At 46.3% G+C, this 115,343-nt stretch carries 98 protein-coding genes and 1 other RNA gene (2 of these 99 running past the window's edge); 8 read left to right on the forward strand and 91 right to left on the reverse strand.

The genetic code is table 11. The features are described 5' to 3' along the window. The 24 genes from ftsZ to MKY23_RS19610 all read right to left on the reverse strand — a co-directional run. Window positions 1-1,019, reverse strand: the 5' portion of a protein-coding gene (gene ftsZ / locus MKY23_RS19495; protein ID WP_090923751.1) for a cell division protein FtsZ. It extends 91 nt beyond the left edge of the window; only the first 1,019 of its 1,110 coding nucleotides appear in the window; its start codon is at window positions 1,017-1,019; its stop codon lies beyond the left edge, outside the window. A 150-nt stretch (window positions 1,020-1,169) separates the two neighbouring features. Then, window positions 1,170-2,444, reverse strand: a complete 1,275-nt coding sequence (gene ftsA, locus MKY23_RS19500) for a cell division protein FtsA (protein WP_090923752.1) — start codon at window positions 2,442-2,444, stop codon at window positions 1,170-1,172. Between the two features lie 295 nt (window positions 2,445-2,739). Further along, window positions 2,740-3,507: an FtsQ-type POTRA domain-containing protein gene (locus tag MKY23_RS19505; RefSeq protein ID WP_090923799.1), complete on the reverse strand. Its 768-nt coding sequence runs from the start codon at window positions 3,505-3,507 to the stop codon at window positions 2,740-2,742. 59 nt (window positions 3,508-3,566) lie between these two features. Then, the gene (gene murA / locus MKY23_RS19510; protein ID WP_244159415.1) at window positions 3,567-4,892 is read right to left on the reverse strand and encodes a UDP-N-acetylglucosamine 1-carboxyvinyltransferase; all 1,326 of its coding nucleotides are present in this window, start codon (window positions 4,890-4,892) and stop codon (window positions 3,567-3,569) included. Between the two features lie 370 nt (window positions 4,893-5,262). Continuing rightward, window positions 5,263-6,372 carry an undecaprenyldiphospho-muramoylpentapeptide beta-N-acetylglucosaminyltransferase gene (gene murG / locus MKY23_RS19515; protein WP_339831543.1) on the reverse strand — a complete coding sequence of 370 codons (1,110 nt, stop codon included), beginning with the start codon at window positions 6,370-6,372 and terminating at the stop codon, window positions 5,263-5,265. Window positions 6,373-6,380: 8 nt separating this feature from the next. Further along, a complete protein-coding gene (gene spoVE / locus MKY23_RS19520) occupies window positions 6,381-7,478 on the reverse strand; it encodes a stage V sporulation protein E (RefSeq protein ID WP_339831545.1) in 1,098 nt (365 codons plus the stop codon). Window positions 7,479-7,526: 48 nt separating this feature from the next. Beyond that, entirely contained in the window at window positions 7,527-8,948 is a 1,422-nt protein-coding gene (murD, locus tag MKY23_RS19525; RefSeq protein WP_339831547.1) for a UDP-N-acetylmuramoyl-L-alanine--D-glutamate ligase, read from the reverse strand. Window positions 8,949-8,951: 3 nt separating this feature from the next. Beyond that, window positions 8,952-9,920: a phospho-N-acetylmuramoyl-pentapeptide-transferase gene (mraY, locus tag MKY23_RS19530; RefSeq protein WP_090923756.1), complete on the reverse strand. Its 969-nt coding sequence runs from the start codon at window positions 9,918-9,920 to the stop codon at window positions 8,952-8,954. A 12-nt stretch (window positions 9,921-9,932) separates the two neighbouring features. Beyond that, a complete protein-coding gene (gene murF / locus MKY23_RS19535) occupies window positions 9,933-11,345 on the reverse strand; it encodes a UDP-N-acetylmuramoyl-tripeptide--D-alanyl-D-alanine ligase (RefSeq protein ID WP_339839575.1) in 1,413 nt (470 codons plus the stop codon). Then, window positions 11,345-12,832 carry a UDP-N-acetylmuramoyl-L-alanyl-D-glutamate--2,6-diaminopimelate ligase gene (locus MKY23_RS19540; RefSeq protein ID WP_090923757.1) on the reverse strand — a complete coding sequence of 496 codons (1,488 nt, stop codon included), beginning with the start codon at window positions 12,830-12,832 and terminating at the stop codon, window positions 11,345-11,347. Before MKY23_RS19540 ends, murF begins: the two co-directional genes overlap by 1 nt. A 173-nt stretch (window positions 12,833-13,005) precedes the next feature. Beyond that, a complete protein-coding gene (locus tag MKY23_RS19545; protein ID WP_090923758.1) occupies window positions 13,006-14,961 on the reverse strand; it encodes a stage V sporulation protein D in 1,956 nt (651 codons plus the stop codon). Between the two features lie 92 nt (window positions 14,962-15,053). Continuing rightward, window positions 15,054-17,402: a penicillin-binding transpeptidase domain-containing protein gene (locus MKY23_RS19550; RefSeq protein WP_090923759.1), complete on the reverse strand. Its 2,349-nt coding sequence runs from the start codon at window positions 17,400-17,402 to the stop codon at window positions 15,054-15,056. A gap of 12 nt (window positions 17,403-17,414) precedes the next feature. Further along, on the reverse strand, window positions 17,415-17,840 hold the full coding sequence (locus tag MKY23_RS19555; protein WP_090923760.1) for a hypothetical protein: 426 nt from the start codon (window positions 17,838-17,840) through the stop codon (window positions 17,415-17,417). Between the two features lie 26 nt (window positions 17,841-17,866). After that, complete coding sequence (rsmH, locus tag MKY23_RS19560) at window positions 17,867-18,817, reverse strand: 16S rRNA (cytosine(1402)-N(4))-methyltransferase RsmH (RefSeq protein ID WP_339831552.1); 951 nt, start codon at window positions 18,815-18,817, stop codon at window positions 17,867-17,869. Between the two features lie 18 nt (window positions 18,818-18,835). Beyond that, the gene (gene mraZ, locus MKY23_RS19565) at window positions 18,836-19,273 is read right to left on the reverse strand and encodes a division/cell wall cluster transcriptional repressor MraZ (protein ID WP_154888632.1); all 438 of its coding nucleotides are present in this window, start codon (window positions 19,271-19,273) and stop codon (window positions 18,836-18,838) included. 276 nt (window positions 19,274-19,549) lie between these two features. Next, complete coding sequence (locus tag MKY23_RS19570; RefSeq protein ID WP_339831554.1) at window positions 19,550-20,815, reverse strand: adenosylhomocysteinase; 1,266 nt, start codon at window positions 20,813-20,815, stop codon at window positions 19,550-19,552. Between the two features lie 61 nt (window positions 20,816-20,876). Then, window positions 20,877-22,508, reverse strand: coding sequence for a bacillithiol biosynthesis cysteine-adding enzyme BshC (gene bshC / locus MKY23_RS19575; protein WP_339831556.1), 1,632 nt, complete (start codon window positions 22,506-22,508; stop codon window positions 20,877-20,879). A 156-nt stretch (window positions 22,509-22,664) separates the two neighbouring features. After that, entirely contained in the window at window positions 22,665-24,434 is a 1,770-nt protein-coding gene (locus MKY23_RS19580) for an ABC transporter ATP-binding protein (protein ID WP_339831559.1), read from the reverse strand. 17 nt (window positions 24,435-24,451) lie between these two features. Next, window positions 24,452-25,369, reverse strand: coding sequence for an ABC transporter permease (locus tag MKY23_RS19585; protein ID WP_260510933.1), 918 nt, complete (start codon window positions 25,367-25,369; stop codon window positions 24,452-24,454). A gap of 11 nt (window positions 25,370-25,380) precedes the next feature. After that, on the reverse strand, window positions 25,381-26,313 hold the full coding sequence (locus MKY23_RS19590; protein ID WP_154957764.1) for an ABC transporter permease: 933 nt from the start codon (window positions 26,311-26,313) through the stop codon (window positions 25,381-25,383). 190 nt (window positions 26,314-26,503) lie between these two features. Beyond that, window positions 26,504-28,204, reverse strand: coding sequence for a peptide ABC transporter substrate-binding protein (locus MKY23_RS19595; protein ID WP_339831562.1), 1,701 nt, complete (start codon window positions 28,202-28,204; stop codon window positions 26,504-26,506). Window positions 28,205-28,354: 150 nt separating this feature from the next. Beyond that, complete coding sequence (locus MKY23_RS19600; RefSeq protein WP_339831565.1) at window positions 28,355-28,729, reverse strand: DUF3397 domain-containing protein; 375 nt, start codon at window positions 28,727-28,729, stop codon at window positions 28,355-28,357. Continuing rightward, window positions 28,729-29,700 (reverse strand): 2-dehydropantoate 2-reductase, encoded by a 972-nt coding sequence (locus MKY23_RS19605; RefSeq protein WP_339831567.1) that lies wholly within the window; start codon window positions 29,698-29,700, stop codon window positions 28,729-28,731. Before MKY23_RS19605 ends, MKY23_RS19600 begins: the two co-directional genes overlap by 1 nt. 165 nt (window positions 29,701-29,865) lie before the next feature. Next, the gene (locus MKY23_RS19610; protein ID WP_090923771.1) at window positions 29,866-30,516 is read right to left on the reverse strand and encodes an RsfA family transcriptional regulator; all 651 of its coding nucleotides are present in this window, start codon (window positions 30,514-30,516) and stop codon (window positions 29,866-29,868) included. A gap of 313 nt (window positions 30,517-30,829) precedes the next feature. Here MKY23_RS19610 and MKY23_RS19615 point away from each other — a divergent pair, with 313 nt between their 5' ends. After that, window positions 30,830-31,066 (forward strand): DUF2626 domain-containing protein, encoded by a 237-nt coding sequence (locus MKY23_RS19615; protein WP_090923772.1) that lies wholly within the window; start codon window positions 30,830-30,832, stop codon window positions 31,064-31,066. A 172-nt stretch (window positions 31,067-31,238) separates the two neighbouring features. Continuing rightward, window positions 31,239-32,324 (forward strand): hypothetical protein, encoded by a 1,086-nt coding sequence (locus MKY23_RS19620; protein WP_339831569.1) that lies wholly within the window; start codon window positions 31,239-31,241, stop codon window positions 32,322-32,324. On the opposite strand, the gene MKY23_RS19625 is transcribed toward MKY23_RS19620, so the two are convergent. Both MKY23_RS19625 and MKY23_RS19630 read right to left on the reverse strand, forming a co-directional pair. Beyond that, window positions 32,321-33,592, reverse strand: coding sequence for an ABC transporter substrate-binding protein (locus MKY23_RS19625; RefSeq protein WP_339831571.1), 1,272 nt, complete (start codon window positions 33,590-33,592; stop codon window positions 32,321-32,323). The two genes, MKY23_RS19620 and MKY23_RS19625, sit on opposite strands and share 4 nt — an antisense overlap. A 245-nt stretch (window positions 33,593-33,837) precedes the next feature. Further along, window positions 33,838-35,172 carry a PhoH family protein gene (locus MKY23_RS19630; protein ID WP_339831573.1) on the reverse strand — a complete coding sequence of 445 codons (1,335 nt, stop codon included), beginning with the start codon at window positions 35,170-35,172 and terminating at the stop codon, window positions 33,838-33,840. A gap of 227 nt (window positions 35,173-35,399) precedes the next feature. On the opposite strand from MKY23_RS19630, the gene MKY23_RS19635 reads away from it, so the two are divergent. Further along, window positions 35,400-36,056, forward strand: coding sequence for a YhcN/YlaJ family sporulation lipoprotein (locus tag MKY23_RS19635; protein ID WP_154957771.1), 657 nt, complete (start codon window positions 35,400-35,402; stop codon window positions 36,054-36,056). Between the two features lie 7 nt (window positions 36,057-36,063). On the opposite strand, the gene MKY23_RS19640 is transcribed toward MKY23_RS19635, so the two are convergent. The 6 genes from MKY23_RS19640 to MKY23_RS19665 form a co-directional block, all read right to left on the reverse strand. Beyond that, entirely contained in the window at window positions 36,064-36,516 is a 453-nt protein-coding gene (locus MKY23_RS19640; RefSeq protein ID WP_090923776.1) for a pyridoxamine 5'-phosphate oxidase family protein, read from the reverse strand. Window positions 36,517-36,611: 95 nt separating this feature from the next. Next, window positions 36,612-37,670, reverse strand: a complete 1,059-nt coding sequence (locus MKY23_RS19645) for an LCP family protein (protein WP_154957772.1) — start codon at window positions 37,668-37,670, stop codon at window positions 36,612-36,614. A 90-nt stretch (window positions 37,671-37,760) separates the two neighbouring features. Further along, window positions 37,761-38,057: a YlaH-like family protein gene (locus MKY23_RS19650; RefSeq protein WP_090923778.1), complete on the reverse strand. Its 297-nt coding sequence runs from the start codon at window positions 38,055-38,057 to the stop codon at window positions 37,761-37,763. 310 nt (window positions 38,058-38,367) lie between these two features. Next, entirely contained in the window at window positions 38,368-40,215 is a 1,848-nt protein-coding gene (gene typA, locus MKY23_RS19655; RefSeq protein ID WP_339831577.1) for a translational GTPase TypA, read from the reverse strand. Window positions 40,216-40,401: 186 nt separating this feature from the next. After that, window positions 40,402-40,902, reverse strand: a complete 501-nt coding sequence (locus MKY23_RS19660) for a hypothetical protein (RefSeq protein ID WP_339839579.1) — start codon at window positions 40,900-40,902, stop codon at window positions 40,402-40,404. Between the two features lie 405 nt (window positions 40,903-41,307). Then, window positions 41,308-41,967 (reverse strand): TerC family protein, encoded by a 660-nt coding sequence (locus tag MKY23_RS19665; protein WP_339831579.1) that lies wholly within the window; start codon window positions 41,965-41,967, stop codon window positions 41,308-41,310. Between the two features lie 87 nt (window positions 41,968-42,054). On the opposite strand from MKY23_RS19665, the gene MKY23_RS19670 reads away from it, so the two are divergent. After that, window positions 42,055-42,756 (forward strand): TerC family protein, encoded by a 702-nt coding sequence (locus MKY23_RS19670; protein WP_339831581.1) that lies wholly within the window; start codon window positions 42,055-42,057, stop codon window positions 42,754-42,756. Between the two features lie 173 nt (window positions 42,757-42,929). Here the strand turns inward: MKY23_RS19670 and thiI are convergent, their stop codons facing one another. Together thiI and MKY23_RS19680 are read right to left on the reverse strand one after the other, a co-directional pair. Beyond that, window positions 42,930-44,171: a tRNA uracil 4-sulfurtransferase ThiI gene (thiI, locus tag MKY23_RS19675; RefSeq protein WP_339839582.1), complete on the reverse strand. Its 1,242-nt coding sequence runs from the start codon at window positions 44,169-44,171 to the stop codon at window positions 42,930-42,932. A gap of 8 nt (window positions 44,172-44,179) precedes the next feature. Then, a complete protein-coding gene (locus MKY23_RS19680; RefSeq protein ID WP_339831583.1) occupies window positions 44,180-45,328 on the reverse strand; it encodes a cysteine desulfurase family protein in 1,149 nt (382 codons plus the stop codon). A 189-nt stretch (window positions 45,329-45,517) separates the two neighbouring features. Here MKY23_RS19680 and MKY23_RS19685 point away from each other — a divergent pair. Further along, window positions 45,518-46,845, forward strand: a protein-coding gene (locus tag MKY23_RS19685) for an IS3 family transposase (RefSeq protein WP_260511209.1) whose coding sequence is annotated in 2 segments (ribosomal slippage) — window positions 45,518-45,887 and window positions 45,887-46,845 — 1,329 coding nt in all. Because the reading frame shifts where the segments join, the coding sequence is not laid out codon by codon here. A gap of 107 nt (window positions 46,846-46,952) precedes the next feature. Here MKY23_RS19685 and MKY23_RS19690 read toward each other — a convergent pair. The 4 genes from MKY23_RS19690 to MKY23_RS19705 form a co-directional block, all read right to left on the reverse strand. After that, window positions 46,953-47,699: a transglycosylase SLT domain-containing protein gene (locus tag MKY23_RS19690; protein ID WP_339831586.1), complete on the reverse strand. Its 747-nt coding sequence runs from the start codon at window positions 47,697-47,699 to the stop codon at window positions 46,953-46,955. A gap of 225 nt (window positions 47,700-47,924) precedes the next feature. Continuing rightward, on the reverse strand, window positions 47,925-48,314 hold the full coding sequence (locus MKY23_RS19695; protein ID WP_154888625.1) for a hypothetical protein: 390 nt from the start codon (window positions 48,312-48,314) through the stop codon (window positions 47,925-47,927). A gap of 65 nt (window positions 48,315-48,379) precedes the next feature. Continuing rightward, a complete protein-coding gene (locus tag MKY23_RS19700) occupies window positions 48,380-48,598 on the reverse strand; it encodes a DUF1540 domain-containing protein (protein WP_090914705.1) in 219 nt (72 codons plus the stop codon). A gap of 183 nt (window positions 48,599-48,781) precedes the next feature. Then, window positions 48,782-49,288, reverse strand: coding sequence for a YpuI family protein (locus tag MKY23_RS19705; RefSeq protein ID WP_090914707.1), 507 nt, complete (start codon window positions 49,286-49,288; stop codon window positions 48,782-48,784). Window positions 49,289-49,589: 301 nt separating this feature from the next. Between MKY23_RS19705 and MKY23_RS19710 the strand changes: the two genes are divergently transcribed. After that, window positions 49,590-51,464 carry a S8 family peptidase gene (locus tag MKY23_RS19710; protein ID WP_221788937.1) on the forward strand — a complete coding sequence of 625 codons (1,875 nt, stop codon included), beginning with the start codon at window positions 49,590-49,592 and terminating at the stop codon, window positions 51,462-51,464. A 175-nt stretch (window positions 51,465-51,639) separates the two neighbouring features. Here the strand turns inward: MKY23_RS19710 and MKY23_RS19715 are convergent, their stop codons facing one another. Both MKY23_RS19715 and MKY23_RS19720 read right to left on the reverse strand, forming a co-directional pair. Continuing rightward, window positions 51,640-51,894 carry a hypothetical protein gene (locus MKY23_RS19715; protein WP_244159157.1) on the reverse strand — a complete coding sequence of 85 codons (255 nt, stop codon included), beginning with the start codon at window positions 51,892-51,894 and terminating at the stop codon, window positions 51,640-51,642. An 85-nt stretch (window positions 51,895-51,979) separates the two neighbouring features. Further along, complete coding sequence (locus MKY23_RS19720) at window positions 51,980-53,500, reverse strand: PLP-dependent aminotransferase family protein (protein ID WP_339831594.1); 1,521 nt, start codon at window positions 53,498-53,500, stop codon at window positions 51,980-51,982. 111 nt (window positions 53,501-53,611) lie between these two features. Here MKY23_RS19720 and MKY23_RS19725 point away from each other — a divergent pair, with 111 nt between their 5' ends. Continuing rightward, window positions 53,612-54,841, forward strand: a complete 1,230-nt coding sequence (locus MKY23_RS19725) for a PLP-dependent aminotransferase family protein (RefSeq protein ID WP_154983201.1) — start codon at window positions 53,612-53,614, stop codon at window positions 54,839-54,841. A gap of 205 nt (window positions 54,842-55,046) precedes the next feature. On the opposite strand, the gene rnpB is transcribed toward MKY23_RS19725, so the two are convergent. The 31 genes from rnpB to MKY23_RS19880 all read right to left on the reverse strand — a co-directional run bounded on the left by rnpB (window position 55,047) and on the right by MKY23_RS19880 (window position 94,189). Further along, an RNA gene (gene rnpB / locus MKY23_RS19730) (RNase P RNA component class A) lies at window positions 55,047-55,456 on the reverse strand. 82 nt (window positions 55,457-55,538) lie between these two features. Then, window positions 55,539-56,654 carry a Nif3-like dinuclear metal center hexameric protein gene (locus tag MKY23_RS19735; protein WP_339831598.1) on the reverse strand — a complete coding sequence of 372 codons (1,116 nt, stop codon included), beginning with the start codon at window positions 56,652-56,654 and terminating at the stop codon, window positions 55,539-55,541. Next, window positions 56,630-57,388 (reverse strand): class I SAM-dependent methyltransferase, encoded by a 759-nt coding sequence (locus MKY23_RS19740; RefSeq protein ID WP_339831600.1) that lies wholly within the window; start codon window positions 57,386-57,388, stop codon window positions 56,630-56,632. The genes MKY23_RS19735 and MKY23_RS19740 overlap by 25 nt, the downstream gene beginning before the upstream one ends. A gap of 184 nt (window positions 57,389-57,572) precedes the next feature. Beyond that, window positions 57,573-58,712: an RNA polymerase sigma factor RpoD gene (gene rpoD, locus MKY23_RS19745; RefSeq protein WP_090914720.1), complete on the reverse strand. Its 1,140-nt coding sequence runs from the start codon at window positions 58,710-58,712 to the stop codon at window positions 57,573-57,575. A gap of 45 nt (window positions 58,713-58,757) precedes the next feature. Beyond that, window positions 58,758-60,578 carry a DNA primase gene (gene dnaG / locus MKY23_RS19750; protein ID WP_339831602.1) on the reverse strand — a complete coding sequence of 607 codons (1,821 nt, stop codon included), beginning with the start codon at window positions 60,576-60,578 and terminating at the stop codon, window positions 58,758-58,760. Window positions 60,579-60,625: 47 nt separating this feature from the next. Beyond that, window positions 60,626-61,114 carry a DUF188 domain-containing protein gene (locus tag MKY23_RS19755; RefSeq protein WP_339831605.1) on the reverse strand — a complete coding sequence of 163 codons (489 nt, stop codon included), beginning with the start codon at window positions 61,112-61,114 and terminating at the stop codon, window positions 60,626-60,628. Between the two features lie 206 nt (window positions 61,115-61,320). Then, window positions 61,321-63,396, reverse strand: coding sequence for a glycine--tRNA ligase subunit beta (gene glyS / locus MKY23_RS19760; protein ID WP_339831608.1), 2,076 nt, complete (start codon window positions 63,394-63,396; stop codon window positions 61,321-61,323). Beyond that, on the reverse strand, window positions 63,389-64,276 hold the full coding sequence (glyQ, locus tag MKY23_RS19765) for a glycine--tRNA ligase subunit alpha (RefSeq protein ID WP_090914724.1): 888 nt from the start codon (window positions 64,274-64,276) through the stop codon (window positions 63,389-63,391). The genes glyS and glyQ overlap by 8 nt, the downstream gene beginning before the upstream one ends. A gap of 416 nt (window positions 64,277-64,692) precedes the next feature. Next, window positions 64,693-65,445 (reverse strand): DNA repair protein RecO, encoded by a 753-nt coding sequence (recO, locus tag MKY23_RS19770; protein WP_090914726.1) that lies wholly within the window; start codon window positions 65,443-65,445, stop codon window positions 64,693-64,695. Window positions 65,446-65,478: 33 nt separating this feature from the next. Continuing rightward, the gene (locus tag MKY23_RS19775; RefSeq protein WP_090914728.1) at window positions 65,479-65,619 is read right to left on the reverse strand and encodes a YqzL family protein; all 141 of its coding nucleotides are present in this window, start codon (window positions 65,617-65,619) and stop codon (window positions 65,479-65,481) included. Window positions 65,620-65,745: 126 nt separating this feature from the next. After that, window positions 65,746-66,645 (reverse strand): GTPase Era, encoded by a 900-nt coding sequence (era, locus tag MKY23_RS19780; protein ID WP_090914730.1) that lies wholly within the window; start codon window positions 66,643-66,645, stop codon window positions 65,746-65,748. Window positions 66,646-66,677: 32 nt separating this feature from the next. Beyond that, window positions 66,678-67,091, reverse strand: a complete 414-nt coding sequence (locus tag MKY23_RS19785) for a cytidine deaminase (protein ID WP_090914732.1) — start codon at window positions 67,089-67,091, stop codon at window positions 66,678-66,680. A gap of 557 nt (window positions 67,092-67,648) precedes the next feature. Next, window positions 67,649-68,026, reverse strand: coding sequence for a diacylglycerol kinase family protein (locus MKY23_RS19790; RefSeq protein WP_090914734.1), 378 nt, complete (start codon window positions 68,024-68,026; stop codon window positions 67,649-67,651). Then, window positions 68,026-68,523 carry an rRNA maturation RNase YbeY gene (gene ybeY, locus MKY23_RS19795; RefSeq protein WP_154957785.1) on the reverse strand — a complete coding sequence of 166 codons (498 nt, stop codon included), beginning with the start codon at window positions 68,521-68,523 and terminating at the stop codon, window positions 68,026-68,028. The genes MKY23_RS19790 and ybeY overlap by 1 nt, the downstream gene beginning before the upstream one ends. 33 nt (window positions 68,524-68,556) lie before the next feature. After that, complete coding sequence (locus MKY23_RS19800; protein WP_339839587.1) at window positions 68,557-70,806, reverse strand: HDIG domain-containing metalloprotein; 2,250 nt, start codon at window positions 70,804-70,806, stop codon at window positions 68,557-68,559. 16 nt (window positions 70,807-70,822) lie between these two features. Beyond that, a complete protein-coding gene (locus tag MKY23_RS19805) occupies window positions 70,823-71,794 on the reverse strand; it encodes a PhoH family protein (RefSeq protein ID WP_090914740.1) in 972 nt (323 codons plus the stop codon). Window positions 71,795-71,800: 6 nt separating this feature from the next. Then, window positions 71,801-72,994 carry a sporulation protein YqfD gene (gene yqfD / locus MKY23_RS19810; RefSeq protein ID WP_154888038.1) on the reverse strand — a complete coding sequence of 398 codons (1,194 nt, stop codon included), beginning with the start codon at window positions 72,992-72,994 and terminating at the stop codon, window positions 71,801-71,803. Then, the gene (gene yqfC, locus MKY23_RS19815) at window positions 72,991-73,284 is read right to left on the reverse strand and encodes a sporulation protein YqfC (RefSeq protein WP_154888036.1); all 294 of its coding nucleotides are present in this window, start codon (window positions 73,282-73,284) and stop codon (window positions 72,991-72,993) included. Before yqfC ends, yqfD begins: the two co-directional genes overlap by 4 nt. Window positions 73,285-73,488: 204 nt before the next feature. Continuing rightward, window positions 73,489-74,064: a hypothetical protein gene (locus MKY23_RS19820; RefSeq protein WP_221788930.1), complete on the reverse strand. Its 576-nt coding sequence runs from the start codon at window positions 74,062-74,064 to the stop codon at window positions 73,489-73,491. A 13-nt stretch (window positions 74,065-74,077) separates the two neighbouring features. Next, window positions 74,078-75,085 (reverse strand): flotillin-like protein FloA, encoded by a 1,008-nt coding sequence (gene floA, locus MKY23_RS19825; RefSeq protein ID WP_154888033.1) that lies wholly within the window; start codon window positions 75,083-75,085, stop codon window positions 74,078-74,080. A gap of 162 nt (window positions 75,086-75,247) precedes the next feature. Next, window positions 75,248-76,573 (reverse strand): NfeD family protein, encoded by a 1,326-nt coding sequence (locus MKY23_RS19830; RefSeq protein WP_221789132.1) that lies wholly within the window; start codon window positions 76,571-76,573, stop codon window positions 75,248-75,250. A gap of 432 nt (window positions 76,574-77,005) precedes the next feature. Then, window positions 77,006-77,449 carry a GatB/YqeY domain-containing protein gene (locus MKY23_RS19835; RefSeq protein WP_090914751.1) on the reverse strand — a complete coding sequence of 148 codons (444 nt, stop codon included), beginning with the start codon at window positions 77,447-77,449 and terminating at the stop codon, window positions 77,006-77,008. Window positions 77,450-77,464: 15 nt separating this feature from the next. Further along, window positions 77,465-77,638, reverse strand: a complete 174-nt coding sequence (gene rpsU, locus MKY23_RS19840) for a 30S ribosomal protein S21 (protein ID WP_005547957.1) — start codon at window positions 77,636-77,638, stop codon at window positions 77,465-77,467. Window positions 77,639-77,817: 179 nt separating this feature from the next. After that, window positions 77,818-78,177 (reverse strand): histidine triad nucleotide-binding protein, encoded by a 360-nt coding sequence (locus MKY23_RS19845; protein ID WP_154983206.1) that lies wholly within the window; start codon window positions 78,175-78,177, stop codon window positions 77,818-77,820. 221 nt (window positions 78,178-78,398) lie between these two features. Next, the gene (locus MKY23_RS19850) at window positions 78,399-78,743 is read right to left on the reverse strand and encodes a hypothetical protein (protein ID WP_221788929.1); all 345 of its coding nucleotides are present in this window, start codon (window positions 78,741-78,743) and stop codon (window positions 78,399-78,401) included. 323 nt (window positions 78,744-79,066) lie between these two features. After that, the gene (locus MKY23_RS19855; protein WP_339831626.1) at window positions 79,067-82,486 is read right to left on the reverse strand and encodes an SMC family ATPase; all 3,420 of its coding nucleotides are present in this window, start codon (window positions 82,484-82,486) and stop codon (window positions 79,067-79,069) included. Beyond that, the gene (locus MKY23_RS19860; RefSeq protein WP_339831629.1) at window positions 82,483-83,667 is read right to left on the reverse strand and encodes an exonuclease SbcCD subunit D; all 1,185 of its coding nucleotides are present in this window, start codon (window positions 83,665-83,667) and stop codon (window positions 82,483-82,485) included. Before MKY23_RS19860 ends, MKY23_RS19855 begins: the two co-directional genes overlap by 4 nt. A gap of 101 nt (window positions 83,668-83,768) precedes the next feature. After that, window positions 83,769-88,142: a helicase-exonuclease AddAB subunit AddA gene (gene addA / locus MKY23_RS19865; RefSeq protein WP_339831632.1), complete on the reverse strand. Its 4,374-nt coding sequence runs from the start codon at window positions 88,140-88,142 to the stop codon at window positions 83,769-83,771. Next, entirely contained in the window at window positions 88,139-91,642 is a 3,504-nt protein-coding gene (gene addB, locus MKY23_RS19870) for a helicase-exonuclease AddAB subunit AddB (RefSeq protein ID WP_339831635.1), read from the reverse strand. Before addB ends, addA begins: the two co-directional genes overlap by 4 nt. Before the next feature lie 225 nt (window positions 91,643-91,867). Further along, window positions 91,868-92,533 (reverse strand): hypothetical protein, encoded by a 666-nt coding sequence (locus MKY23_RS19875; protein ID WP_339831639.1) that lies wholly within the window; start codon window positions 92,531-92,533, stop codon window positions 91,868-91,870. 279 nt (window positions 92,534-92,812) lie between these two features. Further along, window positions 92,813-94,189 (reverse strand): class I SAM-dependent rRNA methyltransferase, encoded by a 1,377-nt coding sequence (locus tag MKY23_RS19880; protein WP_339831642.1) that lies wholly within the window; start codon window positions 94,187-94,189, stop codon window positions 92,813-92,815. A 529-nt stretch (window positions 94,190-94,718) separates the two neighbouring features. On the opposite strand from MKY23_RS19880, the gene MKY23_RS19885 reads away from it, so the two are divergent. Further along, on the forward strand, window positions 94,719-95,720 hold the full coding sequence (locus MKY23_RS19885) for a Na/Pi symporter (protein ID WP_339831645.1): 1,002 nt from the start codon (window positions 94,719-94,721) through the stop codon (window positions 95,718-95,720). Window positions 95,721-95,801: 81 nt separating this feature from the next. Here MKY23_RS19885 and MKY23_RS19890 read toward each other — a convergent pair whose 3' ends face one another. From MKY23_RS19890 to MKY23_RS19985, 20 genes are all read right to left on the reverse strand, one after another. Further along, window positions 95,802-96,236, reverse strand: a complete 435-nt coding sequence (locus MKY23_RS19890) for an NUDIX domain-containing protein (protein ID WP_339831647.1) — start codon at window positions 96,234-96,236, stop codon at window positions 95,802-95,804. 106 nt (window positions 96,237-96,342) lie between these two features. Then, window positions 96,343-97,689, reverse strand: coding sequence for a tRNA (N(6)-L-threonylcarbamoyladenosine(37)-C(2))-methylthiotransferase MtaB (gene mtaB, locus MKY23_RS19895; protein WP_090914775.1), 1,347 nt, complete (start codon window positions 97,687-97,689; stop codon window positions 96,343-96,345). Window positions 97,690-97,691: 2 nt separating this feature from the next. After that, window positions 97,692-98,456: an RsmE family RNA methyltransferase gene (locus MKY23_RS19900; RefSeq protein WP_339831650.1), complete on the reverse strand. Its 765-nt coding sequence runs from the start codon at window positions 98,454-98,456 to the stop codon at window positions 97,692-97,694. Window positions 98,457-98,602: 146 nt separating this feature from the next. Further along, window positions 98,603-99,283, reverse strand: a complete 681-nt coding sequence (locus tag MKY23_RS19905) for a site-2 protease family protein (protein WP_090914779.1) — start codon at window positions 99,281-99,283, stop codon at window positions 98,603-98,605. Window positions 99,284-99,286: 3 nt separating this feature from the next. Then, entirely contained in the window at window positions 99,287-100,252 is a 966-nt protein-coding gene (gene prmA, locus MKY23_RS19910) for a 50S ribosomal protein L11 methyltransferase (protein WP_154888009.1), read from the reverse strand. Window positions 100,253-100,420: 168 nt separating this feature from the next. Then, window positions 100,421-100,813 carry a hypothetical protein gene (locus MKY23_RS19915; RefSeq protein ID WP_339831651.1) on the reverse strand — a complete coding sequence of 131 codons (393 nt, stop codon included), beginning with the start codon at window positions 100,811-100,813 and terminating at the stop codon, window positions 100,421-100,423. After that, a complete protein-coding gene (locus tag MKY23_RS19920; RefSeq protein WP_090914785.1) occupies window positions 100,806-100,985 on the reverse strand; it encodes a YfhD family protein in 180 nt (59 codons plus the stop codon). The genes MKY23_RS19915 and MKY23_RS19920 overlap by 8 nt, the downstream gene beginning before the upstream one ends. A gap of 23 nt (window positions 100,986-101,008) precedes the next feature. Further along, window positions 101,009-101,377, reverse strand: a complete 369-nt coding sequence (locus tag MKY23_RS19925) for a hypothetical protein (RefSeq protein ID WP_090914787.1) — start codon at window positions 101,375-101,377, stop codon at window positions 101,009-101,011. Between the two features lie 199 nt (window positions 101,378-101,576). Then, a complete protein-coding gene (gene dnaJ / locus MKY23_RS19930) occupies window positions 101,577-102,695 on the reverse strand; it encodes a molecular chaperone DnaJ (protein ID WP_090914789.1) in 1,119 nt (372 codons plus the stop codon). A gap of 134 nt (window positions 102,696-102,829) precedes the next feature. Next, window positions 102,830-104,668 (reverse strand): molecular chaperone DnaK, encoded by a 1,839-nt coding sequence (gene dnaK / locus MKY23_RS19935; protein WP_090914791.1) that lies wholly within the window; start codon window positions 104,666-104,668, stop codon window positions 102,830-102,832. A 124-nt stretch (window positions 104,669-104,792) separates the two neighbouring features. Then, window positions 104,793-105,383: a nucleotide exchange factor GrpE gene (grpE, locus tag MKY23_RS19940; protein ID WP_139168822.1), complete on the reverse strand. Its 591-nt coding sequence runs from the start codon at window positions 105,381-105,383 to the stop codon at window positions 104,793-104,795. A 23-nt stretch (window positions 105,384-105,406) separates the two neighbouring features. Beyond that, window positions 105,407-106,438, reverse strand: coding sequence for a heat-inducible transcriptional repressor HrcA (gene hrcA, locus MKY23_RS19945; RefSeq protein ID WP_090914795.1), 1,032 nt, complete (start codon window positions 106,436-106,438; stop codon window positions 105,407-105,409). Between the two features lie 173 nt (window positions 106,439-106,611). Continuing rightward, complete coding sequence (locus tag MKY23_RS19950) at window positions 106,612-107,964, reverse strand: HAMP domain-containing sensor histidine kinase (protein ID WP_154888003.1); 1,353 nt, start codon at window positions 107,962-107,964, stop codon at window positions 106,612-106,614. Beyond that, entirely contained in the window at window positions 107,961-108,689 is a 729-nt protein-coding gene (locus MKY23_RS19955; RefSeq protein WP_154888001.1) for a response regulator transcription factor, read from the reverse strand. Before MKY23_RS19955 ends, MKY23_RS19950 begins: the two co-directional genes overlap by 4 nt. A gap of 261 nt (window positions 108,690-108,950) precedes the next feature. Next, window positions 108,951-109,799, reverse strand: a complete 849-nt coding sequence (locus MKY23_RS19960) for a hypothetical protein (RefSeq protein ID WP_339831657.1) — start codon at window positions 109,797-109,799, stop codon at window positions 108,951-108,953. Between the two features lie 279 nt (window positions 109,800-110,078). Then, a complete protein-coding gene (locus MKY23_RS19965; RefSeq protein WP_090914803.1) occupies window positions 110,079-110,549 on the reverse strand; it encodes an N-acetyltransferase in 471 nt (156 codons plus the stop codon). Window positions 110,550-110,666: 117 nt separating this feature from the next. After that, window positions 110,667-111,851, reverse strand: a complete 1,185-nt coding sequence (gene hemW, locus MKY23_RS19970) for a radical SAM family heme chaperone HemW (RefSeq protein ID WP_145332173.1) — start codon at window positions 111,849-111,851, stop codon at window positions 110,667-110,669. A 415-nt stretch (window positions 111,852-112,266) separates the two neighbouring features. Next, entirely contained in the window at window positions 112,267-114,081 is a 1,815-nt protein-coding gene (gene lepA, locus MKY23_RS19975) for a translation elongation factor 4 (RefSeq protein WP_154887998.1), read from the reverse strand. 146 nt (window positions 114,082-114,227) lie between these two features. After that, window positions 114,228-114,584 (reverse strand): hypothetical protein, encoded by a 357-nt coding sequence (locus MKY23_RS19980; protein WP_090914809.1) that lies wholly within the window; start codon window positions 114,582-114,584, stop codon window positions 114,228-114,230. Window positions 114,585-114,612: 28 nt separating this feature from the next. Continuing rightward, window positions 114,613-115,343, reverse strand: the 3' portion of a protein-coding gene (locus tag MKY23_RS19985) for a stage II sporulation protein P (protein WP_339831665.1). Its footprint extends 562 nt past the window's final position; 731 of the gene's 1,293 nt are visible here — the last part of the coding sequence; its start codon lies off the right edge, out of view; it ends in the stop codon at window positions 114,613-114,615.

The following is a 115,343-nucleotide window of genomic DNA, read 5'->3' on the forward strand; positions in this document are numbered from 1 at the left end:
TTCGGTGAACGTGTCTCTGCCGGCTCTGATGCTGTAGCAGGTTTACGTACTGGCGGAGCAGAAGGTTTATCCTCAAATCCAGTGGCGATGACCGTAACCTTGATCTCCTCTTTCAGATCTTCATCAATAATCGCACCAAAGATCATATTCACTTCCGGATCGGAAGCCGACGTTACGATCTCTGCCGCTTCGTTCACTTCATACAGGGACAGATTCACTCCACCTGTGATGTTCATGATTACGCCGCGTGCGCCTTCAATGGAAGTTTCAAGCAAAGGACTCATGATGGCTTTGCGTGCCGCTTCGGCTGCACGGTTCTCTCCAGTCGCTTCACCGATCCCCATAAGCGCAGATCCACGCTCGTGCATGATCGTTTTGACATCTGCAAAGTCAAGGTTGATCAAACCAGGTACTGCGATCAGATCGGAGATACCCTGTACCGCTTGACGCAATACGTTATCTGCTTGGCGGAATGCTTCCAGCATCGGCGTCTTTTTATCTACGATCTCAAGCAAACGGTCATTCGGGATGACGATCAGTGTATCCACTTTTTCCTTAAGTGCTTCAATGCCTTGTTCTGCATGGCTGGAACGCTTGCGGCCTTCAAAAGTGAAGGGACGTGTCACCACACCTACAGTAAGGGCGCCACACTCTTTGGCAATTTCAGCGATCACAGGAGCTGCACCTGTACCTGTACCACCGCCCATACCGGCTGTAACAAAGACCATGTCTGCACCTTTCAACGTGTTCATGATCAGGTCGCGGGACTCTTCCGCTGCTTTTTTACCTACATCTGGATTGGCACCTGCACCAAGACCACGAGTTAATTTATCACCGATTTGCAATTTATGCTCGGATTTTGCCAGGTGTAATGCCTGAGCATCCGTGTTCACCGTAATAAATTCAACACCTTGTACACCATTTTCAATCATTCGGTTTACAGCGTTGCTTCCGCCGCCGCCTACCCCGATGACTTTAATCTGAGCCAAGCTCTCCATCTCAAAATCAAATTCCAACATATTATTCCATCTCCCCCTCAATGTGCATGGATGGCCCGTCCAATTTTTGATTTGAACCGAATCAATTTCATATATCGACGAACGAAAGCGTTTATTTTAGTACCAGCGCATTCAGACGGCTTCAAGAATGTATGAAATGGATCCAACCTGTTATATAAATTCACTGAACATATTCTTCAGTCGTTCGAACAGACCGGGTTTTTGCTCCGATTCCTGTGCCGTATTTGGCTTCGGACGGTTCGTCGGTTTCTTGCTGTTAGTGTTGTTGTTACCGCCATTGCTGCTCGAGGGCCTGATACGCAAACTGCGAATAACATTGTGTAAAATACCAACGCCGCTTGTATATCCAGGGTCACGCACACCAATGTAATCCGGAACGGCGACACGCACCGAAGCAGCAAGTTCATGCTGTGCCACTTGCAGAACACCAGGCATAGAGACCGTACCTCCCGTTAGTATATAACCGCCAGGAAGCTCGTTGTAACCAAGGCGTTTGACCTCTGTGCCGATCATCTGGAATATCTCCTGAACCCTAGGCTCAATAATAGCCGCCAGATCTTCCTGGGAAAACTCCTTGTCTACGTTGCTACCGATGCGCGTCACTTTGAACATCACATCTGCGGCAGCATCATCAAGCCAGGCACAGCCATATTTCAGCTTAACTTTCTCCGCTTGATCGGTCAAAGTACGCAAACCATAAGCAATATCATTGGTTACAAATTCCCCGCCGATTGGCAGTGTTGAAGTCGCAACCAGGCTATCCTCTTCAAAGATAGCAATGGTTGTTGCTCCTGCTCCGATATCCACGAGCACAGAGCCCATCGTTTTCTCATCCTTGGACAGGGCCAGTTGACCTGCTCCGAGTGACATGAGGACCAAGTCGCTCACTTTTAATCCCGCTTTTTCCACGCAGCGCAACAGATTATGTATCGCGGTTTTAGCACCCGTAATGATGGTTGCTTCAACTTCCAGGCGAACACCAATCATACCACGCGGGTCTTGTATGCCTTCCAAGCCGTCTACAACATATTGCTTGGCGACTACATCAATAATTTCCCGTTCGGGCGGAACCGCAATGACTTCGGCTGCTTTCAACACCCGCTCCATGTCTTCTTCTCCGATCTCACGATCTTCGTTCGATACTGCCACCACACCGTGACTGCTCATCAGTCCAATGTGATTGCCTGAGATTCCAACATATACTTCGGATATTTGAATACCTACCATACGTTCTGCATGATCGACTGCATTGCGAATCGACTGCACCGTCTGATCGATATCTACGATTACACCTTTGCGAATTCCTTCCGAGTCGGCAGATCCAACTCCAATAATATTAAAGGTTCCATTATTAATTTCCCCAATAATAGCGCGAATTTTGGATGTACCGATGTCCAAACTAACAATGATGTCATTGTTGCTCAAGTCTGTGGCACCTCCTGACTCCAATAGTAAAATACGTTCGGGTTTAAACACACATTAAAACATATTCAACACAGCTTAGGCTTTCCCTCTTTTTTCTACAATTTTTTTGGGTGCCAAGTTCTGGATGTGAAACATAAAACTTTGAAGAAAAAAGAAGGAGGCAACTCATGTGCCGTAAGTTCAAGTGTACCATTTTTTCTTCATCTCAGAAAGAACAAGTTTCACACATCAACCGGTGCTAAAGCCCGATCCTGTCTACACTTTTACGCAATAAACCGCCAATCAGCAACATGCATCATTGCCCTGCTCCCGGCTCAGCGTCATCCTCAGGATTATCCGGTACAAACGGGACATACGTATCCGCCTCAAGCATCGTAATTTTACCAGGTCGTTCGGTCTCGATCACCTGATTCAAATACTCCACTTTATCCGTTAACAGCGATATCGTTGTAATCACTTCAAACTGTGATTTGGTGTACATGCGAATCTGATCCGGAAAAGAGGGTGTCGGATTCGGAATAATTTCGGATATGTCCGTTGTCAGTTCATTTGGAATTTGAGCCAGCGCCTCACTCAGCTTTGCCTTGAGCGGGTCATTCGGTTTCCATTGTGTCAGAATCGGCTTCTCTACAGCAACACCGATCGTTGGCGGAACATTCAGGCTTGTCCCATTAGACAATATGGCTTTAAGCGCCCCGGTTGTGTCCAGTTCATAAGCGACTGTAGGAAACTCCTGAACCTTGATATGAATCGTGCCCGGAAATTGCTTGTCCACAGTAACTGTTGAGACAGCTTTAATCGTTTTAAGACGTTCTATGATTTCAGTAGCACTTGTTCCAAAAAACTGATCGCCTTCCCTCAAACCACTCTTTTCAAGTAAATCCGCAGTGGCCGTGTATACATTACCCGTAATTTCGATCGCTGATATGCGACTTACAGAAGAACGAAAGAATAATACAGCCAGCAATGCAATAAATAATAATAATAGGATAATTACAATCTTACGGCTTGTGTTTCCTTTTGGGCGATTCTCCTTGAGAACCGGAATTTGACTTTTAGGCATAATAACGCTCCACAAAGCCTCAGGCCCCCTCCTCTTCCAAGAAGGGGACGCCAAGGACGTTAATTGGCAAAATCCAACTGTTTCGAAACAGTCGACTGTCTCTCCACTGAGGCTCCAAGACTCTGGAATAACTTTTCGATCTGATCATATCCCCTGTCAATGTGATGCACTTGCTCCACAATGGTTTTACCTTGAGCCGCCAGACCTGCAATAACTAAAGCTGCACCCGCACGAAGATCTGTCGCCTCTACAGTAGCCCCATATAGTCTTGGAACTCCACGGATAAAAGCTGCATTCAGGTCAACCGAAATATCCGCTCCCATGACATTCAGTTCATCCACATGTTTAAATCTTCCTTCGAACACGGTTTCCTTCATCACGCTGAATCCATCTGCCAAACTGAGTAGAACCATGATCTGTGATTGAAGATCTGTTGGAAACGATGGATACGGGGAAGTCACAATACGATCCACTGATTTTGGGCGGGTCATACAACTCACAGTCATTATATCATTGCATACTGTGATTTGAACACCAGTGCGCTTTAACACATGTATAAGCGAAGTAAGATGTGCAGGATTGCAGTGTGTAAGCGTAACATTGCCTCGGGTTGCAGCAGCAGCAATCATAACGGTTCCAGCGACAATCCGGTCAGGTATGATTTCATAGGTGCAAGGTTGCAACTTCTCAACACCATTTATCGTGATTGTATCCGTGCCGGCACCCATAATTCGTGCCCCCATCGCATTCAGAAAATGCTGCAAATCCTGAATTTCAGGCTCTCTCGCTGCGTTGAAAATTGTCGTTGTGCCTTCTGCAAGCACAGCAGCCATCATGATGTTTTCAGTGGCTCCAACACTCGGAAAATCCAGATGAATATCCGCACCTGTCAGATTAGCTCCATGACAGATAATTTGCTGATCTTGCTCTTCAATCTGTGCTCCGAGTGCTTCCAGCCCCCGGAGGTGAAGATCAATTTTACGTTCTCCGATCGCACAGCCACCCGGCTGATATACAGATACTCTCCCAAACCTCGCAAGCAATGGCCCCATCAGAAAAATGGAAGACCGCATTTGCTTCATAAGATCCTCTGGCACATCATGTGACCGGACAAGCGACGTATTGATCGTCACTGTTCCCTGCTCATGCCGACATGTGCATCCAAGTCGTTCCAGGATATACAGCATTACTTCGATGTCCAGCAAGTGTGGAACGTTGTGCAGCGTAATTTCTCCGTCTGCGAGCAAACTTGCGGCCATAATCGGTAAAGCGGCATTTTTTGCTCCATGGATGCGTATGGATCCTGATAGGGGTCTCCCACCTTCAATCACCAATTTGTCCAATGTATCACCTCCGGGGTTTACGCTCACCCACTGCGATAACATACGGTACCCGGTGGATACCGCCATGAGATGATATAGTGCTCTGAATAGACTGTATAAGGGTGATGACGTCCTCTGCTGTCGCTTGGCCTGATTGAACAATAAAATGGATATCCATTGTTCCCAGTCAATCTCAGCGAATTGAATTATCCGTGACACATCCGATCCATGAGGCTCCGCAATCCATCCCTCGGTTCGACCAGTCATTGCCAGCAATACCATGTCGGGAATTCACGGTCTTCACCCTAGTTGCACCTTTGCCGATATGATGCTGTACTGCGGTATCATGGAACGATTGTCACGATTTATACCGTATCTTATGTCAGTCCCGTCTGGTGTGTGACAATCGCCCATAAATGCGTCCAAACACCTATTATCGTTTTGCAACAAGACGCTTAATTTCGTTTACAAGCACTTTGGCCGCATCTGGTTTCCCTAATTTTCGAGAAGCCTCTGCCATCTGCTTACGTCCTGATTCGTCATTCATAATGCCTGCAATTGCTTCATACAGGCCTTTGCCTGTAAGCTCTCTCTCCAGCATTGTGAGTGAGGCTCCTCCTTTTTCAAGGGTACGCGCGTTAGCCTCCTGATGATTGTTGGTTACGTTTGGTGATGGAATCAGAATCGACGGAATACCAAGAGATGTAATCTCCGCAAGGAACGAGGCTCCTGCACGGTTTACAATCAAAGAGGTACAAGCGAGTACTTCGGGCATGTTATGTACATAAGGAAGTACATGCAGATGATTAGGCATCGTTCCCAAAGAACTACGGATCGCTTCACGGGTTTCATCAAAATAGGTCTCGCCTGTAACGTAAACAACATGTACATCATCCAGCTGTTCCAGCATCGGTGCCATTTCAATCATCGCCTGATTAATCGCTTTAGCCCCCCGGCTACCCCCAACGACTAGCACAACACGGCTGTCCATCGGAACACCTAATGTGGCGAATCCACGATCCCGACTGGCCTGGGCTACTGTTGTTGCCCGCGGGTTTCCAGTATAGATAACCTTTTTTGCACTAGAGAATGATTTTTCAGAACCTTCAAAACTGACAGCAACTGTATCTACATAACGCATGAGAAACTTGTTCGTCAGACCTGGAATCGCATTCTGTTCATGAATCACGCTTGGAATTCCCAGCTTTGCCGCCGCATATACAACGGGACCACAGACATATCCCCCCGTACCGATGACAACGTCCGGCTTGAATTCCTTCAGCATTTTTTTAGATTTCCTTACCCCTTGAACGAATCGCATGATCGTTTTCACATTTTCAAAGGATAACTTACGCCGAAAACCGGTAATGTCAATCGATTTAAAAGGTATATCTTCCTGAGGAACCAGCTTACTTTCAAGTCCTCGTGTACCGCCAATGTATAAAAACGTCGAGTCGGCATTTTCCGCCTCACATTGTCTTGCTATGGCTACGGCCGGATAGATATGCCCACCCGTGCCGCCACCACTAAGAACGACTCGCATCGTATAAGTCACCTCGCATAACGGGATAAATTCAATAATATGCCCAGTGCGGTGAGCATGAGTGTCAGTGATGAACCTCCATAACTGATCAGCGGCAGTGTAATCCCTGTGACAGGCATAAGTCCAATCACCACGCCGATATTAATAATGACCTGCACAGCAACCATACCGATAATCCCCACAGCTAGCAGGCTGCCAAAGGAATCTGGAACCGTCATCGCTACACGCATTCCTCTCCACACCAGCACCAGAAACAATAATAATACAATCATTCCACCAATGAAACCGAGTTCTTCCGCCAAAATACTAAATATAAAGTCCGTCTGCGGTTCAGGCACGTAACTGTACTTCTGTCTACTCATCCCCAGCCCGAGACCAGCCAGTCCACCTGGACCAATCGCATAGAGCGATTGAATGATCTGATAACCTGCACCAAGCGGATCTGACCATGGATCCAGAAAAGCTGTAATTCGTTGCAACCGATAAGGTGCCGCTGCAACAAGTGCCGCGAATCCTGCAACTCCACCCAGAGCAAGCAGAGCGAGATGTTTCATTCGTGCTCCGGTTGTGAAAATGATAAGCATGGATGCCCCCATCATCACGGTGCCTGTACCTAAATCGGGCTGTAACATAATTATGCCAAAAGCAAGCCCCATTAGCCCAAGCGGAGGCAACAGCCCTGTTGTAAAAGTTTTAATTCTACCAGGATCTTTGCTCAGCCAATGAGCCAAAAACAAGATCATGCCCAGTTTCATGAATTCGGAGGGCTGGATACCGAAAGAGCCAATCCCCAGCCAGCTACGTGCACCGCCGCGAACGACTCCGATTCCCGGAATTAATACGGCAATGAGCATAATAAAACAGATAATTAAAATCGGCTTGGCATACTTTCGCCATACCCTATAATCCACATTCGCTGTCACAAACATGGCTACCAGCCCAAGCACGGCGAATAAAATCTGCCTTTTCACAAAATAAAATGAATCGCCATAGTTTCGGAACGCAAGTACTGAGCCTGCGCTGTACACCATAATGATGCCGATGGCAAGCAGAGCCAAAATACAAATCAGGAGCCAAATATCCGGCGCCGGTCGCGTCTGTTTCATCAGGAGGCCACCCCTTGCATGGAAGTAGGGGCTTTTCCACCCCCCTACTTACAAGTTATGCGCCGCCTCTTTAAAAATGCGTCCCCGTTCTTCATAGGAGGCAAACATGTCCCAGCTTGCACACGCAGGGGATAACAAAACAACATCCCCTGGTTCGGCAAGACTTGCTGCTTCCTGAACAGCAACCGTCAACGTACGGGCAGCGTCCTCCTCATTATCGACGACCTTAATATGCTTTAGTCCCGCCAGTTCTGCGACTTTAGCAATTTTAGCACGGTTTTCACCAAGAACCACCAACGCTTTGACACGCTCCTTCAATACCGGCAACAGCTCCATCATATCTGAACCGCGATCTAGTCCGCCTGCAATCAATACTACAGGTTCCTTAAAGGAATTCAGTGCCATGACCGTTGCTTTTGAATTGGTAGCTTTTGAGTTGTTGTAATAAACTGAGCCATTATGCTTGAGCACATACTCCAGTCGATGTTCAACACCTTTGAAATCAGCAAGCGGAGCAGCCAGCTGTGACGGGTCAGCACCCGCTGCGATTGCAATAGCTACTGCAGCAAGCGCATTGCCTACATTAAAACGTCCAGGTATGCCAATGCCCTGCACATCGATAATCACTGCTCGATTGCCTGCACCATCCGCATAGATCACCTGACGTTTCACATCATCCTCTTCTCCGTCGACATAAGGCGGATCTGCATACACGCCTGTTTCCAGGTTTTCCGTCAGTGAGAAAGGAATCACCCTCGCCTTGATGTAAGGAATGAGTTCACGGCATACCGCATCATCCCAATTGAGAACAGCGACGTCATCTGGCTTCTGATTGGCAAACAGCTTTGCTTTGGAAGCCACGTAATCTTCCATGCCTCCATGATAATCCAGATGGGTCTCTGCCACGTTAAGAAGCGCAGCAATACGCGGACGAAACTCTACCGTTCCTTTGAGCTGGAAGCTACTCAGTTCGACGACCATCCAGTTATCAGCGGTAGCCTGCTCTGCAGCTTCACAGAGAGGGGTTCCAATATTACCAGCAACAATGGGATTCAAGCCCGCTTGTTCCAGCATATTTCCTACCCAAGTTGTGGTCGTTGTTTTTCCGTTAGAACCGGTAATACCGATCATAGGTGCCCCGCAGAGGTGATATGCAACCTCCACCTCGGTTACCACCTCAATACCTAATTCAAGAGCTTGCTGCACAGGAGCAACCTGATAAGGAATGCCGGGGTTTTTGACGACCAGCTTCACATCACTATGAATAAGATCATCCGGATGGCCCCCGCATACAACAGAAATTCCCAAAGCCTCCAATTCGGAAGCTTCGGGACACTGTTCCCTGTCTTTTTTATCATTTACGATAACGTTAGCTCCGGCACGATGCAGCACCTTGGCAACTTGTACGCCGCTCTTCGCAAGCCCAAGCACGACGACTTGTTGTCCGCGATATGTTTCTGGATGATTCATAATTTACAACCCCTTGTTGAGATAAAGTCCAAGAGCGGCCAAAATAGCACCTACCGCCCAAAAGGTAATGACAACCCGCCATTCTGACCAGCCACTAAGCTCGAAGTGATGGTGGATCGGGCTCATTTTAAATACACGTTTACCGCGGGTTTTGAAGGATACAACTTGGATCACAACGGAAAGGACCTCAATTACGAAAATACCGCCGATGACCAGAAACAGGAGTTCTGTCTTCGTAACGATTGCAATCGCGCCGATTGCACCGCCGATTCCGAGTGAACCCGTATCGCCCATAAACACCTTGGCTGGATGTGCATTGTAAACCAGGAATCCGAGAACAGCCCCAATCATGGCAGCTGCACACACCGCCGCCGGCATCGACGTTGCCTGCATTGCCACAATAGCAAACGCGCCAAAAGCAATCGCACTGACACCGGAGAGAAGACCATCCAGACCATCCGTAAAGTTAACCGCATTGGTAATGGCCAGCATCATAAAGACAACAAACGGATAATAAAACCATCCTGTCCAGTCAAACGAAACCGAAGTTCCTGGGATAGAAATCGCGGTGCTGTGCCCATTTTGAATAAGTAAATAACACATGAGGGCACTGAAGAACAGCTGCCCCAGCATTTTTTGTCTGGCTGTCAATCCAAGCGAACGCTTGAATACAATTTTGATATAGTCATCCAAAAAACCAATGAGACCAAATCCAAGCGTAGCGACAAGCAACACATAAAAGTCTGTGTTTTTGACCGCTGAGAATTTAAGAAACGCCAGCGTGAACGCAAGTAAAATAACAACTCCGCCCATCGTTGGTGTTCCGCTTTTTTTCAAATGGCTCTGAGGCCCGTCTTCCCTGACCTGCTGTCCGAACTTCATCCGCCGCAGAAGCGGAATAAGTAGCGGTGCGGCAATCACCGCCAAAATAAATGAAACGCCGATTGTTAACAGTAATACCTGAAAATCCATGGGTTCACCCCTCTAGTCTACTCGATTCTGTAATGGTGCCGTCTGCAGTGTTTGAACTACATCCTCCAGTTTCATGCCTCGCGAGGCTTTAAACAAAACTGCATCTTTCGGATGAAGATTCTCCAGCAGATAACGGGTCAATTCTTCTTTATTATCAAAAGCATGCACAGCTTCAGCTACCATATGCTTTTTTGCTCCCTCAGCAATATGCACGGATAATGGACCATATACCAGCACTTTATCCAATTTATCAGGAGTAATATACATCCCGATCTCATGATGAAGCTGCTGCTCCTCCGAACCTAACTCCAGCATATCTCCCAGTACAGCCACTTTCATCCGATATCCTTTTAACCCTTCCAACACATCTATAGCAGCCTTCATGGAAGTCGGGCTTGCATTATATGCATCATTCAGGAGAGTAAGTCCGCTGACCGCCTGGGTGACCTCAATACGCATCCCTGTCAATTTTAGCTGTGACAAGCCTTTTGCCATATTTTCCTCAGTCACCCCAAAATGACGTGCTACGGCCATGGCAGCCAGACAGTTAATTACATTGTGCGTACCCAGCAAGGGAAGGTTATAAGCTTTGTCGCCAGACTGCTTGGTTGTAAACACCATCCCGTGCTGTGCATTCATCAGCCCCGTTGGATAATCTTCATTATCCGTTTGTAATCCAAACCTAAACCGTTGCATGCCTTCAGGTTGCTTCGTTGCAGACTCTTCAAGCACCTGGGCGATTAAAGGCTCGTCTCCGTTGTATATGAGTAATCCGCCAGGTTTCATACCAGCAGCAATTTCAGCCTTAGCTCTAGCAATTTCAAGTCTTGAGCCAAGCTGAAGCAAATGGGATTCGCCAATGTTCGTGATGATTGCTACATCCGGCTGAGCAATGACAGATAGGTCATAGATTTCACCGCGTCCGCTCATGCCCATCTCCAAAATAATAATTTCCGTATCCGGAGTCATACTCAATACCGTTAGTGGCAGACCGATATGATTGTTGAAATTTCCCTGCGTTTTATGCACCTTGAATGTGGTAGAGAGAAGCGCGTTTACAATATCCTTGGTTGTTGTTTTCCCGTTACTGCCTGTAATGCCAACAACAGATGCCTTGTTCTCACGAAGATAAGCCGATGCAAGTGCCTGTAATGCAGTCAGGGTATCGTCCACCAAAATAACGGCTCCCTGCGGCGGAGCACCATGATTTTTTTGCCACAACGCCCCCGCAGCATTTTGCTCCAGACAAGCTTGCACAAACTCATGCCCATCAAAACGTTCACCTACCAAAGGGATAAACAAACTGCCTGCCACCGGTTTACGTGAATCGGTAAATACCCCTTCGGCGATAACTTCACTATAAACTGCAGCATCACTTAGTGTGCCACCACACATGTCGGCGATTTGCGCCAATGTTCGTTTTATCAATTGGATTTGCCCCTTATCGCTTCTTTGGCTATGATCCGGTCATCGAAATCGGTCTTGGTTGTTCCGATAATTTGATAAGTCTCGTGACCCTTGCCCGCAATCAATACTACATCGGCCGGGCTTGCCATTTCAATAGCTTCATGAATGGCCTGACGCCGGTCCACGATCATTGTGTAACGCTCAGACGGAACGGACTCTTCCAGCAAACCTTGCTCAATGTCTTTTAGAATCAGATCGGGATCTTCCGTCCGCGGGTTGTCAGAAGTCACTAATACAAAGTCACTGTACTTCGCAGCAATTTTACCCATCAATGGGCGTTTTGTGCGATCCCGGTCACCGCCGCACCCAAATACGCAGATGACACGGCCCTCCGCAAACTCATTGACTGTACGCAGTACATTCTCAAGTCCATCAGGTGTATGGGCATAATCAACGATGACCGCGAATGCCTGACCTTCATTGACAGCTTCCACCCTGCCATCCACACCCGGTACGGTCTCCAGACTACGCTTGATCTCTTCCAGTGGCACACCTTCCACCAGCGTTGCCGAGATGGCCGCCATCGCATTGTACACGTTGAACTTGCCTACCATACGCAGTTCAATGTCTGTGCTACCCGCAAAGGTATCTACATGGAAGGTCGTCCCCTGAGCTGTGATTGAAATTGCAGATGCACGAACATCCGCCTGTTCTCCCATGCCGTATGTAATAACCTCAGCAGCCGTTACAGAGATATAATAATCTGCAGCCGGATCATCCGCATTGATCACTGCATACTTCCGCTCGGAAGCATCTTCTGCATAACCGTTACCCAGGCGAGCAAAAAACAAACCCTTAGCTCCGCGATATTCCTCCATGGAATGATGGTAATCGAGATGATCCTGCGACAGGTTTGTAAATACTGCTGTACGGAAATCCGTGCCTTTCACCCGCCCTTGCTCCAATGCATGAGAAGAAACTTCCATCACACAGCATTCCGTACCAGCCTGAACCATATCATGCAAACTACGTTGCAAATCCAGAGCTTCAGGTGTTGTTCCCGACATCGGGTAAGTGCGTCCATCATAACGCATCTGGATGGTTCCGATCAGCCCGGTTTTCTGACCGTAGTCGCTCATAATTTTTTCAATCAAATAAGTCGTTGTTGTTTTGCCGTTCGTTCCCGTTACTCCGATCATTTTCATCTTGTGACTCGGTGATTCGAAAAAGAAGTCCGACAAAACAGCCATAGCAAAGCGACTGTCTCTTACAATCAATTGTGGTACAGGCAAGTCAAGCTGCCGCTCCACAACGAGAGCAGACGCTCCGGCCTGCACTGCTTTATCTGCATAATCATGTCCATCGACCGTATGTCCCGGAAGACAGATAAACAGATCACCCGGTTTGACTTGCCGGGAATCTGTCTGAAGGTTGTGACATTCTGTATGGGGGTCGCCCACGAGACGGGCGGTAATCAACTTGGATTCAAACTGTTTTAAAAGCACATGAATAACCTCACTTTTCCAAATATACTTCTGTATCCACAGATTCCTATAGTATTAATATCGACCAGACCACCAAATAATGAAACGCGATCCCCTGAATTTTGTTGCGGTCGGAGTAGGAAACTCCGCTTAAGCCTACATTGCATCCTTACTTAAAGCTCCATTTGAGAACTTTATTCGTGCTTCGAATGATCATGCCCATCATCTTTCAGGACGTTACCCATATAGATACGTATCGTTGAGCCTTGCTCTACCCTTGCTCCTGGTTTAGGGGCCTGATTAATTACGTATTTGCCACTGCCCGACTTCGCGAGCATAAAATTCATGTTGAGATCCTCGTACAAATCTTCCACTGTAGCCCCAGTAAGATCAGGAACCGTCACAATTTTGGTTTCACCATATTTGTACTCTTTCGCGAGCTGGTCCTTACGCACAGGCACTTTCATATAATGCAGCGAATCTTCCAGAATGTTTTGTACGATTGGGGCTGCAACAACACCGCCAAACTGAATCCCCTTCGGATTGTCTACAGCGGTGTACACCACGATCTGCGGATCATCAGCCGGAGCAAATCCAATAAACGAAACGATGTGTTCACTCGACGAATAACGACCATTAATAACTTTCTGGGCTGTACCTGTTTTACCTCCAACCCGGTAGCCATCGATAAAAGCTGGACGCCCTGTTCCTTTGGCCACGACACTTTCTAGTGCTTCTCGTACTTGTTTGGACGTATCCTCCGAGATGACTTGACGAACGAGTTCAGGCTTTACTTCTTCCAGCACCTCTCCGGTTTCTGGATGTACCCAGGCTTTCGTAACGTAAGGTTTATAGAGCTTCCCACCATTGATGGCAGCCGACACCGCTGCTACTTGTTGAATAGGGGTCACGGATACTCCCTGCCCAAAAGCGGTCGTTGCAAGTTCAACAGGACCTACGTTTGCTAATTTGAAAAGAATACCACTTGCTTCTCCGCTAAGATCAATCCCGGTTTTGGCACCAAAACCGAAATTTTTAATGTAGGAGAACAACGATTCCTTACCAAGCTTCTGCCCCAAAGCAACAAATCCGGGGTTGCAGGAGTTCTCCACCACCTGAAGGAAAGTCTGGCTTCCATGTCCACCTTTCTTCCAACAGCGCAAGCGTGCTCCGCCGACTTCTACAAATCCGGGATCAAAAAATTGATCCTGTTGCAGATTTACCTTTTTTTCTTGCAACGCAGCAGCCAGTGTAATAATTTTGAAAGTTGAACCTGGTTCATACGTCATCCAGATGGGCAAGTTCCGGTTATAAATTTCTGAAGGATATTGCTGATAATCTGCCGGCTCGTAGCCCGGTCTGCTAGACATCCCTAGAATTTCGCCTGTTTTGGGATTCATTGCAATAGCCAAAGCGGAATTAGCCTGAAACTTAACCATCGCCTGATCCAATTCCCGTTCCATAATCGATTGAATGGATTTATCAATGGTCAGCTTGAGGTTGAGCCCGTCCTTCGGTTCCACATACTTCTCAGATGAGCCCGGCATGAGCCTTCCGGCCGCATCGGACAAGTAGGATACACTGCCATTTAAACCATTCAGCTTGTCGTCATATCGTTTTTCAACACCAGTCAGTCCCTGATTATCAATCCCTGTAAATCCGAGAATATGAGCAGCCAGATCATCATATGGATAGAAACGTTTGTTATCCTCGGCAACAACGATACCCGGGAGCTTCAAATCACGGATGCGCTGAGCTTTCTCCATCGTAATTTTGCGGCCACCGGGTTGTAGTCTTACAATCAATTCTCGTTTCTTGATGGTTGCCAGTACTTTCTCTTCTGTCATACCTAGTAGCGGTGCCAGCGCCCTGGCTGTGGTCTCCGCTTCTTTAACTTGAGCCGGGATCGCCATGATTGTTGGGGTTGTCACATTGTAGGCTAAAGATGTCCCGTTTCGATCCAGAATCTCTCCCCTTTTAGCTGTGTACGGAATATTACGACGCCAGGATTCTTCCGCTTTGGCCGATAGTTCCGGCCCTTTCCCCAACTGAACATAAGCAAGCCTGATGACCAAGGCCGAAAATAACATAACCAAAATTAACAAACTCCACAGCAACCTGCGGCGCAGATTCACACTTGTTCCCTTCACGAAAAGATCCCCCCACTCGTCCCAAAATCATGAACTGTCTCATTCATGAATATTCAGGACAACCGGGGGTTAGAACAAGCTGTCTATACAGTCTATGGCAGGGAAGCCCCTTCAGTGGCTGGTTTACCAGATGTTTCGTCTTGACCCTTTTGCTTGTCAGACTGACTCTGATTTGAGGCACTTCCCGGCGGATCATCCCCATCCGTTTTACCCTCATCAGCTGTTTTCGTATTGTTGTCCTGGTTTTTCGCATTCGGATCAGAAGAATCTGGAGCTTCATCAGCTATACCGGTTACCGCTGCCTTCGCTGTCTGTAAGGTTAACTGCACCGTTCGTTGCTCACCCGATACCTGCTCCTTCTGTTTCACGACGTATCCCTCACCCTTGACTGTTACGCCTACCTTCATCAGTGAGAGAACCTCCAACGCATCACGAAGCGATTCACCCGTCAGATCTGGAATCTTCATTTTACTGCTCTCTTCCGTCAGTAGGTAGACTCGTTGGCCTGGATTCATCGAAGCACCTGCTTGTGGATACTGGCGAATCACATTTTCACCCTGACCAAGCGTGACATAAGCAATTCCGGAGTTGAGAAGCTGGCTTCTGGCCTGTTTGGCCGTTTTACCACTCAAGTCTGGAGCCTTAGCCTGTACAACAGGAGCTTCTTTTGACTTTTTGTCTGTCGTTTTGGCTGTATCTTTCGGTATACCCATATATTGCAACGTCTGGCTTACAACCTTCTTGAACACTGGAGCCGCTGCAGTTCCTCCGCCAATGTTTGTGCCGTCTGGCTGGTCAATCACAATCAACATCGCAATCTTCGGATTGTTGACTGGTGCAAATCCAATAAACGAAACGACGTCTTTGTTTTTGCTATATTGACCGTTGATAACTTTTCGCGCTGTCCCTGTCTTGCCTGCAACACGGTATCCTTCAATATAGGCATTACGTCCTGTACCGATCGTCTGATCTGCTACGACCTGCTCCAGATACCCGCCAACAAGCTTGGCCGATTCTTTAGAGATGACCTGTCGAATCACTTTCGGCTTGATTGCTTCCGTTGTGCCATCATTCGGATTAATGATCTCCTTCACGAGATGAGGCTGGAGCAACTTACCGCCGTTTGCAATGGCCGAGATGGCTGATAACTGCTGGATCGGCGTCACTTGTACGAGACCGTGACCATATGCAGCGGTAGCAATCTCTGATTTGTATACCAAGGGTTTGATTGGCGAAGCCGCTTCACTTGGCAGGTCAATGCCCGTCTTTTTACCAAAACCGAATTGATCGATATAGTGACGCAGCCGCTCTCCCCCGAGCATGTTGTACCCCAGATTAACAAAAGCGATGTTACTGGAGCGTTTGACACCTTCAAGGTAAGAGATTCTTCCGTACGTATGTCCGTTATCACTAATCGGGAAACCACCGATGTATATGCGCTTGGATTCAAACGTTGCATTCGGATCAAACAGTTTTTCCTCCACGGCTCCCGCAAGTGTCACAATTTTGAACGTGGAACCTGGTTCATAGATCGACTGCGTTGCATGGTTGATAAAATTTTTCTGATCCGGTGTGCTCGCATACGTATTCGGATTAAAGGTCGGCCAGTTGGCCATCCCCAGAATCTCCATCGTGTTTGGATCAGCCGCAATGACGGTCATACTCAGCGGGTTATATTTCGCAATTGTCTCTTTCATTGCACTTTCAATGTAAAACTGGATCGTATCATCAATCGTCAGTTTCAGGTTTTTACCGTTTTTCGGAGGCAAATAATTATCCTGTGAATCCGGAAGTTTGATGCCTTTCGCATCCTTCTGGTAATTCAGGAAACCATCTGTGCCTGTCAGCACGTCATCATACGAGACTTCAAGCCCATTGACAGCTTTACCGTCACGACTCATATAACCTAGCACATGAGAGGCCAGCGACTCTTCCGGATAAAAACGTTTGGACTCCTGCGTCATGACGATCGCATTTTTTGCCTTGTGTTGCTCCTGAAGCTCTTCGCGCAACTCATTGACCTTTTCAGCAAGTGCAGGACTAATTTTGTATCCTTCACTGCGTACTTCGCGTTGTTGAAAAAACTTCCCGTCTTTATTTTTTGCTGTAACAAGAGCTCGCATCTCACTCTCGTTTTTCTTGAGCAGTGCCGATAGCTTCTTCGTCACTTCGTCCTCAATACCTAGTTGATTAATCAAAAGCGGATTAACTGAAACGGTATACGCTGGCGAATCCGTAGCAAGTACATTCCCATTTCGATCTGTAATCGTTCCGCGAGCAGCCTTGATCGTCTGTTCCCTTTCGATAAGACCCGCCGCACGCTCCTGCCATTTGTCACCATTAACCACCTGAATGAAAAATATACGGGTTACGAGTACAAGAAAAAAGAGGGTAATGAATCCCCCTATTAACAACGTGCGCATTTTTATTCTTTTTACCATCGAAACACCTCTTTACTTGCCACTGGATGCATTCGAGGATGATTCAGTACCTGTCGATGTATTCGTTGTTGAGCGTGGTACAAAAATAACATCCTTATCGGAAGCTTCCACGTAACCCAGTCTTTTTGCATTCTCGACAACCTGATTATTCAATGTTTCTCTCTCCACCTGTAAGTCGGCAATGGTCTTCTCAGCCTCTTTAATTTTTACAATGGTCGACTGAGCCTGCTTGTTCAGCTCATAAATATGAGCGTAACGAGACATCAGCGCACCGCCCACAATAATGACGGCTAAGAGTGTGATCAGGTATAAAAACTTTTCGCGGCCTGGCAGACCTGTGCGACGTGTCACAACTTTAGTAGTTTCCTTGTACCTTTGCTGCGTTACACGTTCCTGGGCTTTTTCTTTGACCGCTAGATTGCCACGTGTATATGCCATTTGAAGGCTCCTCCTCCTCTTTTGTTCTACAATTTCTCAGCTACACGCAGCTTGGCTGATCGCGCACGAGAGTTCTCGGTCAGTTCCGCTTCTGATGGAATTAACGGTTTTCGGTTGACGAGACGTAAAGTCCCTTTACCACCGCATACACATAACGGAAAGTCAGGTGGACAAGTACATTTTTCAAGATAGCTGCTGAAGATCTGTTTACATATCCGGTCCTCAAGGGAGTGGAAGGTGATAACAGATACGCGCCCCCCTGGCGCTAAACAACGAACAGCCTGATGCAGTCCTTCTTCAAAAGCCCCCAGTTCATCATTCACAGCAATGCGCAGCGCCTGAAAACTTCGCTTCGCAGGATGTCCACCTGTACGGCGGGCTGCTGCAGGAATACCTTCTTTGATCAATTCCACAAGTTCACCTGTCGTTTCAATCTCGGACTGACTACGTTGATTCACAATAACACGAGCAATCCGTCTGGAAAACTTCTCTTCACCATAGCGATACAGAATTCGCGCAATCTCTTCTTCTGGCCATTCGTTCACAATCTCTTTGGCTGTCAGAAGTGCATCTTGGTCCATACGCATATCAAGCGGTGCATCGTGATTGTAACTGAATCCACGTTCTCCTTCGTCAAACTGTGGAGATGACACCCCAAGGTCATACAGAATTCCGTCAACCTGTGGTACACCATCCTTCATAGGAACATCAAGGTCTTTGAGAACCTGCTCCAAATCTCTAAAATTGGTTTTCACCAATGTAACCTGGTTTTCATAAGCAGCGAGCTTCTCGCGCGCATTGTCCAAAGCCCAGTCATCCTGATCAAGTGCAATCAGATGTCCCCCTGGACCTAGCTTGGATGCAATCACGGAACTGTGTCCCGCCCCTCCTAAAGTGCAGTCCACGTATATACCGTCCTGCTTGATGTTTAATCCCTCGGTTGCCTCTTCTTTGAGTACGGTTATGTGGTGAAACAACCTGCACCCCTCCTTACTTTATAAGTCAAAATTGAAATCGACCAGCTTTTCGGCAATGTCGTTGAATGCTTCTTCAGATTGATTAAAATAACTTTCCCATATGCCTTTGCTCCAAATCTCCACCCGATTCGACACACCAAGAACAACGCAATCCTTGTCCAATTTGGCATACTCTCTCAGGTTACCCGGCAGATTTACCCTGCCCTGTTTATCCAGTTCACATTCAGTGGCACCTGAGAAAAAAAACCGGGTAAACGCACGTGCGTCGGATTTCATCAGCGGCAGTGCTTTCAGTTTCTGTTCCATGACCCCCCACTCCTCCATGGGGTACACGAAAAGACACTGGTCCAAACCTCGTGTGACAACGAAAGTGGATCCGAGAGATTCGCGGAATTTAGCCGGAATAATGACCCGACCTTTATCATCAATGCTATGTTGAAACTCGCCCATAAACATTGCCGCACTCACTCCCCCACCCATTTCCCCCACTTTGCCCCACTTTCCACCACCTAAGCATAATAGATTCGATTAAAAAAATCAAAACCCTTCTTGACTTTTCTGTTTTTTTATTTGATTTCACCGAAAAAAACGCCTTCGATCCTGTCATTCAGGACCAAAGACGTTTCCCGGTTACGGACGATCGTATGTGCACCCGTACATGAGCCATATCGTCAATACACCATTCTACTACTTTTGAAACAGTTTATCCGTTTGTAATTATTGGATAACCCTTTAAAATTTCCAACTATCGAGGTACTTTTCTTGCTCAGCGGACAAAGAATCAATGGCAATGTTCAGGCTTTCCAGCTTGTAACTCGCCACTTGCTGGTCAATTTCGTAAGGAACGTTCACTACGTTTCTACCAAGAGATTCATAGTTTTCGCTCACATAACGCAAACCTAGTGCCTGCAGTGCAAACGTAGTGTCCATGATCTCGGCCGGATGTCCGTCAGCAGCTCCCAGATTTACCAAGCGTCCCTCCGCGAGCAGATACATTTTACGACCATCTTTGAAACGGTACTCCTCAATGTTGCGACGAACGGTACGAATGGACTCAGAACGTTTGGCAAGCTCCGGTTTGTTAACCTCAACATCGAAGTGACCTGCATTACTCAGAATAGCTCCGTCTTTCATAACATCGTAATGTTCACCTGTAATAACGTCCTTGTTGCCTGTCACAGCAATAAAGAAATCACCCAACTTTGCTGCTTCCAGCATCGTCATAACCCGGAAACCATCCATATGTGCTTCCACGGCTTTGATCGGGTCGATTTCAGTTACAATGACATTGGCACCCAAACCTTTTGCACGCATAGCCACACCTTTACCACACCAGCCATACCCAGCTACGACAACATTTTTACCTGCAACCACCAGGTTCGTTGTCCGAATAATACCGTCAAAAGCGGATTGCCCAGTACCATAGCGGTTATCAAACAAATACTTGCAATATGCGTCATTTACCGCAACCATAGGGAATTTCAGTTGTCCTTCTTTCGCCAGTGCCTTCAAACGAATAATGCCTGTTGTCGTTTCTTCTGCGCCCCCGCGAATCGTAGCTGCAAGATCAGGACGTTCGGAAGCAATAATAGTTGCAAAATCTCCACCATCATCAATAATGAGATCAGGCTTCACTTCCAGAGCACGGAGTTGCAGTGCTTTGAACTCAGCTGGTTCAGGATTATATTTCGCATAAACAGTCACACCGTCTTCTACCAAAGCCGCACATACATCATCTTGAGTAGACAACGGGTTACTATGTGTGATCGTCACTTCAGCACCACCAGCCTGAATGACTTTTGCCAGATATGCGGTTTTAGCTTCCAGGTGAAGGCAAATCGCTACCTTTAGACCTTTAAAAGGCAAATCCTGTTCAAATTGACGACGAATCCGGTTTAAAACCGGCATATGCGCCTCAACCCAATCAATTTTCAAATGGCCCTCTGCAGCAAGTCCCATATCTTTGACGATACTGTTTTGTAATGAAGATGTGGTCACTTTATCTCCTCCTCAAATGTGTTTCTTCTATTATAAACATCAATATAATCTAAATAGATACTTACAAGGATATAACCTTGTGTTCGCCCCGGAATTCAGCAGATGCTTTAATCAATTCCTCAATCCAGTCCGTTCCATAACGATTCAGGTAAAAGAGTGCATTATGTACTCGTTCCTGGGGTTTTCCCATTGGGAACAGAGCATTCTGAATACCGTTCCAATGCCTCAAACTCACTTGATGTTTATCCTCGATTGCCTTGCGAACCTGACGCTCCAGATACTGAATCTGTTCATTCATTTTGGCTAAATTCGCTTCACCAATCCGGTTCAATCCGGGATGCACTTCTGCAACCTGATCCAATAGCGGACGATAGAGCGTCATAAACTGCTCACGGATCTGCGTGAATTGTTCATCAACTTGGAAGGTTTCCTGCTGCGTTAGCCATTGTGCTTTCTTTTCTTCCAGTTGGTTCTGTACATCCTGGAAAGAAAGTCCGTATTGTTTCATATATTTGTGTTGCACTTCCTCCATAATCGTGAAGGATAGACGAGGCAATAATATCGGCATTTGTAGCCCAAAAGCACGGAACGCCTCACGTGTAAGACCCCAATATGCAATTTCTCCATGCCCTAAAATAACTGCAGCGACAGGCAACAATGAATCTTGCATCAAAGGACGGGTGAGTACGTTGTTACTAAAACGCTCAGGGTGATCTTCCAATTCTTGTAACAAACGTTCTTCTGTAAAGGAAACTAACCCCTTACGATCCTGATACAAGTTATCTTTCAGCATCAAAAGCAAACGGGTGCCTTCATGAATATAAAAGAGATTGGCCCCATCTTCAGCCACTTCTGCTGATGTCGAATAACCCGCTTGTTCTACAAGCGATGCCCCTTGTAAATAGGCTTCCCGCAACGAATCATTCTTCCGGATCAAACGCTCAAATATGGGCTTTTCTAACTTACGCAATTCAGGATCGGCAGCATCCATGAGTACCAGTCCAGTCTTTGCAAACAAGGCCGATATCATTCGCGCAAACGCATCACTTAGATTCGTACTCGACTGATGGATTTCTGTGATCAGCTTTATTAATCCAGGCTTATGCATGGTATCAGGCAATAATTGTTCCACTTGATTCAACACCGTTTCCCACTGATCCCACTTTACTTCCACATAACTTACCGAGTCCTTACCTTTAAAATGCCCTTGCAGTTTAACTTTGTGAATCTGTCCTTGCTTATCAGGCAAATACGTATGATTTACCTCATCCCAGTCATGGTCTTCTCCCGCAATCCAGAACACTGGAATTACAGGACGTTTCAATTGCTGTTCAGCTTCACGCGCAGCGGCGACCACACTGGCTGCTTTGTATATCACAAACAATGGTCCGGTGAACAAGCCACTCTGTTGTCCACCCGTAACGACGAGTGCATCTTCTTCAACTAGGCGGGTAATCGAAGCATGAACCTTGTCATGATCATTTACTCGCTTATTATATAAACGTAAATACGCCGCCAGTTCATGACGGTCAACACGTGTATGCTCCGATTGTTTCAGCCATTCAGCACGCGCGTGGAGGCCGTTTTCCCAGCGAATGTCATATTCATAAAGGCTTCGCGCAGCATCTGTCGTACAGAGATAATCTTCTGCAAGCTTTGATCCGCTGCGGAGCGCCTCGGTGATCCCTTTCATGAGGTCTGCCTCCTATTCTGCTTCTAAAGAGCCTTCCTTGATTGTACCGAATTCAGTAGCTCTTCGTCAAAACAAAGTCACAAATATATGAAAAAAAACCGCCGATTTAAATCGGCGGTTATGATGTATATAATAGCATATTCGTTTTCGAAACTATTATACGTAGGGTTCTGCAACCCAGTGTCCTTTGGAAACCTCAATCAATTGAGCATTTTCCAAATTATACGGGTCATTTTTAGGACCGCCCGAAGCATTCTGGATTGGTCCAGATTGTTCATCCGGCAATAAAATGCGACGTTTATTTGCTTCCACTTCCGGATCTGGAACAGGGATCGCAGAAAGCAATGTTTTGGTGTATGGATGAATTGGATTCGCGTACAATTCTTCACTCTCAGCCAATTCTACTACTTTACCCATATACATAACCGCAACACGGTCACTGATATGTTTCACCATGGACAAGTCGTGGGCGATAAAGAGGTATGTCAACCCAAGACGTTGCTGCAACTCCTCGAGCAATTTAACAACCTGAGCTTGAATGGATACATCCAGTGCAGAAAGCGGCTCATCACAGATGATAAATTTCGGATCAACGGCAAGAGCACGAGCAATCCCGATCCGCTGTCTTTGTCCACCGGAAAATTCATGCGGATAACGCAAAGCATGACTTGGGTTAAGACCTACGAGGTCCAACAGCTCTTCTACACGTCTCTTACGTTCTTTAGAGCTTGTTGCCAGCCCGTGAATATCCAAAGACTCTCCGATAATATCCATAACGTTAAAACGCGGGTTCAGTGAAGCATATGGATCCTGGAAAATCATCTGCATGTCTTTACGCATTTCTTTCATCTTGCGTGGGGACAATTTGTAAATATCCGTACCATTGAAGTTCACACTTCCGCCAGTTGGCTCATAAAGGCGCAGAATGGTGCGTCCAGTCGTCGATTTCCCGCAACCTGACTCACCTACAACACCAAGGGTTTCCCCTTCAAAGATGTCGAAGCTCACATCATTTACAGCTTTAAGGATGTTACCTTTGCCAAGGTTAAAGTATTGTTTCAGATTTTTCACTTGAACCAAAGGTTTGTTACTTCCTTTGACAATACCTACCGGAGTTGGCTTTTCCTTTTTCGGCTCGTCCAGACGCGGGAGAGCGTTTAACAATTTAATCGTATAAGGATGCTGTGGGTTACTGAAGATTTCAGCTGTTGTCCCTGTTTCTACAACTTCGCCTTCCTTCATGACAACCACACGATCACACATGCCCGCTACAACGCCAAGATCATGCGTAATCAACATAATGGATGTTCCAAGCTTTTTCTGCATGTCTTTCATAACATCCAGAATTTGAGCCTGAATGGTAACGTCGAGTGCTGTTGTCGGCTCATCCGCAATCAGCAAAGATGGACGACAAGCAAGTGCAATTGCAATCATCGCACGTTGACGCATACCACCAGAGAATTGGTGTGGATAATGATTCATGCGAATCGCTGCATTTTTGATACCTACAAGTTCAAGCATCTCAAGAGCTGCTTTGTTCGCTGCCTGCTTGGACATGTTTTGGTGTTTACGCAATACTTCTGTAATCTGTTTACCAATTTTAATCGTAGGATTCAAGGAAGTCATTGGATCCTGGAAGATCATACCGATATCTTTACCACGAATGGCTTCCATTTGTTTATCTGTCTTTTTCAGCAGATCCTGCCCGTGAAACGTAATATCTCCGCTCTTAACCTTCGAAGGCGGGGAAGGGATCAATTTCATGATCGTCTGGGCGGTAACACTCTTACCACTACCGGATTCACCTACGATCCCTAGCGTTTCTCCTTTGCCAATTTCGAAACTCACATTTTTAACGGCATCAAATTCACCCGAGCGCGTCGAAAACGATACACTTAAGTCTTTGACTGTTAAAATCGGCTCCATAATCCCACCTCCTCTTTCTATTTACGTAATTTCGGATCAAGTGCGTCCCGCAGTCCATCACCGAGCAAATTAAATGCAAGCATTGTAATAACCATCAAACCAGCTGGGAACCACATCCGCCATGGATAAAGCGTCCAGCCTGTAAGTGCATCATTAATCATGGATCCAAGGGAAGATCTTGGTGCAGATACACCCAGACCGAGGAAGCTCAAGAACGCCTCTGCAAAGATCGCATTTGGAATAGACAATGTCAATGTAACGATAATCGGTCCAACCGCATTTGGCAACAAGTGACGGAACAATTGACGTCCAGTACTTGCACCCATCGATCTTGCAGCAAGGATAAAGTCTCTATTTTTCAGTTGCATAATCTCACCACGTACAATCCAGGACATACTAATCCAGCCTGTAATGGTAAGGGCAATAATAATCGTTGTAAGACTTGGCTCCAAAACAACCAGCAACAAGATAACAACCAACATGTAAGGCAAAGAATACAAAATCTCGGAGAACTTATTCATAATCCCATCAACTCGTCCACCGTAGAAACCCATGATCGCACCGTAGATAACCCCGATCACAAGGTCAATTAACGCCGCAGCCAGACCTACTGTCAAGGAGACACGTGCGCCTACCCATGTTCTTACCCACACATCACGGCCCAGATCATCTGTACCAAACCAGTGATCCGCACTTGGAGCAGCGTTCGAATTAAGCAGATCATTCGAATAATAATTGTACTTCGTAAACAAAGAAGTTGGTCCAATTATAGCAAACAATACAACAAGCACCAGCACACCAAGGCTAATCATTGCGGCTTTATTGGTTGCCAGTCTGTACATCGCGTCTCTAAAAAGGGAAATACTTTCTTGCGGCTTTACCGCTGCCTGACTGTTCAGGTCAGTATTCGCCGTTCCATTATTGTTATTATTCATGCCAGACAACGTTATGCCCCCTTCCGGCTTTCCAGCTTAATTCTAGGATCAACCAATACGTAAGCGATATCTGTAAGGAAACGCGCTAACATTAGGAGAATACCATAGAAAATAGTAATTCCCATAATCATAGTGTAATCCCGATTCGTAATACTCTCGACAAATACTTTACCAATTCCACCAATGTTAAAGATCTGCTCAATTACAACAGAACCTGTAATAATGTTAGCCGTCATTGGTCCTACATACGTGACAACAGGCAAAATACCGTTCCGTACAACGTGCTTAAACATGATGGCAGGCCATTTCAAACCTTTGGCTTTCGCCGTTTTAATATAGTCTGCATGTAAAACTTCCAGCATGCTTGAACGCGTTAGACGTGCGATAAAGGCAATCGGTGATGCGGACAGCGCAGCAACAGGCAGAACGTAGTCAAGCGGCCCATCAAAGCCCATAACGTTAAACCAGCCTAGTTTAAACGCAAACACGTACTGTAATAACGATGCGAGCAAGAAACTAGGCACGGCGATTCCTATGACAGCAAGCACCATAGTCACATCATCAATCAATTTACGGTGATATACTGCTGCAAGCAGACCAAGCAACACCCCTACAATAATGGAGATGATGATTGCAAATACACCTAATTTCAACGAAGCTGTGAATGTTTCACCAATCATGTCAGAGACATCACGGTTTAGATACTTCATTGAAACTCCGAAGTCCCCTTTAACGATCCCACCCATGTACTTCAGGTATTGTTCATACATCGGTTTATTCAGGCCATACTTTTCTTCAAGAAGAACCCGAATTTCAGGTGAAACTTTTTTCTCCGATGTAAAAGGGTCACCAGGAATGGCCTTCATCAGGAAGAAAGTCATCGATGCGAGTATGAAAAGCGATAGCAGCATAAATAGCAGTTTTTTCAAAACGTACTTAACCAACCCTTGCACACCTCCACAAACAATATTTTGTATACAAATCGATTGTAGAATCAGACCACAATAAAGTCCAATCCATTTATCGGAAATTTCAAGAATTATAAGGAAAATCAGTGCACATACAAAAAAATCGGGATATATATGGAATTCCACATATATATCCCGAAGCAATCATATTAGACTTCAGAACAACTTACTTCTCTTCCAGATATGCACGTGTGAAGTCAATCGCTCCACTGAAATCAAGTTGTACACCTTTCAGGTAAGGCTTAGTCAAAGATACGTTAGTGTAGTAGTAGATAGGCATTACAGCCATTTCATCTTGAACCAAAATTTTCTCAGCATCAGCAAAAGCAGTCATACGTGCAGCTGCATCAGCTGTTTTCACAGTGTCTTTTACATCTTTATCATACTGCTCGTTGCTGAATTTAGAGTCGTTGTTTGTGTTACCAGTAGTCCACATTTCCAAGAAGTTGTACGGATCGTTGTAGTCAGCAGACCAGCCCGCACGAGCGATTTGGAAGTTTTGATTTTGGCGGTTCTCAAGGAATACGCCCCACTCTTGGTTTTCAGTTTTCACGTCAACACCAAGGTTCTTTTTCCACATATCAGCAATTGCCAAAGCAATTTTAGCGTGATTGTCACTTGTGTTGTAAATCAAAGTGACTGCTGGCAACGTAGTATAGCCTTCTTCTTTCATACCTTCAGCAAGCAATGCCTTAGCTTCATCCACATTTTCAGTGAAGTAGTCGTCTTTGTGCTCGTCGCGGAATTCGCCGTTTTCACCACGGATACCTGGAGGAACGAATCCGAATGCTGGAATTTGTCCACCTTGTGTTACTTTATCAACAATCAGCTGACGTTGAATGGACATTGCAAATGCTTTACGGATTTTAGCATTGTTGAATGGTGCTTCGTGTACGTTGAACTGATAATAGTACGTGCTTGCAATACCAGTAGCTTTGAACTCGTTTGGCAACTCAGCTTTCAAAGAAGGAATTTGGTCCGTAGGAACCTCACCGTTAGGTGCACCAGTATAGTCCAATTGTCCTGATTTGTAAGCTTGCAGTTCGGAAGCACTGCTACTTGTCAGAGACATATCAATTTGAGTCAATTTGATATCTGAAGCTGCATGGTAGCCTTCATTTTTCTTCACAACAATCTTTTGACCTTTTGCATATTGATCCATTACAAACGGACCGTTAACAATCATGTTTTTATAGTCTGTGAAGAATTTGTCATTCGTGTCAGCAGATTTGTGTACTGGATAGTACGTATAGAATGCTGTCAGACCCAAGAAGTAAGGCGTTGGGTTTTCCAATGTAACTTCAAGTGTGTGCTCGTCCTTAGCTTTAACACCTACTTGAGCGAAATCAGTAATTTTAGTTCCTTTGTAGTCTTTATCTTTGCTCTTGTTGAAACCTTCAGCGCCCTTGATGTAGTACAATTGGTATGCATAAGGAGAAGCTGTTTCCGGTTTCAAAGCACGTTCCCAAGAACGAACAAAGTCTTCGGCAGTAATTGCGTCACCGTTACTCCATTTAACATCTGGGTTCAGGTTGAATACATATTTCAAACCATCTTCAGAAATTGTCCAGTCTTTAGCGACACCAGCGGCTTCTTTACCATTTGCGTCGATACGTACCAGACCTTCATACAAAAATTTCAAAACCGTGTTCGTTTGACTGTCTTTGGCTTGAGCAGGGTCAAACGTAGGAGGTTCAGCCGTTAAGTTAATTTTTAGAACCTGATCTTTGGCAAGAGCCTTTTCTCCGCTTGCAGAATTGTTATCTGGTGTGGTACCTGTGCCTTCATTTTTCGATCCGCACGCTGCAAGTACGGTACCGAACGCCAAGATCAGCGTCAAAAGGACTAATAGACTTTTCCTTTTCATCTAACTTTTCCCCCTAAATTGATGTGGTTTATGTTTATAGATTATACAACCACCGGTCAAAAAAATCTACATTACTTTTTCAGAAAGTAATGTTTTTTTCAGTTTTCGACAAAATCGCCACATCTTTTTGGGATTTTGCGTTATGTAACCTCACATCTGGTTCATAATGTATCTAAATAATCCAAATAAAGTAAATAAAACATATCCAAAACTCATCATCACAAATGACATGCGCCATACGGCCCGGAACATTCTTCCCCCATCGACCTTTCCTTTTAGTCGATTTTGCGCACCCCCGATAAAACCAAGCGCTATTAGTATGAGTATTAATGTCAGATAAAAACCAAAATTCGAATCAAATGTTAAGTTGAATAACGCAGAAACGGAGAAAATAAGGAAAAATGTAGTGACGTCCATAGCTGCTCGCAATGCAATCACCTTATCTTTCTTCCATACCATCATGCCCCAATACACGAGTAAAAAAGGAAAAAAGGGCAATAAACTCAATACGATGAAAAACCCCATTAACTCACCCCTTCTGATTGCATCCCTTGAATCAAATGAAAAAGCACTTCATGTGTAGGTACCTTCAGATTTAACTCCTTTGCCATTCTTATAATTGATCCGTTAATAGATTCAACCTCTGTTATGCGTTTATGTAGTACATCTGCCAGCATGGAGGACGTATTCGAAGCAGTGTCGCGGCATACCCCTTGAATCTGATCCCATAAATCGCCTTCCAATTGTACGTTCATAGCTCCATACACGGTCATTGCCTCATCATACAACTGGTGCATAATGCTAACTCGTTCCTTCATGTGAAGCAATTCACCATTGGGGATTCTCCATATTGCCGTAAGCGGGTTGATAACCGCATTAATGAGCAGTTTTCTGTATATCAGCTTATCGATTTCATTCGACACTGTACAGTCAAATCCTGCCTGTTGCACAACCCTGGCTAAAGTAAATATTTGTTGTTCATCTATTATTCCCACGTTCATTTTCGCCAAACTCATACTCAGGCCCAAATGTGTTTTTCCGTAACCTGCCCGGTTTACCTCACCCTTGGTACGTTTAGCCCCTTCGGTTGTAATCGCACTGCACAGCAATGCACTCGGCAAAGCAGCCTGTAGCTTCTCCAGATGACCAAGACCATTTTGATAACAAGCAATCTTGAATGGCTGCCGTATCTCTAACTTTAACGTTGCTGCCTGTTCAATAAAATCATTAATATGAGTTTGCTTCACAGTGAGCAGCATCCAGTCTCCAGGTGTCTTGTTCCAATGATTCGCCAGTTGGGATATCGGGTAAGCTTGAATCTCGTACGGCCTGATGTGAATTTCCGCATCCTTCTCGGTAATCCTAATTCCATCTCGTTTAAGCTGATCGGCCTGCACTGATGTTCTAGTCCAAAAACGTACTCTTTCACCCGATGCTTGCAACTTCCCTCCATATAGAAGTCCTAGCGAACCTGCTCCTACTACATCTATAATCATCTGATCCCCCTGTTCTGGTCATTTCCTGTACCTTTTGAATCAAACCGAAAAATCTTCTTCTATAATAGTACAAAATGCACACAACTAAAAACCCGTCATACCAGCCGTATGATTACGGAGGTTTGGCGGGCAAATATTACAAGGTTACTTTAATTTTGAATATCGCTACTCGATTCGTTCCAGATTTCCGTTAGCATCCATTTTGAACCTTGTCTTGAGTTCTTCTTCTTCTTCGGATAAAAAAGCAAGCCTGCGTGCACGATCCATAATCTGGATCAATGCTTTGTAATCATCGTTCACGACACGATAATCGGTTTGAACCTCATTAACTTCTTTGGAAAGTCGGTCGTTCTCACAACGTAATTCAAGCAGTTCGTCTTCCTTCTCACGCAATTCCTTCTCAAGCATTTTAAGCTGACGATTGCTCTCCTGCGCAGTTCCTTTCCACTGCCTTAGGAAACGGATGACCGCATCCATAGATAGGGTTTCATCTGACACACCTTCCGTCTTAAAGAGACCTTCCTCGGCGTCTAATGTTGCCAGTGCAGCAACCTGTGGACCAAGCATTGCCGGCTGTTTTCTAAGATAGCTCCGCTTCTGCCTTTGTGCTTTAGCATTGCTGATCGCTGATTCATACTTCTTACGCACACAGCTGTTCCAACGGAACCCACAGGCGGCCGAAGTTCTGCCTATTTTTTCTCCCACTTCTTCAAAAGCGGCTAGCTGCGTACTGCCTTCCCGAATATGACGCAATGTAACCTCTGCCAAAATCAAATCATCCTCTGTGCTCCAAGCATCCTGTCTCACTGCAGTCATGCTATAATACCCTCCTAACACCATCCTGAAATAACCGTCCCCATAACCGGTAACCCGTTATGTGAATTAGGTATAAAAGTTGCTTTACTCAATCTTATGCCTCTCATAGAGTTCATAGAATTGATTTCATACTAAAATGTATTTCCACATTCAGGTTCCCTCATACGTGATCGGTATAATTCTGAACACTTTAATCCTAAGCTGATAAAAAAAGAATTCGCTTTCATACCCAAATTTGTTTACACGTTTTTCCTTTGTCGGTATAATATTATGTAGACAATCTATGAACGTACATAAGAGAGGAGGATTTACCGTGGCACGCATGTTTCGGGTACTCGGGTTCTTCACGCTTGCGATTGGCCTGATGGCTTTTGCAGGAGACTTAGTCGAAATGGCTTTGCTTTTCTTCCTGCAGACTGCGTTTTTTGTCCTTTTGGGATACTTGAAGTTTACAGAACGTACGTATATATTGCTCTTTTGGGGTTATATGATCGTAACGTTCACAGGGTTCAGCTACTGGACTGTATTTCAAATGGGACTGCCGCTCTAATCCGCCAGCAGCATCAAAACAATCCGGCTCTTGTCGGATTGTTTTTTTGTTGTCAGATTACATATGAAGATATAATGGTATGTAACCACTAAGGATATTTTTCGTATGGATTTCATATATTGTTTGGAAGAGTTCTCATCTGCATGATTTTACAAGGATGAAAGAAAGGAGAATGATTGTGAAGCATCGATATGGCCTAATCGCCATCTTGTTCATTATCATATTGTTTGTGCAATCTGCCTCATCATACGTTTATGGAGAGACTTCGCCAGAAGACACGCAAGCCATTCTTCAAAAAACATTATCTATCGTAGAGATTGATCATGAAATTAAACGTATTAGTGAACAGCAGACGCAATTAGCCAAGCAACATGAGACATTATCTGCCCAACTGCTACAACAGGAAAAGGAAATACATATCCAGCAAGACCGGGCCGGAGCTGTTGTAAGATCCTATTACACAGGAGAGCGTGACAGCCTGCTCATGACAGTGCTTGGAGCAAGGTCATTTAAGGATTTGTTTGTTCTATATGACTACTATCAAATCATCATTGGTAAAGATCAAGCTGTTTTGGACAAGTATCAGACTCGCTATAATGAATTGCAACATACGTCTGATCGAATCCGCCAAACCTCTATGGAGCTTACCCAGATGAAAACCAATCTGGAAAACCAGCGAACAAGGGTGGCCCTACTGCAAAAAGAAGTGGATAAGCAAATAACCGCCAGCGGTGACGCGGCAGCTATTCAAAAATTAATGAATGAATTAACGTTGTATTGGGAGAACGTCGGCATTTACGAGGTAAAACGTTATTTCAAGGCATTGGCGTCAGCCATGCAAAACTTGCCTGATTTTGTACAAAAACAAAACGGAGCGATATCCACCACAGGAACAACCTATACCATTCGTATTGCTCAGGACGAACTAAATACGTTTTTACGTTCACAAAATGAAATTTTTAACGATTTTGCGTTCACATTTGATTCGAATAAAATTACAGCTTCGGGTAAGCGTGATCAGTTGCAATTAAGCATTGAAGGTCACTATACGGTCGAGAACGAACCGCAAAATGCAATTCGTTTTCATGTGGATAAACTGGTGTTCAATCAGCTTGAACTGCCTGACACAACACGCAACATGTTGGAGAAAGAGTTTGATCTCGGTTTTTATCCGCAAAAAATTCTGTCCTTTGTCAAAGCTACGGATGTTTCTACAGATGAAGGGGTTTTGGAAGTGAAATTAGCAATTTCATTCTAGGGGTTAACCGTTTTTCTGATGCTGCTCACATACTGGGCAGCACTGATCTCCCCTTCGAGAACCTGTTGAACCCGTTTTTGAAAACGTTCGATCTTCGTTTTGTTTTCAATCCATTGTACCGGAGACTCTTTGCCAAACCAGGGTTGATTTAGAACCATACTGTACCGACTCCTAACCTCCCCAACTTCCTTCTCACTCTCTTGTTGTCTTGCAGGCAAACGTTTGGTTTGTTTATACCACTTTTTCTGCGTTACTGCCGAAGCCATGCCTTCAATCCACCGACTTGCTGCATCGGCTTCCGTAGTTCCTGCTGTAATGACCAGACTTCTGGATTCTACCGCCCGCAAAGCCTGCAAAGAGACAGGTGAACTAAACGTTCCCCGACCTTTGGCAACCTCATCTGCATGTAAAATACGAGATAGTGTAGATACAAACATCGGAGTTTGCACCTTATAATCCGAAGCAGATAATACTGGATCTACTGACATAGTCACAATATGGGGTTGAAGCTCGCCGAGTAAGCTTACCCCCTGTTGAAATTCATTTGTCATAGAGGTAAGTTGCATGGTTAGTATCTGGTCGGGACTCATTCCTGGCGGCAAATAACTCAACCACGCACTTGCTTGGTAAATATCATCTATATTCAACGAAATCAAAGGTGCGCTCTTTGTTTGAGATTCCTTGATCAATTTGGACCATTGCTCCCTATTCTGTGGAAAGCCCTGCAATCCAGCCTCATTCAAGTATGAGGGTATTACTCCCATCACATAAGGATCTACATCAAAGGGCATTGCCCATTGATATCCATTCCACTCTGTCATTCCTCGCAACTCAGCAGCTGAATCACCAAGAGCTTTGGAAAGCGTTGTCGCATTCAAAGGAAGCAAATATCCTTTTCTGGCATAATGTTGTACTTGGTCACTATCCAATAAAATAATATCTCCGTTCTCTCCCAAAGAAAACTCCCGATCCAGCACTTCTTTATACTCCTTCGGTTCCACATTGCGGAGATTAACCTCAACATAAATAGAAGCCGCTACTTCTTTAGCCACTTTTTGAAAAGACGCAAACTCCTCTTCTGACATAGATACCAATACATCGAGAGGGGCACTTGTATCCTCATTACGGGATGAAACACCCGTGTATGTATCTTTCTCTTGATTTCGTCCCTGATTATGCTGCGAACCTCTAAAATCAAAGCTAGGTGAAAGGATGGTTAGCGAAAGCAGTAAAACTGCAAATAAAACAACCTGATGTCTACGCTTCATTCACTCTCCCCCTTGAAATAACTTGTTTTATATTTTCTCGCAACCATTATTGTAACAAATATGTAGTGCTCTTGTCCTACCCTGCCAAAAAACACTTTTCTTGTATTTTGCATATTAAGAGCATATCCAGTTCTGTATAACATTTGATTTTAATTTTTTCAGCAAAAAAAGCCGACTTTAAAAGTCGGCTTGCTTTAAAACATTTTCCGGGAAATAAATCCAAATGTGCAACGATTAAAAACTTGTTATAACAAGTCTGCCGCAAGCTGTGCCAGCTTGGAACGTTCTCCTTTTTCAAGCATAATATGCCCACTGATTCCCTCTTGTTTGAAACGTTCGACAATGTAGGTCAATCCGTTGCTTGCGGAATCCAGGTAAGGGTGGTCAATCTGCTCAGGGTCACCCATCAATATAATTTTACTCCCTTCCCCCACCCGGGATACGATCGTTTTTACTTCATGACGAGACAAGTTCTGAGCTTCATCAATAATGATGAATTGGCCGGGAATCGATCTTCCGCGGATATACGTCAGTGCTTCAACTTGGATACTGCCGAGACCCATCAGTATTTTATCTATATCTCCGGCCTTTTTCGTATCAAATAAAAATTCAAGATTATCATATATCGGCTGCATCCACGGACGAAGCTTCTCTTCCTTCTCCCCTGGCAAATACCCGATGTCCTTGCCCATAGGTACTACAGGACGCGCGATCAGCAGCTTTTTGTATTTGTGATCATCCTCTACTTTCAGCAATCCTGCTGCCAAGGCGAGCAGTGTTTTACCCGTGCCAGCTTTACCCGTTATCGTCACAAGCGGAATATCGTCGTTCAGCAGAAGCTCCAGCGCCATCCGTTGTTGTGCATTTCGGGCGCTGATCCCCCAGACATTATCATTACTGAGGAACAATGGCTCCAGTTTTGTACCTTCAGTATTCACTTTAAGCAAAGCGGATTTGTTCGTACCCATCTCATCTTTCAGAATGACAAATTCATTCGGGTAGAGAGAATAGGACAATTGCAACGGTTTGATCGGCAAGAAACGATATGTGTAAAACTCATCAATGACAGACGGGTGAACTTTCAGCGCTGTATATCCAGGGTACAACTCGCTAAGCCCAGCAGTCCGATCCGATAAGTAATCCTGTGTGTTCAGTCCAAGTACGTCCGCCTTGATCCGTACCAGAACGTCTTTACTGACAAGAACAACTTGTCGCTCCACCAATTCTTTTTCATTCTCTTCAATCTGATAATTCAGCGCGACGGCCAAGATTCGATTGTCATTGGACACTTCCCCGAACATTTCCTGAACTCTCACAAAACTGCGGTGATTAAGCTCAACTTTTAGATTGCCTCCATTCGCAAGAGGTACGCCACTGTGCAAGTGACCCAGTTCCCTGAGTCCATCCAGCAGTCTGGACACGTTGCGTGCGTTACGGCCGATCTCATCGGCATTTCTTTTTTTGGAGTCAATCTCCTCCAGTACAACCGCGGGAATGATTACCTCATGTTCTTCAAAGGCAAATATGGCATTGGGATCATGCAGAAGCACGTTGGTATCCAATACAAAAATCTTTTTCATTCAATCCCCTCCAAAGCGGCGTCGTTAAAGGCATGGGCTGGAACGTGTTCTCGGGAATGACGAAGTTGCTCTTACGAGCCTTCCGTTTCCCCTCATTCCCGAGTTCATCTTGATCGTGTGATCTTCAGCAGCGGCATGGACAATCATGCTCCCATACATAAATGTATTCGACTAGGGCAAAATAATTGTCAACCATTCTGAAAAACTCCAAGAAAGGATGAACATTTATGAAAATGGGGATATGCACGCTGCTTCTAATCTTTGTTCTTACCGGCTGTAATACTTCTACACGTAACGCTTCACAGGAACCGCATGAGATGCATCCTAGAAGTTACGGAGGAAACATAACAACACAGCAAGAAGATCGAATGAATCCTTCACGCTTAGATCACTTCAACGAAAATACGGGCGAGGTACATGATCTCAATGTTGCGGATGATACAGAAATGGGCAGAATGACAAATAAAAAACGAGTGAGTCACCTCAAAGCACTCGCCAAGCAAGTTGAGGGTGTACAGGATGCTAACTGCGTTATACTCGGCAACACAGCGGTTGTCGGCATTGATGTTGATGGTGATCTCGAACGGGCACGCGTTGGCACCATTAAGTATGCCGTTGCAGAAGCTTTGCGCAAAGATCCGGAAGGTGTAGATTCCATCGTAACCGCCGATGCTGATGTCACGGAGCGTATCAAAGAAATTGGTGAGCATATTCGTAAGGGCCATCCCATTTCCGGCTTCGCTTCAGAACTTGCCGATATGGTAGGCCGTATCATTCCACAGCTTCCGAAAGATGTCAAAGTTCGTCAAAACCCGGATGAACCTGCCCAGGATCAATACATGCAACAACACACATCGGAAAAAAGACAACAAAAAGCCCAGTGATCTCTCACTAGGCTTTTTTCATGGCCGCAAAGACTTGCTCATCGAGCTTCTCAGCAGCACGTTGGTCGTATATTTTGACAAATTGAGGCACAGAGGACAGTTGAGCGCCATAAAACAACGCATTCCTCACCGCTTCAATTCGAATGTCGAAACAGCACATATTAAAGGGTACGTCTTGCAATGGATCTTGTTGCACGGAAGCACGTCCATTGACTGCATACACCATTTCTTCGCCAAAAACAGTAATTGTAACCAGCGGATTGTGTTTCATGTTATTTACCAGACGGGAACGATGATCAATTGCCAAACGAAAAGTTGATGCATTTTCAGCATAAATCCAGGAGATTGCTGTAGAAGTCGGACCTCCAGATTCCACATCCACGGTGTTAAGAAGCACAAAGGTCTCGTCTTTAAATTGCTGTAAAAGAGATTCTGTTAACTGTGTGACGGCTTCGGACATTCAACCAGCCCCCTAACCTTCTTTATGCAATTCTCATCTTGGTTGATGTTATTATATCACACCGCGAACCGAGCTTCCAATCCCCAAAACGATTGCTATTCTTTTGGAGATGACGCTGTGACTTTACCTGAAAGTGTATCTTGCAGTGCCTGTTTGGCATTGGCCAATTCTGTCTCATTGATATATACATAAGGACTTCTCCACTCCCCTGTAACCGGAGTAAAGTGTACATCTGCGGTGGAAATGTTCCAATAGGTTGCTATAAAGTTTTTCATTTGTTCGGATTCCACATCCGTGGTCATGTTTTTATCCACCGCACTGATCACTTTGCCAATCTTGGTGATTCCGCCAAGCGACTTCATCTGATCCAGCATGGCATTCATTACCTGGCTCTGACGTTTATTCCGATCAAAATCATTGGACTCCGCCGTTTTTGGTTTACAGTTGGACTTACGATAGCGAACAAAATCAAGTGCTTCTTTTCCGTCCAAGTGCTGAGCTCCTGCCTTCAGATTAATATCTGTATTGTCAGCCGTATCTCGGTAACACATGTTTTTATCTACTGTAACATCCACTCCACCGACAGCGTTAATCGCATCACGGAAAGCCTGAAAATTCAGAACGGTTGTATAATTAATATCCACACCGAGGTACTTACCCATCATATCCTTCATCTGGTCTTCTGCCTTCTTGCCAGATGTTTTTTCTTGTGTTTTAAATCGCGGATAATAAGCGTTCAGTTTGTTCGACTTATATCCGTCCAGCTGAATACGCGTGTCACGCGGTAAAGATACCACGGTGGCAGTCTTTGTATTCGGATTAAGTGCAGCAACCATCACAACATCCGATAAAAACGTACCTGTTTCGGGACGATTATCTGTACCAAGCAGCAACATCGTAAGCGGTTTGGTTGTAGCCGACATGCCTGGAGGAACGGGTTTATCTATTCCCGTATTCGCAACTTGGTTGTATAGCCAGTACATATATCCCCCACCGACCAGAATACCGATCACAAGCAGGCTGAGGAACACCCTGAAGAATGCGCGCATACGTTTCTTCTTCGGCGCCTTACCCTTACCGCTCTTGTTGCCTGAATTACCGGATGCATTCGAAGGTTGTCTTCGTGGAGGCAGTCCGTTTGAATTTGAAGTCATGTTCTCAACACCTTTATCACATCTGTTTGGTCTACATAAAACACAACCGCTTTCCCAAGGGAAAACGGATGTGTTTATGCATAGACAGCATTATGAGTTTCGAGCGGAAGCTTCCGCTTTTTTCTTTTGACGACCTTCAACGAAATAACGCACGCGCACTAACAGCATCAGACCTACAGCTACCAACAAACATTGAATGATGGGCAACTTATCGATCTGAAAAATAAGAAGCATGAACGTACCCATCGCCATCAAGATATACAACACAATTTCCTTACCGATTGGCAATTTCTGACGTACCCGAAAGACCTTGTTATACACGTAAGTAATCAGTACAAAGATGACGATATAGGCGATGATCGGGTGTGATGCAAACCATGCTTGCATGTTAAGGCATCTCCTTTCATGATCATGCTGTACAAAATTCAATCATTGAATGGACTTTACTGCTGCACAATGAGATTCTTAGGCGCTCGTTCGACCGTTCCGAGATCGGATCGTTCTTTTGATCGCTGTTGTCCCCGAATTTCTGTGAACACTCTTTCAAGTGTTGAAATTCGGTGACAAAGGCGAGCGCTTCGCTTCTTCAGAATCGATTCCTCTCCCTCCACTACCAGTGGCGAGAGACAGGAATCGTTCCATCGTGCAATAATGTCCCTTCAAACATTGGCTTTTGTACCTCTTAGGGTAGTGGGTATTACGCGTTATTTTGAGCCATTTTGCGTTGTTTTTCTGCACGCTCACGCTCGGATTTGTTCAAAAGTTTCTTACGAAGACGAATGGATTTCGGCGTGATTTCACAGTACTCATCATCGTTCAAATATTCAAGCGCTTGTTCCAACGAGAAGATAATTGGCGTTTTAATTTTAACCGTATCATCTTTACCGGAAGAACGAACGTTAGTCAGTTGTTTTTCTTTACAGATGTTAACAACGATATCATTGTCACGTGTATGCTCACCGACGACCATACCTTCGTAAATTTCTGTACCTGGCTCAAGGAAGAGCGTACCACGATCCTCAACACCCATCATTCCGTAGAACGTAGATGTACCCGTTTCCGTTGAAATCAGTACACCTTGGTGACGTCCACCCACTTGACCGGATACGACTGGAGCGTAGCTGTCAAATGCATGGTTCATTACGCCATAACCACGAGTCAATGTGAGGAAGTTCGTGCTATAACCAATCAGACCACGTGCAGGAATCAGGAACTCCAGACGGACTTGACCGCTACCATTGTTGATCATGTTAACCATCTCTGCTTTACGTGCGCCCAGGCTCTCCATGACGGAACCCATGCTTTCTTCAGGGATGTCAATCAACAAGCGCTCAACAGGCTCCATTTTCTTACCGTCAACTTCTTTGATGATAACTTCTGGTTTGGATACTTGAAGCTCATACCCTTCACGACGCATATTTTCAATCAGGATACCGAGGTGAAGTTCACCACGTCCGGAAACGATAAATGCATCCGGGCTCTCTGTTTCTTCAACACGAAGAGATACGTCAGTTTCCAATTCTTTTAACAAACGCTCGCGCAGTTTACGGGAAGTAACCCATTTACCTTCGCGGCCTGCGAATGGACTGTTGTTTACGAGGAATGTCATTTGCAGTGTTGGCTCATCAATTTTCAGAACCGGCAAAGCTTCAGGGTTGTTCGGATCAGCAATCGTTTCACCGATGTTGATATCCTTAATACCTGCGATCGCCACGATGTCACCTGCGCCAGCTTCCTCTGTCTCAACACGTTTCAGACCTTGGAAACCGAACAGTTTCTCGATACGAGCTGTTTTGCTTTTGCCATCACGCATAATAACAGTAACGGATTGGCCTTGACGGATCACACCGCGGTTTACACGACCGATAGCGATACGTCCAAGGTATTCATTGTAGTCCATCAGCGTAACGAGGAATTGCAGTGGCTCTTCAACGTTCTCTGTTGGATGAGGGATATGACTTACGATGGTATCGTAGATCGCCATCATGTTGTCATCTTGTTTGGCAGGATCGTCTTCCATGCTGGATGTTCCGTTCAATGCGGAAGCATATACAACAGGGAATTCAAGTTGTTGATCGTTGGCACCCAGTTCGATGAACAGGTCAAGTACTTCATCAATAACCTCAGCCGGACGAGCCGCTGGACGGTCAATTTTGTTTACAATTACGATTGGAGTCAGGTTGTGCTCCAGTGCTTTACGAAGTACGAACTTCGTTTGTGGCATGCAGCCCTCATAAGCGTCAACAACGAGCAATACGCCGTCAACCATTTTCATGATACGTTCTACTTCACCACCGAAGTCGGCGTGTCCAGGTGTATCTACAATGTTAATCAGGTAATCTTTATACGTTATAGCCGTGTTTTTGGCCAAAATCGTAATACCGCGTTCACGCTCCAAATCGTTGGAGTCCATTGCGCGCTCCTGTACAGTCTCGTGGTCACGGAATGTACCGGATTGCTGGAGCAACTTGTCGACGAGTGTTGTTTTCCCGTGGTCGACGTGGGCAATAATCGCAATATTGCGAATGTGTTCTCTTGAATGCATGGTTTGTATCCATATCCTTTCCAATTTCAATTCTTATCTACTAAACTTCCCGCAAAATCGCAGGTTACTCACAAAATAAGCGTCGGTGATAACCCGACGCATGTCTATATCCCTTATATTATAGTTTATCATAGGTAAAAATCAAGATATTTCGCTCGAAACTCCCTTGGTTAAGACCGGAGATGTTTACCATCCCCTGCCTCGGCCTATACGCCCTCGCCCAGCAAGCAACCAGACTCCACCCAAAATAAGCAGAACAGCAAGTACATAAATGATCCCTGTCTGTAACAGCGTAAACGCCAACAATACGATGGATACCGCTCCGATAATTAGGGCAGCAGGATAGACAAATTCGGGTCTTCGTCGCTCAACAGCACCATATCCAAGCAAGCCGACAGCTATTCCAAGCAATAGGGTTGGCCACAAATTTCTCATTAGCCCGGCTCCCCATATGTTCGTTATGCTGAACAGTACACCATACACCGTAAGAACTCCCGCAGGCATTAACGACCAGGACGGCGCAATTCGGGCATAAAACAATGCATAAAGAGCAATACCTGGCAGCAATAGCAACAGAGGCCAGAAATTTCGACCAATAAACCCAAACACTCCTAATTTACCGAGCAAAATGACAAGACCAGCAACTACAATAAATAATCCGATCGCTCTTTCATTCTTCATTATAATCACCTCTTGTTTTCGTTAATTATGTAATTCCGAACTATGCTGACTCTCCCAGTACTAAACACATTTTGAATTGTAAAAACAAGCTATAACCTGATGTTAACAGTGTATCTGATGTTTCCACAAAAAACTATACTGATGTCGAAAATGAGTCGTCCTAACTCAAGCGAAATATACATTATGCCTCCAATCTTAATCTGTATTCCCTTTAGAGACACCATATATAATATCAGATAAACTTACGATACGAAGATTCTTTCCCTCTTCATTGCTCTATCCTTTATCGTTCACATGCGAAAAAAACGCCGACTCTTCTTGACGGAACGCCTCCGGCATATTAAAAACAGAAAAGGTATCCCTTATGGGACACCTCTCAAACAAAAAGCAAATTCAAACTCATGTTGACATCTAGGCATTTCGGCGAACGAATCTATGTGCCCCTCCCGCCGCTATAACCAGACAAGCTAACGCTGCTGGTAACATTGCATGAGCTTGTGCTGCCATTCCGCCCAGCCACTCCCCTAGCTTCGGGTCTTTCATCAACATTTCTCCTGCGGTAAACGCAAGTATTCCTGATCCCGCATACACCAGAATCGGAAAGCGTTTGAGCAGTCCCACAATGACACCACTACCCCATACTACAATAGGAATACTAATAGCAATCCCGATAACAATTAGAGCCAGGTCTCCATCCGCCAATGCAGCTATCGCTAATACATTATCCAGACTCATCACAAAATCAGCTACCAATATTGTCTGAATCGCTTTCCAGGTTGTGGATGCGTTACGGATATGTACCTCATCATCGTTTTGAAGCAGCAGCTTCAGCGCAATCCAGAACAATAACAACCCGCCTGCCGCCTGAATAAAAGGAATCCCCAGCAACAGTACAGCCGCGAAAGTAAGTATGCAACGTAGAAGTACTGCACCAAGTGCTCCCCACCATACTGCTTTTTTACGTTGAGCTGGAGGTAAATCTTTGCTCGCCATTGCAATGACAACCGCGTTATCTCCACTCAATACCAGATTGATCATTAAAATTTGTGTTAACAGCCATAGCGTATCCATCTCCTCATCCCCCCACTCTAACTTGTATGTGAAAGATGTACATGCTATTCTTAGTGTTTGAAGAATATATAAGGAGTGACATATCAAATGGAGCTACTTAGTCCAACATTCTGGCTGTCCTTGTTGAATGTTGTCTTTATTGATCTGATCCTGGCTGGCGATAATGCCATCGTCATTGGTCTTGCAGCTAGAAATCTCCATCCTTCCGTGCAAAAAAAGGCGATCCTGTTCGGCACAGGCGGTGCACTTCTCATTCGGATTGCAGCCACCGTCGTTGTATTATGGTTGCTCAAAGTGCCTTGGCTCTTACTCGCAGGAGGCCTACTCCTGGTCTGGATTGCCTATAAACTGGTGGCAGATCAGGGAGAGGAGCACAATGACATTCAAGCCGATACTTCCCTCTGGGCCGCTGTTCGTACAATCATCATTGCGGATGCAGCCATGGGACTAGACAATGTGATTGCCGTAGCGGGGGCTGCGCAACAACATCTGGTACTTGTTATCCTCGGATTGCTGATCAGTGTCCCGATTATCGTTTGGGGTAGCACCTTGTTCATCAAACTGATGAACCACTTTCCCTGGATTATCTATGTTGGCGCTATGGTACTAGGTTACACTGCTGCAAATATGATTACTGAAGAGAAACGGATTATGCCTTTTTTCACGGAGCATCCGGCAATCCGCATCCTGTTCATCGCTGTAGTGATTGGAGGTGTTGTTTTTCTTGGTTACCGTAAACGAACTACAAGTAAGAAAGCCCAAGCTAAACAGCAACGTTCCTATTTATAGACGAGCCAAGGAAATAGAGGCAATAGAAGCAATACATTTACGAAATAACGTCTCACAAAAAGAACAGGACTACCCCCTTCTCACCTTGGTTAGTCCTGTTCTTTTTGTGTTCTATTTACATTTCATTTGTTATGTCTACCTCTAATTTGGCATGCCCCAAATAACCACCACATTTAAAACCAGTCATCCTTCATTTCACTGTTCTCTGGCTGCCCCGTCAATACTGAAGCTTCCCCGGCATACAAAGTTATCGTTTCTGTCTGTTCTACCGCTTGATCCAGCCATTCCGGCAGATGGTTCATCGTTGCTTCGATTTTATCCACAATCCGCAGATTCGGATTGGTGGATGGTGATTTTGGAACAAACAATGTACAGCAATCTTCATAAGGCAGAATCGAGATATCATACGTTCCAATCTGTTTGGAAAGTGAAATAATCTCCTGCTTGTCCATCATGACCAGCGGTCTCAGCAGAGGCAGGTCCGTAGCGCGGCCGATGACATTCATGCTCGGAAGGGTTTGGCTTGCCACCTGACCCAGACTATCACCAGTAATCAGCGCGAGAGCACGTTCACGTTCTGCCAGCTTGGTGGCAATTCGTAGCATGGAACGCCGCATTAAGGTAATAATCAGATTATCTTGACCCAACTGGGTGAATGCGGTCTGAATCTCTGTAAATGGAACCAGGTGTAATTTGATCGAACCTGCGTGATCTGCAAGCGCACGGGCAAGATCAATCACTTTTTCTTTGGCCCGCTGACTGGTAAAAGGATAACTATAAAAATGCACACACTCGACTTCGAGTCCCCGGCGCATGGAAGACCATGCAGCTACGGGACTGTCTATCCCTCCAGACAAGAGGACCATTGCCTTGCCATTTGTTCCAAGCGGGAATCCGCCTGCGGCAGGAATGACTTCACTGAAAATATAAGTGCCTTGTTCCCGGATTTCTACACGTAACTCGATATCAGGGTCACGCACATCGACCTTCAACTGTTGAAATTTGCGCAGAATCGGTGAACCGACCAAATGATTTGTTTCATGAGAAGAATGCGGGAAGGCCTTCCACACTCGACGCGCGTTTACCTTGAAGGTCGTGACTTCACCGAATTCTTCAGCTCGTTCATCCATAAACGCAACCGCAGTTTGAACAATTTCGTCAATCTCGGAAGGCGTTACTTTCACAGGACTGATAGACGCTACACCAAATACACGTTTGAGCACGGGAATAAGCTGTGTGTGGGATTCACCACCAAGATCCACGTAGACTCGTCCATATTCTTTACGCAGACTTGCCCCTGGATAAGGCTTAAGCAGTGCCTTGACTTGAGTGATGATCGTTTTCTCAAATCGCGCACGATTTTTTCCTTTTAACATAAACTCTCCAAAACGGAGAAGTAACATATCATAATTCAACATTTAATTTACATCCGCCTTTCGAGTGGCCGTAATTGTGCCACCATCTGATGCAGTGCCTTTTCCAGCATGGCTGCATCCTCTTCTGTATGTTCATCACCGAAACTAATTCGCAATCCCCCAGCGGCACAGGCAACATCTCTTCCCATGGCAAGCAGCACCCGGCTTGGCTCAGCCGAACGCGAGGAGCATGCCGACTGGGTAGACACCGTACAGCCAAGTTGCTCCAGGGTATGCAAGGCTACTTCTGCTTTCATAGCAGGATAGGAAAAATGTACAATATGTGGCGCTCCGTCGTGCGTACTGTTGAGCTCGAGCTCCGGGATAGCAGCAATCGTCTTCATCACTCGGTCTCGAAGAATGCGAATTCGACTCGAAAAATCAATCTGCCTTTCTGTTGCGATCCGCATTGCCTTGGCCATACCCACAATCAGAGCCGTATTCTCAGTGCCTGCCCTGAGCCCATGCTCCTGTGAGCCACCGGATAGCAGTGGTATAAGCTCTACGCCACTTCTCACATAGAGGAGCCCGGCACCTTTCGGCCCACGGATTTTATGAGCGGACAAACTGTACAGATCCGCTTTCCATTTGTCTGGTGCAACGTGCACTTTTCCGAAACCTTGTACGCCATCTACATGAAAAAGGACCCGTGGCGCGTTTTTTTTGAGCAGATTACCAATCTCTTCTACCGGATGAATCGCACCCGTCTCATTGTTCACATGCATCAGACTAACAAGCACGGTGTCCGAACGAACAGCTTTTAGTACCTGCTCAGCAGTAACGACACCTCTTGAATCTACAGGAATAAAGGTTACATCCCATCCCCATTGCTGTAACTGCAACACACTCTCATACACAGATGCGTGCTCCGTTGCCGTAGTTATAATATGTTTTCCCCGTGAACTATACCGAAGTGCAGCCCCCTTAATCGCGAGGTTATTACTCTCCGTTGCTCCGGATGTAAATACGATTTCATCTGCTTTTACACCGATTGTGGCTGCACAGCCTATCCGCGCTCGGCGTAGTAATTGATCTGCACGTTCACCGTATCCATGAATCGACGACGCATTTCCGAACTGTGTTTCCATAATTTCCGCCATCGTGCGAACCACATCGGGATATGGAGGAGTCGTTGCAGCATAATCAAAATATTTCAAAACAAGGTGCACCTTCCTTATTCGTTCGTTCATTAACCTATAGTGAGCATTGTAACACGATCTCCGTACAACACAAAAAAAAGACCAACTGAAAGTAAAATGTACCCTATAAGATGGACACTTAAAAAAGGTCATCTTGTAGGGTCTTTTTTGTGTACAATGAATAAAAAACGAGCGGTGGTCAAGCAAATGTCAAAAAAACACTTTACAATGCAAGAGCAAGATCAGTTGAGAAGAAATCCCTATGTAAGAAATGTTAGTGCTAAAGCGATTACATACACGGATGCATTCAAAGAACGATTTATTCAACAACATAGTCAAGGTACGCTTCCCAGTGAAATCTTTCAGGAAGCTGGCTTCCCCATTGACGTTTTGGGTGCAACCCGGATTCAAAAGGCTTCCAATCGGTGGCGTACGGCATTTCAGGAACAAGGATCTGCTGGATTAACGGATGGTAGAAAACACGCTTCAGGCCGTCCTCTAAACCGTGAATTAAGTCTTGAAGAAAAATATGCCCGTTTGGAAGCAAAAATGAAATGGCTTGAAGCGGAGAATGAATTCTTAAAAAAGCTCGATCACCTCGAAAGGCAGATGAGAAGAAAAAAATCCAACTCCGTACACGACAAAAATTCGAACTGATTCAACAGATGATGCATACCTGCTCTTTCCAAGGCAAGGTGCATGTTCTTTGTGCTATTGCTGGTGTTTCACGCTCAGGCTACTACCGCTATTGTAGTGAAAGCGCCAGGCTACATCGTCAAAAGCAGGAACAGGACGACCATAAGGTGAAAGCGATCATCCTGAAAGCCTACCATTACCGTAGGAGGAACAAAGGCGCACGTCAAATTAAAATGACGCTCGCACTTGAGTATAACGTCATATACAATCTTAAGCGCATTCGTCGGATCATGCAGAAGTACAACATCGTTTGTCCCATTCGAAAAGCAAATCCAGCACGTCGTATGGCTAAAGCGACGCAAGAGCATCGAACCTGTCCCAACCTGTTAAAGCGAGCCTTTAAGCCAGGAATTGCAGGCAAGGTTCTCTTAACCGACATTACGTACTTAACTTATGGGATAAGCAAACGAGCCTATCTATCAACGATTAAAGATGCCGAGACGAATGAAATATTAGCCTATGAAGTCTCCGCTTCCCTTGGATTGGACATTGCAATGGAGTCGTTGAAACAACTCAAAAAGCATAGGCATCTGACTTCGGATGCCTTGATTCATTCGGATCAAGGATTTCACTATACAAGCCCCAAGTTCCAAAAGCTTGTGAAACAAATGGGGTTCAATCAATCCATGTCACGGCGAGGAAACTGTTGGGACAACGCTCCACAAGAATCCTTCTTTGGGCATTTTAAAGATGAAACCAATTTTAAAACATGCATGACTCTGGAGGAGGTTAAGCAAGAAGTAAAGAGCTACATGATCTACTACAATCATTATCGAGGCCAATGGAACTTAAACAAGCTGCCGCCTGCAAGATACAGACGACAGCTTGAAGCTGCCTAACCTTTTTTAATTTGTCCTTTACAAGGGGTACATTTTAAAGTAGGCAATGAAGGCCTGCCTTTTAAGCTGGATCTCTTTGTTTGGGACATGCTCAGAAGATGTCCATTTTAGATCGAATATTTGGAACGAGCCCGTTCAACTTTGGTAATATAATTTTGCGTTTCCACAGGCAACAAATGGAGCATGCTCATCAGTTCATTATCATTGGTAACGCCCAGTCTGGACAACCGACCTGGGCCAGCATTATAGGCTGCCAAAGCCATTTTCTCCTGCCCGCCAAAACGCTGGAGCTGAAGAGATAAATATTTGGTTCCGGCATCAATATTCTGACCCGGGTCGAAGGAGTCACTCACACCAAGTCCGGCTGCCGTACCATCCATTAATTGCATCAGCCCCTTCGCACCTGCCGAAGAGACAACATTCGGATTAAAACCCGATTCTGTATCGATGACCGCTTTGATTAAAGATTCAGGGACCCCGTACTTCGCACTGGCCTGTGAGATCAGTGATTCGAAATCCGTAGGCACGGATTTGCCGGAATCAGCTTGTCCTGTATTGCTCAAAGCAAGCAATGAATCCAGATTACCTGCTTGGGAAGAACCCGTAATATTCGTATCAGGACTATAGGAACTGCCAAGTTGCAGCCACAACAAACCGTCGTTGGATCGCTTAGAGGTGGAAGTTTGATTTTCCGCATCGCTCAGACTACGATTATCCGCATTTAACAGTCCATCCATCATATTTGAAAAGTCAGTCGTCGAACCAGTTGGCACAGCTGATCCGTTCGTTTGATTATTGATATTGGACAATTGCAACTCCAATAATTGCCGCGAATTGCGTGGATCAATTTGCATGAGTTAATTCCACTCCCGTTTCATTCAAGCTAGATGACTTTATTCTACATGGTTTTACAGACAGGTTCCATCATTTTCATAAAAAATAGCTGATTAGACGTTAAAAATATGCGCAAATGTGAAAAAACCTTCTGATTCACCATAAGGAAGTGAATACAGAAGGCTTTTCTATTGTCCTGAGATCCGAGGATAACTCTCCCATCCCATGAACGAATGTCCGCTTTTTTAACGTGCAAAAGGAATCATAAAAAAGTAACTCAGTGTAGCGACGATACCTAGTCCGATGGACCAGGCTCCTGCTGTCTTGCGTCCATTCACATAAGCATAATAACCAAGTACAGCCGCAGCGGGACCCAATACAATGGACCACATGAACAACGATGCGATACCAAAAGCAAGACCCATATACCCTGCAACACGGCCTGTTGATTCCATTACACGATCAGCCTCATGTTTCTGCGGTACTGCATCTGAATGCACACGGTCGCTCTCCCTGGTTCGCACGGTTGCTCGCGGCGTAATCTCCGCACCGTATTCCTCACGATATGCTTTTCTTGGATAATCCACACGCTGGCGCTGTTGTTGGCTCTGCGATTCTGTGTTGTAACGATCCAAATGTTCGTCATTGAAATCATCATTCTTCACGTGAAAGCACCTCCGTTAATGGATTGGATGACTGCTTACTTGGGTCTGAATGTGTGACAGCATGTTGCTGAAGAGGTACGCGCATGATCATGATGATCGGAGTCAAAAGTCTCTCCGGCAAATTCCTCATGCAGACGACGGGTAGCGTGCTGGTCAATGTCAATCATGATGGCATCAGCCTGGCAAAAGTTGTTTTCTCCCCAGAAATGACAGTTGGAAACGCTGCATTTGACAATTGGTTTGTCATGGCTCATTTTTTATCACCTCGACATCTAATGTTCCCACGCGCCAAATCCGATATTCTTCGCCGAAATGCCAGATGATAACATGTATCAGGATACGTATTTATCTAAAGTCATTCAGTTCGAAACGAACATTCCATCCTTACATCCAAACAAAAAAAACCGCCACAAGGGCGGTCTGTCTGTTACGAAATATTAGGCGTGGTTACGTTGGCTTTGCATACGACGCTGGGTCAAATAATCACTCTCGTAATAGGCCAAGTCGTCACGAAGTTCTTCATAAGTCTTGGAAATTTCCAAAATGACGTCGCGTACAGCCCGAATCGGCTTATCACGGAAACGGATGGCATCCTGACCTGTGTAAGCATATCTTCCGTCCTCAGAGTAGCACTCATTTTTCGGATAGAAAAAGCTGTTCACACTTTGGTGATACGTATTATAAAGAGCCTTTTCGGCAAATTCGACATCAAAGTTGGCACGACGCAGCACAACGCCAAGTTTTTCGTAAGAAACTTCAGAAAAAACGAGCAAATGACGGAGATCTGAAAGGAAACCTTTGTAGAAGGCGGTTGACTCCTCCGTCTGGTTCTGATCCAGTTCAGGCAAAGCATTTTCATTCAAAAACTTTTCGATCCGATCGATCGCCGGTTTTAACTTTTCTCTGGTTGACTCACATGTTTTTTGTACATTGGCTGCTGACATAAAGGTAGCTCCCCCTTAAATAAGTCCTTACATTTTTACATCTAGGTAGGCCAAACCATGTTTGTTTCCTGACCTTTTGAATACTCAGATATAATCCTACCATAAAAAGTTGACGAGCGGTATCCCTTAATCGTGCTTTCCATTCCTGTCATGATATATGCTTCGGAACATGCAATGACTCTAAACTCTTTTGTATAAAAATATGTGCTTCTCCTAACGATAACTACATCCGTGACAACGACGATGCGTTCAAGCACGCCGTATAAGTCATTGTCCAAAATGAACGAGGAGGTTCTGTCTTATGTCCAGACCAAGGTGGATCAACTGGGCTCTCGCAGCAGGTGCGGGCGCCTTAGCGCTGACCTTACTGCTTCCAACATCCAACCGTACCGTACCCAAGCCAAGCGCTATGCAGGAGAATCCTCAGAAGGAACATGCAAGCAAGCAGCGTCTGAAAGTTCAGGATATCAAAGCCACCGATCTGCTGACCCGTGTAGATGCCAAACAGCACCTCGGGATCATACTGGATAAAACGAACACGATGACAGATGCACAGGTGACCCGTTATATGAAAGATCTTCAAGATTCACACGGGCACATGCGGTCTATTCAATTAATGAATATGGATGACTCATCGAGTAAACGATTTGATCGTGCGTTCAAAGAAGGTAGTAAACTGGAGCAACAAAAATTATCTCATGCAATGAATTTGGCAAAAAAAGCGGTACACAAGCGTCAAAGCTTCGAGTCCTCTTCGTTTCCACTTGGAAAAGAAAAATACTTTGTCATGGGACAACCCTCCAAGGATGGCAAACGAGCCATCATCGCTCTGTTTAGTCAAAGTGTATTAAATGCCGTGGAAGAGCATCAGCGTAAAAATTTGCGGATGATTCCTTATCCACGTGAAGGGAAATTCAAAATCGAATCGGTTCATCCCGACACATTAAACGAAATCACGGTTAAGACCGGGCATGACAACGCCAATGCAAGCCATTTTTACGAAAATGAAATCGTCATTCGTTTCCGGCAAGATCCGGGTGAACGAGATATGCGCATCATTCGTTCTGACGTGAAGACGCAGTCTGCTCGCAAGCTCGGTTATACGTATGTTTTTCGGTCTGAAACGATGAATTATAAACAATTGCGAGATTATTTCGGAAGTAAATGGAATCCGCTGTATATGGAACCCCACTATATGTACTTAACCAATGAAACGGCCGCTGAACAACCGGATGTACCCATCCCTAACGATGTACTTTTCTCGGATTATCAGTGGAATCTGCCTGCCATTGAGACAAATCGCGGGTGGAATATTACGAAGGGCAACAAAGATGTTATCGTAGCCGTGGTAGATACAGGTGTTGATGTGAATCACCCGGATCTCAAAGGAAAATTGCTCGAGGGATACAATGTCGTGAATCCGGGCAACAAACCGCTCGATGATGTCGGTCATGGTACCCATGTTGCCGGTATCATCGGAGCGATTGTAAACAATAACGAAGGTGTAGCTGGCATGAGCTGGTACAATAAGGTGCTCCCTGTCAAAGTACTGGACAACTCGGGATCAGGTACAACGTATGCGGTTGCTGAGGGCATCATTTGGGCAGCCGATCATGGCGCCAAAGTCATTAATATGAGTCTTGGTAACTATGCGGACGCTCAATTTCTCCATGATGCTATTAAATACGCTTTTGACCGGGATATCGTACTTATCGCTGCAACCGGCAACGATAATACCGAGCGTCCGGGATATCCTGCTGCTTATCCCGAAGTTTTTGCGGTCTCTGCTACAGACCCGGATATGAATAAAGCCTCTTACTCCAACTATGGAGACTATGTGGATGTCATGGCTCCCGGATCAAGTATTGCTAGTACGTACCCGGACAATCAGTACGCTGCTCTGTCAGGCACATCCATGGCTAGTCCACACGTCGCAGCACTTGCAGGATTAATTCGCTCGTTGAACCCGGATCTGACCAATACGGAGGTTATGGATCTGATGCGGCAAAGTGTAATTGATCTAGGGGAACCCGGCCATGATAAGTACTACGGTTATGGTCAGATCGATGTATACAAAGCGTTACAAGCCGCATCGGGAAGCAGTGCTCCGTTACAGTTCTGGCCTCAGCATGTCAGACAGCAGATGGATAACACGATGAAAAAATATATCCAATAATATCTTATTGAATAACCTTAACTTCTGGGATAAGCGTTAATCTCCAGGTTATTCGGACATCAGAGTGGACTGTGTACGTTTTTCTGGTCGAATTATACCAAAAACAAAAGCAGCTGCGCCCCGGGGCGTATGCTGCTCTTTGGTTTGATTCTTTTTCCCGGGGCGTTAACTGCGATTAGCGCTTGCGAGAAGTCGAGCGGGCTTTGCTAGATTTTTTCACGGATTTTTTCTTATGGCTGGATACATACATTGGACCTTCTTCTCTGATAACAACGGGGTACATATGATGAGGTATTGGAACACAGTGATGTTGCTTCACAACTTCAATCGGGTGGATTACAGGTACGATCTGTGGAATGTAATAATCCTGAACAACCTGAATCGGGTCACATACAATCGGTGAAACCTCTGGACAACAATGGTTCATCATTTCAAACCAACTCCCTTTCAAGTGATACTATAACCTATTGCAGTGAACCCGATGTGGTATGGATGGATGTCCATATTCTTAAAAATTAAATGAGCGGTAGCCTGTCCGCCGTTGCCCCAGCATGTTGTGATGAGACCCTCTCAATGACAGTACACAGAATTCGAAGCCCTTGCTTCAGCGCTTCACTACTCGTCACAGTGAAACATATCCGTAAACTCGTTGTGTCACTTTCCGCAACATAACAGGCTGAACCAGGCAAAAAAGACACGCCAGCAGCGAGGGACTGCCGATGCAGTTCATGCATATCCATATTCCCCTGCAATTCGAGCCATAAATTAAGCCCCCCCTCAGGAAGACGCCACTGCATCTCGTTCGTTGCATACTGCTCGAGCACCTCTGAGGCAACACACAAGCGCGAGTAGAGTTCTTCTCGGAGCTGATAAACGTAAGTGTCATACTGTTCCTGAATATAAGCTTGAAGTGCTTTTTGAGTTAATAACGGACTCCCAAGATCGGCCGTAGACTTCGCGGCCACAAGCCGGGTAAGCACACTTCCATCGGCTATAGCACAAGCTACACGGCAACCGGGGGAGAGTACTTTGCTGAAACTTTTAATGTAAACCACATGCCCCGCACTATCCATGGACTTAATCGAAGCCGGTGGCGGCTCACGAAAGTATAAATCTGCAAACGGATCATCTTCCAGAATGAGGCAGTGATAGCTTTGTGCGATATTTAGCAATTGGGCCCGTCTCTGAGTACTCATCGTCACACCTGTCGGATTGTGATATGTAGGGATCGTATAGATTAGCTTGGGCGGATATGTATCACACAAGCGGGTAAGCAGATCGATACGCATACCTTCATTGTCCATAGGAACGGTAATGATTTTGGCTCCTCGACTCGTGAACACATCTATAGCCCCTGTATACGTTGGTGCCTCCATATATACGACATCTCCAGGACCGATAAATGTACGAGCTACCAGATCAATCCCCTGCTGTGCTCCGCTTGTAATTAACATTCTTTCAGGCGTAACTTGCAGTCCGCGAGAAGCAAAATGTGTTGCAAAAGTCTGTCTTAGTTCCCAATCCCCCTGAAATGATCCATAGGCCGCCATGCGCTCTGCATGATCTGAGGACAAGTGATAGGCGCTATTGATAATATCACGCGTAGGTAATAACTCAGGCTGAATCGCTGACATATGCAGTTCATATCGGACTTGAGGGGATGCGTCAAAATGTCTCCACAGTTGTGCTCTGGGTAAATAATCTACCAGTGTCATCTGCCAGTTCAACGAAACACCGGAATCGCTGGTGCTCATTTTGCTATGGGCAACTGCTTCTCTGGACATTTGATCCGAAGGCTCTGTTCCCCTTACATAACAGCCTTTTCCCTGAGAGCAACGAACGAGTTGTATAGCCTCCAGTTCCGCATATGCTTTAGTTACAGTTACCAAACTAACGCCTAAATCAGCGGTCATCTTACGAACAGATGGCAACCTCGTTCCCGGTTCAATCAAACCTGAGCGGATACGATCTGCAATGGTCAGAGCAATCTGCATATATAATTTGGTACTGCTTCCCCTTTTAAGCTCAATATGCATGTCTACTCATCCCCCTAACTGTTATGATCGTTGTTTTACTGTTATAGTGCGCTACGTCTAATATAGTTTATAATATCAGTATAACAGTGAATAACAGGAGATGAGAATAATATGAGTACACCTTGGTCTAAAATGGCACAAAACACCCCGTCCTCTGTCGTTCGCGACATGTTGCAGGCTGCTCAGGCACCTGGAATGATATCACTTGCTGGTGGATTGCCAGCACAGACTTCATTTCCACTGGAAGCTATACGCCTGGCGTATGAAAAAGTATTTATGAGCGGATCAGCCGCTCTTCAATATGCTGAAACGGAAGGTTACCGTCCTCTTCGTGTCAAAATCGCCGAGCGTCTGGAATCGAAAGGACTTCCGGCCTCACCTGATCATATGCTTTTGACTACTGGGTCACAGCAATCAATTGATCTCATCTGCCGAATCCTTTTAGATCCCGGTGATCGCGTGCTCGTGGAATCACCCACTTATCTAGCCGCCTTGCAAGTCATTCAATCCTATCAAGGAGTATCTCATGGAGTCGCTTGTGATGATCACGGCATGTTGCCTGAATCACTCGAGGAACAGCTTCAGTTGCATCGTCCTAAACTCGTCTACATTAACCCTACGTTCTCCAATCCGACAGGAAAAGTTTGGTCACGGGAAAGAAGACAACAAGCCGTAGATTTGTGCCGTAAATATGGTGTACTTATTCTGGAAGATGACCCTTATGGCGAAATCCGCTTTAACCCGGAACAGCTGGACGTACCCGCTCTCGCTGCACTCGATGCCGCTTCCTATGAAGGACCATCTAACGTGATTTACACCAGCACCTTTTCCAAAACAGTAGCCCCAGGTCTTCGTACAGGCTGGATTCTGGCTGCTCCCGACATTGTCAAAATCGCTGCTCGGGCCAAACAAGGCGCAGATTTGCATTCGAGTAGCATTGATCAGCGGGCACTCCATGCCTTGCTTGAGACCTTTGATTTGGATGGCCACATTCGCCACATCTCTCAGGACTATGAAGAGCGCATGAAAAAGCTAACCACGCTCATGGCTTCTAAATCCTGGAATGGCATTACATGGAACTCCCCACAAGGCGGAATGTTCCTATGGCTACAATTACCTGAAGGTATGCTCGCCAGCAATCTATTTACTTATGGCATTCAGGAAAAAGTGTGCATCGTGCCTGGAGATTCCTTCTATGCCGGCACGCCAGAGCTTAACCGGATGCGTATCAACTTTACTCATACTGACCCTGAACTTCTTCCTGAGGCCGTGGAGCGAATGGATCGCGCGATTCAGCGCTGGCATGCTTCCAATCAATCAGACCATGTCGTTACCATGTAACTGATCGGTAAAGCATGAAAACTGTAATCATCTGTAATTGATCACCATAACAGTTGACCGCTTATTCCATATATGGGATAGGCGGTTTTCTTTAAAAACAAAAAAATAAGGCGGCAAATTCGTTAATCCGAATCTGCTGCCTTATTTTATATAACCTGTCCCGTCGTGAACAGGAACATTTCATTTTAAAAGTTGTTGTTGCAGTTAGGAAAGCTTACCGTAAGCCGGGTTCTGTACTCTTCGTGGTTCAAACGGGAACTACCCTCCCACCAGAAGCGACAATCATCTATCTAGGCCATGCATTGCTACACAGCTCAAGCGACCAACCTAGACACACCTCGGGCTAAGGCTGTCTCCTCCAAAGAGGGGACCGTGTCCCATTAGGTCTTGCTCCAGATGGGGTTTACCAGGAACGAAGTCACCAGCGTTCCTCGGGGTCTCTTACACCTCGGTTCCATCCTTGCCTGTGCCGGGAAACCCGGCCATCGGCGGTCCATTTCTGTGGCACTATCCTTCAACTCGCGCTGACTGGACGTTATCCAGCATCCTGCCCTGTGGAGCCCGGACTTTCCTCTCGTGGCAACAAAGGCCACCAGCGATTGTCTGTCAAGCTTTCCGAACAACATTACATAGTATACAGGCATTTGCTGTCCCACACAAGCTAAATATTAATGGAAATCAGGCTACATGCTCTCTTTTACAAGAAACGAAATACTTCAGTATCCACCTCAGATGCAGTGACCTGTGTCTCGTATCGCTGATCCGCTAGTCGGCCACGAAGCCAATCTGCTGTTTTCGGTTTCATGATCTTCTCCGTGTTATGACCCGGATCAATAATGCACATCCCTGCCATTAACGCGTCATGTGCCGTGTGGTAATCAATATCTCCGGTTACAATGACATCCGCACCCTTGAAACGTGCAGTGAGCACATAACGACTACCCGAGCCGCCTAGCACAGCCGCTTTCTTGATTCTTTTGTTCAAATCACCGACAACGCGCACATGAGGCACATTTAATTGGGCTTTCACGACCTCTACCAGCTCGCCAAGTGTTTTAGATTCCCGAAGAGGTCCAAGACGTCCTAGGCCAAGTGTACGCCCTTTTAAATCCATTGCATAAAGGTCATATGCCACTTCTTCATAGGGATGCGCTTGTAACATCGCCTGAATGACCTTGCCCCGCAAACTTTGAGGTACAACCGTTTCAATCCGCATTTCTTCCACACGTTCCATCTGCCCCTGTGATCCGATAAAAGGCTGAGTCCCTTCACCAGGTACAAATGTGCCTGTTCCTTCGGTGCTAAAACTGCATTTATTATATTGACCGATACTACCTGCTCCAGCTTCCAAAATCGCCTGCAGTACCTGCTCATGATGCGTCCTAGGCACAAATACCGCCAGCTTGTACAACTGATCTGTGTGCACATCCTCGAGCGCTTCCTTGCTCTCAATGCCAAGCGCCTCAGCCATCCAGTCATTGATACCACCTTCAGCCACGTCGAGATTCGTATGACTGATGTAAACCGCGATGTCATGCTTGATCAGCTTTTCATACAATTTGCCCATAGGCGTATCGGTGCTGAGTGATTTTACGGGACGGAAAATAATCGCATGATGGGCAATAATCAGATTGGCTCCGATCCGAATTGCTTCATCCACAACCTCATTCGTGACATCCAGCGCTACAAGCACATGGGTAATGTCCTTTTGCAGACTTCCCAGCTGCAAGCCAATACGGTCGTCGGGTACTGCCAGATGTTTAGGAGCAAGTTGCTCCATAAATTGAATTACGGTTTGACCTTTGGCAAACATGCCAATACCTCCTTCAAACTCATGATAAGCTGTTCCACCTCTGCTGCTTTGTCCCTGGAAGAATCCTGATCGGACTTGGAGATGGACTGTACCACACTCTGTAATTTAAGTATCTCACTTTCCCATTTGGCAAAAAATACGTCTGTTGCACGGTCCACCAAGTACGGCCCCATACGCAGTAGCAAATCTTCAGTTAACTCCACGTCACCCTGTAACGGGCGAGCACGATATACCTCTTCATTCGTGATTGGGCTGCTCCCTTGCGGCATTGCGGTAATAATTTCATAAATCTTGCCATCCTCTTCAAGAAGTTGCTCAGCCACGACAACCCATTGATGCTGAAGTAGCCAGCGTCGCAAAATATCCTCGCCTACATTGGGTTGCAGAATCAGAAGCTGCACACCTTCCAGTTTGGAGATTCCCCGATCTAAAATGGAGGCGATCAGTGCGCCGCCCATGCCAGCAATGGTAATTACATCAACCTCTCCAGCAGTAATGACATCGAGACCATCTCCACGACGTACCGTGATTTGCGATTGAAGTCCGGCATCACTGACCTGTTTAGAAGCCGCATCATAAGGACCCGGATTGACTTCCCCAGCTATTGCACTCACCGCTTGTCCACTACGGATTGCAGCGACGGGTAGTAAAGCATGGTCTGATCCAATATCCGCCAGCCGACTACCTTCAGGAATTTGGTCATGTATTTGTTGTAATCGATTCGAAAGTTTCATGGGGCACCTACACCATTCATTTAATTTATTGATTTGCATTGCGTAAAGAAAAGCGATAAAATAAAATCCAATCAAACATTTCAAGGATGAATTTCCAAAAGAAAGAAATCTAACCGTTCAAATTAAAACGAAAGGAGACCCCGCCGCCGCCAAAGCGTCTCGCAGAAAGTCTCCCATAGTTTAATTATTCGAGGAAATCCTTAAGTCGTTTGCTTCGACTCGGGTGACGCAATTTACGAAGAGCCTTGGCTTCAATCTGACGAATACGCTCACGAGTAACACCAAAAACTTTTCCAACTTCTTCAAGTGTTCTCGTACGTCCATCGTCCAGACCAAAACGCAGACGAAGAACATTTTCTTCACGCTCCGTCAATGTGTCCAGAACATCTTCTAGTTGCTCTTTCAAAAGCTCATAGGCAGCAGCATCTGCTGGAGCCAATGCTTCCTGGTCCTCGATGAAATCACCCAGATGGGAATCGTCTTCTTCACCAATTGGTGTTTCCAAGGAAACCGGTTCTTGAGCAATTTTTGTAATCTCACGCACTTTTTCTACGCTTAGATCCATCTCCGCAGCGATTTCTTCAGGAGTCGGTTCGCGTCCAAGTTCTTGCAATAGTTGACGGGATACCCGAATCAGCTTATTAATTGTTTCTACCATGTGCACAGGGATACGGATCGTACGTGCTTGGTCAGCAATTGCACGTGTAATCGCCTGACGAATCCACCATGTCGCATACGTACTGAACTTGTAACCCTTTTTATGGTCAAACTTCTCTACCGCTTTAATCAGACCCATGTTACCTTCCTGAATCAGATCAAGGAACAGCATTCCGCGTCCTACATAACGTTTAGCAATACTTACAACGAGACGAAGGTTCGCTTCAGCCAGACGGCGCTTCGCTTCTTCATCCCCGTTTTCAATCCGTTTTGCGAGTTGCACCTCGTCATCAGCTGACAACAAAGGTACACGTCCGATCTCCTTCAGGTACATCCGTACAGGGTCATTAATTTTGATTCCAGGTGGCAAGCTCAGATCATCGTCAAAGTGGAACTCATCGTCGCCATCTCTGCCGCCATTTTCGGAATCCTCGCTAGGACGAAGGGTTACCTCTTCATCATTTTCGTTAACAACATCAATACCGAGGTCACTGAGTTGTTCGTAAAACTCATCCATTTGCTCTGCATCCTGCTCAAACGGAGAAAGTTTCTCAATAATTTCCTTATAGTTGAGTGAAGCTCTTTTCTTACCTGATTCAATCAATTGATCTTTAACCTGATCCAGTGTCAATTCTGTTTCTAGTTCAGTATGCTGATCATTCGCCATAACTCGACTCCCTCCTCCCTAGAAACATCCAAGTCATCCAGACGTTCACTGTCTCTCTAGGGCAATCATCTCAAGTGCAATTTGTGCCGCGCGTACAGAATCACCTGCCCGCTCTGCAGCAATCATTTCTTCCTTTTTTAAATCGTACTGTTTTTTGCGCGGATACTTCAACACTTCCCTGATGCAATCATCGAGCACTTGGACGCTCCATTCACCCGGGCCATCCATCATCGAGATTGAGCTGACCGTCTTTTCCAGACGATCATCATGCAACGAAGACATAAAACGACTTGTATCCGGCGGTTTGCCCTGTGCATAATAGGCATATAGATAAGCAGCAATTGCTGCATGATCATCCAAGTTAAAAGCTTCGCCAAGATGTTCATTTACATACTGAGCTGCTTCATCATCCTGTAACATCCAGGCAATCAGTTTGCGCTCAGCAGCATGGTATGCCGGCAACAGATTGGGTGTAGGCACCTGCCTATTTTGTTGCCTACCATTATTCCACCTTTTCGGGTTATTATCCCCATAATCCTCGTTATTTTTCATCGCTTCCCGTTCCTCGTTACATTCTTGCTTCAATGTTTCGAAAGATACATCGACTTCAGCAGCAAGTTCACGAAGATACACTTCACGCTCTGTTGGTGAGGACAAGGGAGCAATCAATTTCACTGCTTCTTTGGAATAAGCGATTTGTCCGCCGCCTTCTAGCAGTATATGGTTTTTCTTGAGGTTTATAAGCTTAAATTTTGTAGTTGTTACGGCGCCATCAACAATCTGGTTACGGAATCGTTCACCGCCGTGCTTGCGAATAAAATCATCTGGATCAAGTCCATCAGGAATGAGTGCCACCTTAACCTGCAATCCAGCCTCCTCCAAAATGGGGAAGTTTTTCATTGCGGCAGCCTGTCCGGCTCGGTCGCCGTCATAACAGAGGATAACCTCATCACACATGCCCTTGATCATTAAAGCCTGATTCTCCGTAAGCGCCGTTCCCATGGCTGCGACACCATTCTGAACGTCCTGATCCCACGCGGAGATCACATCACCGTAGCCTTCAAACAAAATGACCTGTCTCTGTTTCCGTATTGCATTTTTAGCTTGGTGCAGATTGTAGAGAACACGGCCTTTGTTGAACAACCTGGTTTCTGGCGAGTTCAAATATTTCGGCTGTCCATCCCCCAAGATCCGCCCTGCAAATGCAATCGGCTTGCCACTTCTACCATGGATCGGAAACATGATTCGATCTCTGAACTTGTCCACATATCCTTGACCTTCACTTCGTTCTGACAGAAGTCCGCCTCGTTCCATCTCATCGAGTGGATAAGTGCGCTTCTCCAGAAATTGTACGAGCGTGTCCCAACGATTTGGCGCATAACCAATCTGGAACTGATCAATCAATTTGTCACCAATACCTCGCGAGCGTAAATATTCCATGGCCACTTTGCCATGCTCTGTATTTTTCAACAGAAAATGATACAGCTTCGAGGTAAGCTCATAAGCTTCCAGCAGACGTGCCGTCTCCGGATTTACATGAGCAGATTCACGACCCTGCCAGTCACCCATGGAGATATGACTTTCTTCTGCCATCGTTTTGACAGCCTCGGGAAAGGATAACCCTTCGATTTCCATCCTAAATTTGATGGCATTTCCGCCCGTGCCGCAACCGTAGCAATAGAAAATCTGTTTCTCAGGTGTAACGGTGAACGAAGGCGTCTTCTCGGAATGAAAAGGGCAGAGGCCTTTCATATATTTCCCCTGCTTGGTCAGATGCACAAATCGGCTTACCGTATCGACGATATCATGCTGTTGCAATACCGATTCAATAATACTTTCGGGTATTCCGCCTTGTCCGGTACTCATCTCGGCCACCTTCATCTCTTCTAACACGTAAATATAATTCGATAAACTTACACATTCTCCTGCAAATCTTTCAAAAGTTTTGTCAGTTTATGTTGAAAAATTTCTCGATCATGCTCTGTAAAGGGTTTTGGGCCTTTCCCATAATGCCCTCTGCGCCTAGCTTTGGCCGCAGTATGGCGGGAATCGAGCATAAAATCAATATCTCGATCGTTAAATTCTCGGCCTCTAAAAGATAAAACATAACAACGTTTGCCAAGAGCCAGCGCCGCGAGTCCATAATCCTGCGTAATAACCACATCATATGGCTTAATATGATTCGCGATGTACAGATCTGCGCTCTGATCACTACGATCCACTTGCACGGTTCGTACACCTTCCCCTCCTTGCAACAAATGATCAAAGGAAGAAACAAGTAATACAGGAACCTGAAAGAGACGTGCAGTGTTAGCGATCTCCGTCTTGACCGGGCAAGCATCTCCATCAACTACGATGTGACGTATATTCAATTCACTCAAACCTATACCACCCGGTTTCATAAAATATCTGCATATTGTAATATACGACCTCAGTCATTGAAAATCCTTCTGAGTCTAATGGAGAAAAAACAGAGGCTAAAAATACGGAGCGGTTGTCCAAATCATTGAGCAACCCGTTCCGTATATTTATACCCTCATATTTCGTTCTTTAATACTGTATTTATGTTTTGCTGAATTGTACAAAGATAATCATTGAACTGCAGTACTTATCCAACCAGTTTGGAGAAATCAGCAAAGCCTTTCAAATCTTGATCTATGGCAGCAAGAAGAGCCAGTCGATTCGCACGTACCGCTTCATCTTCGGCCATGACCATAACAGAATCAAAGAACACCGTGATGGCTTCCTTCCATGCTGAAGCGATAGCCAAAGCTTCTGAAGCGTTATGTTTGGACAATGCATCGCGATAGGTTTCGTTCGTTTGATTCCAGGCATCAAATAGCTGACGCTCTCCATCTTCTACAAATAGTTCAGGATGTACCGAAGCGTTCGATGCTTTGCTAGCCAAGTTTCCTACACGGTTGAACGATTCCAGTGTTGTTTTGAATTCTTCCGCTTCCAGTACGGCTTTCATCAACGCTTCACCTTTAGGAACGATTGCACTAATATCATCGAATCCGGAAGCAATCACTGCATCAACAACGTCATAACGAACCGTTTCCGACAGCAATTTTTTCACACGCAATGCGAAGAAGTCCTGTAAATCTTTACGCACCTCTGCATCTGCACGTTTCAACAGATTCATCTGAGCGTGAACTTCAAGTGCTGCGCCGAAGACATCAGACAAGGTCAGCGGAAGTTGATGATCCAGCAAAATTTGTACAATACCTGCTGCCTGGCGTCGAAGTGCGTACGGATCCTGAGAACCTGTAGGAATAATATTAATAGAGAAACATCCTACAATTGTATCCATTTTATCTGCCGCACTAACAATCGCACCCACAAGAGATGCAGGAGATTGATCACCAGCAAAACGAGGTTGATAATGCTCGAATACAGCCTTAGCAACTTCTTCTTTTTCACCAGCTTTATGAGCGTAATCCTCACCCATCACACCTTGCAACTCAGGGAATTCGCCAACCATCAGCGTAACCAGATCGAACTTGCAGATATCTGCGGACCGGCTAACCGATTCAGCCACATCACCAGATACTTGCAATTTCGTAGCCAGGCTGTCAGCAATTTTGCGAATGCGGCGAACCTTATCTCCCACTGTGCCAAGTTCTTCTTGGAATACGATGCTTTCAAGTTTGGACAATGCGTCCTTAATCTCCAGCTTCTGATCTTCCTCATAAAAGAATTTTGCATCTGACAGACGGGCACGCAGCACCTTCTCGTTTCCTTTGGCGATAACATCAAGGGAATCAGCGCCCCCGTTACGAACCGTAACAAAGTAAGGCAACAGCTGACCTTCCTGATTCAACACAGGGAAGTAACGTTGATGCTCACGCATTGAAGTAATCAAAACTTCCTGCGGAATGTTCAAGAACGAGGAATCAAATGTACCAAACAGTACGGTTGGTGTTTCGACAAGGAATAGTACCTCTTCAAGCAAATCTTCTTTGATTGCAATATTCCAGTTTTTCTCGGCAGCCAGCGCCTCAATCTGGGATACAATCATCTGCTCACGTTCAGAAATATCTGCAATGACATGCTGAGCACGAAGCACATCTACGTACACCGAAGGCTCAGATACCACAGCTTCATTGCCCAGGAAACGATGCCCACGAGTTACGTTACCCGCTTTTACACCCGTTACTTCAAGATCAATCACTTCCGTGCCAAACAATGCAACAATCCAGCGAATAGGACGAACAAATTTGAAATCGTAGGACGCCCAGCGCATAAATTTCGGGAAAGTCATTGCGTGTAATACGGATAACAAACCTTCGCCAATAACGGATGCTGTCTCTACACCTTTGCTACTTTTCGTTGCATAAATGTATTCAACACCGTTCAGTTCTTTGAAGGTAAATTGATCAGGCTCAACACCTTGACTGCGTGCAAATCCGAGTGCTGCTTTGCTCCAGTTACCGCTGTCATCCAGCGCTATTTTGCGGGAAGGCCCCTTTACCTCTTCTTCCACATCTTCCTGTTTGTCGGCTACGTTCTGAATCAGAACGGCTAGACGGCGTGGTGTCGCGTAAGCCTGCACTTCACCATAGGCAATACGGGATGAATCAAGCCATTTCACAATGCGTTCCTGAAGTTGTGCGATAGCTGCGCGCATAAAACGAGCAGGCACTTCTTCCAGACCAATCTCAAACAACAGATCCTTAGACATTCTCGGCTCCCCCTTTCTTGATTAGCGGGAAGCCCAGCTTCTCACGCTCTTCCACATATGTTGCTGCCACTTGACGAGCAAGGTTGCGGACACGGGTAATGTACCCTGTGCGTTCTGTAACACTGATCGCCCCGCGCGCATCGAGCAAGTTGAACGTATGGGAACACTTCAACACATAGTCATATGCCGGGAATACCAAGTGCTGTGCCATCGCTTTGTTCGCTTCTTCTTCATACATATTAAAAAGGGTAAATAGCATCTTTACGTCAGAGATTTCAAATGTATACTTGGAATGCTCATATTCAGGTTGACGGAATACGTCGCCATAGGCAATACCTTCGACCCATTCAAGATCAAATACATTTTCTTTTTCCTGTATGTAAGAAGCAAGACGCTCCATACCATACGTGATCTCCACTGCTACTGGATTCGTTTCGATTCCACCGACCTGCTGGAAATACGTAAATTGCGTAATCTCCATCCCGTCAAGCCACACTTCCCAACCAAGACCTGCACAACCAAGCGAAGGGTTCTCCCAGTTGTCTTCAACAAACCGGATATCATGCTTGAGCGGATCAATTCCCAGACGATTCAAACTTTCCAAGTAGATTTCCTGGATATTATCCGGAGAAGGCTTGATAATGACCTGGAACTGGTGATGCTGATACAACCGGTTAGGGTTCTCGCCATAACGTCCATCGGATGGACGGCGGGAAGGCTCAACATAAGCCACTTTCCAAGGCTCTGGTCCAAGTGAACGTAAAAAGGTCATCGGGTTCATCGTGCCTGCCCCTTTTTCCGTATCATATGGCTGAACGATAATACAGTTATGCTCGGCCCAGAATTGTTGCAGCGTCAAGATCATCTGCTGAAAATTCATAATCATGCTCCTTTTCGGGTAGTTTGTTAGCAAGCATAGGAGGTGTGCAGGCAATAATAAATAGCCCTCGCCCCACTACGCCTGATGTACAGACGTAGGGACGAGAGCTATTCCCGCGGTTCCACCCTACTTGGCCTGAGTCAAACAAATCCTTGTCTGATCCCGGCCCACTTTTCCGTGTCCATTCATGCTCCCGAGTGCCCTGTTCACAAACCGATTCAATCAGGCTCTCACCATCCCTGACTCGCTTATCATTGATGCACAAGCAAATTATCAGCTCATACGTGTATCAATCATATTTTAAATCGAGTTTCCTACTTTCTCGTTCAATGCATGTCTCCAAAAAGAGAATTTATATTTCATAATATATAAATTTAAAGATGAAGTCAATAACTATTTTCAAGTGTGACCACAGTTCAAATCCCGTACTTTTCCATTTGATCCAGGAAAGAACGGGACTTGAGATGCAAACCTAACTGGTGATCCATGAAGGCACGCATTATTTTTTTAATTTCATTACGGGTAGAGTCACTTACCGATATATTTCCCAACCGCTGTAGATCCAGCTGTACAAACAACCGAAGCAACTTTAAAGTCTTTGGACTAACGGACATCGCTGGCGGATCAAAATGTTTACATGCCCTGCATAAGACACCACCAAGTCTGGGGCTGATAAATAACTGCTCATCCGGCCGCTCTTGGTTGCACGAGATACACTCATCCAGCTGTGGTCCGTAACCAGCTGCCTGTAATATTTTCATCTCATACAGACTTATAATGACTAACGGATCTTTATCTTCTTTCAAAGCCTGCAAACAGGCTTTTAGTTGCTTGAACCAAAACGCTCCCGTCTCTTCATCCTGAAGCACTCGATCGAGCAGTTCACATGCATAGGAAGCATAAGCCGCCTTCACCAAATCTTCCCTGAGCTCATGATTGGATTCGATAATTTCTCCAGCATTCAGTGTACCGAGACCTGTGTTGCGAAAATAAACATATTGACCATAAGTAAAGGGCTGCACCAGTGCAGCATGCCGACTTTTGGGCTTTTTGGCACCCCGAACGAGTACACCCGCTTTTCCACCACTTTCAGTGCAAAGCGTTACAATTTTATTTCCCTCACCGTAGTCCATGCTGCGGATGACAATGCCTTCCACCCTATATAACATGCCTCGTCACCTAACCATTCCTGAATCAGCTCTTTATTCTTTCGCTTCTTCATCTTCACTCACTTCCCTTGCAGTGTCTGACTCCTGTCCTGACGAGTTACACGTCTCGGTATATAACAAATAGGATTCTACATCCCCTGTCATTGAAAATACCTTCCATGAAAAATCCCGCATCGGAAATTCATCCTCTCTTCGGAAATGACGTCTGGTTATACCCGATAGGATGGAGTCCTGCAAGGAAAACTATGTGTTGCAATTAATGGATAAACATTAAGCTGATATTACATTACGTAGTAACGACTACTCTCGTCCGAAACCAAGGTCACGCAAAACGCGATCCTGATTTCTCCAGTCTTTTTTCACTTTAACCCACAGATCCATAAAAATTCTGGAGCCAAGCAGATTTTGGATATCTTGACGAGCACGCTTACCTACTTCTTTGAGCAACGCCCCTTGCTTGCCGATAATGATCCCTTTTTGTGAATCACGTTCTACAAAGATGACTGCGGATATATAAACGACACCATTATCCTGAACTTTCATATCTTCTATCGTCACGGCAATGGAGTGAGGCACTTCTTCACGTGTCATTTGCAAAATTTTCTCACGAATAAGCTCTGCGCAGACAAACTGCTCAGGGTGATCCGTCACTTGGTCTTCAGGGTAGTACTGAGGCCCTTCCGGCAAGTACTTACCGATTTGCTCCAGTAGCGTGCTCACATTGCTACCAAGCATAGCTGAGACAGGCACAATTTCTGCAAAATCATGCAGTTTGCGATATTCCTCAATCAGTGGCAGCAACGCCTCCGGTGCAATTTTGTCGATTTTATTCATGACCAAAATGACAGGTGTCCGTACACTTTTCAGTTGTTCCGCAATGTATCGATCTCCGCCCCCCATACCTTCAGATGCATCGATCAGGAATAAGGCAGCTTCAACCTCACCAAGTGTGTTCAATGCTGTTTCATTCATGTAATCCCCGAGCTTGGATTGACGTTTGTGAATACCCGGCGTGTCCAGGAATACGATTTGTTGTTCTTCGGATGTGTAAACCCCATGAATTTTGTTACGCGTGGTTTGCGGCTTGTCAGACATAATTGCAATTTTCTGGCCAATCACCTGATTCATTAAAGTAGACTTACCCACGTTAGGACGTCCAATAATTGCAACGAATCCGGATTTAAATGCTTGTTTTTTCATATGTTCCTCCTCAGGCGCCTAGGCCTGAAATTTTATTTTTTGGCAGAGTTCAGATCTGAGGGACCAAACGCCCATGGTAGCAATTCAGCAACTGTTGTTTCTAACAAGTCACCTTTTAAATTACCCAAAATGACTTTCATGTCTGGTTCACACAATTCATACATCACTTGACGACATACACCACAAGGGGCAATCGGCCCTTCGGTATCTCCCACGATAGCCATCGCTTTGAAACTGCGTGGCTTATGCCCCCCGGCAATAGCACTGAACATCGCGGTACGCTCAGCACAATTACCCGGTGTATATGCTGCATTTTCAATGTTGCAACCATGGTGCACATGTCCTTCGCTATCCAGCAAAGCTGCGCCTACCCCAAAATGGGAATATGGCGTGTACGCCTTTGTACGTGCCTTTATTGCTTCCTGCATTAACAAACCATTGTCCATTTATTTTTCTCTCCCTTAGGGTGTGTGTAAAGGTGCGCTCTTGAGTTAAGTTGATTAAAACCATTTGATTACAGTGGGTCACTCCGATGACAGAATAACCTTTCGATCGCTGTTATCCCCGGATTTTTTCAATCACTTTTCCCAAAGTGAAAATCCGATGATAAAGGCGAGCGCTTCGCTTCTTCAGGTTTTTTCTGTCCTCTCCGTTATCGTGTAATCTCTGGGAAACCAACTTAAAGGCAGAGGCACACCTTATTGGTGGTGTGCAATTAAACTTTAAACCATTTGATTACAGTGGGTCACTTCGATGACAGAATAACCTTCCGATCGCTGTTATCCTCGGATTTTTTCGATCACTTTTTCCAAAGTGAAAATCCGAGGATAAAGGCGAGCGCTTCGCTTCTCCAGGTTTTTTCTGTCCTCTCCGTTATCGTGTAATCTCTAGGAAACCAACTTAAAAGCAGAAGCACACTTTTATTGGTGGTGTGCAATTAAAACATTCAAACCTTAAGATTACACTGGGGCACTCCGATGACAGAATAACCTTCCGATCGCTGTTATCCCAACAAAACTCTCAACCAAGCAAGCACTGGTTTGAGAAAAACAATACATCCTATGATCACAGCGAACACCGCAGCCAGTAAAACTGCTCCAGCCGCGGTGTCTTTTGCCGCTTTTGCGAGCGGATGAATATCAGGCTGGGCCAAATCAACCGCGGCTTCTACGGCTGTGTTCATCAATTCAGTGACCAGCACCATAAATACAGCTGTCAACACAAACATCCAGTCCGTTCTGGAGATGTGGAAAAAAAATCCGGCTGCGCACATCAAAATAGCTACTCCTGTGTGAACTCTAACATTCCGCTGCGTACGCAAGCCGTAAGCAATTCCTTCCAGAGCGTTGAGAAATACAAGACCCCAGGAGCGCCTCTTCATTATCGTGTCAACCCGGCTTGAGCAAGAACAGCTTCCTGTTTGCCCATCATCTCTGCCTCACTTGCTTCATCCTGATGGTCATAACCAAGGAGATGCAAGAAACCATGAACAAACAGGAATCCAAGCTCACGCTCAAAAGAGTGTCCATACTCCTCACTCTGCAATATCGTCCGCGGAACAGAAATGATGATGTCTCCAAGGACATCTGGCATTTCTTCCATTTCCTCGTCCTCATCAAGCTCGTAAATAATGTCGAGCTCTTCATCCACCGATTCGTTCATCGCAAAAGACAATACGTCTGTAGGACGGTCGATACCACGATAATCACGGTTCAGTTCGTGAATCTGCTCATCATCAACAAACGTGAGCGCAACTTCTCCTTCCGTGATTCCTTCAGCTTCACCTGCGAGAGTCAACAATTGCTCCAGCATCGCGATCATCGGTTCTGTAATTTCTTTATCCTGTTGTTCATTATTCCATGCGAGGTTAAGACTCATTCTTTCATAACTCCTGTCTGCTCGTAATATTGATTAACCGGCTTCAGGTGCGGTCGGTTTAGGTTTCTTGATCTCTTCCGGATACTCGATTCTGGAGTGGAAAATGCCCATGACCGTTTCCTTTAATGTTTTGGCCACGATATCCAGCTCACGCATCGTAAGGTCACAATCGTTAAACTGATGATCATCCAGGCGACCTTTGATAATTTTTTCAATCATAGACTCTACCTGCTCCACCGTAGGCTTGCGTAACGAACGAACGGCCGCTTCAACACTGTCGGCAATCCCTACAATAGCAGACTCCTTCGATTGTGCTTTCGGTCCCGGATAACGAAAATCTTCATCCGTGAAATCCGGTTCAATCCCCGCTTCTTCCGCCTGACGCAGCGCCTTGTGGTAGAAGTAATGGAGGAATGTAGTACCATGATGTTGTTCGGCAATATCCCGTATCGGCTTCGGTAGCTTATAGTCCTTCTGCATCTCAACGCCATCCCGCGCATGCGCAACGATAATGGACTTACTTAGTTTGGGATCAATCGAATCATGCGGATTCTCCATGTTGTTTTGGTTCTCAATAAAATAGATAGGCCGCTTGGTCTTCCCGATATCATGATAATACGACCCTACGCGACAGAGCAATCCATTGGCACCTATAGCCTCGGCAGCCGCTTCGGATAGATTGCCAACCATAACGCTATGGTGATACGTACCCGGTGTCTCTGTAAGCAGCTTGCGAAGTAATGGATGATTCGGATTCGAAAGCTCAACCAGTTTAAGTGCGGATAGAATGCCAAACGACGTTTCAAAAAACGGCATCAGCCCGATAACCAGAATAGCTGTCAGTACCCCGCCTGCAAATGCGTATCCGATGCCGTACAGCGTTGTTGTTCTGTTCCAGTCCCCTGTATCAATTAAAGCCAGTGTAAAGACAGCCAGAGATCCGAACAGACAGACCATGATAGCTCCTTTTAAGATGGTTGACCGCTGGCTCGCTCGGTGCGTTGCAAAAATTGCCACAAACGAAACGACAACTGCAAAGAAGCCAAGTTCAAAGTCAAAAAGCTGACCCTGGTGTGTATTCAAAATAATGCTGGACAGCATACCGATAAGAATCGAGCACACAAATGCAAGGGATGTATCCAGTAATAGCGCGATCAGCATCGCTCCGACAGCCACCGGTGCTAGAAACCCAATAAATGGTCGTTCATTGGTCTGAATTAAGGCTGTCACATGCATGACAACAATTGAAATAATAAAGATGAGAACAAGCATAAGCAGTTGGGCATTATTATATTTGAAATGTGTTCCACTGCCTTGCTGAATAAACATTAAAATCGCTGCCGACAGCATACAGGAGAACAAAAGCAATCCCAGCTGCGGCCAGTAGTTGACTTCGTTTTTCAGCAAATCATTTTCATTAAGCAGCGCATACATTTCAGGGGTAATCATCTCCCCTTTAGATACAAGCGCGTCCCCTTGCTTGATAAACACCGTCGGTGTATTCTCACGAGCTTGGACCTTCGCTTCCTTGGTACCCTCTTCATCATAGAAACGGTTAGCCGTTACCACCAGCCGCGTAAGTTCTTGTACCACTTCACGCTGCGTACGTTTGCTAAGCGAGCTTGCGCTGACCATCTCCGCCACTTTCGCCCGTGCAGTTGTAGCCTCGCTAACCTGATCTGTCATCAATCTCGCCACAATGTCTCGTGCAACAGGTTTCATTTCCTGAATATCATCTGAAGTCAGACGTGAGATTTTGATATACGTTTCTTCAGGAATACGGTAACTTTGTTCCTGTACGACGTTTCGGATCTCTTCCAGTAAAGTGTCGGAGTATGTACCTGTTTTCCGATTGTTATTAATATAGTTAGACACAAAGTCTTTCTGACGTTGCGGGATCTCATCCCGATAGATATCAATCTTATCCTGGCTTGAGATCTGGTCGTCCTGATTCAAACGGTCAATGCGATCCAGTAGCGTTGTCATCAGGTTTTCGTTACGCATCTGCACGATCTGATATATTGGCTGCACACGTTCGGCCGCTTCTTCCTGTGCTTTCAGTGTAGCCTTGTTATTCGGAATCTGCATTGGCGCAACAATGTCTACCTCACTGCGAGTGCCTTCCTGAATGTCGTAGCGCTCAGGTAACAGTTTGGAAGAAAGACTCACGTAAAAGAGGATCACTAAAAACAAAAAGAGAAGATAGCGCGCCCACACGCTATACTTCCATCCTGTCGCTCTATTTTGAAAAGATTTGCCTTTTGACATTTCTTTCGAGGTCACTTTAGACAATCCCTTTCTATGCTTGATTTTCTGCGGCGTGGTTGTAAGCCACAATGATTTTCTGGACGAGGGAGTGACGCACGACATCCTGTTCGGCGAAATGCACGAATCCAATTTCCTGAACTTCACCCAGGATCGTACTCGCTTCCACAAGTCCTGATTTTTTGCCACGCGGTAAATCAATCTGTGTCACATCTCCGGTGATGACCATCTTGGAACCAAACCCAAGACGGGTTAAAAACATTTTCATCTGTTCAGGCGTTGTGTTCTGTGCCTCATCCAGAATGATAAAGGAATCATCGAGCGTACGCCCACGCATATAGGCCAGGGGAGCGATTTCAATTAATCCGCGTTCTAGAGCCTTAGCCGTCTGTTCTTGTCCCATAACGTCGTATAGAGCGTCATACAGAGGTCTTAGGTACGGATCTACTTTCTCCTGCAGATCACCTGGCAGGAAACCCAGACTTTCGCCCGCTTCGACCGCAGGCCGTGTAAGCACAATGCGTTTGGCACTACCCTCTTTGAGAGCGGCTACAGCCAGCACAACAGCCAGATACGTTTTACCGGTTCCGGCAGGACCAATCCCGAATACAATATCCCGTTTTTTAATCGTGGTTACGTAATGTTTCTGTCCAATCGTTTTTACACGAATTGGTTTACCACGGTATGTCGTCGTAATTTCACCTTTAAACAGATCCAGCAGCTGATCCGCACGCAAATCTTTAGCAAGCTCTATCGCATATTGGACATCTCTTTCAGTCAACACATACCCATTGCGAATCAATTGCAGTAATACATCAAATAGTTGTTCAAGTGATTCCACCTGTTGCACAGTACCAAAGATATTAATCTCTGCTTCGCGTGAAGCGATCTGGGCTGGAATCTCGGATTCAATCAGTTTCAGAAAAATATCTTGGGGTCCAAACAGAGATTGCCCCTCTCCCGCACTTTGGAGCGAGATTTGTATACTGCGTGTTTGCTCTGACAAATATCCTCATTCTCCTTGACTATGGACTAACGGAAGTTCTTCCGCGATGCTTTCTTCCACTTCAAATAATACTTTCATATAAACTTTACCATTCTCTTTCTTCTCATGCAAAATTTTTTCACTTAAAATTTTTGTGCCTTTACCGTTTTTGGCTAAAATATCATTTCTTGCCCCTTCCAATCCCTTCGTTTTAGCCCAATCCACACCTTGCTCTTCCTGATGGAAATTCGTTTCCATATCCTTTTCCGTCATCCATCCCATCGGCAAGGTAAATGAACGCCAGGTCAGAGGTTTGTGATACGTATCCGTGTCATATGAACTAAAAGGAGTTTTTCCGTACCCCCATAATTGAATTGCCCAATCTCCCAGCACCACGTAAAACCGCTCTTTGCTTTCTCCAGTCATCGTCTGATGTTTCTGAATCAAGGGAACCTGTATATCATATTCCCGCCAGACCATACCCCGGACTTCGCCTTTGGCAACAATCGTTTTTGTATTTTCCTCATCACCCAGAATGCCTGAGATCAGCACTTGTCCTTTCTTTACACGCGCGTTCTTCTGTACTACGGGACGTCCTTGTTCAGCATAGATCTGAGTGACCACCGCATCTGATTTACTGATGAGATGTCTTGGATTCAGTAGAGGCTCGCGCTTAGGCTGTGCTGACTCAACGACCTGGATCGTAACCCTTGTCCCCTCTTTCGTTACGCCAATCCAGGTCACATCGGGCAATGCCAGCGCCAGCTGTCTGGAGAGCTTGTCCTGACTTTTCATTCGAAACCCCCATTGAAAGGGGTAGATGCCTTCTTTTTTAGCCGCGGCCAGCACTTCGTCTGTCGGAATCGTTACATTCCCTTTCACTTCTACATTCCAGATCATAGACGATAGCGCAAATAATGCCGCTACAAAGAACAGCATGCCCCCTACAAAAAACTTTCTGCGAAACAGACGAGCCAGAAAAAAAGGAAAACCGCTACGGTGCATAATTTTCACTCTGCAGCCTGTCCCTTTTACAATAGGACGCAGTCTGAAAAAATGCGGAAGCAAAATGCTCATCTCCGCCTGACGTCCATCCTGTGCACGTAGATCCCATACACTCAGTCTCTGCTCCGTTATCGTATTAATTAATGTCTCGATATCTCCGCCTGTCACTTTGATCCGCACGGCTCCACGCAATTTATACAGACTAGGCTGCTTCATCCGTTCCCCTCCACTCCATTCATATGAATATCCAGAATCGTACCTTCTATAGCTACTTCATCTGGCAAAATGTTACGTATGACCAAAGCGTTACCTCTAATCTCCAATTGACCTTGTGAAAGAGCCAGTACGATGCGATCCGGCGTGAAATGGATGACACCGCGATGATTCTCTATATACAGTTGCTTACTGCCGATCAGGGTTAACCGTGGCATATCATAAAGCACATCCTGCGGCAGATCCAGCACCTCACTGGTCCATCTGCGCAGCTTGCGGCTGATCCGGGTCATTCGAAGGTCTTCCCCCTTCCTCTACAGTTCAACTTATGCGCAAATTCAGGAAATTATGAAGAATTGGTGAGCGGTTACGTACATATTTTGCTGAAAATAAAGGCATACGAAAAAAGCCTTTTCTGGAGGCTTTATGCTCCCAGAAAAGGCTTCGTTCTATTTTAAAACGGGCGAATCGCTTATCGTCTTTATTCTCACTTACTTTTACAACTTCCCTCTCGTTCCAAAAGGTTGCTTCGAACGAGGAGAACCCAGTACCTCCGCCCAAAGCACTCCCGTACGAATCTCCTCTTGACGAAGAAGAGAGGGCACTGAATCCGTTGTATCTGCCTCTTCTATACTTGAATTCGATACAGATGGAGAAGTCGCTGAAGAAATACGATTCAGTCTGTCCTGTATCATACGTTGCTGCTCTTCCATCAATCTCATCTGCTCATCTACCGAACTCCGCATGCTATCCAGTGATTGGTCACCTCTAAACTCATCTCCTGGACTAGAGGATGTTGCTGGTTCAGAGTACGGCTGGTCATACCGTTCGTCGTAACGCTCATCATATTGCTCCTCATAACGGCGTTCATCCGGTCTGGATGACTGTTGCTGAGAGTCATTTTCTGAGCGACGATTCGCATCTTCGCCACCGCCAAATGTGGGCATCCCGTTACCAGGACGCTTCTGATTCGGTTTTGCAGACTTCCCAAGCTTTCCGAGGAATGAAAAGAGGGCAAAAGCAATAACTGCTACAACATAGAGATTGTTAAATATCCATTCAAATAGGCTCATTTACATTCACCGCCTATCTTCCGTTTTTGGAATCACCCTGATCATTGGAATTCGAACTTTCAGCAGGTTTCCCCAAAGTGTTACGCATCTGAGTATCCGCTTCAATGTTTTTCAGGTTCATATAGTCCATTACGCCAATTTTGCCACTACGAAGCGCTTCGGACATGGCGAGTGGTACTTGGGACTCGGACTCAACGACACGCGCTCTCATCTCAACAACGCGCGCTTTCATCTCTTGTTCTTGTGCTACGGCCATCGCACGACGCTCTTCCGCTTTTGCTTGCGCAATACGTTTATCTGCTTCCGCCTGCTCGGTTTGCAAGAAGGCACCAATGTTTTTACCTACGTCTACGTCCGCAATATCAATAGACAGGATTTCAAATGCAGTACCTGCATCCAATCCTTTGGACAATACAGTACGAGAGATCAAATCCGGATTTTCCAAGACATCTTTGTGAGAGTTCGAAGAACCGTTCGTACTTACAATACCTTCGCCGACACGAGCAATAATCGTTTCTTCACCAGCACCACCGACGAGGCGATCAATGTTGGCACGAACCGTAACTCGTGCTCTAACTTTAACTTCGATACCGTCTTTGGCAACGGCAGATACGATTGGTGTTTCGATAACACGTGGGTTAACACTCATTTGCACGGCTTGCAATACGTCACGGCCTGCCAGGTCAATCGCAGCAGCACGTTCGAATTCGAGTGGAATGTTTGCACGTTGCGCAGCAATCAAAGCATTAACAACGCGGTCAACGTTACCACCAGCTAGGAAGTGACTTTCCAGTTGGTTAATATTTAAACCAAGACCTGCTTTTGTTGCTTTGATCAACGGGTTAACAATTCGACTTGGTGTTACACGTCTCAATCTCATCGCCACCAGCGTAATGATACCTACACGTACGCCGGATGCAATGGCCGAAATCCAGAGCATAACCGGGAAAAAGCTGAAAAAGACGCTCAGTACGATAATAGCCAGCACCGCGATGAGCAAAATCGTGATCATTGGATCCATAGATTTAATTCCTCCGTTTGCAATATGTTTTTTGTAAAAGAGAGCATCAGAAATGACGCTGATTAATCCGCTGCTGAAACATTACTCCACCACATTGCCCGCAGCTTGGCAAAAGGTTATGTACTTTGCCGAAGCGATATCATCACTCCGGCAAACGCAGAATTACACCGGCAAAGCCTGTTGTACGACAATCCGGGAACCTTCCGCTTTGATGACAATTACGGGTGTATCCACAGGAATAAATGCACCATCTGTGACCACATCGACACGTTCACCATCAAACATCGCCGTTCCTGCTGGACGAAGAGGTGTCAGACTGATGCCTTGCAAGCCGATCAGCTCTTTACGCTCTGCCGCCGAGGAGTATCCTCGATCAGCTGATAACTTATCGCTTAATATGAATCGATTCCATATTCCTCGATCCTTAAAGACTACAGCGATAATTGCGATTACGACCAGTGCAGCTCCAAAAGCAATTCCCAAGGACACGAATGCATCACTTGTGTCGTAAGCCGCCCTGACAACCCCGGCCACCAGCGCAATGGAACCCAAAATGCCCAGGATACCAAAACTCGGGATAAACATCTCCAGAATCATCATGACAAGTCCGACCGTAAATAATACCCATGTCTCAGCCCCTGCAAACCCCGCAATGTAGTTTCCAGAGAAATAAAGCACAAAACATACAATCCCAACGATTCCCGGAACGCCAAACCCAGGCACAATCAGTTCAATAATGACACCGGCAATACCAAGGAACAGCAGTATGGTCATCACAATTGGATTGGTCAAAAAGGTAGAAATATTCTCTGCAGCAGTGCGTTCCAATTTGAACACATCTCCTTGACTATACCCAAGCCATGTTGCTGCTTCTTCAGGTGTATTGCTGATATGGTCTGCATAACCCACTTTCAGCGCTTCCTCAGCAGAGAGAGCAATAATTTCACCTTTTTGTTTGGTTTTATTGATCTCCGGCATCTCTACAACCATATTGACGTCAGTCATGCCAGCTGCGATCTCGCCATCACGGCCGCTCTTCTCTGCCGCTCCTTGCATTTTGCTCTTCCAGAATGCAACCAGCTTGGGATCGTCAACATGTTTGCCTGTGCTGTCTACCATGGCGGCAGCACCAATCATGCTGCCTGGTGACATTACGATCTTATCTGCATTTAGCGCAAGAAAACTCCCTGCCGATGCAGCATCGCCCCGAACAAATGCCAACGTTTCGATAGGGCTGTCTTTAATCATCGTGCCTAGCGCATCTGCAGTATCCACACGGCCTCCAGGCGTATTGATATCAAGAATGATCAAACCAGCATTCATTTCCTCTGCTTCCTTGAACCCACGCTCCATGAATTTGCCTAATCCCTGCTCGATTGGTTTATCCACCGGAATTACGTATACGGCGCCGTTTTTCTCAGCTGCATGTGCTGACGGTATTCCAATCCAGACAGGAAGTAAAAGCGTCAGCAGCATCAAGAGCATCATTGACCCCGTAAGCTTCTTCCGGCGCTTTCCCCTCACATTAGTCCCCCCTTTTCCAATAATGTTATACTGTCCAGCTTATGGTATTTATTACGTACAATGCAACATTACGTTTCAAAAACTTAAAATTATATTTGAATACTCCAGCAAATGCAAGAAATATATATCCAAAATCATGTTTTATAACCAATATTTATAATCTTTATGTACATTCGATGAGAAGTGGATAAGAGCAATCTAAATAAAAGTGCCTCCTATTTAGAATTTTATATGACTATTTATCTGCCATCTTTTTAAAACCTCGCTCTCAAAAGAGCTATTCCGCAGTCTCACGTGTCGATGAACAGGTAATGAACTGAGATGGGATAGGAAGAGATAGAATGGAGCATGAAAAAACACCCCCTGACAAGTCAGGAGGTGTTTATTGAATTTGCTTTATTGCAGAAATTGTTGAACTGCTTGATTAACCAGTTTGCCGTCCGCTTTGCCTTTAACTTTCGGCATAAGGGCCGCCATCACTTTCCCCATCTCGGCTTTCGAAGAAGCACCGGTTTCCTGGATGGTCTGCTGTACAATAACTTTAATTTCTTCTTCGGTAAGCTGTGCAGGAAGATACTGGATAAGTATTTCAATTTCCGCTTCGGCATTTGCCGCGAGTTCTTCGCGACCTGCTTTGCCAAATTCTTGGAGGGCATCTTTGCGCTGTTTGATTTCACGACTCAGGATATCAAGCACTTCGTTGTCATCCAAATCTCTTTTCAAATCTATTTCAAGATTCTTGATCGTCGAACGAATCAACCGAATGGTGGAGAGTCTGAACTTGTCCTTACTCTTCATCGCTTGCTTCATATCTTCGTTCAATCGTTCGCTAAGATTCATGTAGTTAAAATCCTCCTAAAACTTTCTCTTACGAGCAGCCTCGGACTTTTTCTTGCGCTTTACGCTTGGCTTCTCATAATGCTTACGTTTCTTCACCTCAGCCAAGACGCCATCTTTAGCGATGGAACGTTTAAAACGGCGAAGTGCAGCATCAATAGTCTCGTTTTTGCGAACTTTAGTTTCAGACACCAGTTTTCCCTCCCTCCGACCAGACCGTCCAAGAGCAATAACACGGTTCATCATCTTTCATTATAGGCGAAAGGCAATAAAAGTGTCAACCTTAACGTGATCCCTTAATATTAGCTGAGCTACAGCAATTTATCAAGTGCAAAAACAATATTGCAACCTGAGTGCATCATATCGTGATCTTATTGGTGTGAATCAGACAAACTTGTGAGCGCCCCAAGTCTGGTTCCGCCCAGCAAATGGTAGTGCAAATGGTGCACCGTCTGCTCGCCATCTTGGCCGCAATTGTTAATCAGGCGGTATCCAGATTGTTGCACGCCGAGCCGATTGGCAGCCTCCTGTGCAGCCATATGGATTTCTCCGATCAAGAGCATATCCTCTGCGGTTACATCATTCATGGAAGCGATATGTTTCTTCGGAACAATCAACACATGGGTCGGTGCCGCAGGATGAATATCGTGAAATACGACTACATGATCGTTTTCCAGTACTTTGTTGGAGGGAATGGTGCCCTCTACAATTTTGCAAAATAAGCAATCCATCGTACAATCCCTCCTTCCTATGAGTTCAAATTATGTATACTCCTATATCATACTAAAAGTAAAATCGTACGTCCAATGCCTGGTAGATAACTTCTTTCCTCTCTGTAATCATCTGTAAAAGAAAAAGCCACACCTGAAGGCAGGGGTATCCCATTGCCGAGGTATGACCGTGATTGTATTATGATTTCTTTGATACGGATTAAAAAGGAATTTAAACCATTTTAATAGTACGGCAGTAAGGTTAACGCCGTCAGGGCAAATAAAGGCAGAACCAGCCTGTTGAAGCGTCTGCGGCCATATCCATAATAAGGGTAAGGAGCAGGGTACCCGTATCCAGGATAAAATCCACGAGCAGTTGTCGCCGGATACTGAACCATCGGCATCATATTTGGAGCTCCATTTGCATGGCCTGCCATGACTTCATTGCCAACCGGAACAGCCAAATAAATCATCTCATCATCCACGTTCTCTACAATGCCATCATAATGTGAACCATCATTCATCTGAATACATACATAACGATGGATATGATCCTTACACAGTTTCTTTGCCGTACTTTTATCCATACCTAATCGCCTCCCAGTTCAGCTCTTCTTCACCCTTCATCCTATTCAACTCTGGGCGGATTGACACTGTGTTAAAGACGATTTGAAAAAGAATGAAAAAGAAGCCCCTCGTGAGCGGCCTTCCGAAGAAGTCCGGCTACGCGGACATCTATACAGGAAGGTTCCTGAACAGATGTCCGTCGGGGGGCTTAAAACAAGTTTGTCGGCTTAGCTGTAGTATAACAGCAGGTTGAACCTGTATCTGTGATGAAACTCACTTGTTATCGTGAGATATCAAAAAAAGAAATATTTTTACAAATGAATTATTTATTAACTTCCTGGACTCATAAGTTTTCCATTACAACCCTGGAGCCTGTACCCGCATCACCAGCCGGAATCACGACCAGTTTGCGTTGCAAACGTGCACGCAGTTCAGGAACGTGACTGATGATACCCACAGCCAATCGATCGTCATGCAATTTTTCCAGTGAAGTAATGACTGTATCCAGCAGTTCCGGGTCCAATGTGCCGAACCCTTCATCCAGGAAGAAAAATTGTAGCGGATACTGCCCACGCAACTGAATCTGGGCGGATAGTGCCAGCGCCAGCGACAACGAGGTCAGGAACGTTTCTCCACCAGACAAGGTTGATACCGGACGTTTCACACCACCGTTGGCATCGTCACAGATCACAAAGCCGCCGCCCGAATCCACTTCAAGGGAATACCTCTGCTTGGTAAGAAAGCGCAGACGCTGGGAAGCCGCGTGACTTACCTGCATCAACTGCTCTTCGGCAATGTACTCCACAAATGTATTCCCCCGGAACGCGGTCTGCAACTTGCTAAGCAACTCGCCCTGGTGACTGATCTCCAGCCGTTTCGTCTCCAGCTCCGTCCAGCGAACATGACGTTGCTGTACATCCTCCAGATCCCTTTCGGCACGTGCTTTCACTTGCAAGGCAGTTTCATCCTCATATCTGGCCTGTTTCAAGCGTTCTGTGCAAGCGATCCACTGTTCCTCGGTCACAACCGCACCATCCAGTTTCCGCTCCAGTTCACGTAACTGAGAAGCAAGTTCACGTTCTCGTTCACGATGATGCTGAATTTCTTTCTGTAGCCGTTCTGCTTCCTCGGCAGCCAGCGCCGCCTGAGTGACAGCGATATCTGTCTCGAACGCGGATTGCTCCAAGAGCAGCCGCCAGCGCTCCTGTGCCAGCTCCAGATGTTCTGCAGCTGATGCGGCGGCCTGCCCAGCCATTACGTCACGTTTCACCGATTCCTGCTTCTGTGCATCCGCTTGTTTGAATCGCTGTGCAGCTACCTCAGCAGTCTTGCGCAGTCCATCCAGGCGAGCCTGTGTCTCGCGGATCAGATCTTCTACCCTTTGCTCTCCTACCCACTGGCGCAAACGTTCTTCTTTCTCGGCCAGTTGTTTGCTGCCGCCTTGCCATTCGGTCTGCCACTGGATCAGCTGCTTGTCGAGTTCCACCAGCTTCTGCTGCAATGACTGGACAAGCTGCTCTTTCTCCTCAAGGAACGTCACGCTTTTGGCTAGACGTTCCTTGATGTCTTCGGCGCGTGCATCGCGCTCCTGCATCGCTTGATAGAGGCCTGCGGCCTCCTCCTGTGCGATGTCAGGCAGTTCCGCGGCCCAGCGGCCCTGCAACGCAGCCGCCGCGGCTTCGCTCTCGGCCAGCTTGCGCTCCGCCTGGGCGAGCCCGGCACGGCCGGCCTCTTGCGCAGCTGCCGCTTCCATGCGGCGCTGCTGCGCGCCTGAAGCCGCCTGCTGCAACGCTGCGGCTTCGCTCTGCAGCGGCGCTGCTGCGGCAGCCAGCGCCTGCGCGGCCTCGCGCAGCGCAGCGGCACGCGCTGCCCAGCCCGCCGGAGATCGCCCATCCTCGGGCGATCCGGCAGGCTCGGGCTCCGCTGCCGCAGGCGCGGCCTCGGCTGCGGCCGTGGCATCGCCGGCCGCGGCGCCAAGCTGCGTCAGCAGGCTGCGACGTTCGTGCAGCTGCTGGCGCAGCCCAAAGCGCAGCTCCTGCAGCTCCGCGTGCAGGCTGCGCAGCAGTTCCAGGTCCGCATCGTCTGCGTGCGGACCATCTCCCGGCGGCGCAGCCGGGAGCGGGTGGTGTGCGGAGCCGCACACCGGGCATGGCTCGCCGTCCCGCAGTTCGGCGCGCAAAGCAGCGGACAGCCGGTGCATCTCCTGCTCACGCATAGAACGGCGTAGCTGCTCCTCCGCACGGGCCAGCAAGCGCTGTTCGCTGTTAATATCCTGCTCACAGGCAAGCAAGGCCTCAAGACCTGCTGACGCCTGTTCCACCAATTGCTGGCGCTGTTCGGTCAGGCGTCCCTCTTCCGCAGCCGCCGCCTCCAGTTTGGCGGCCCCTTGTTCTGCAGACTGTTGATAGGTCTGCATGTCCACTTTGTGCTGTTTCACCTGCTCGAATGCTGTATCGATCCGATGTTTCAGCTCAAGTGATGTTTGTAGCCGTCTGCGCTCATCAGACTTCACTTCATTCGGTTTGAGACTCTCCTGCAATTCCTCACGCCGTTTGCGTCCACGCATTTGCAGTTCCTGCTCTTTATCCAGCTGTTGTCTCAGCGTTGCCTGTTCGGCCTGCCCTTTCTCCAACAACTGCGCAAGCCGTGAACAATCCGCCTGCAAAACATCACGTTCCCGTTGCAGCTCTTTGGCCTGTTCCAATTGATCCAGACGCAGGAGCAGTTTGGGCTCTTCTGCTCCAAGCTGTTGCCGTGCCTCTTCTGCCTTTTCAGCTTCCTGCACAGCCAAACGTTCATGCTCCGCTGCCTGTTTTCCAGCAGTTTCTGCCTCCAACTGTCGCTGCTGGTGGGCTTCTGACGCGTCCCGAGCTGACTGAAGCGCAGGTAGCATCTTCTCGGCTGCTCCCGACCGTTTCAAACGCTCCTCATCGGCTTCAATCTGTTCCGCCTTGGCATGGAGTTGTTGCTGTTCTTGCAATCGCACTTGTTGTTCCTTACTCAGCTCACGAATCCGGCCGAATTGTTCTGCTTCCTTCACCGCCGAATCCAGCTCTTTCCGTGAGGATTCGGCGTGCTGAACCGCTGCCTTAAGCAAATGTTTTGTTTCTTCAAGCATTTCTTTACTGGCATTGCCAAGTCCCTGCTGCTCCGCAGCAAGGGATTGATGAGCCATATCATTATCTTTGACCCGCCGACTTAATTTAATGGCGAGTTGATCCCCATACTTCTCCAGATGAAAGAGCCGTTGCAGCATCTGCCTCCGCTCACTGCCTTTCAGGGAAAGGAACTCGGCAAATTTCCCTTGCGGTAATACTACGGCTCTCGTAAAATCATCCATTTTCAGACCAATGACGTCTTCAACGCACCGATTGACTTCTGCCAGCTTATCAGCAAGCACTTGATCTTCCCCATCAATCGTTTCAATAAACTTGCTGACCGTATTACTAACGGACACTTCATTGTTACGCTTAAAACGCCGTTCGACCCGAAATCTACGAGTTCCCGCTGCCGAAGCAAGCTCAAATGTAAAAGCAACCGATAGCGAATCTTCAGCATGGTTCATAATGCCTTGTGTACCATTGACTGCCCGTTCCACCTTGCCATACATGGCAAGGGTGATCGCATCAAGCAAAGAAGATTTTCCGCTACCGGTAGGCCCGAAAATACCAAACAAACCTGTTTCGGTCAGCACCGTAAAATCAATCTCCTGCATCTCACGATAACTTTGTAGCCCGGCGACTTTCAATAAAATCGGTCTCATCGGCCTTCGACCTCCTCACGCACGCCTGGCTCATCTTCATCGACCAGCTCCAGGAAAAGCTGTACCAGACTATCTTCTGGTAGGGCTCCACCCGTTTGGCGCTGGTAAAACTTGCGGAAAAGTTCATGCACAGGCAGTTCTGAACGCTGTTCTATGAACCCTGCGGCCTCCATCTCCGGATATACTGGACGAATATGGATAATACCCTCATGAGCTTTACGCAACTGCTGAATCTCTTTTAGAGACATTGCATCCTCCAACCAGACCTCCATATCAATGTATGCCTGTGAGTCACGCCCCTCATCCAGCCAACGGTACACTTCTGCCAGACCACCTCTCGCCTTCCAACGAACAAGCGGGTTGCCTGAGGCAAGCAATACTTCTTCTACTTGTGCGACTCCGCCTGGCGTAAGATCAATCATCGTAACGGATTTGCTCTGCCCCGCTTCCGAGAAGCTGTACGCCAGGGGAGAACCACTATACCGAATCACACCGTCTCCTTTGACGGCTTGCGCACGATGGAGATGTCCCAGAGCCGTGTATTGAGCACCAGTAGACAGGGAAGAAGGGTCTACGGTGTACGCTCCACCCACCTGGATAGGCCGTTCAGAATCGCTCTCTACTCCGCCTAGTACATATATATGACTCATAGCGAGATTCACTGTATCCGGACGAAAGGAAGAAGCCAAACGTTGCATTAACATCCCTACTCTGCGACTGTATGCTTGACGTAGTACATTTTCGTCACCATCTGTAGTTAACAGCTCATTTAATCTCGCTTCTGATGGATAGGGCAAAGCCGCAATATGTGCTGTCTCCCCGGTTCGACGAGTATGAATAGTCACAGCCTCTGACACCGGTGTACCTACTAACGTAATTCCTTGTCTGTTCACAAGCGGAGTTACCGAGGCTACACGTTCGGGTTGATCGTGGTTGCCTGCAATGACAACAAGTGGCCTGCCGTTTTCAGTCAAACGTGCTGCCGCCTCATAAAACAGCTGTTCCGCCGACGCAGGCGGATTTACCGAATCGTACACATCCCCAGCCATCAATATGGCATCAGCCTGCTGATCGTCGGCTATTTTGACGAGTTCATCGACGAAATCCTCCTGTTCACGAAGCCGGCTTCGTCCCTCCAGTGTTTTCCCCAGATGCCAGTCTCCCGTATGCAAGATACGCATCGTCCGCTCCACCTCTTTCCACTACATCTTCTATCATTCCATCTCTCGCCCGTCGCTCATTGAACAAGAGGTATTCAAAACGCAAAAACTCTCTAAACCTTTTATAATTTAACCGCATGACCGCCATCGAAAAAATAAAGCCACATGTGGTCGACTTGGCGACCCAATATATCTTCAATTGCCCGTTTATACAGCCGTAGCTGGAAACGATAGTTTTCAACCAGAGGTTCCACTCCTCCGCGATGTTCAAGCACTCGATCCGTCTTGTAATCTAGCAGAACAAGTTCACCATCAACCTCATAGAGACAGTCAATAATCCCCCTGACGAGCACCGTTTCATCCTGCAGCACAGCCTGTACTCTATCGTTTTCACTGTGTATCTCCTGCTCCTCGTTTGGCCGTAACCCACGAATCCATTCCTCAGGAGATTGATCTGCCGGGAGACCATACGTGAACGGGATTTCCCTTCGAATCCACGCCGCACGCAACATCTCCATTCCTGGTTGTGTATCAAAAAAAGCAATCAGTTCACTTCGTTCAATCGCCTCTGCTTGATAAGGAAGCAATATTTGAATCGCCAGCAGGCGCGAAATCGTCTCATCAACAATCACTTCATCCACAACAGATCCGTCTACAGGGAGATGCTGCATGAGCGTGTGGTACACCGTTCCCCGTTCTGTTCCTGTCAGTTGCCGCTCTCCCATGAATTTGGGACGACGCAAGTGTAATTTGAACGAAGCTTGTGTCGCTGGACTCGTCTTACTATCATTGCTTCCATTCCACTTACTATCACTGCCTCCAGTCCAAGCTTGCTCCTGCAGCTCTTCCATAACGGGGTATGAAGTATCCTCCTGCGTCGATAACAGACTCTTGATTTCGGTTACTGAAGTGCTCGCCGCCACTTGTGAAGCTGATTCATATGGATAGGTCCAGGAAAGCCGCTTATCTATCTCACGCACAAGTGCATTTTGAACATTAACTTCCAGAACCTCTTCACTGTTCGCTTTTAGTTCTGTCCGTTCATCCGTCTTCTGATCTGTCGTTACCGATTCAATCTCTGAAACCGGATTGGCTTGTATGCTCCCGGTGTTATCGATCACTTCTGTCGATGGGTTTAATCTGACGGGTTTCGCCGCATGCAGAGCAGCCAATCGTTCTCTCCGCAATCCAGTTAATTCATCTTCTTCACGCTCCACAAGGTCGGCGTGTTGCTGGAGAGATACCCGATCCGCAGCAACCACGGATATGCTCCAGCGTGATTCATCACTCGCAAGGCAAGCCGCATAAGAATCACGATCACCTGCAAGCTCACGCAACACCGCGGCGTCCCGGTGTCTGATCAGCGCTGGCCCGATCCAATCCAGATAATTTCGTCCCGCAGCAAGCAGATAATCGGGTAGCGCAAGCTCTGGACTGTCTTTAACCTGTGACCAGGTTTGTGCCTTTTTGGCAGCGTCCTTCACGGTGCCTACCAGCACCATCTTTTCTTTTGGACGGGTTAAAGCCACATACAGCACTCGCATTTCTTCCGCCAGCAGTTCAAACTGAGCACGGCGACGAATAGCCAGATTGGCTAATGTAGGATAGGCCACCCTGTTGTCACGATCCACAAACCTCGGCCCAAAGCCAAGTTCCTTGTGCATCAGAAACGGTGCATGCAGATCTTGTTGATTAAACATTTTGGAGATACCGCCAACAAACACAATCGGGAACTCCAACCCTTTGCTTCGATGGATCGTCATAATTCGGACCGCATTATCCTGTTCCCCTGAACCGCTGGCTACGGTGCCCAGGTCTCCGCCATTTTCCCGTAGTCTTGAGACATAAGTCAGGAACCGGAACAGCCCGCGGTTTGCAGTTGCTTCCTCATATTGACGCGCCCGATCATACAGAGCCTTCAGATTACTTTGACGCTGCTGCCCACCAGGAAGCCCGCCAACCCAATCCAAATATCCGGTTTCCCTATAAATGCGCCAGATCAGCTCACTTAAACTGCCTTGTCTTGCCTCAAGTCTCCACTGTTCCAACTGACGCATGAAATGAATGAGTTTCTGTTGCAACTGCGAGTGCGCGAGTTCTTTTTCTTCTATTCCACCCATAAAGCCTGCATCTTGTTCACCAATTTCAGTTTGCAGATATTCTTCTGAATCAATCTCCATCTCCGCAGTAACAGCGGATTGACGCTGAGCCTGTTCGATTTCGGACCAGCCTTCTGGCCACTGCATCTGAACCAAATCGTCAACATACGAATCCCTTCCCGACTCAGAACGTTGACCAGTCACATCGAGGGCATTTCTCCACTCCCCTGTAGCCGAAACAACGGCATCATAGAAGGACTGTCTTTTATCCCCCAGACGAATCTGAGCGAGCTCTTCTTCATCTAACCCAACCATGGGAGAACGAAGTACGGAGGCCAGAGGAATATCCTGTCTTGGATTGTCCACAAGCTGCAACAGAGATAACATCACTTCCACTTCCGTAGCTTGAAAATATCCCTTGCTCTGCTCTCCACCTGCAGGGATACCCTGCTGTCTGAATTCCTCAATCATCAGCGGTGCCCACATCAGCGTGGAACGCAACAAAATAACAATGTCTCCATAACGTGCCGGACGCATCGTTTGCAAAGCCTTGTCATACACACTCAGCGCAGGCTTGTCTGTCTCTCCGACCATCTCTCGAATACGCCCTGCGATGGCGCGCGCTTCCAATTGAGCCGTTTCGAGTTCGGCACTCTCCAGTTCTGCAACTGCGGTTGCATCCACACCGTCTTCCGTACCTTCCGATACATCGATTCCGCTGCCTTGGCGATCAATTAACACAAGCTCAGGTGTGTAGGCCTCACTTCCAAGTGTATCTGTTGGAAAGGAAGCCCCGTAAGCCAGCTGAGCCCGTTCATCATAAGGGATCTCAGCGACCCCTTCATTCATCAACTGTCTGAATATAACGTTGACGGAATGCACCACTTCGGCACGACTACGGAAATTGCGGGCAAGGTCGATTCGTTTCCCTGTTCCCGTTGCTATACCCGTTCTTGTACCACTCTCTTCGTTATCACCTGTATCCACATGAACACTCGGAGTGTAGTTACGATATTTGTTCATGAACAGACCAGGTTCAGCCAAGCGGAAACGGTATATGCTCTGTTTAACATCACCAACCATAAATCGATTACCTGGATTTTCTCTGGAGATTAGCCTAACGATATCCTCCTGAACCGTGTTGGTATCCTGGTATTCGTCGAGCAACACTTCATCAAAACGTGCACGATATTCCATCGCCGCATCTGACGGCATTGAATGTTCAGGGGTCGAATCCTCATGGCGCAAAATGTGCAGACAATAGTGCTCCAGATCGTTAAAATCAACTTGTCCGCGTTCCTGCTTCGCCTGAAGATACCGTTCGCCAAAGGCGCTAACCAGACGGGAAAGCTCCCGCATCAGCGGCGCAGCCTGTTCCAGCTCCTGCCAAAAAGTGAATGCACTCCTGCCAAAAAGTGAACCTTTCAGGTCAGCGACAGCCTTTTTGGCCGTTTCCCGCAACTCCTTCACCTGTTCCTGTAGCCCAGGATCGGTCTGATCTTTTTTACAAGGCTTCAATTTGCCGAATGCAGCTGGCTGGAACACCTCAGGCAACCTATCCCAAGGCATGACCTCAACAGCGGATAAAAGCTCTTCAACCATCGCCAAATCCTCTTTGAGTGTCTCCGCATAAGGTGCAGGACCCTCCGGTTGCAACGAAATCTGAATCCCTTGACGCAACAAACCCGCCGCCCCGCTTAAAGCGAGAGCCGCATCCCGTAAAATGCTCTGTACCCATGCAGATTGCCCCAGTGCCTCTACACTTTCCACCTGAAAAGCTTCAGCCATCTCCATCAGCCAGTGATCTGGCCAGGAATGGCTTCGCGAGAAATCGTATAAACGCTGTACTAGCCGGTGCATTGCATCATCATTTCGCTCTCCACTGAACCAGTCCACCAGTTCGCGAAACGTACTGCCCTCGTCTTCTTCGCCATACTTTTCTTCAAACAACTCCTCCAGCAATTCCTGACGAAGCATCTCAGCCTCATTTTCATTCAGAATTCGAAAAGCCGGATTTAGCGGAATCTGCTGATAATACCTGCGAATGACTTCCATACAGAAGGAGTGCAGCGTTGTAATGGATGCTCGTCCAAGCAACGACAACTGCCTGCGCAAATACTCCTCCTCCGGTTGCTCCTCAAGCGCACGCTCCAGCGCTTCGCGAATACGCTGTTTCATCTCGGCCGCCGCCGCCTTCGTGAACGTGGCTACCAGCAAGCGGTCCACGCTGAATCCTTGGGAAGGGTCTGCGATTTTGCGAATAATCCGCTCCACCAGAACAGCCGTTTTTCCCGATCCTGCAGCCGCGGCGACCAGAATATCTTCTCCATGTTCAGCAATGGCGCTCCACTGATCATCACTCCAGAAGCTGCCTTCCGGTTTAGGCATATGCATCATAACGTTTCCCCTTCCTTGCTGTGAGACAACATATCCCAAACTTGCTGTTTGCCCGGTTTGGACAGCAGTTTATAGTCGTTCCCCTCAATATTTTCATCAAACTGACAGAGTGATTTGTATGAACAGAACGTACAGGCGATCTCCTGCTGTATCCGATACGGTTCAATGGCTGTATCTCCATCTGTAATACGAGTTCCAATCTCTCGAATATTGCCGCGAACAGCAGCAAGCAGCGTATCCCATTGTTCTGGCGTCGCGACAGCAGCACTGCTATAAAAGCTGCCATCTGCTTTTAATGCCACCGGAATAATGGCGGAATGTCCTTTATCAAGGGTATTATCCATTTGAGCAACAGCATCACGGTCAGCGAGCAGCAAACCCTTCATTTTAAAACGTTTCAGAAGTTCTTGTTCTGCCTGTTCCGATGTCATGCCGTTTGCGGATTGCAATAGTGGATTATGCACATGGAAATAGAGGGTGCCTCCTGGCATCGCCGTTTCTCCTAACCACTCTTCAGCAGCGCTAAGCAACACCTCCAGATAGGTGAGCATTTGCAACGATAGCCCGTAGTAGACTTCATGAAGCTTGAGATCGGTCTGACTTGATTTGTAGTCAATTACTCTTAACAACAGACCGTTCTCTCCTTCAGCGACATCAACACGGTCAATCCGGCCGACAATCTCCAGCACACAGCCGTTCTCAAGTTCAAAACGCAACGGCGGCAAAGGTTTCCCTGGACCAAAATCCAGCTCCAAGCCAATCGGTTCAAAACTACCTCGTCTGGACTGTTCGCCCAAAATAACGGATGCCCGGCTGACGATATCTTTTAATTTGCGGAAGATATACCCATAACGCTTTGTGCTAAGCAAAATTTCTCCTTGGAGTTGCGGAGCGATCTGCTCCACCGTCTGCTCGGCTTCCTGGCGACATTGTTCGGGTGTCAGACTGCCCCAGCTCCGATTTTCCTCACGCAGGCGCATCGCCAGTTGACTCAGTGCAGCATGGAATAGTTGCCCGATATCCGGAGCTTGGAGGCGATATAATTGCCGATCCTTCAGCTTCAGTCCATGTGATGCAAAATGAGAGAATGGACAGGCTACAAACCGCTCCATCCGTGAAACACTCGTTCTCACCTCCGTACCGTACAGCCTGCGGCTGGTCGAAGTATCCAGTCGCCGCGCACGGTTACGATAAAAGACAGAACCCAGCAACCGCTCCAGCTGAGGACGACTCGCTTCCCGGTTCACATGCCAATTGTAGACGGCCCACCATATTTCAGGAATGTCTTCTCCTCTACGCCATCTGCGCAACTGTCCAATCAGCATGGAGAGGCTTTGTTCTGGATGAATCGCGTAAGAGAGGTGCACGGATTCCAGATCCGAGACGGGCGGCTGAGCAAGCAAAGGCTGCTCTTGCAATCCAAACATTTTGCGTACATGGCGCACAATCTCGGAAGGGAGTAATGACTTACCCTCATCATCTGCGACAGGATAGCTCAGCCATAACTGCTTGCTGGCAGCGGTCAGAGCGGTATAGATGAGAAAACGTTCATCCAGCATCAGTCTCGTTGCACCAGGTCCCAGACCCATACCTCTCTCGGTCAGCAACAATCTTTCCTGCTCCGTTAGTACTCCGTTGTCCTGAGGGATCGCTGGCAATTCCCCATCAACCGCCCCAAGAATAAATACATATTTCATATCACGCAGACGAGTACGATCCATCGAACCAAACAGCACCTGGTCAAGGGCCGGGGGAACAAGCCCCAGCTTGAGCTCAGTCAGTCCTGTCTCCATCATGCCCGCAAACAAAGTGATGTCCAGGCGTTCATTGCCCATCATATCGACCATCTGGTCAAGAAGATCCAACACGGCCCCCCACATTTGACGATGCTCTCTAGAACGCTCCGGGTCTCCCTGTGCCTTGGCTTCAGCAGACATCTGATCCAGCTTATGCGCAATATCTGCATCCTCTAACAGTCTGAATAATGCCTCACACTGAGCAGTAGCCGTTTTTGCTTTTTTCATTCGTTTCTCAAACGTGCCGAGTGCCGACGTAATCAAGGTTCTGCAGCTTTCCATCAGCGATAACACAGCATCTCGTCCCCGGCTTCGTTCTTCCTGTGCATTATCCTCCAGTGAGGGACTCGGCACATATTTCCACGGCTTTCCATCGTTCCACCGATATCCATGAATACCGCAAGCAAGCACATAGTTCTCCAGCTGATCCATATCCTCACGCGTGATGGAACCATCAAGCGGAAGCAACAGATCCGTCTTGACACAGCGAAAAACATCCTCATAACGCCAGTTACGGCGGACGATATCTAATGCAGCACGAATAAATTCGGATAATGGATGATGTAACTCACTTCGTCTTCGGTCCAGAAAGACCGGAACATCATAATCCCTGAATAACGGTTCCGCAATATCAGCATAGGTCTCCAATCCGCGAACCAATACCGCCATATCCCGATATCTTGCTCCTTCTTCTTGGGTTAGGCGACGCATCTCACGTAGTGCACCCTCCAGCTCTGCCCGGCGATTCTCCGCAGCCATCAAGCGTATACCTGAATCCTCACCCTGACTTCTCCAGCGAATACGCCGATCAAAACCGGCCTCCAGATGGGCAAGCCCTGGCCGCTCCTTGAATCTCGGCAAGACTTCATCATGGAGAACAGTTGTATCGGCAGACACACCCAAATGTTCAGCCATTCCTTTGAGACGCACATATGCACTTGCCGTTGGATAAAATAATTCAAGTTCCCCAGGGAGCACACCTTGTTCGTACGTGCGATCAAGCGTCAGGGAAATCGTTACAGACGAAGCTTGTAACATGAGCTGTCCTATTACACTCATCTCCTGCGGAGTGAATCCATGGAATCCGTCAATCCAGACCTCGGCCCCCTGCAACCATGTACTTTCTGGCAAACGACCTGTCAGTTCATTCAATGTATCTTCATCATCTATATATAAATCCGCCAATTCCTTCTCATAATCATGGTAGATCAGATTCAAATCATGGAGCTTATCCTCCAAAATAGATGAGGCCGATGCGATGCTCCATGTTGCAAGCCCTTCTTCGAGTGCCGAAGCATGAACTTCATAACGTTTAAACTCACTATATAAATTAGTCAATTCCCCGATAAAGCCAAGCTGGCTTCCCGAAGCAGCAAACAGTCTCAGTTCTTCTTTCCTACGCTGAATGACTTTATATAAAAGCATCTTTTTGCCCTCGGCTCCGATCGGAACGCGAGCAGAACCGCCAGCCTCCTGCATAACGCGATAAGCCAGACGACGAAATCCAAGAACTTCGGCACGCATCGTACCTTTGATATCTCCCGAAGATACCAGCGCCTGCTCTGTCCGGAACGAGCTTTGTTCGGGAACGAGTAAAATCAACGGTTTTCCTTGGGGCTCCTGCCTAAGCAGAAATGTGATTTCTCGGGTAATCAGTGTGCTCTTACCACTGCCTGCCCGGCCAATAACAAAGCGTACGGACATGTGTCATCCTCCAAACTGCACGTACAAGATTTTAATTTCCAGTATACCATACCTTCTCCGCTTCGGAACATACGTTTGCCATGATCCACCAAATAAGAATACAATATGGCTATTAAAAAGAGCCGCCGCCTGTTCATTACAGCCAGCAGCTCCCTATGGATTTACGTTTATTACCAAACTCGGTGACAGATACGCCTAGTATTTGTTTTCAAGTTTACAATTTCGTTAAATGAATTCATGCTCTACAGCCTTCTGTAAGGCCTCGAAAAAATCCCGGTTTCTCTGGCTATATCCAGGCTTATTCAAAATCTCAAATGTACGTTCGATCCCCTTTTGCACTAATGCCTGATCATTGGTTAGTAATCCGTAGCTTAAAATCGTTACGCAACAGTTAAAAAGATCACCCGTAGGCCAGTGATGCGGTCGTTTGGTCAAATATTCATCAACAGCAACAGCTTGATCCATGCGCGGCAGCAAATACTTGCTTTCAGCTTCCTTGAACCTGTCTGCTGTTTGCTGAGCAGCTTCTTGTATATTTTCAGAGGAAACAAGAACAGAATGTTTTTGCTGTGTATACCTTTCAACACTATTGCCGAAGCCGACTGGAGCATTTGAGATCAACGTTATTTGATGCTTTTCAAGAAAAGTACGTAAACGTTCAGTGGCAGCTTCATAACGGCAGGCCATGACTGTAAACACAGCATACGGAGGTTTTGAATGAGTCAGATGACTATGTAAGCTCCAAACAATGCCCGGCTTGACATTTTTCTTGAACGCATAGTCCGTCGGGCTAGAATCAGGCTCTCTATATTCCACATACCCCTCTGGTGCAATGAATTTCCCTAATTCAGTATAAAACTGTTTTCGAATTCCCTCTTTTAGATTACGCATGTCAATATACGCCTGCCACGTCTATCATTACGCGTCTCAAATAACATACCCGTAACCATAGCGAGCAGACCTCCTCCTTTTTTCAAACTAAATCCTGCGGTTGCCAACCTAGATATAAATGAGTCGGGATGAAGTCTGAACACTGTATCCTTTTCAATCAATAATATAAGTTGTTCGCCAAGAGCAAGCTCTTCCTCATAAATAAAATACCCTATAAGATGGACTTTTTAAAGTGTCTATCTCACAGGGTACATGTGTCATTCTATAAATAGAGTATTCTTAATTTTTTTTGCTTCTCACTTCAAAAATAGCGAATTTCAGGTAATGACCTTCATCTACGCCCAAAATTTGCGGGTGATCCTTACCGGCTGCTTTCCAGTCGATTAAACGTAATACCTTACCTGCATCTTCAGCTGCATCCGCAATCGTTTCCAGGAAGAGGTCAGGACGCATGTGGAAGGAACAGCTTGCGGTTACCAAATATCCACCGTCGTTGACCAATTTCATGCCCTGCAAGTTGATATCCTTGTAGCCGCGGCATGCCCCTTTGACAGCTGATTTTGTTTTGGCAAAGGCAGGTGGATCAAGGATAACGACATCAAACGTTTTTCCAGCACTGGACAACGCTTTGGAAGTATCTACCTTTTGCTCAGATGCTCGTGCTCGCGCATTGCGCTCATCAAGTCCTTTGACTTGCTCACGCAGATATTGAAAGGCGTCGGCTACCACGAATTCGACCCGATCTGTGAATCCATTTAGCTCCACATTCGTTCGCGCACTCTCGATCGCATGCTCGGAAATATCAAGGCAGGTTACTTTTTTCGCTCCATATTTGCACGCATTCAGCGTAAAGCTGCCGGTATGAGAGAAACATTCAAGCACGGTGGCACCGTCCCAATACGGAAAAGTAACCACTTTGCCACCCTTGTTCACAGGCAACAGCTGTTCTGTTCCTTCATGCTCGACCTGTTGCACGGTGATGCCGCTTTTGTACCCCCAGCCTTTCATCAATGGTTCAATGGCAGCCCGGTTTTCACGCTGGTCGAAGAAGTAACCTGTTTTCTGTCCTTCCACGATATCCACCTTGATAAGTAGCCCATTTTCGGTCACAGTCACATGACGCGGGCATTCCCCATAGAGTGGTCCTTTGATCTGCTCCAGGCCTTCCAGTTCACGGATCGATACATCACTGCGCTCATAGATACCTTCCGGCTGCATCACTTCAATGAGAGCCTGGACAATCGCTTCACGACAACGATCCATACCCAGTGTAAGAATCTGCACAACTAAAGTACTACCAAAACGATCAACGATCAATCCAGGTAGGAAATCAGCTTCACCATAAACAAGACGGTAGGCTTCGCCATCCTGAATGAAGCGTTCCCGGTGACGCAGACAATCATGGAAACGAGCCGCAAAAAAGGCGGTATCCATCTGTTCAAACTCCAAAGGCTGGTACGAGACTACACGAACGGTAATCTGGGAAGCCGGATTATAATAACCTGTCGCCAAATAGCGGCCTTGATGATTCAGTACATTGACGATATCGCCCGGTTCCGGGTTGCCGTCTACGGATGCAATTTCATTATTAAAAATCCAGGGATGCGCATGTTCCAGCCGCTTTTTGCGGCTTCGTTCCAGTGTAACGGATGGCAAGATTGATCCACTTCCTTTAGTTTAATAGTCGAAAAGATAGGTTTTAGCAGACCGCTCCGGGGGCGAATTGATCCTATGATCGCTGTTGTCCTCGGATTTTTTGGATTCCCTTCCTTCAAAGGGAAAATCCGATGTCAAAGGCGAGCGCTTCGCTTCTTCGGATTCAATTTCGTCCCCTCCGCTACGTTTGCCGAATCACCGTATCTTTTGAATTGGGGCTGGTAATTTTCTGACGCTCCGGGGACGAATTGATTCTACGATCGCTGTTGTCCTCGGATTTTTCTGATTCCCTTCTCCAAAGGGAAAATCCGATGTCAAGCCTATGCTTCCGATGTAGCTTTCTTTCAGAAAGCTCTCAGGCGAGCGCTTCGCTTCTTCGAATTCATTTCGTTCCCTCCGCTACGTTTGCCGAATCACCGTATCTTTTGTATGGGGGATGGCAGTTTCAATTCCTCTTGTGCTTGTCATGCTTGTCTCTGCTTCCTCATAGGATAAGTGATAAGGAATGGGACGGGAGGAATGATTCGGAATGTTCAGAGAAGTAATTCTGCCTCTGTTATATGGGCTTATAATCTTTTTTGGCGGTATGAAGCTGATGGAGACAGCGCTACAGCGCATGGCGGGACCGATGCTGGCAGGCTGGTTAAACCGAGCCACTTCTGCCCCATGGAAGGGCATGGCATTCAGTGCAGGCGCGACCGCTCTACTACAGAGCAGCACCGCGGTAACGGTACTCACCATAGGACTAGCTAATGCGCGCTTAATTACCTACGGACGCACACTCGGCATTATCTTGGGAACCAATGTTGGAACTTGCTTAACGACAGAGCTTGTCGGTCTGCAGATCGGACGTGCCTCACTGCCGTTGTTGCTTATATCCCTAACAGGCTGGGCTATTTTTGTTGTCCTAGGTGAACGCAACCAGATTGCTCCTGAACGTACTCGCCGTACTTTAGCGACGATCCAATTCAACTTTCTTGCAGCAGCAGGTTTTGCTCTCGTCATGACGGGCATTCAAGTCATGCAATCCATCGCCGTTCCACTTCGGAGCATGGGTGTATTCCAATGGTTTCTGGAGCGTTCGACCGATAGCCTATGGTGGGGTTTTCTTGCCGGTGCGTGCCTGACTGCGCTGATTCACAGCAGTGCCGCAGTTATCAGCATGGCGATTACACTGGCAGCGACAGGCGTGCTACCTGTAGAGATCGGCATCGCCATTGTGATCGGGTCTAACGTCGGGACCTGTATCACCGCTATTATTGCAGCCGCGGGCGGAGCTTCCGCAGGCAAATTTGTAGCAGCCTCCCATGTTGTACTCAACATTGCGGGAGCACTGCTGTTTATGCCGCTGATTGGCCAGCTGCATGCAGCGTCAGCCTGGCTGTCAGCGGACCACGGGGCACAGATTGCGCATGCCCAGACCCTTTTTAACATCATCAGTTCATTGCTGGCTTTACCGTTCTGTTACTTGCCCATCTGGCACAAAAAAACACCTGTGCTTGCCCCGTCGGCAAAGAAACCTGTCGCTTAATAAGTCCTCACGATATCCGCATTATTGGCGACAGAACGTGTAGGTCAGTAGACCATCATTCAAACGTAATGTCATGCTGTTTTATACGTTAATGCCCAGTTTGTTCAGGCCAATGCGCAAAATGTCATCGTTATTATCGTATCCATCCTGCCGCTGTTTGGACCATGCCTCTTCCGGAGCATACCAATCCACACCTTTAATCTCTTTGATCTGAGGCTGCAAGTCACCACTTTCTGCTGCCACAAGGTAATAGTGCACTTCTTTGTCCACTGGACCAAACTCGGCATGCTGGTACGTATAGGCAATGATATTAATAGGCTCCACAATGCGGCCCACCATACCCGTTTCTTCCAAAATTTCTCGGAGCGCCGTCTGTTCGATCGTTTCTCCATCTTCCATTTTGCCCTTGGCAAGTGTCGTTTTACCATAACGGTCTACGATGAGCTGGATTTGAATCTGGCCATCCTCAGTTGTTCTGTATACAACGCCGCCTGCTGAAATTTCTTTTTTGTTCATAATGTTTTCCCCCATCTGACTTCAATTTCTTTTCTTGGCAAAGAAGGACCTCATCTCCTCGGGTATTTTCCCCAAGGAAATGAAATCCTTGTACATAGCGCCTGAATTACATCGCGGCGGGTTTCACATTCTCTTCCAGTACACGAACCAGCGTGCCTTGGCTTTCATTGGCACCGGCTTCAGTCAACTTCACGCGGCACACTTTACCTACCATATCCGGCGTTCCATCAAACACCAGTTGAATGTAGTTGTCACTGTATCCGTGCAACTTGCCACTGCCTTCGCGGCCTTTTGCTTCACCTTCAGGAATAACCTCGAGCACTTGTCCAACGAATTTCTCAGCATACTCCAGTTGCATCTGCTCGGACAGTTCAATCAGCTCATGCACACGTGCATTTTTGATTTCGTCATCCACTTGGTCCTCCATGCGTGCTGCCGGAGTCCCTGTACGTTTGGAGTATGGGAATACGTGCATTTCCGAGAAACCGATTTTACGCATCAACTCGTAACCGTTACGATACATCTCATCCGTTTCGCCCGGGAAACCAACGATAACATCGGTCGTAATCGCAACATCCGGCATAGCCTCACGTATACGCAACATTTTGTTATAGAATTCTTCGGTTGTATATTTGCGGCGCATACGTTTCAGAACGGTGTCATCCCCTGCTTGCAACGGAATATGGAAATGACGAACCAGTTTATCCGAACGTTTGATTACATCCAGCATCCGGTCATCAATCTGACTAGCTTCAATCGAGCTGATCCGGATACGCTCCAGACCTTCCACTTTGTCCAAATCCCACAGCAGGTCGGTCAGATCATAGTTATCCATGTCATCTCCGTACCCGCCTGTATGAATACCTGTCAGGACAATCTCTTTATAACCCGCTTGTACGAGCTGATGTGCCTGCTGAACAATGCTGTTTGCCTCACGGCTACGCGAAAGACCACGGGACCACGGAATGATGCAGAAGGTACAGAAGTTGTTGCAACCATCCTGAATTTTGAGGAACGCACGCGTACGGTCCGCGAAATCCGGTACATCCATTTCTTCAAATACACGTGTTTTCATAATGTTACGGACCGCATTGACGGGCTGACGGGATTCCTGAATTTCATTTACATATGGCAAAATTTTATCCCGATCCTGGGTTCCGATGACCAGGTCCACGCCAGGGATATCCAGAATCTCGGCAGGAGATGTCTGTGCATAACATCCGGTTACCGCTACAATCGCATCCGGATTGCGACGGATGGCACGGCGGATAATTTGACGACTCTTTTTATCACCTGTATTCGTTACGGTACACGTATTAATCAAATAGACATCGGCTGTCTGTTCGTCGAAGTCTACCTGTTCGTAGCCCTCGTTTTTGAACAATTGCCAAATCGCCTCTGTATCATAAAAGTTAACTTTGCAGCCCAAGGTGTAAAACGCCACGGATGGCATAATTACATTCCCCCCATTTCTCCAGATTCATATAAAACACAAGTTAGTGCAGCCATACCAGCCGTCTCGGCTCGCAAAATGCGCTTGCCCAGTCCAACAGATATCGCACCTGCCTCATCGGCCTGAGCCGTTTCCTTCTCGGAAAATCCGCCCTCAGGTCCAACAACAATCAACACATTTGCCCCTGCATCAGGAGCAAGCTCTCCCACAAACGGCTTCAGAACATCTTTAAGATGTTTGCCGTCCTCTTTTTCATAACAATAACATACAAGATCGTAGTCCCCAAAAGAAGATAACAGCCCTTTCCAGGAAAGCGGCTGCTCAACGGTTGGAATGCGGTTACGATGGCTCTGTTCAGCAGCTTCCTTGGCGATTTTCCGCCAACGCTCCAGACGTTTGCCTTCTTTCTTAGCGTCGTATTGCACAATCGTACGTTCGGATAGAAAAGGCACAAAGGATACGGCGCCGATCTCCGTACATCTCTGAATGACCGTCTCCATCTTGTCCCCTTTGGGCAAGCTTTGTGCTACCGTTACATTCAACTTTGCTTCGCGATCCATAACCAGCGGTTCCAGGATAGTGGCTTTTACTTCCCCTGCCTCAATACTATCGATGGCGACCAATGCTTCTTTGGAGCTTCCGTCGCTGACAATCAGCTTGTCTCCGGGTTTGCCACGCATGACTTTGCCGATATGACGGGCATCATCGCCTGTTATCACCACTGCATGTTCACTGAACTGCTCTGCAGATACAAAATATCGCTGCATATGTTGTCCACCCATTCTTTCCTGTTATGAATGGAATTCTTCCTGCTGGAAGCAGGCAAGAATCCAATCGCCACAGATGATCATACAACTTTTATGTGCTTATGACCAGCACTACGGTTCGATTACTGACCATTTATAAGCTTATATTAAAGATATAATTCAATAACGAGACCAACTAAATCCCGGTACATGTCATTAGCAAACAAATATAGGGGTTGAATTGTGACTGCCTGTAATGGCGGAATAATTAAGATCAATAGAAAGACAATGATGGACCATTGTTCCACACCTTGCAGCTTGCGACTGATTGAAGGCGGCAACACATCTTCAAGAATACGATAACCGTCCAGTGGTGGTAACGGGATGAGATTAAACATAAACAGGAAAAAGTTCGTAACACTGAACATCGGCAAAAATGTCATCACAGCTGTGACTACCCGCTCATTTTCAATGTTCCCCAGCACGCCTGATCCAAACAATATTCCATAGATTACTGCCCCAATAATAGCCAGTAGCAGATTGCTGAGTGGACCTACTACAGAAACAATCGTTCCCATGAGTCTCGGTTTGTCAAAGTTCGCACGGTTTACAGGTACAGGACGTGCCCATCCAAAACCTGCAATCACAAGCAAAAGCACCCCAAGCAGGTCAAAGTGCGCCACCGGATTCAAGGTGACCCTTCCAAGCAACTTGGCTGTTGGATCACCGAATTTATTAGCAAAATACGCATGCGAAAATTCATGAATCGTAAATGCAATCAAAATGGTCACCAGGAAAAACGGCAATTGATCCAGCGGAAGGCGGAAAATCCGATCTAAGAAGTCCATAGACTACCTCTTTCTGGCTTCAAAGGCTAGCCAGTCCTCTTCACGCTCGATCGCACGAACTTCAAATCCTGATGCCACCAGTGCATCATGTACAACCTGCTCCTTGTTCTTCCAAATGCCCGAAACGATATAGATCCCACCAGACTCCAGTGCATTATACACATCATCAACGAATAGCAAAATAATTTCAGCCAAGATGTTGGCCACAATAATTTTGACTGGCAGCTTGACACCTAGAGCGGGGTCTTGACTTCCAAGCACAGACAATAGATCACTTTCTTTGACCGTGATCTGCTGCTGCATCTTGTTCAGCTCCACGTTTTCCATCGCACTTGTTACCGCAACCGGATCAAGATCAAGTGCCAGCACATGCTTAGCACCTAGATGTACCGCGCCGATGGCCAAGATACCGGAACCTGTACCCACATCAATCATTTCCTCGCCACCCTGAATGACCTTTTCCAGTGTACGTAAACAGAGCGTTGTCGTTGGATGCGTCCCGGTACCAAAAGCCATTCCTGGATCAAGTTCAATAATTTTTTCATCTGGGCTCTCCGGTGTATATTCCTCCCACGTTGGCTTGATCGTCAGACGCTCGGATATGCGCACCGGTTTGAAGTATTGTTTCCAAGCCGTTGCCCAGTCATTTTCATCCACCGTACGTGTTTCGTAACGAATCTCTCCGACATTAATTCCAAAGTCGGGCAATTCTTCAATTCTCGGATTTACTTCTGCCTGCAAGGCAGTCATGTCTGTACCTTCGGAGAAATAACCTTTGATGACCGCAAAACCTTCGGGAATATCATTCAAAGGAACGTCATATAACTCGCCATACGTGGTATCCCGTTTTTTATTTAAAGTACCGGACTCTTCAATCGACACCCCTCCAGCACCCGCTTCATGCAAAAAATTCGAAATCATCTCCACAGCTTCTTCTGTGGTATGTATTGTTAGTTCATGCCATAACATTCGTGGTTTTGCCTCCTCATTATTCAAACATCCCAACTATTGTACTACACTTGCGAGCCGAAGCACAAAGCATACTCGTAAAAGAAAACAAAACAGGATATCCGCAGTGAAACCGCTCGAATATCCTGTCCCATTTTTCGGTGCTGTCGATCTTTCTCATGAACACAACTAATAAAAACGTCCGCCGTTCTGTGTGATCATCTCTGCAGCTTGCGGTAAAGAATCGTGAGAAACGGATACCGTCAGCAAAATGCCCTGCTTCACACTTCGCGTTGCATCTTCTGGTGTATGCTCATACACCTGTCCTCCCGATAGCATCTCGGTCTCATCACTGATTAGAGCGAGTACATTTAGCTCGCCGCTGAAGCCGCCAACAACCGCTGTTGGTGAATGCTCTTCTTCCTTATTATCAGTTGAGCCACCTGTTCCTTCATGCTCACGCAGACTCTCGATGCGTAACTGGTTCGGATGCAGCAACTCCAGAGCTCTGCGAGCAGATTCAGCTTCAGACCAACTCGTGAATACAGCTTCTAGTGTGACCGCAGAGCGATCTTCAGTCATTGATTTCCCTTCCTTGACGACGATCCGCTGCCTCACTGCGGCGCAAAGCTTCAATATCCTCGTGATCGGCCAATTCTGCGCTGAACTCCACATCCTCATTTTTCGCAGACTGCAGACGCTTCATCTTTTCCGTTTTTGTTAAAATTTCACCTGGTCGTTGTCGATTAGCCATGTTGTTCTTCCTCCTTTTCAAAATCAGATCATTCCACCGGCTTGTTCGATAATCGACATTGCTCGGTGATGCACCTCTTCATCTACAACGACAGTTAATAGGATGTCCCTGCCTGTAGGGCCGCCTTGTCCGCCATCACTCATTCCGCTTGCAGCAGGGTCTGCCGCAGCCATAATGCCTGAGCTGCCACTCATTTGCATCGCATCAGGTATCCATGATGAGTAACTGCCGGAGATACCTGGTTTATAGGAGGCTCCGCTTGGCCCAATACCCGCATAACGGCTAAAACGATTAATAGACAAGTCTTCCACTCGCAGCGCCTCCAATTTTTTGACCGCTCCCTGTGCCTGCTCAGGGCTATGAAAATAGGCCAAAATATTTTTCTCCGTCATTCGCTTCACCTGCTTCCTGTAATTCTGTCAATCTGTATCCCGCCATGCTATCTTTCCGCAACCGAGTCCAGAATATACCGAATTTCTGACATGTGGGAACACTTGGGAACACTTCGAAGCAAACTAATTTACATACAAAAAGACACCATCGATCATCAAAGATCATCGATGGTGTCCTCATAACTACTTCATATATGAATCAGTCGCCGCGAAAGGCGCGTTTTACTCGATCAAAGAACGATTGCTCATGCTCATGAGTTTGTTCTCCATCCAGTGCAGCAATTTGACGAAGCAGATCTTTCTGTTCGTCATTCAGCTTACTTGGTGTAACCACAACAACCTTCACATGCTGATCTCCTTGTCCCATACCGCGCAGGCGTGGCACGCCTTTACCTTTGAGACGGAAATACGTTCCGGTTTGTGTACCCGCCGGAATTTTCAGCTTCACTTTTTCGGTCAGTGTCGGGATTTCAATCTCGTCTCCGAGCGCGGCTTGAGCAAACGTCAACGGAATTTCACAGTAGATGTCATCGCCTTCGCGCTCAAAGAAGTCATGAGACTTCACACGAATAACAATGTACAGGTCGCCTGCAGGACCACCGCGCAGACCGCCTTCACCCTCACCTGTCATACGTAACTGTGCACCGTCATCCACACCAGCTGGAATGCGAACATTGATTTTGCGCTGTTTGCGAACTTTGCCGCTACCGCTACATGTTGTACATTTTTCTTTGATAATCTGTCCAGTACCGCTACAGTTCGAACAAGCGCGGCGATTGACCATACGACCAAATGGTGTATTCTGAACGACTTCCTGTTGTCCACTACCCTTGCAGACCGTACATGTTTCCGGCTTCGTTCCTGGTTTGGCACCTGAACCGTGACAAGTGTCACAGCCTTCTGTACGCGGAATAGTAATATCCGTTTCCTTGCCAAATACAGCTTCCTTGAACTCAATGGTCATGGTGTATTGCAGATCGTTCCCCCGTTGCGGAGCATTCGGGTCACGGCGCCCGCCACCACCGCCAAAGAACATATCAAAGATGTCGCCAAATCCGCCGCCACCAAAGTCTCCACCGCCAAAACCACCTTGGTTCGGATCGATGTGACCATACTGGTCGTACTGAGCACGCTTCTGGCTGTCACTTACGACATCATAAGCTTCTTTTACTTCTTTAAATTTGGCCTCTGCATCTGCTGCCTTGTTTACGTCAGGGTGATACTGACGGGCGAGCTTGCGGTAAGCCTTTTTGATTTCCTCGTCGCTTGCATTTTTGCTTAGCCCGAGTACCTCATAATAATCACGTTTTTCAGCCACTCTTCCACCCCCATAACATTCACCTTATCGCACATCGTGACAAAAGGAAAGTCAAAGCACGGGAGCCCCGGCTATGACTTTCCCTTTAATCCGAACGTCACCGATGTTTTAACTCGCAGGCTATCGCGAATTAATTATTTTTTATCTTCGTCTACAACTTCGTAATCAGCGTCTACGACGTTGTCACGTTTAGCAGAACCTTGTTGCTCTTCAGCACCTTGAGTCGCTTGTGCATCAGCTTGAGCTTGCTCATACAATTTAACAGACAATTGTTGAACAATCTCAGTCAGTTCTTCTGTAGCGGCTTTGATGTCTTCCAGATTGTCGGAAGCCAGTACGCCTTGCAATTTTTCTTTGGCAGCATTTGCTTTTTCTACTTCGCCTGCATCTGCCTTTTCACCAAGATCTTTAATTGTTTTGTCTACAGAGTAGATCAACTGGTCTGCACTGTTTTTCGCTTCTACAAGCTCTTTACGTTTTCTGTCTTCCTCAGCATGAAGTTCAGCATCTTTCATCATTTGCTCAACTTCAGCATCGCTCAGACCGCTGGAAGAAGTGATTGTAATTTTTTGTGTTTTGTTTGTACCTTTGTCTGTTGCAGACACGTTAACGATACCGTTAGCATCGATATCGAAGCTAACTTCGATTTGCGGTACACCGCGTGGTGCTGGAGGGATATCTCCCAACATGAAGCGACCAAGCGTTTTGTTGCCAGCTGCCATCTCTCGCTCACCTTGCAGGACGTGAATCTCAACGCTAGGTTGATTATCTGCATAAGTGGAGAACACTTGAGATTTGCTTGTAGGGATCGTCGTGTTACGCTCGATCATTTTCGTAAATACGCCACCTGCAGTTTCAATACCCAGGGACAGCGGAGTTACGTCCAGCAATACTACGTCTTTCACGTCACCTGTCAGTACGCCCGCTTGTACAGCTGCACCCAAGGCAACAACTTCGTCCGGGTTAACACCTTTGTGCGGCTCTTTACCTGTCAGTTTTTTGATCGCTTCCTGTACAGCAGGAATACGAGTGGAACCACCAACCAATACGATTTTATCGATATCGTTAGGTGTCATGCCCGCATCGCTCAATGCACGGCGAGTTGGTTCAAGCGTACGTTCAACCAGACCAGCAGAAAGCTCTTCGAATTTCGCACGGCTCAGGTTTAATTCCAAGTGCTGAGGAACGCCATCAGCAACCGTGATGAACGGCAGGGAAATCGTTGTAGTCAATACGCCGGAAAGCTCTTTTTTCGCTTTTTCCGCTGCATCTTTCAAACGTTGTACCGCTGCTTTATCTTTGCTCAGATCAATACCTTGATCTTTTTTGAATTCATTTACGAGATAGTCGATAATTACTTGGTCGAAGTCGTCACCGCCAAGTTGGTTGTCGCCACTAGTCGCTTTAACTTCGAAGAAACCATCGCCCAGTTCCAAGATGGATACGTCGAACGTACCGCCACCCAAGTCATACACGAGAATCGTTTGATCTTCGGATTTTTCCATACCGTAAGCCAAAGCTGCTGCTGTTGGCTCATTGACGATACGAAGTACTTCCAGACCTGCGATTTTACCTGCATCTTTCGTCGCTTGACGCTGACTGTCATTGAAATAAGCTGGAACGGTAATAACCGCTTGAGTTACCGTTTGGCCTAAGTATGCTTCTGCATCAGCTTTCAATTTTTGCAGGATGATTGCAGAGATCTCTTGTGGAGAATAATCTTTGCTATCGATCGTTTCTTTGTGGGATGTACCCATGTGACGCTTAATGGAAATGATCGTACGATCCGGGTTCGTGATCGCTTGACGTTTCGCTGTTTCACCAACGACACGCTCTCCATCTTTTTTGAAACCTACAACGGAAGGAGTAGTACGCGCACCCTCCGGGTTTGGAATAACTACAGCCTCGCCGCCTTCCATAACGGCTACGCATGAGTTGGTTGTTCCTAAGTCAATACCAATTACTTTGCTCATCCGAAAATTTCCTCCTCGACAATTTAAAATGAATAGGCACTTGTCAGCCTTATTGTGTTAGTCAGTTAACTACTCTATGTGTATAAAACCTGTATATTAAACTTCGCCATTTAGTACACTTAGATTAAGAACTAACCTTAACCATAGCCGGACGAAGCACTTTATCTTTCAGCATGTAGCCTTTTTGAACTTCTTCCACAACGATGCCTTCTTCATGCTCATCGCTCTCCACTTGCATAATCGCTTGGTGGAATTCAGGATTAAACGGTTGTCCAACGGTTTCCATTGGAGTCAGTCCTTCGTTCGTCAGCACGGTTTCCAATTGACGCAAGATCATTTGAAATCCTTTGGCAAAAGATTCAGTCTCCGTACCTTCCGGTACAGTAGCCATAGCGCGCTCGAAATTATCCATAACTGGAACCAGTTCGGTGACCAGCTTCATCGAAGCGTATTTGGCAAGCTCTTCTTTTTCCTTCTGGGTGCGACGACGGAAGTTATCAAAATCAGCTTGCGCACGTACAAAACGTTGCTGCGTTTCCTCAGCCTCTGCTTTCAAACGTGACAACTCATTTTGCTCCTGATCCGTTATCTCCTCAGCCTGTGCTTCTGCAGCTGCAGCCTCATTGACCGGTTCCTGCTCAGCGGCTGTTACTTCTTGCTCTTCTGTGAATGATTGCTCCTCTTTCAAGATGTTCACCTCCTTATAAGAATGAATCGATGAATCGTAATTCCCGTTGCTTATTTGAAGCGAGTCGTCAGCATCGTTGTAAGATCACGGGATAATGTATTTAGAATATGGATGACACGTGCATAATCCATGCGGGTTGGTCCCAGAATTCCAATGGAGCCAAGTGCTTCGCCGTCCAACGAATATGACGCTGTAATCAAGCTACAGTTCGCAAAGGCCTCATGATCATTCTCTGTACCAATTCGCACCTGAATCCCAGACCCGCCGGGCACTGGCATCATCAATTTCATTAATGTTGGTGTCTCATCTAACAAGTCTAGAATGTCCTTAACCTTTTCTACATCTCTGAACTCAGGTTGTGTCAACATATTGGTAGCGCCGCTGAGGAATAGACGATTGTCATGCTCATTGTCAAACGCGCTATTAAGTACCTGCATAACTTCCTCATAACGTGTAATGTGACGCTCCATCTCTTGGCCCAGCTCGGTATAAAGACGTGACTTCAGCTTGTAGATTGGTACGCCTACCAATTTGCTGTTTAACAGACGAACCACATTCTCCATCTCAGCAACCGAAATCTCGGGTGGGATCTGAACTGTCTTGTTTTCCACCTGACCGGTGTTCGTCACAATAATAGCTACAGCTTCATTTTCATTCAGCGGGAGCAACTGGAAGTGACGCAGTGAGGTGTGGAACACCTCAGGTCCAAGCAGAATCGAAGTATAATTGGTCATATGAGACAAAATGTTGGAAGCATGCTGAATAACCTGTTCCATAACATTCAGCTTCTCTGCAAAAAATGACTTTAGATCATCCAGTTCCTGTGGCTCCACCTGATTCCAGGGAACCAAATGGTCGACATAATATCGATAACCCTTATGAGAAGGTATACGTCCAGCCGAAGTATGCGGCTGTTCGAGAAAGCCCATTTCTTCAAGGTCGGCCATTTCATTACGAATCGTTGCCGGACTGTATCCAACATCTCCTCTTTTGGAGATACTTCGGGACCCTACGGGCTCAGCTGAACGGATATAGTCATCCACTATAGCGTTCAGAATCATTCGTTGACGCTCTGTTAACATGGTGAGTATTCCCTCCTTCTGACTGTACTGTCCCATGTCGTTAGCACTCCAGTTAGATGAGTGCTAATCGGTAATACAAAAATACCAAACTGACATGATCATTGTCAAGTCAGTTTGCGGAATGGGATCATCTATTTATAGTATAGGCCAATAACCTTCACTTATAACGTATATTATGCACCTTGATGCTGGATTTCTCGCTCCGCAGGATAATGTCTCAGACTGAAACGTGCCCCACCTAGCGGTGAGTCACTATACACCAAATCTGCATGGAGACGCGTTGCCAGTTGCTTGCTAATGGTTAGCCCCAATCCTGTCACACCATTATTTCCTGTGTAAAAACGACGGAAAATATGCTGTCCATCATGCTCATTCAAGCCTGGCCCATCATCATCGACATGAAAAATCCAGTCCGCGTGATCATCGCCAGAGAGTTCCAATGTTAATTTCACTTGCGTTTCGGTATGGCGCACAGCATTTTGCAACAAGTTTAGCAGAATCTGAAACAATTGCTCACCTGCTGTTTCCACGATGAACGAATTGGCTTCCGCTGTCAAATGTATTCCTCGCTGAAGCGCAGTTGGCATAAGCAGATACACTGCTTCTTCGGCCATGTTTTTCAGGTCAATGACTGCCACAGGCCATTCCTCATCCACAGTTTCCAGTCTGGAGAGCTGAATCAGTTTTCCAACCATGTCAATGAGGCGTTGCGACTGGGTAGCAATAATATCAAGTCCCTGATCCGTGGATACGACCTGATCCTGAATGGCATACACGTAACCTTGAATGGACATCAATGGTGTCTTAAGTTCATGGGATACATTTTGCAAAAACTCCAGCTGATGCCGGTGATGGTCATCAATTCTGTTACTCATTAATTGAAAGGTCTGAATCAATTCGCCGATTTCTGTATGGTCAGCCTGTAGGAATTGATCTCTGTCAGGCATGTTTGGCTCATACTTGTTAACAGCCTCTTTCAACCGATTGAGCGGCTGTACCGTTCGCCACACGGCGAATAATCCTATCAACAGAATGACAACAAAACTTGCGGCAATCGACAGAAGGGTTGTTCGGAACAACGGAATGTACATTGCCCTGAGTGACGATAGCGGAGAATACAAGATCACTCGAAACTGTTTATGTGACAACTCAGCCTCACTGTATAGGACCTTTTTTCCATTTAAAATCATATACCCTTCGTGTGTACCTGGGAATCCTTCCAATTTCATCCCTACACGTCCCGCACTGCTTGAGGCGACAATTTTATCCTGCCCATCAATTACAAAATAGTCCGCATAAAAGAGAATATCTTTAATAAAAAAACGAAAACTGTCATTGTCCAGATCCTCCAGATCATCTACACGAATGATCTTGACAGCCTTCTTCGTTTGTCCATTTAATTGCTCTTTGACCTGATTGAGCAAAATATCATCAAAGAGGTGTATAAAAAACAGTACCGTAAACGCCACAGTAACCAGCATACTTGCGAACAAGGCGAGCAGCATTTTGCTGCGTATTGTCTTCATCGTGTATGTACAGCTGCTTTATAGCCGAACCCCCACACGGTATCAATGGTCAGTGTAGCTTGAACCTGTGCAAGCTTTTTACGAATCCGTTTCACGAGATCATCCACTACACGCACTTCACCGTAAAAATCATAATTCCAGACCTGCTGGATCAACTGTTCGCGGCTGAATGGACGATCCAGGTGTTGGGATAGAAATAACAAAAGCTCGTATTCCCTTCCGGTTAGCCCCAATTCTTCTCCACTAACATTGACACGTCGGAATTCTTCTGAAATCTGCACGTTGCCTATACTAAAATACGACCCTTCCTTAGGCTGATGCCGCTCCGTTTCTTTTAGTTCAATCCCTTGTGATAAACGACTGCTGTGTATCAAACGAAGCATACCTTTTACCCTCGCAACCAGCTCACGAGGATTGAAAGGTTTGCTCAGAAAATCGTTACATCCCAATTCCAGCCCATTTAAACGATCGATTTCCTCTCCTCGAGCCGAGACCATAATAATGGGAATTTCAGTGAAGGTTCTCAGTTCCGTCAAGAGTGTAAGCCCATCAACCCCTGGCATCATAATGTCGAGAATCAAACAGTCCGGCTTTTTCAAGCGCACTTCCTCGACCAGCTCTCTGCCGTGTGCAAAGGAGGTCACTTCATATTGTTCCTTCTTCAAATAACCTGCAATAAGTTGCAAAATATACGGATCATCATCCACTACAAAAATATGCGGCATCGGCGTTCACCTCGGCATGAATATAACACTTCTGATATGTTTTTTATTAAATATATTACTACTAATGTAACAGAGTCTGTACTCAGATTCCAAACTTCCATGAATGGCCTAAATATAACGTTACAAACACCCGATTCAACATGAAAAAGACGGAGTTCCCCCTAAGAGAGCTCCGCCTGTGTACGCCGTATATCATAATGTCACTGATGCGTTAAATTATGGACTGGATCTGGTACAGTGAGGTCATCAGAGCACAACTTCTTATTTATGGGATGAGCTTGATTTTGCTGCCTCGTTTTTGTTTGTAACATTTGTTTTGGCTGGTGCTTTCGTAGCAGATGTTGCAGCTTTATGAGTTGTCACGGTAGCTGTTTTATGTGTTGCTGTTTTTGGAGTTGTTGTTTTCACTCCAGTTTTTTGCGAAGTTGTTTTGTTTACAATCGTCTTAGCTACTGGCGTTTTAGTTCCTACAGTTTTTTTAGCTGTTGCTTTGTGCGCTGCGATTTTGTGAGCGGCTTTTTTCGCTTTGTGTGCCGTTTGTTTTGCTTGATGCGCAGTAGCCTTTGCTGTTGCTGAAGCTTTGTGTGAAGCCTGTTTGGCGTTATGAGCCGCAGCTTTGGCTTTATGTGTCGTTGTTTTTGCTTTGTGTGTTACTGTTTTTGCTTTATGAGCAGTTTTTCTGCCCTTGTGATGCATTGCTGTTGTTTTATGAGAAGCCCTTTTTGCTTTGTGAGTCACTTTTGATTTGTGCACAACTTTTTTCGCTTTATGCTTCGCCACTTTTGCTTTATGAGCAGTCTTTTTGGCTTTATGCGTTACTGCGCTCGCTTTGTGAGTTGTTGTTTCCTTCTTGGTTGTAGCTGTTGTTTTGGAAGGGGCCGCTTTAGCTCCTGTCGTTTTTGTCGGCGCTACAGTGGATTTGGCTGCTGGAGTGGTTGTTGATTTTGTTGTTGTAGATTTGCTCGTTGAGCTAGCCGATGCTCCAGCTTTTTGTGTTTCAGACGGTTTTACGGAATTCACAACAGGCGTTGCGGCAAAAGCACTACCTGCTCCACCAATTACACTCATCGCTGTTACCAAAGCTGCTACATGTTTTGTCCATTTTTTCATGATCGGTCACCTCATTCTTAAGATTGAGCTATCTGCATACTCCCTGCTTCGTACGTTGAAAACCTTGTTTTTATCCGTGTTCTTCAACTGTTCCACTGTGAAGTTTTTTGCAGATCGCTTATGTAAGTTCATCTTAACAAGAGGATGTGTGAGAATAATGGAATAAGTGTGTGAAAAGTATATGAAAAAAACGAGCACAAAAAAAAAGACCACAAGCCCTTTGAAACCTTTGGTTTCTTGGGTTGTGATCTTTATCTTTTTATTCATATAAACGTATAACTACGCTGACACATTCAGTTCTTTTAGAACCGCAATCTCGTCACAGCAATCCTGCTTGCTGCAATGAACACAGTCCGTCCATACTTTCTCAGGGAAGATTTCTTTTTCCACAACAGCAAAACCATTTTTCAGAAAAAAGGAAACTTCATACGTGAGAGCCATCACCTTTGGAATCTGTTGTCTCTCCGCCTCTTCTACAAGCCGGTCAAGTAGACGGGACCCGATGCCAAGCCCTTTATACCCCTCTGAAATGCCCAGTGATCTTACTTCCACCAGGTCATTGCCCAGACGACATAATGAGCCGCAGCCTACGACAACTCCATCCACCTCAGCCACAATAAAATGCTCCAGCTGTCGATGCAGTACTTCCCGTGAACGCGGAAGCATGATCCCACGCTCTGCATATCCCTTAATCATTTCAAACAGTGGTTCAACATCTTCCGGTACAGCTTTCCTGCATATAACCGACATCCAGCTCTCCTCCTATAACGACGCTTTCCGAGGAAAGCTAGCTTCGTAGTTGTTTAAATTAACACGCCCTGTAAAACAATATGAATAAATATACAACAGAGCGTATAGAATTTCAAGCTACGAATTTAGCGATATAGAGCCGATAAACTCCGCAAAAACGTCATTGCCGAACAGAATACCTTGTTCACTCAGTTTAAAGCCGTCTGCTGTCCGCTCAAGCAATCCTGCATGCAACATTTTGCCCAGCGGTTTCGCAAATACATCCTCCATGGATTCCCCGAACTGATTATGGAATCTTGAAGATGAAGCGCCCTCCAACATACGGAGTCCTACCATTAAGTAATCCTCCATCGCTTCCGCACGGCCAATCTCGAAATGATCCAAACGAGGCAGTCCCGCACGTGAGGCTTCCACATAAGGATTAATCCCTTTAATGTTCATATGGCGTTCACGGCCCACGTAACCATGTGCACCTGCACCAAGTCCGTAATAATCTTCATTACGCCAATAGGTGATATTATGACGGCTCTCGAATCCAGGTTTGGCAAAGTTACTGATCTCATACTGTTCATAACCTGCTTCTTTCATGCGCTTCATTAATAGAAGATACATCTGCAACTCATCATCTTCATGCGGAAGAGGTAGTTGATTTTTTTGGTACAGGGTATGGAAAAGGGTGTTCTCTTCTACCTTCAGGCTATAGATTGAATAGTGTTTCAGATCCAGTTCCAGCGCTTTGTCGATACTTTCATTCAACATCTCCACCGTCTGGTTTGGCAATCCAAACATCAGGTCAATCGACAGGTTATCCAGTCCCGCCTTACGTGCGTTCTCTAAACTGCGATATACATCATCCGTATTATGAATCCGGCCAATGCCCGTCAGCAGATCATTCTGAAAAGCCTGTACGCCAAAGCTGACACGGTTAACACCGCCCTCTTTCATCGCCGCAAGCTTCTCCGCATCCGTCGTTCCCGGGTTGGCCTCCATCGAAAATTCAATATCGTCTGCCCAATTCGGGAAATAGGTTTTGACCGAACGCAGGAAATAAGCCATCTCGTCCGGTTTCAACGCGGTTGGCGTTCCGCCGCCGACAAAGATCGTTTTAATTTCGCCTGGCGGATTCGCCTTGACGGTATGCTCCATCTCCCGTTCCAGCGCCTCCAAGTATTGCATCACGGGCTGATCTTTCAGAACATAAGAATTAAAGTCACAGTAAAAACATTTATTTGTACAAAATGGAATGTGAAGGTACACCGCTTGGGGCGCACCTGTTTTCTGGTTGTGTGCTGCAAGTGTCACGGTAATTCCCCCTTGATTTGAAAAAAGGAAAGCCAGTTGGCTTCCCTTTCAGCTAAAATGTTGATTTATATAAAGTGATCTAACAATTTACACATTCCACTCCAATGACAGAATAACCTGGAGAGTAGCGGTTATCCCCAGATTTTTTTGATTCCCTTTCCCAAAAGGGAAAAATCCGGTGATAAAGGCGAACGCTCCGCTTTTTCAGGTTTTTTCTGTCCTCTCCGTTAATGTGTAAAAATAGTTCACTTTATATAGTTTGATTACCAGTAATTCGATACGCACAATCTGTGATGTACCTAAAATTAAATTATTAGAATGCATTTTTAATACACACAATCTGTGATGTACCTAAAATGCATTATTAATGCATTCTCTGATACGCAAGGTCTTGATGTACCCAGAGATTGCATTATTAATCATCAATTTTCAGTACCGCCATAAATGCCTCTTGTGGCACCTCAACGTTACCAACCTGCTTCATCCGCTTCTTACCTTCCTTCTGCTTCTCCAGCAGTTTCCGTTTCCGCGAGATGTCACCGCCGTAACACTTGGCAAGTACGTTTTTACGCATGGCTTTAACTGTTTCACGAGCCACAACCTTGGTGCCCACAGACGCCTGAATCGGTACTTCAAACATTTGCCGCGGAATCAGTTCGCGCAGTTTCTCACAGATGATACGGCCGCGATTGTATGCACGATCTCTGTGAACGATAAAGGACAAAGCATCGACTTGTTCGCCGTTAAGCAGGATATCCATTTTCACCAGATTCGACTGGCGGTAACCGGACAACTCATAGTCAAACGAAGCATAACCTTTAGTGCTTGATTTCAACTGGTCGAAGAAGTCATATACGATCTCAGACAACGGGATCTGATATGTAATCGTAACCCGTGTTGTGTCCATATATTCCATATTGATAAATTCACCGCGTTTAGTTTGGCATAGTTCCATAACCGTTCCCACGTAATCATTCGGCACGATGATTGAAGCCTTCACATAAGGCTCTTCAACGTAATCAATCCGGCCTACCTCTGGATAGTTGGATGGGTTATCAATTTGAATCTGCTCGCCGTTAGTTAGCGTTACGTGGTAAATTACGCTCGGTGCTGTCGTGATCAACGGAATGTTAAACTCGCGCTCAATCCGTTCCTGAATGACGTCCATATGCAACAGTCCAAGGAATCCGCAACGGAATCCAAAGCCTAGTGCGCTGGATGTCTCAGGCTCAAAGCTGAGCGATGCATCGTTCAGCTGCAACTTTTCCAATGCCTCACGCAGATCCACATAGTCCGATGTCTCAATCGGATACAGACCACAATATACCATTGGATTGATTTTACGATAACCAGGCAGTGGTTCAAGTGTCGGATTTTTCGCGTCAGTAACCGTATCACCGACTTGAGTATCGCCGACGTGACGGATACCCGCAACGATAAATCCTACATCCCCGACGTTCAGCTCGTCCACAATGGTCATGCGCGGCTTAAACGCTCCCACTTCGATGACTTCAAAAGATTTGTTTGTTGCCATCATTTTGATTTTGGAACCCGCCTTGATTTTACCATCAATAACACGCACATACACGATAACCCCTTTGTAAGGGTCATAGTGCGAGTCAAAAATCAGCGCTTTAAGCGGTTGATCCGGATCACCTACAGGTGCAGGCACACTCTGTACCACTTGCTCCAAAATCTCTTTGATCCCGATGCCGGCTTTGGCCGAAGCCAATACAGCATTGCTGGTATCCAGTCCGATAACATCTTCAACTTCCTGCTTCACCCGTTCAGGGTCAGCACTTGGCAAGTCAATTTTGTTGATAACCGGCAAAATCTCCAGATTGTTATCCAGCGCAAGATATACGTTAGCCAGCGTCTGCGCTTCGATCCCCTGAGCCGCGTCAACGACAAGCAACGCCCCTTCGCATGCAGCAAGACTACGTGATACCTCGTACGTAAAGTCTACGTGTCCAGGCGTATCAATGAGATTCAGTAGATACTCTTCACCGTCGTCCGCTTTGTAATTCAGGGCAACTGCTTGCAGTTTAATGGTGATTCCGCGTTCGCGTTCCAGATCCATCTGATCCAGTACTTGCTCCTGCATTTCACGTGATGTCAGCGCACCTGTGTACTCCAAGATCCGGTCCGCAAGTGTTGATTTACCGTGATCTATATGTGCAATAATTGAAAAGTTACGAATTTTACGTTGTCTTTCCCGAATGTCAGTCATTCCTTACCCCCAGAAACAGCCTAGTGTCAATCACTTCATTATAACAGTTGCTTCAAGGTGCATCAATCCCATGATGATTTAACTTTTATAATAAAGTTACTTGAAGAGTGCCCCGGAGGTTTAGTTTTCCTTTAATCCGTCCGCTTCTATTCATCTACTCCGCCAAAAAGAGAGACCACCCACTTGATGCCGCTGTTTGACAAGTTTTGCAGCAATCCAGCCGTTTTTTCCGCCAGCACATCCACCGGGGCCTTGTGCTGGTCTGCCCCAAGCACCTGGCTCGGGGTCTGGACAGGAACAAACGGCTTTTTAACCTCGGTCTGCACAGGCTCAGTGGATACAGTTGTATTTTTCTCAGGTGCGGTTTCTGTGGTCGCCACTACGGGGACACTTTCCACAGGGTTGTTATGCTGAAAACCACTGCCTGCCAGCTGCATGCCAAGCAATACACCAAGCAACATAAGCACACTGACAGACAGCATTTTTTTGCCAAATCTGGACATCTCGCAGATCTCCCTTCTTCTATAATATTTATCCGCCCTTGGATACCGGTTTTGCGCTTGCTTTATCTACGTTCTGCTCGTCCCAATATACTTGCGCGATCATATCTGCCAGAATTTTGGACGTTCGTTTCAGCTCAGCTGCCGTATTGTCAATGCCACCGATTTCAATGAGAATGCTGTTCGGGGAAAGCGTTTGGTTATATTCTCCATTGTTGCCTCCTCCGCCATTCTTCCCCCACACCCCGCGGGACACTCCCGGATACTTCGCTTCCAGCTTTTTGTGAATTTTTGCAGCAAAGGCTTCATTTTTACGCCAATTCGGATTCTCATGCCCGATAATAAAATATACCTTGGCGTAACTCTGATCACCGATGGTGGTTGTCGTTTTTTTATGCCGCTGGGAATCGCGGTGAATATCAATTAGATAGGTCAGATCGTCATTCTGAGCAAGCGCCGCTTTGACAGTCTGTCTGGAATATTTATAGGAAAAGTTCCAATTGTAATCTTTGATTTTCGTTTGATAATCTTCCTTCGCATGCTCTACTCCGACGCCCAGCTTCTCCAAGCTATCCGATAGATAGGTTCCCACTTGAAAAACATTACCTGTCGCTTTACCGGAAGATGGATTGTCGCTATCCGTGCCTAGCAGTGGATTATATCCTTCACGCGGATGCGAGTGATAGATAAGGACGGATTTTTTCGTAATGGCCGGATTCCCCTTGTCTTGCCCATTCCCTTTTGCTGGTGGATCTTCATCGA

The organism is Paenibacillus sp. FSL R7-0272, from assembly GCF_037969905.1.
GTDB lineage: Bacteria > Bacillota > Bacilli > Paenibacillales > Paenibacillaceae > Paenibacillus > Paenibacillus polysaccharolyticus.

What these genes read in the sequence shown, in the direction of transcription:
- MKY23_RS19505 (WP_090923799.1), bottom strand. Translation starts at nt 3,507, where the DNA reads ATGCCTAAAAGTCAAATTCCGGTTCTCAAGGAGAATCGCCCAAAAGGA.
- murA (WP_244159415.1), bottom strand. Translation starts at nt 4,892, where the DNA reads ATGTTATCGCAGTGGGTGAGCGTAAACCCCGGAGGTGATACATTGGAC.
- murG (WP_339831543.1), bottom strand. Translation starts at nt 6,372, where the DNA reads ATGCGAGTCGTTCTTAGTGGTGGCGGCACGGGTGGGCATATCTATCCG.
- spoVE (WP_339831545.1), bottom strand. Translation starts at nt 7,478, where the DNA reads ATGAAACAGACGCGACCGGCGCCGGATATTTGGCTCCTGATTTGTATT.
- murD (WP_339831547.1), bottom strand. Translation starts at nt 8,948, where the DNA reads ATGAATCATCCAGAAACATATCGCGGACAACAAGTCGTCGTGCTTGGG.
- mraY (WP_090923756.1), bottom strand. Translation starts at nt 9,920, where the DNA reads ATGGATTTTCAGGTATTACTGTTAACAATCGGCGTTTCATTTATTTTG.
- MKY23_RS19550 (WP_090923759.1), bottom strand. Translation starts at nt 17,402, where the DNA reads ATGGTAAAAAGAATAAAAATGCGCACGTTGTTAATAGGGGGATTCATT.
- MKY23_RS19555 (WP_090923760.1), bottom strand. Translation starts at nt 17,840, where the DNA reads ATGGCATATACACGTGGCAATCTAGCGGTCAAAGAAAAAGCCCAGGAA.
- mraZ (WP_154888632.1), bottom strand. Translation starts at nt 19,273, where the DNA reads ATGTTTATGGGCGAGTTTCAACATAGCATTGATGATAAAGGTCGGGTC.
- bshC (WP_339831556.1), bottom strand. Translation starts at nt 22,508, where the DNA reads ATGAAAGGGATCACCGAGGCGCTCCGCAGCGGATCAAAGCTTGCAGAA.
- MKY23_RS19580 (WP_339831559.1), bottom strand. Translation starts at nt 24,434, where the DNA reads ATGGAGCCGATTTTAACAGTCAAAGACTTAAGTGTATCGTTTTCGACG.
- MKY23_RS19585 (WP_260510933.1), bottom strand. Translation starts at nt 25,369, where the DNA reads ATGAATAATAACAATAATGGAACGGCGAATACTGACCTGAACAGTCAG.
- MKY23_RS19595 (WP_339831562.1), bottom strand. Translation starts at nt 28,204, where the DNA reads ATGAAAAGGAAAAGTCTATTAGTCCTTTTGACGCTGATCTTGGCGTTC.
- MKY23_RS19600 (WP_339831565.1), bottom strand. Translation starts at nt 28,729, where the DNA reads ATGGGGTTTTTCATCGTATTGAGTTTATTGCCCTTTTTTCCTTTTTTA.
- MKY23_RS19605 (WP_339831567.1), bottom strand. Translation starts at nt 29,700, where the DNA reads ATGATTATAGATGTAGTAGGAGCAGGTTCGCTAGGACTTCTATATGGA.
- MKY23_RS19610 (WP_090923771.1), bottom strand. Translation starts at nt 30,516, where the DNA reads ATGACTGCAGTGAGACAGGATGCTTGGAGCACAGAGGATGATTTGATT.
- MKY23_RS19620 (WP_339831569.1), top strand. Translation starts at nt 31,239, where the DNA reads ATGATTGTGAAGCATCGATATGGCCTAATCGCCATCTTGTTCATTATC.
- MKY23_RS19625 (WP_339831571.1), bottom strand. Translation starts at nt 33,592, where the DNA reads ATGAAGCGTAGACATCAGGTTGTTTTATTTGCAGTTTTACTGCTTTCG.
- MKY23_RS19630 (WP_339831573.1), bottom strand. Translation starts at nt 35,172, where the DNA reads ATGAAAAAGATTTTTGTATTGGATACCAACGTGCTTCTGCATGATCCC.
- MKY23_RS19635 (WP_154957771.1), top strand. Translation starts at nt 35,400, where the DNA reads ATGAAAATGGGGATATGCACGCTGCTTCTAATCTTTGTTCTTACCGGC.
- MKY23_RS19640 (WP_090923776.1), bottom strand. Translation starts at nt 36,516, where the DNA reads ATGTCCGAAGCCGTCACACAGTTAACAGAATCTCTTTTACAGCAATTT.
- MKY23_RS19645 (WP_154957772.1), bottom strand. Translation starts at nt 37,670, where the DNA reads ATGACTTCAAATTCAAACGGACTGCCTCCACGAAGACAACCTTCGAAT.
- MKY23_RS19650 (WP_090923778.1), bottom strand. Translation starts at nt 38,057, where the DNA reads ATGCAAGCATGGTTTGCATCACACCCGATCATCGCCTATATCGTCATC.
- typA (WP_339831577.1), bottom strand. Translation starts at nt 40,215, where the DNA reads ATGCATTCAAGAGAACACATTCGCAATATTGCGATTATTGCCCACGTC.
- MKY23_RS19665 (WP_339831579.1), bottom strand. Translation starts at nt 41,967, where the DNA reads ATGGATACGCTATGGCTGTTAACACAAATTTTAATGATCAATCTGGTA.
- MKY23_RS19670 (WP_339831581.1), top strand. Translation starts at nt 42,055, where the DNA reads ATGGAGCTACTTAGTCCAACATTCTGGCTGTCCTTGTTGAATGTTGTC.
- MKY23_RS19690 (WP_339831586.1), bottom strand. Translation starts at nt 47,699, where the DNA reads ATGCAAATTGATCCACGCAATTCGCGGCAATTATTGGAGTTGCAATTG.
- MKY23_RS19700 (WP_090914705.1), bottom strand. Translation starts at nt 48,598, where the DNA reads ATGAGCCATGACAAACCAATTGTCAAATGCAGCGTTTCCAACTGTCAT.
- MKY23_RS19705 (WP_090914707.1), bottom strand. Translation starts at nt 49,288, where the DNA reads ATGTCAGCAGCCAATGTACAAAAAACATGTGAGTCAACCAGAGAAAAG.
- MKY23_RS19710 (WP_221788937.1), top strand. Translation starts at nt 49,590, where the DNA reads ATGTCCAGACCAAGGTGGATCAACTGGGCTCTCGCAGCAGGTGCGGGC.
- MKY23_RS19715 (WP_244159157.1), bottom strand. Translation starts at nt 51,894, where the DNA reads ATGATGAACCATTGTTGTCCAGAGGTTTCACCGATTGTATGTGACCCG.
- MKY23_RS19720 (WP_339831594.1), bottom strand. Translation starts at nt 53,500, where the DNA reads ATGCATATTGAGCTTAAAAGGGGAAGCAGTACCAAATTATATATGCAG.
- MKY23_RS19725 (WP_154983201.1), top strand. Translation starts at nt 53,612, where the DNA reads ATGAGTACACCTTGGTCTAAAATGGCACAAAACACCCCGTCCTCTGTC.
- MKY23_RS19735 (WP_339831598.1), bottom strand. Translation starts at nt 56,654, where the DNA reads ATGTTTGCCAAAGGTCAAACCGTAATTCAATTTATGGAGCAACTTGCT.
- MKY23_RS19740 (WP_339831600.1), bottom strand. Translation starts at nt 57,388, where the DNA reads ATGAAACTTTCGAATCGATTACAACAAATACATGACCAAATTCCTGAA.
- rpoD (WP_090914720.1), bottom strand. Translation starts at nt 58,712, where the DNA reads ATGGCGAATGATCAGCATACTGAACTAGAAACAGAATTGACACTGGAT.
- dnaG (WP_339831602.1), bottom strand. Translation starts at nt 60,578, where the DNA reads ATGAGTACCGGACAAGGCGGAATACCCGAAAGTATTATTGAATCGGTA.
- MKY23_RS19755 (WP_339831605.1), bottom strand. Translation starts at nt 61,114, where the DNA reads ATGAAACCGGGTGGTATAGGTTTGAGTGAATTGAATATACGTCACATC.
- glyS (WP_339831608.1), bottom strand. Translation starts at nt 63,396, where the DNA reads ATGTCTAAGGATCTGTTGTTTGAGATTGGTCTGGAAGAAGTGCCTGCT.
- glyQ (WP_090914724.1), bottom strand. Translation starts at nt 64,276, where the DNA reads ATGAATTTTCAGCAGATGATCTTGACGCTGCAACAATTCTGGGCCGAG.
- recO (WP_090914726.1), bottom strand. Translation starts at nt 65,445, where the DNA reads ATGTTATATAGGGTGGAAGGCATTGTCATCCGCAGCATGGACTACGGT.
- MKY23_RS19775 (WP_090914728.1), bottom strand. Translation starts at nt 65,619, where the DNA reads ATGCGGGATTTTTCATGGAAGGTATTTTCAATGACAGGGGATGTAGAA.
- era (WP_090914730.1), bottom strand. Translation starts at nt 66,645, where the DNA reads ATGAAAAAACAAGCATTTAAATCCGGATTCGTTGCAATTATTGGACGT.
- MKY23_RS19785 (WP_090914732.1), bottom strand. Translation starts at nt 67,091, where the DNA reads ATGGACAATGGTTTGTTAATGCAGGAAGCAATAAAGGCACGTACAAAG.
- MKY23_RS19790 (WP_090914734.1), bottom strand. Translation starts at nt 68,026, where the DNA reads ATGAAGAGGCGCTCCTGGGGTCTTGTATTTCTCAACGCTCTGGAAGGA.
- ybeY (WP_154957785.1), bottom strand. Translation starts at nt 68,523, where the DNA reads ATGAGTCTTAACCTCGCATGGAATAATGAACAACAGGATAAAGAAATT.
- yqfD (WP_154888038.1), bottom strand. Translation starts at nt 72,994, where the DNA reads ATGAAGCAGCCTAGTCTGTATAAATTGCGTGGAGCCGTGCGGATCAAA.
- yqfC (WP_154888036.1), bottom strand. Translation starts at nt 73,284, where the DNA reads ATGACCCGGATCAGCCGCAAGCTGCGCAGATGGACCAGTGAGGTGCTG.
- MKY23_RS19820 (WP_221788930.1), bottom strand. Translation starts at nt 74,064, where the DNA reads ATGAGCCTATTTGAATGGATATTTAACAATCTCTATGTTGTAGCAGTT.
- floA (WP_154888033.1), bottom strand. Translation starts at nt 75,085, where the DNA reads ATGGATCCAATGATCACGATTTTGCTCATCGCGGTGCTGGCTATTATC.
- MKY23_RS19830 (WP_221789132.1), bottom strand. Translation starts at nt 76,573, where the DNA reads ATGATGCTCTTGATGCTGCTGACGCTTTTACTTCCTGTCTGGATTGGA.
- MKY23_RS19835 (WP_090914751.1), bottom strand. Translation starts at nt 77,449, where the DNA reads ATGAATCTTAGCGAACGATTGAACGAAGATATGAAGCAAGCGATGAAG.
- MKY23_RS19845 (WP_154983206.1), bottom strand. Translation starts at nt 78,177, where the DNA reads ATGGATTGCTTATTTTGCAAAATTGTAGAGGGCACCATTCCCTCCAAC.
- MKY23_RS19850 (WP_221788929.1), bottom strand. Translation starts at nt 78,743, where the DNA reads ATGGATAAAAGTACGGCAAAGAAACTGTGTAAGGATCATATCCATCGT.
- MKY23_RS19855 (WP_339831626.1), bottom strand. Translation starts at nt 82,486, where the DNA reads ATGAGACCGATTTTATTGAAAGTCGCCGGGCTACAAAGTTATCGTGAG.
- MKY23_RS19860 (WP_339831629.1), bottom strand. Translation starts at nt 83,667, where the DNA reads ATGCGTATCTTGCATACGGGAGACTGGCATCTGGGGAAAACACTGGAG.
- addA (WP_339831632.1), bottom strand. Translation starts at nt 88,142, where the DNA reads ATGATGCATATGCCTAAACCGGAAGGCAGCTTCTGGAGTGATGATCAG.
- addB (WP_339831635.1), bottom strand. Translation starts at nt 91,642, where the DNA reads ATGTCCGTACGCTTTGTTATTGGCCGGGCAGGCAGTGGTAAGAGCACA.
- MKY23_RS19875 (WP_339831639.1), bottom strand. Translation starts at nt 92,533, where the DNA reads ATGCGTAATCTAAAAGAGGGAATTCGAAAACAGTTTTATACTGAATTA.
- MKY23_RS19885 (WP_339831645.1), top strand. Translation starts at nt 94,719, where the DNA reads ATGTTCAGAGAAGTAATTCTGCCTCTGTTATATGGGCTTATAATCTTT.
- MKY23_RS19890 (WP_339831647.1), bottom strand. Translation starts at nt 96,236, where the DNA reads ATGAACAAAAAAGAAATTTCAGCAGGCGGCGTTGTATACAGAACAACT.
- mtaB (WP_090914775.1), bottom strand. Translation starts at nt 97,689, where the DNA reads ATGCCATCCGTGGCGTTTTACACCTTGGGCTGCAAAGTTAACTTTTAT.
- MKY23_RS19900 (WP_339831650.1), bottom strand. Translation starts at nt 98,456, where the DNA reads ATGCAGCGATATTTTGTATCTGCAGAGCAGTTCAGTGAACATGCAGTG.
- MKY23_RS19905 (WP_090914779.1), bottom strand. Translation starts at nt 99,283, where the DNA reads ATGGACTTCTTAGATCGGATTTTCCGCCTTCCGCTGGATCAATTGCCG.
- prmA (WP_154888009.1), bottom strand. Translation starts at nt 100,252, where the DNA reads ATGTTATGGCATGAACTAACAATACATACCACAGAAGAAGCTGTGGAG.
- MKY23_RS19915 (WP_339831651.1), bottom strand. Translation starts at nt 100,813, where the DNA reads ATGACTGAAGATCGCTCTGCGGTCACACTAGAAGCTGTATTCACGAGT.
- MKY23_RS19920 (WP_090914785.1), bottom strand. Translation starts at nt 100,985, where the DNA reads ATGGCTAATCGACAACGACCAGGTGAAATTTTAACAAAAACGGAAAAG.
- MKY23_RS19925 (WP_090914787.1), bottom strand. Translation starts at nt 101,377, where the DNA reads ATGACGGAGAAAAATATTTTGGCCTATTTTCATAGCCCTGAGCAGGCA.
- dnaK (WP_090914791.1), bottom strand. Translation starts at nt 104,668, where the DNA reads ATGAGCAAAGTAATTGGTATTGACTTAGGAACAACCAACTCATGCGTA.
- hrcA (WP_090914795.1), bottom strand. Translation starts at nt 106,438, where the DNA reads ATGTTAACAGAGCGTCAACGAATGATTCTGAACGCTATAGTGGATGAC.
- MKY23_RS19950 (WP_154888003.1), bottom strand. Translation starts at nt 107,964, where the DNA reads ATGAAGACAATACGCAGCAAAATGCTGCTCGCCTTGTTCGCAAGTATG.
- MKY23_RS19955 (WP_154888001.1), bottom strand. Translation starts at nt 108,689, where the DNA reads ATGCCGCATATTTTTGTAGTGGATGATGATCCGTATATTTTGCAACTT.
- MKY23_RS19960 (WP_339831657.1), bottom strand. Translation starts at nt 109,799, where the DNA reads ATGAAAAAATGGACAAAACATGTAGCAGCTTTGGTAACAGCGATGAGT.
- MKY23_RS19965 (WP_090914803.1), bottom strand. Translation starts at nt 110,549, where the DNA reads ATGTCGGTTATATGCAGGAAAGCTGTACCGGAAGATGTTGAACCACTG.
- lepA (WP_154887998.1), bottom strand. Translation starts at nt 114,081, where the DNA reads ATGACTGACATTCGGGAAAGACAACGTAAAATTCGTAACTTTTCAATT.
- MKY23_RS19980 (WP_090914809.1), bottom strand. Translation starts at nt 114,584, where the DNA reads ATGTCCAGATTTGGCAAAAAAATGCTGTCTGTCAGTGTGCTTATGTTG.